Here is a 110729-nt window from a genome sequence, read left to right as displayed (position 1 = left end):
GTTTTTATAGGGGCTGGCAGGAACCAGCCAGATGGCATCGTAGCCCACCAGATCTTCAGCACTTGTTAGCTCCGTCGTGGCCAGCCAGTCGTAATCGGCGGTGAGGTCAAGCACTGCAGCGGCGTCGTCAATGGCCAGCGGGATAGCCTGATGCGCAATAACATTGGGATTGTAATCGCCAACCAGCGCAATGCGCAGCGTTGTTTTAACCGGGAGGTGTTCCATGAAAGGTTCCTTATGCCAGAGTATTATCAGATAACATAAGGAACCTCAGACTACCGATCTTTTGCAATTATCACAATACCTTAAATTGGGAGGGTGGAATCATGATTCAGTGCAAACGGGTATACGAACAGGCAAGCCCTGACGACGGCTATCGGGTACTGGTGGACAGGCTGTGGCCACGCGGGCTGAAGAAAACGGATCTCGCGTATGACGAATGGTGTAAAGCGCTCACGCCTTCGAATGAATTACGCAAGGCTTTTCACAGCGACACGATTGATTTCGCCGCCTTCAGTCAGGCCTATCGGGAAGAGCTGGCGCAGCAGGCTGACGAGGGCGTGCGTCTGGCGACGCTGGCGCGCAGGCAGACCGTCACCCTGCTCTTTGCTGCCAAAAACACGGAGCAAAATCACGCTCTGGTCTTAGCCGACTGGCTGCGCCATCTGTGATCAGCCGATCGTCAGTTCATCCAGAATTTGCGGCGCTTCATCCGGGGTGAGCGGCATCAGATGTTCGGCGCGGACAAAGGCAAAGCCGTGCTGGTTGTCAAAGGCGTAGACGTCACCCGTCACCAGCCAAAGCGCGCGATCTGCGGTGACCGGTAATTGCGTCATCACGCCGTTGACCGGGTTAACAAAACGCAGGCCAGGCTGGCAAAGGCCAAACAGCTCAACGGATTTACCAATATTGCGACGGCCTGACGCCGTGCGGGCGCCAACGATCATCGCCATGCTGCCCGGTTTTAGCTGAAACATACTTCTCTCACGATAACGAACGCCAGGAACTGGCTAAGAATAATCTTAAAGAGAAGTGTATCGCAGGCAATATTACTTTGTCACCTGGCGGGTTGCGGATGGTCGCGACGATAGAGCGTCCATTCATCAATCACTTCGCCGCCCGGTAATTTGCACTCGGTACGCACACCCTGCGGGCTTTGAACCGGGACCTGTTCCCCGCCTTTCTCCAGACAGTAGACGGAAGCTGGGTTCGCCATACCGATAACGTGCGGCGGTTTCGGTGCATCAGGTGGCGTGGTTTTTGCGGTGCAGGCGGCCAGGGGAAGCGCCAGCGCCAGAAGCAGAAATCTCATCTCATTGATCCTTTTGACGTCATCAGAGTCTAAGGGTAACGGGTCATCGCCACGTTCTCCATGATTTCTCCATTTTAACTGCACTTTTCAGCACTATAGTGTGGCATGTTCTCGATATGACCAGAGAACATCATTCCGTAATCAAGATGTCTTTGCCCCGGTCTCAACAACGGGGCTTTTTTTCTCGCCTGCTGCCCGCCCCCTGCATATATTAAATTTTATGTATTCATGTTTTACTATGTCTGAAGCCTAAAAATTCAGCATAACATGCAGATGCAGACGTCTTCTGCCTGGGAGTCATTCTACGTCATGTCGGATCTTATCCTCGCTCGCGTTTCAGAAACCCTTGCCACCGAGCAATCCCTTGAAAGCCTCGTTCGCCAGCTGCTGGAGATGCTGGAGATTGTCACCGACATGGAGTCGACCTACCTGACGAAGGTGGATATCGAAGCGCGGCTGCAGCACATTCTCTACGCTCGCAACAGCAAACAGATGACGATCCCGGAGGGGCTGAGCGTCCCATGGGATGAGACGCTGTGCAAGCGCGCGCTGGATAGTGACACGATATTCAGCAATGACGTGCCCGAGCGCTGGCCCGAGTGTGAAGCCGCAAAAGCGCTTGGCATTACCACCTACATGAGTATTCCTGTCCATCTTGCCGATGGTTCACTTTACGGAACGCTCTGCGCCACCAGCACGGCCAGAAAGCCGCTGAGCGAGCGCGCTGAACAGGTTCTGAAGCTCTTCGCCGGGCTGATTGCCCAGTCCATTCAGAAAGAGTCGCTGGTGACCCAGCTTCGCGAAGCCAATGCGGCCCTCATCGCGCACTCCTATACGGATGCCCTTACCGGTTTACCCAACCGTCGCGCCATTTTTGAAGATCTGACCACCCTCTTTTCTCTGGCCCGGCATCTTAAGCGTAACGCCATCATCGCGTTCATCGATCTGGATGATTTCAAACTGATTAACGATCGTTACGGCCACGAGGCTGGCGACCAGTTCCTGATAGAAGTGGGTAAGCGTTTGACGGAAGAGAAACAGCAGGACGATATTATCGGTCGTCTGGGCGGGGATGAATTTCTGGTGGCGTCGCTAAGCCAGCCCCACCAGGACGGGGATAACGCGCAGCTTACGCTGCTCAAAACGCGCCTCAGCGCCTGCATCGCTGGCGAATACTGGCTGGGCAGCGTTCATATTATTTATCCGGGCGCCAGCTTCGGCGTGATCGAAGTGGACCGTGCCGCAACCGATCCTGACAGCGCGTTACGCGCTGCGGATGTCGCGATGTATCAGGATAAGAAAGGAAAAAGCAAATCACGCTTTCTCACCATTGATTAACCCCGTACACTCTACGGCGTTACAGAAACCGAAACAGGTGATGGTATGAGAATAGGGATCCTCTTCCCGGTCGTTATATTTATAACGGCGGTGGTATTTTTAGCGTGGTTTTTTGTCGGCGGTTACGCGGCGCCGGGGGCATAAATGCGGAAGACAACCGTCATTATGCTGATCGTTGCCATCGCGGCGTTTGCCGGCACGCAGCTTGGCTGGTGGTAAACGCCAGTACGTAAAAAGGCCGCCATCTGGCAGCCTTTTTCAACGCTTTCAGACCTTAGCTTTTGATCTTTCTGTAGATAAACAGAACAACCAGCGCACCGATCACCGCGACGGCGAAACTGCCGAAGTTAAAGCCATCGACCTTGCCAAAACCGAACAGCGTACTGATCCAGCCGCCGACTACCGCGCCGACAATACCCAGTATTACGGTGACGATAAACCCACCGCCATCTTTGCCCGGCATGATCCACTTCGCCAGAATACCCGCAATAAGCCCAAAGATAATCCAGGATAAAATTCCCATAACTTTCCTCTCTGTATGGTTTTTGTCATTAAATCAACGACACAAAAAAGGATAGCACAGGATTCCAGAAAGGAAATTTGTGATAAGCATCACAATGAGAGAGTGGGGAATTATTCATCAAAAAAATGTACGGGCCACAGAAACTGTGGGGCTGCATCTTTTGTTGAGAAAGATTATCTTTCTCAACACTGAATAGTTGAGAGAAACACTCAAGTATTCAGTACGACATTGCTCACATTGCTTCCAGTATTTCTTGCCCACTCCTGAGTGGGCTTTTTTTTTGCTCATACCCCAACAAACGCGTACCGGTTACGTCCCGCGCGTTTCGCCTGATAGAGCGCCTGGTCTGCGGCAATAATGATATTTTGCTGGCTGCCTGCAATGTCGACGGCACGGGCGGTGGGAATTCCGACGCTTACCGTCACCCGGCCGAAGGGGCTAAAGGCATGCGCGATTTGCAGCGAGAACACATTGCGAATAATCGTCTGGGCCAGACGAAGTGCCTCCTGAATATCCGTATCCGGCAATATCAGCGCAAACTCCTCTCCGCCGTAGCGCGCCACAAGCTGATTATCACGGGTAAGGCTCTCCCTGAGGCTGTTTCCGAGCATTGCCAGACACCGGTCCCCTTCAGGATGACCATAGTTATCGTTGTATTTTTTGAAGTAGTCCACGTCCACGATCAGTACCGAAATCGGCGCGTCATGTGCGGCGCACGTAGCAATTTCCGAGAGGATTTTTTCATCAAAGACGCGGCGGTTGTACAGCCCGGTCAACGCATCTTCTGAAGCGATAATCTTCAGCGCTTTGTTATCCCGTGTTTTTCGGGACAGGTCGGAATACAGGAAGTACGACGCCACGATGAGTATCGCCGTAAACACGAAAATGAGTACCGCCAGCTGAATCGCCTGCTTGCGCCAGGGTGCAAGAGCTTCATCAATGCTGACGGCCACTGTGGTGACCAGTCCGTAGCGTCGGTTTTTCTCATAGGCATAAATGCGCTCGATTTTATCAAACCGTGAGATGGAGCTGGCTATCCCCGTATTTTGTACTTTGAGATATTTCCTGAAGAGCGGTGAATCAGAAACAATCGTGCCGATATAGGTATTTTTAAAGGGATAACGGACCAGCAGCACGCCTGATTGCGTCGTTAAGCCGATGACGCCCGAGTGACCGATATTAATCTGCCCGTAGAGTGCCAGAAAATTTTCAATACCGAGCGTCACCACTACGACACCGTTAAATGCCCCGGACTGAGTTTCAAGGCGCCGACTGAGGGTGATAACCCATTTGCCATTGGTTCTGCTTACCACCGGCTCCCCAATAAAGACCTGCTGAGTTTTATTTTCCTGGTGATAGATAAAAAACTCTCTGTCCGAGCCTTTGCGCGGCCCCGTGAAACTTTCATGCAGCGCGGTGAAGATATCGCCCTGAGCATCGTAAACAACCACATTATTAATCTGGGTAAGAAGGTTATCCTGATTATGGATCATGTGCTGAATATTGGTCGCCTGCTGCGGGGTCATGCCATAAATTTCGATTATGTCGGAAACGGTAGTAATTAACATTTCACTCTGGCGCATGATCCCTTCAGTATAAACATCCAGGGTGTGGCTAAGATTAGCGACGCTGGTATTAATTTGCTGGATTGACTGCTGTCTGGACGTGGCAATTTGGACGGCAAGCGCCAGCGAGATGATCAATGAGACAATGATGACGGTAATGGTTGTTGTGTAAAAAGTATTTTTCACATGCACGAGCTTTTCCACCTTATCACGCCTGATATCCCTGGCTGACAACTCTTGTCACTGTAACAAAGCTCAGGATAAGAGGAAAATGAATTGCACTTAAGCATACAACAGAAGCTCGTCTTTATTTTGTGTTTCACCGCCAGGCAACCCGCTCTATTCCTGATTTTTTTACAGCGCCTGACGTTTTACAGCATCACGGCCTCCCTGGGCTTAGATAAAATGACTTTAATAAAATCGATATAGGAGACGGGTTTACCAAAATAATATCCCTGCAACAGGGTAATTTCATTACGGTTGAGATACTCCAGCTGCTCTTTCGTTTCTACACCTTCGGCCACGATACGCAATGAGAGTTTTTTCGCCAGGTCAATAACGCAGTCCAGCAGGATCGTTGAGTCCTTCTCCTCAGAAACCCGGTTAACAAAGCTTTTATCAATTTTAATATAATCTATGGCAAGCGCATTAAGACATGACAGCCCGGAATACCCCGTCCCAAAATCATCCAGTGCAATGACAAAACCGGCGTTATGCAGCGCGTTGAGGTTTTCCACCAGATGAGGATTATCGATCAACGGTTCACGTTCGGTCACCTCGAGAACCAGCTTCACGGCTTTACCCTGAAACCCCTTGCCGAAGAGACGACAGTCACCGAGGAAAGAAGGGGCATCAATGTGTCTGGCGCTGATGTTCACTCCGATATGGAACCCATCCGGTAGCTTCGGCAACAGCGGCTTGAGCTGTGTGACCACTTTCGCCATCAAGCCTTTGGTCAGCGGAATAATCAACCCGCTACGTTCAGCAATCGGAATAAAGACATCCGGCGGGATAAACCCAGACTTTGGATGCTTCCACCTTGCCAGGACTTCAACCCCGTATAACCCGCCGGTGTCCCCGTTCACGATCGGCTGGTAATAAGGCACGATCTCTCCCTGCAAAACGGCCTTACGCAAATCGTCTTCAAAGGTGGTGCTTTTTCCCTTGTATCGGCGGATCAAAATGCCCACCGCGAGGGATAGCGCGAGAATCAGCAGTATCAGGCTCCAGCCCTGGTGCAGTAGCCGCGTCAGGCTAAAAAAGGCAGGCGGTTGCCAGGCCAGACTAAAGGGGAATTGCGAAGATGCCGTAAGTGAACCCGTCCACGAGGCCGCTTTCCATCCGGTCACGTCACCGTTGCGCGTAAACATGCTTTCGCCGACAACCAACCCCAGGTCAACGCTGTTTGATGCGTTCGCGATGACGTCCTGCAAATGCGCATCGCTGACACTGACGATGATGCGCCCGCCCGCGATGGGCATCTGGAAGACAAGTACCGGGATCCCGTTCACCAGTCGATTACCGGGGAGCAGCATTAATTCTTTTTCAGGTAGCGTCTCCGGATGAACAATCAATACGCCATTCCCCGGAAGGGATGTACAGATGGTTTCCCCCTGCTGCTGGATCATGATGGCGCGCAGATGCGGTTTTAGCGCAGCTTCTGTCCCCAGCGCCAGCTGCCCGCTGCTGGTACACCCCTGCTCCGCAACGCGCTTCGCCGTGCTGGCCGCACTGACGGCTTCCGACAAAATGCTTTCTATTTTCTGGGTGCTCACCGTGGCGGTATGAACGTTATTCATTTTCGCCATCTGCCATAACTGCCAGTTAATAATCAGTATGCCGATCAGAAAAAGAAACAGGGCACTGAGAATAGGGATCATCACGTTGCGCACGATGTTTTCCTTAATAGAATAAACAAGCATGAAGGATCTGAAAGAAGAACCCGTGGTTTACCTGACGTTGCCGATCGCAATGAAAATAGCTTAGCTGAGAATTGTCTTAAAAAACTGATGCTTTCGTATGAGTTCACCCGCCCGAATTTGCTCACCCGGCGTGACTATCAGGCTTGTGCCTTGCCCAGGCTGTGTTAAGATTTATGAATTCAGGGAGCGGACAGGATAACCGGAAAATGAAAAAGCGCATTGCCGTTGCGATCGTTTCAACGCTTCTGGTCATCCTGTCTCTTTATGCGGTCAATGCGGTTATCCTTGGTCAGCAAAAAACCAAACAGCTTGAAATATCCCGGACCCTTTTACATTATTCCGAAGACCTGTCCCAAAACGTGGCGCTGGGCCTTAAAAGCATAACGACGCAGGGGTGTGATAAAACCAGCCTTGATAGCTACAGACAAATAAAGCTTAACAACCTCTATTTCGGCGATATCGGTTTTATTGAAAAAGGAAAAATTATCTGTACTGCTTTTTGGGGTAAACTCGCGACGCCCGTTCCACTTCCTGCGGAACTGCATAAAACGCCGAGAGGTTTTCTCCTCGCGCAGTTTTCAAGAAAAGACTTTTTCACGGGCAATGCGGCCATTTATAATAATATTATTATCTTCACCTCCCGCTATGCTTACGATAAATTCACCCCGGTTACCGCAAGCTATTCCCTGAGTGCTACCACAAAGGACTTTGGCCGGATCTTTTTTTCGGCTGCCCCCGACCTGCGAGCGCGGAGCTGGCTGCACTCCACGTTGTTCACCCTGACCATTACACAGTGCAGCGCCGTGTGGGATTTATGCGTGATTGTAAAACATCACGATGCGGGACTGGCCTCGTTACCCCCGTTTATCTTTACGTTTCTCGCGATCATTCTCTACTTTATCTGGGTCGCGATAACGTTATTTGTCTTCCGTATCCATGAAGACCGTTTTTCGCTGGAACGTACGCTGATCAAAGCCGTGATAACGAATACCTTCAGCGTTAACTATCAGCCCATTATTCGCATTCGCGACCAAAAAATCGTGGGCGTGGAAGTTCTGTCGCGATGGCGCGATCAAAAACACGGAGACGTCTCGCCGGAGCTGTTTATCCCATTAATTAAGAAAATCGGGCTGTATAAAAGATATTATGGCAATGTTATCGGTAAATCGCTCTCAGAAATTGCCCCGCTGGCGATTAAGCATCAGCTGATCGTTTCAATCAACGTTGGGCGGAAAGAAATTGAAGACGGACAGTTTATTAACATTTTGCGTCGCGAGTGCTTAGTCAACAACCTTCCCCTTTCCCTGATGAAGGTCGAGCTTTCTGAGAAAGCCGTTTCCGCGGCGGATATCCTTGAGGGATTCTGCCAGGAACTAAAATCGCTTGGCGTTAAAATTTCAATCGATGATTTCGGCGTGCAAAATTCAAATCTGGCGCGGCTGTCACAGCTTGAATATGATGAAATCAAAATTGACAAATCGCTGGTGGATGGAATCAGCGAAGATTATAAGCAAAACATCTTTGTTATCTTCAGCGATGCCCTCGCGAAGTTGAATAAAACCCTTGTGTTCGAGGGCGTGGAAAATGAAACTCAGTATCGCTTTATTGCGAACAGATATCCCGACGCGCTGATCCAGGGATGGTATTTTTCAAAAGCACTCACCCGGAGCGAGCTGGCGAAGCGACTCACCGGCGTCGCCCCCTAACATGAAGCCTGTCCTGCTCGTTTTTTTACACTCGGACGTTTCCATTTTTTCCGCCAAAACATATAGTCGTCATATTCAGACGGTAGATTACCCTGAAGCACACTCTTATTTTGGTTAAAAACGTGAAATTATCCTTATTTTTTCCAGCAGTACTCTTTTTTCTGATCGTTATTTTCGCGCTGCTTGTCGATAAACCCGCTTCGCCTATTCTGCGGAAAAAATGCATGTGGTCCGATAGCGTGATGCTGAGCTGTATCGCAAAGCATCACCATAACGGTTTTTGAGGCAGGCTATTCATTTCCCCACTGATTGAGGAAGTTCGCAACATCATCAATGCGACCCGCACGGATCCCGGCTTCTGTGGCCATCTCCTGCTGGGCTTCCTCGCTGATCTCCTCATTATTCGCTAAGCGGGTGAGCAGCAGCTGGAAATAGTGTGCCAGCGCGTCGCGCTCTGATTCCGCGACTTGCTCTGCGGCCTCCGTCGCGTACTCATCGGCAATATCATAATATTTCAGGGGGATATCGTTGTGCATAACAGTCTCGTCTCTGGTCAATAAAGGTAACGTTACGAGTATATCGGACGGATTATCTCAACCAAAGCATTGCTTCAGATGAGTAACGCAAGCAGCGCAGCGAGCGCGGGAATGGCCTGCACGTACAAAATTTTACGACTGGCGGTGGCTGCGCCAAAAAGCCCGGCGATCAGCACGCAGGTCAGGAAGAAGATGGCCACCTGAATCCCGTTTTCGCCGAGCCAGAGGCTCCACAGCAGGCCCGCCGCCAGGAACCCGTTATACAGCCCCTGATTCGCCGCCAGCACGCGGGTGTCGCGTGCAAAATCAGGACGCAGATTAAAGGCCTTGTGCCCTGTTTTGGTATTCCACAGGAACATTTCCAGCACAAGAATGTAGAGATGAATAAGTGCAACGACAGCGATAAGGAAAGTGGCTAACATCGGGTTGTCTCCCGCGGGCAGAGGCAAAAAAAACGGGAACCCTCAGGCTCCCGCTCTTGTTTAACCCAGAATCTGGATTACATGTTCGCGATAATCGCGTCGCCAAACTCTGAGCATTTCAGCAGCTTAGCGCCTTCCATCAGACGTTCGAAATCGTAAGTTACGGTTTTCGCGTTGATTGCGCCTTCCATACCTTTAACGATCAGGTCTGCGGCTTCGAACCATTCCATATGACGCAGCATCATCTCTGCGGACAGGATGATAGAGCCTGGGTTCACTTTGTCCTGACCTGCGTATTTAGGTGCAGTACCGTGGGTTGCTTCGAACAGGGCGCACTCGTCACCGATGTTCGCGCCAGGGGCGATACCGATACCGCCAACCTGAGCTGCCAGGGCGTCAGAGATGTAGTCACCGTTCAGGTTCATACAGGCAATCACGTCGTATTCCGCTGGACGCAGCAGGATCTGCTGCAGGAACGCATCGGCGATCACATCTTTAATGACGATCTCTTTGCCGGTGTTCGGGTTTTTGATCTTCTGCCATGGGCCGCCGTCGATCAGCTCACCGCCGAACTCTTCTTTCGCCAACTGGTAGCCCCAGTCTTTGAACGCGCCTTCGGTGAACTTCATGATGTTGCCTTTGTGAACCAGGGTCACAGAGTCACGGTCGTTGGTGATCGCATATTCGATGGCCGCGCGCACCAGACGCTTGGTCCCTTCTTCGGAGCACGGCTTAATGCCGATACCGCAATGCTCAGGGAAGCGAATTTTCTTCACGCCCATCTCTTCGCGCAGGAATTTAATCACTTTCTCTGCATCAGCAGAGTCCGCTTTCCATTCGATACCCGCGTAGATGTCTTCTGAGTTTTCGCGGAAGATGACCATGTCGGTCAGTTCTGGGTGCTTAACCGGGCTTGGGGTGCCCTGATAGTAACGAACCGGACGCAGACAGACGTACAGGTCCAGCTCCTGACGCAGTGCCACGTTCAGGGAACGGATACCGCCGCCAACTGGCGTCGTCAGTGGGCCTTTGATAGCAACGCGGTAGTCGCGGATCAGGTCCAGCGTTTCTGCTGGCAGCCAGACGTCCTGGCCATAAACTTGCGTCGATTTCTCACCGGTGTAAATTTCCATCCAGGAAATTTTACGCTCGCCTTTGTAGGCTTTCTCAACAGCGGCATCAACCACTTTCAGCATTGCCGGGGTAACGTCTACACCGATACCATCACCTTCGATGAATGGAATGATCGGATTGTGAGGAACGTTAATCTTGCCGTTTTGCAGGGTGATCTTTTTACCTTCCGCCGGAACAACTACTTTGCTTTCCATTAACCTCTCCTTCGAGCGCTTCTGGTTGTTACTGATCTTATGTTAATAAATTGTAATGAGCCCTTCGATAGTACCTGATTGTCCGACGCCATGAAAGGTCTTCGTTATTAGGCTATAATGCGGCAATTGATAACGCCTGAAAATACCATGAAGAAAACTTCTTTTACAAAACACCGGGTTGAGCGATTCAGCTCGCGACAAGCCGCCAGACGACCACAAGAAACCCAGCCAAAGCGGGTGATTCTGTTCAATAAACCCTACGATGTTTTGCCGCAGTTCACCGATGAAGCCGGACGCAGCACGCTTAAGGACTACATCCCTGTTCAGGGGGTCTACGCGGCAGGGCGTCTGGACCGCGACAGCGAAGGCCTGCTGGTCTTGACCAACGACGGCGCGCTGCAGGCGAAGCTCACGCAGCCGGGGAAACGCACCGGCAAAATTTACTTCGTCCAGGTAGAAGGCGAGCCGGATGACGAGACGCTGGAAAAATTGCGCAAAGGCGTCACGCTCAACGACGGTCCCACCCTGCCGGCAGGTATTGAACGCGTGAATGAACCGGCGTGGCTGTGGCCGCGTAACCCGCCTATCCGCGAACGCAAATCGATTCCGACAAGCTGGCTTAAAATCACCCTTTATGAAGGCCGCAACCGCCAGGTTCGGCGCATGACCGCACACGTCGGCTTCCCCACCCTGCGCCTGATTCGTTACGCCATGGGTAACTACACCCTGGAAACGCTGGCAAACGGTGAATGGCGGGACGTTACCTCTTAAGGAGTCACTATGTTTAAACCTCATGTCACGGTTGCCTGCGTGGTCCACGCCCGGGGGAAATTCCTTGTTGTCGAAGAGAGCATTAACGGCAAAGCGCTGTGGAATCAGCCTGCCGGGCACCTTGAAGCCAATGAGACCCTCCTGCAGGCGGCAAAACGCGAGCTGTGGGAAGAAACCGGTATTCACGCCGAGCCCCAGCACTTCATCCGTATGCACCAGTGGATTGCGCCCGACAGCACACCGTTCCTGCGTTTTTTATTTGCCGTTGAGCTTAGCGAAACGTGCGCCACTGAACCGCAGGATAACGATATCGACCGCTGTCTGTGGGTCACCGCCGACGAGATCCTGAACGCGCCAAACCTGCGCTCGCCGCTGGTTGCGGAAAGCATCCGCTGCTGGCAGTCAGGCGCACGCCTGCCGCTGGATGTCATCGGCGCATTTAACTGGCCGTTTACAGAGGGTGCCAATGGTGGGGGGGCGTGATAGAATACGCCGCCTTGAAGTTCAATGTCGTGAGTATTCCATGTCAGATAACAGCCAGAAAAAAGTGATCGTCGGCATGTCCGGCGGTGTCGATTCCTCCGTTTCCGCCTACCTGTTACAGCAACAGGGCTATAAGGTGGAGGGCCTGTTCATGAAGAACTGGGAGGAAGATGATGGCGAGGAATACTGCACTGCCGCAGCGGATCTCGCCGATGCGCAGGCCGTGTGCGATAAGCTCGGCATTGAACTGCACACCGTTAACTTTGCCGCAGAATACTGGGACAACGTTTTTGAACTGTTCCTCGAAGAGTACAAAGCCGGACGCACGCCAAACCCGGATATTCTGTGCAACAAAGAGATCAAATTTAAAGCCTTCCTGGAATTCGCTGCGGAAGATCTGGGCGCAGACTACATTGCGACCGGTCACTACGTGCGTCGCGCTGACGTGAATGGCAAAAGCCAGCTGCTGCGCGGTCTGGACGGCAATAAAGATCAAAGCTATTTCCTCTATACGCTGAGCCACGAGCAAATCGCCCAGAGCCTGTTCCCGGTTGGCGAGCTGGAAAAGCCGCAGGTGCGTAAAATCGCGGAAGAGCTGGATCTGATCACCGCGAAGAAAAAAGATTCTACCGGCATCTGCTTCATCGGCGAGCGCAAGTTCCGTGATTTCCTCGGTCGTTACCTGCCGGCACAGCCGGGCAAAATTGTCACCGTCGATGGCGACGAAATTGGCCAACACCAGGGGCTGATGTACCACACGCTCGGCCAGCGTAAAGGCCTGGGTATCGGCGGGACCAAAGAGGGTAGCGAAGATCCGTGGTACGTTGTCGACAAAGATGTCGAAAACAATATTCTGGTTGTAGCCCAGGGACACGACCATCCGCGTCTGATGTCCGTTGGCCTTATCGCGCAACAGCTGCACTGGGTCGATCGTGAGCCGTTAAAAGGCACACTGCGCTGCACGGTGAAAACACGTTACCGTCAGACCGATATTCCCTGCACCGTGACTGCGCTTGATGACGATCGCATTGACGTGCGTTTCGACGAGCCGGTTGCGGCCGTCACGCCGGGTCAGTCTGCTGTCTTCTACAGCGGCGAAATCTGCCTGGGCGGCGGGATTATTGAACAGCGCCTGCCGCTGCCCGCTGTTTAACACGATTGCACACATAAAGGAGACCGTGTGGCGAAGAACTACTATGACATCACCCTGGCACTGGCGGGAATTTGCCAGTCAGCCCGTCTGGTGCAACAGCTGGCACATCAGGGTCATTGCGACGCTGATGCCCTGCACGTTTCACTCAACAGCGTTATCGACCTCAACCCCGGCTCTACCCTGGGTGTGTTCGGCGGCAGTGAAACCAATCTTCGTCTCGGTCTTGACACCCTGCTTGGCGTGCTTAACGCCAGCAGCCGTCAGGGGTTAAACGCAGAGCTGACCCGCTACACGTTGAGCCTGATGGTGCTGGAGCGTAAGCTGAGCGCAGCAAAAGGCGCGCTTAATACCCTGGGCGATCGCATTGCCGGGTTACAGCGTCAGCTTGACCATTTTGACCTGCAGTCCGACACGCTGCTGAGCGCCATGGCCGGCATTTATGTTGACGTCATCAGCCCGCTGGGCCCACGGATTCAGGTCACCGGCTCCCCTGCCGTGCTGCAAAGCCCGCAGGTACAGGCAAAAGTACGCGCCTCCCTGCTGGCAGGGATCCGTGCCGCCGTGCTGTGGCACCAGGTTGGCGGTGGCCGCCTGCAGTTAATGTTTTCTCGTAATCGCCTGACCACTCAGGCAAAACAAATTCTTGCTCATTGTTAACCTCCCGGAGTTGCGAATTATGGAATTATCCTCACTGACCGCCGTATCCCCTGTCGATGGACGCTACGGCGATAAAGTCAGCGCGCTGCGCGGGATCTTCAGCGAATATGGTTTGCTGAAGTTCCGTGTTCAGGTTGAAGTACGCTGGCTGCAAAAGCTGGCCGCCCAGGCAGCAATCAAGGAAGTTCCTGCTTTTGACGAAAAGGCAAACGATTACCTTGATAAAATCGTTGCCGAGTTTAGCGAACAAGACGCCGCGCGCATTAAAACCATTGAGCGCACCACCAACCACGACGTGAAGGCGGTTGAGTACTTCCTGAAGGAGAAAGTGGAAAGCGTTCCTGCGCTGCACGCCGTGTCTGAGTTCATTCACTTCGCCTGTACGTCTGAAGACATCAACAACCTCTCTCATGCGCTGATGCTCTCCACCGCGCGCAAAGAGGTGGTGCTGCCTTACTGGCGTAAAATCATCGACGCGGTGAAAGCGCTGTCCGTGGAATACCGCGACATTCCGCTGCTCTCCCGTACCCACGGCCAGCCAGCCACCCCATCCACGATGGGTAAAGAGATGGCGAACGTCGCGTACCGTATGGAGCGCCAGTACCGTCAGCTGGAACAGGTTGAAATTCTGGGCAAAATCAACGGCGCGGTCGGTAACTATAACGCCCACATCGCCGCGTATCCGGAAGTGGACTGGCACCAGTTCAGCGAAGAGTTCGTGACCTCGCTGGGCATTCAGTGGAACCCGTACACCACCCAGATTGAGCCGCACGACTATATTGCGGAGCTGTTTGACTGCATCGCGCGCTTTAACACCATCCTGATCGACTTCGATCGTGACGTGTGGGGCTACATCGCCCTGAACCACTTCAAGCAGAAAACCATCGCCGGTGAAATCGGCTCTTCCACCATGCCGCACAAAGTGAACCCGATCGACTTCGAAAACTCCGAAGGTAACCTGGGTCTGGCGAACGCTGTGCTGCAGCATATGGCGAGCAAACTGCCGGTATCCCGCTGGCAGCGCGACCTGACCGACTCCACCGTACTGCGTAACCTGGGCGTGGGCATCGGCTACGCGCTGATCGCGTACCAGTCCACGCTGAAAGGCGTGAGCAAGCTGGAAGTGAACCGCGATCGTCTGCTGGACGAACTGGATCACAACTGGGAAGTGCTGGCGGAGCCGATTCAGACCGTGATGCGTCGTTACGGCATCGAAAAACCGTACGAGAAGCTGAAAGAGCTGACCCGCGGCAAACGCGTTGATGCCGAAGGTATGAAGCAGTTTATCGACGGCCTGGCGCTGCCTGAAGAAGAGAAAACCCGCCTGCAGGCGATGACTCCGGCGAACTACATTGGCCGCGCCATCACCATGGTTGACGAGCTGAAGTAATCTCCTCTCCCCCCTTTCCGCCCGGAAAGGGGGTTGCTTTTCCCCGGTTTACTCAATGTTTATCCCCACAGCAACATAATCAGCGTTAAACTATTCATACTATTTATTCTGGGAGAAAAGATGATGCGCGTACTGGTTGTTGAGGATAACGCATTGCTACGCCATCACCTGAAGGTTCAGCTTCAGGAGATGGGACATCAGGTGGACGATGCTGAAGATGCAAAAGAAGCCGATTATTATCTCAATGAACACCTGCCGGATATCGCCATTGTCGATTTAGGGTTGCCTGACGAGGACGGCCTGTCGTTGATTCGCCGCTGGCGCAGCCACGATGTTTCCCTGCCGGTTCTGGTGCTGACCGCTCGTGAAGGCTGGCAGGATAAGGTTGAAGTGCTCAGCGCGGGCGCAGATGATTACGTCACTAAGCCGTTCCATATTGAAGAGGTGGCGGCCCGCATGCAGGCGCTGCTCCGTCGCAACAGCGGGCTGGCATCTCAGGTTATCTCCATCCCGCCTTTCCAGGTTGATCTCTCCCGCCGGGAATTATCCATCAATGATGAAGTGATCAAGCTCACCGCCTTCGAATACACCATCATGGAGACGCTGATCCGCAACAATGGCAAGGTCGTGAGCAAAGACTCCTTGATGCTCCAGCTCTATCCTGATGCTGAACTGCGTGAGAGCCATACCATTGACGTGCTGATGGGACGTTTACGTAAGAAAATTCAGGCGCAATATCCACAGGATGTGATTACCACCGTCCGTGGCCAGGGCTACCTGTTCGAATTACGCTAAATGAGACGGATCTTGCGCCATATTTTGCCCCTCTCGCTGCGGGTGCGCTTTTTACTGGCAACGGCAGCCGTCGTACTGGTGCTGTCGCTCTCCTACGGCATGGTCGCCCTGGTGGGCTACAGCGTCAGCTTTGATAAAACCACCTTTCGCCTGCTGCGTGGCGAAAGCAATCTGTTTTATACCCTGGCGAAGTGGGAAGACAATAAAATCACCGTCGAAATGCCGGAAAACCTCAATCAGCAGAGCCCCACGCTGGCCCTGATTTATGACGAAAAGGGGAAGCTACTGTGGGCACAGCGGGACATTCCGTGGCTGGTCAAAAGCATTCGTCCGGACTGGCTGAAAACCAACGGGTTTCATGAAATTGAAGCCGATCTCAACACCACCAGCTCGCTGATCCGTGAAGATCGCTCCCTGCAGCAAAAGCTGAACGAGATCCGCGCCGACGACGCCGAAACGGAGATGACCCACTCCGTCGCAATTAACCTCTATCCGGCGACGCTAAACATGCCGCAGTTGACCATCGTGGTGATCGACACCATTCCGGTCGAGCTGAAGCGTTCTTATATGGTCTGGAGCTGGTTCATCTACGTTCTGGCGGCAAATCTGCTGCTGGTGATCCCGCTGCTGTGGGTGGCGGCGTGGTGGAGCTTGCGCCCCATTGAATCACTGGCGAAAGAGGTTCGCGAGCTGGAAGAACATCATCGCGAAAAGCTCAATCCGGAAACCACCCGCGAGCTCACCAGCCTGGTGCGAAACCTCAACCGCCTGCTGAAAAGTGAACGCGAACGCTATGATAAATACCGTACGACGCTTACCGACCTGACCCACAGCCTGAAAACCCCGCTCGCGGTCATGCAAAGTACCCTGCGTTCCATGCGCAGCTCGAAGCTGAGCGTTGACGATGCCGAGCCGGTGATGCTGGAGCAGATCAGCCGTATTTCCCAGCAAATTGGCTATTACCTCCACCGCGCCAGCATGCGTTCCGGCAGCGCCCTGCTGAGCCGCGAGCTGCATCCGGTCGCCCCGCTTCTGGATAACCTCACGTCTGCCCTCAACAAGGTGTATCAGCGTAAAGGGGTGAACATCAGCCTCGATATCTCGCCAGAGATAAGCTTTGTGGGTGAAAAAAATGACTTCATGGAAGTGATGGGCAACCTGCTGGATAACGCCTGCAAATACTGTCTGGAGTTCGTGGAAGTGTCGGCGCGCCAGACGGATAACGAACTGCATATCATCGTGGAGGATGATGGCCCGGGGATCCCGCGCAATAAACGTGATGTGGTGTTCGATCGCGGTCAGCGCGCCGATACGCTACGTCCTGGCCAGGGCGTTGGATTAGCCGTCGCCCGTGAGATTGTCGACCAGTACGACGGGAAAATCGAAACCAGCGAAAGTTTGCTGGGCGGCGCGCGAATGGAGGTCATTTTTGGTCGCCAGCAGCCGACATCGAACGATAGTTAACCCGTTATGTGAAAAATGCGAGGATCTCGCAGCCGGGGGGCTGAGCTTCCGTTATAATCCGAGTCAGTAAGAGCCTGCGGAATAAAAAAATATGGATTATCACTTAACGCTTAACTGGCCCGAGTTTATTGAACGTTACTGGCAAAAACGCCCGGTCGTTCTGAAACGCGGGTTCAGCAATTTTGTCGACCCTATCTCGCCTGACGAGCTGGCCGGTCTGGCCATGGAAAACGAAGTCGACAGCCGCCTGGTCAGCCACCAGGACGGGAAATGGCAGGTTAGCCACGGTCCTTTCGAAAGCTACGATCACCTCGGTGAAAACAACTGGTCGCTGCTTGTACAGGCGGTCAACCACTGGCACGAGCCGACGGCCGCATTAATGCGTCCGTTCCGCGCCCTGCCCGACTGGCGCATGGACGATCTGATGATCTCCTTCTCCGTGCCGGGCGGCGGCGTAGGCCCGCATCTGGACCAGTACGATGTGTTCATCATTCAGGGTACGGGCCGCCGCCGCTGGCGCGTGGGCGAAAAAGTGCCGATGAAGCAGCACTGCCCGCATCCGGACCTGCTTCAGGTTGATCCGTTTGAAGGGATTATCGACGAAGAGCTGGAGCCGGGCGACATTCTCTACATCCCGCCGGGATTCCCTCATGAAGGCTACTCCCTGGAGAACTCCCTCAACTACTCCGTCGGGTTCCGCGCGCCAAGCGGCCGCGAGATGATCAGCGGATTTGCTGACTATGTTCTGCAGCGCGAGCTGGGCAGCTATCGTTACAGCGATCCCGACGTGCCTGCGCGTGAGCACCCGGCAGACATCCTGCCCGCGGAGCTGGATAAGCTTCGTGGCATGATGCTGGATCTGATCAACGAGCCGGAACATTTCCGTCAGTGGTTTGGCGAGTTTATTAGCCAGTCCCGCCACGAGCTGGACGTTGCGCCTCCGGAGCCGCCGTATCAGGCGGACGAGATTTACGATGCGCTTCAGCAAGGCGACAAGCTGACGCGCCTGGGCGGGTTGCGCGTGCTGCGCATTGGTGAGGACGTGTTCGTCAACGGCGAGAAGCTGGACTCTCCGCACCGACCGGCGCTGGAAGCGATTGCCAGCCATCTGGTGCTGACTGCGGATACCTTTGGCGATGCGCTGGAAGACCCGTCCTTCCTCGCGATGCTGGCCGCGCTGGTCAACAGCGGGTACTGGTTCTTTGAGGACTGAGTCGCTTTAGTGCCCGGTGGCGCTGCGCTTACCGGGCCTACGGGATCGAGCTTTTGTAGGCCGGGTAAGGCGTAGCCGCCACCCGGCTTTTCACTTCCGCTCACCCGCCGCAAAATCCTCGATCTCTCCTGCCCAATCCACCGGATACAACCCTTCAGCCACGTCCCGATGAAACGTTGAAAACGGCCAGTCGCTGACTTTACCCACAAAGCCGTGCTTCAGCGGATTGACGTAAATGTAATCCACATGCCGCCGGTAGTCCTCTTCGTTGCGGATAGTGTGTTCCCAGAATCGTGGTTGCCAGATATGACGCATGTCGACGTTGCGGCTGAACGTCTTTTTGATATCCCGCCAGCGAGCAGAAAAATCACTGTCTCCTTCCGGTAGGGTCCAGATACAGTGCATGTGTTCAGGCAGAATAACCCACGCGTTGATGGTGAAGGGCTTCGCACGCTTAACCGTTGAGACGGCGGAACGCAGGCTATCGATATGACGGGTAAGCAAATCGCTCTGACGATTTTGCAGGTTGACGGTGAAGAACCAGGTTCCACCGGGGACGTAATGGCGACGGTAGTTTGACATGGGCACTCCTTGCCTTTCTGCCCGGTGGCGCTACGCTTACCGGGCCTACATTCGGATCGTAGGCCCGGTAAGCGTAGCGCCACCGGGCGTTTTTTTAGCGTTTAGCGGTCAACTCCGCGATCCGCACAATCACCTGCACCGCCTTTTCCATCCCTTCCAGCGTCACAAACTCATGCTTGCCATGGTAGTTATAGCCACCGGTAAACAGGTTCGGGCACGGTAGCCCCATGAATGACAGCTGAGAACCGTCGGTGCCGCCGCGAATTGGCTTCAGCTGCGGTTCAATATCGCAGTCGCGCATCGCCTGCTGGGCGATATCGAGAATATGCGGATGCGCCATCACCTTCTCGCGCATATTGTAATAGCTGTCTTCGATGATGAGCTCGATATAGCAGTCAGGATGCAGGCCCTTGCCCACCTTCTTGGCGATCTCCATCATCTTACGCTTGCGCGCCTCAAAGGCTTTACGGTCGAAATCGCGGATGATGTAGTGCATCTGCGCGCTGTCCACGGTGCCTTTGATGCTGGTCAGGTGATAGAACCCTTCATACCCTTCGGTCTGTTCGGGGCTCTCTTCCGCCGGGACTTCCGCATGAATTCGCGACGCCAGCGACAGCGCGTTCACCATGACGCCTTTCGCCGAACCGGGGTGAACGTTGTTGCCGACAATTTTGATCGTCACCGAGGCAGCGTTGAAGTTTTCATACTCCAGCTCACCGACGCCGCCACCGTCAACGGTATAGGCCCACTGCGCGTTAAAGGCGTCCACGTCGAAGTGCTTCGCGCCCTTGCCGACCTCTTCATCCGGCGTAAAGGCCACGCGGATATCGCCGTGCGGAATATCGTTGCCCTTCAGCACCGCCAGCGCCGTCATGATCTCCGCGATGCCCGCTTTGTCATCCGCCCCCAGCAGCGTTTTACCATCGGTGGTGATCAGCGTCTGACCGAGCAGCTGGTGCAGCACCGGGAACATCACGGGCGAGAGCACTTCGTCGCCAATGCCCAGCGCAATGTCGCCGCCGCGGTAGTTTTCAACAATCTGCGGGTTCACATGTTTACCGCTAAAATCCGGAGAGGTGTCGACATGGGAGATAAAGCCAATCGCCGGGATATCCCCGTCGACATTCGCCGGCAGCGTTCCCATCACAGTGCCTTTCTCGCTTAACGTGACGTTGACCAGCCCCATGGCGTCAAGCTGCTCTTTAAGCAGGTTTAATAACTTCCACTGGCCTTCGGTGCTCGGCACCTGGCGAACACCCGGTTTAGATTGGGTATCCAGCGAAACGTACTGTAAAAAACGCTCAAGTAATTTATCCATGCAGTCACCCTCACTTTTTGTGACAACATTATCAATAAGCATCAAAACGCAAATATTGCGTCAGGTCACTTTTATCCCGTAAACGAGAATATTTTCCGTTTATATCGTTATGCGTTAGTAAATGTAGCTTATGAATCAGTGACAAGGATTGGCGATTGCAGGGGATTGCCGTAGAATGTCCGCCCTCATTACGAGTCACCAAGGTGGTTACACACAAACCCCGCTTCAGTCTGCTGCCTGAGGCGTCTATATGGGACAGCGCAAAAATTGAATACACAATCCCGTTCACGTTCACCGCTGGTGCAACTGGAACGAATTCGTAAAAGTTTTGATGGCAAAGACGTCATATCCGACCTCACTCTCACCATCAATGACGGTGAGTTTCTGACGCTGCTTGGCCCCTCCGGCTGCGGCAAAACCACCGTACTGCGCCTTATCGCCGGGCTGGAGAGCGTCGATAACGGCCATATCCATCTTGAAAGTCAGGACATCACCCAGGTTCCCGCCGAAGACCGCCACGTCAACACTGTCTTTCAGAGCTATGCCCTCTTCCCGCACATGACCGTGTTTGAAAACGTGGCGTTTGGCCTGCGGATGCAAAAAACCCCGGCGAGTGAGATCGAACCGCGCGTCACCGAAGCCCTGCGCATGGTGCAGCTCGAGACGTTTGCCCAGCGAAAACCGCATCAGCTTTCCGGCGGCCAGCAGCAGCGCGTGGCCATCGCCCGCGCCGTGGTCAACAAGCCGCGTCTGCTCCTGCTGGATGAATCCCTCTCCGCGCTGGATTACAAGCTGCGCAAGCAGATGCAGAACGAGCTTAAAGCCCTGCAGCGCAAGCTCGGCATTACCTTTGTCTTCGTCACCCACGACCAGGAAGAAGCCCTGACCATGTCCGACCGCATCGTGGTGATGCGCGACGGCAAAATCGAGCAGGACGGCACGCCGCGTGAAATCTACGAAGAGCCGAAAAATCTCTTTGTCGCCAGCTTCATTGGTGAGATCAATATCTTCGACGCCATGGTGATCGAGCGTCTGGACGACCAGCGCGTTCGCGCGTGCGTCGAAGGACGCGAGTGCGCCATCACGGTGAATTTCCCCGTCGAAAAGGGACAAAAGCTCAACGTTCTGCTGCGCCCGGAAGATCTGCGCGTCGATGAAATTCACGGCAATACCGAGGCCGAAGGGTTAATCGGCTATATCCGCGAGCGCAACTACAAAGGGATGACGCTGGAGTCTGTCGTCGAGCTGGAGAACGGCAAAATGGTGATGGTCAGCGAGTTCTTTAACGAGGACGACCCTGACTTCGACCACTCTCTCGACCAGAAAATGGTTATCAACTGGGTAGAAAGCTGGGAGGTTGTACTGGCTGATGAAGAACACAAGTAAGTTCCAGAATGTGGTGATTGCCACGATCGTCGGTTGGCTTGTGTTGTTTGTCTTTTTACCCAACCTGATGATCATCGCCACCAGCTTCCTGACCCGTGACGACGCAAACTTCGTTTCGCTGGTTTTTACGCTGGACAACTACGCGCGCCTGCTCGATCCGCTCTATTTTGACGTGCTGCTGCATTCGCTCAATATGGCGCTGATTGCCACCATTGCCTGCCTGGTGCTGGGTTATCCGTTCGCATGGTTCCTCGCGGGTCTGCCGCAAAAGGTGCGTCCGCTGCTGTTGTTTCTGCTGATTGTGCCGTTCTGGACCAACTCGCTGATTCGCATCTACGGGCTGAAAATCTTCCTCAGCACCAAAGGCTATCTCAATGAATTTCTGCTGTGGCTGGGGATGATTGATACGCCGATCCGCATCATGTTTACCCCGAGCGCGGTGATTGTGGGTCTGGTCTATATCCTGCTGCCGTTTATGGTGATGCCGCTCTACTCCAGCATTGAGAAGCTGGATAAACCGCTGCTGGAAGCGGCAAAAGATCTGGGTGCCAACAGGTTCCAGACCTTTATCCGCATTATCATTCCGCTGACCATGCCCGGCATTATCGCGGGCTGTCTGCTGGTCATGCTTCCGGCCATGGGTCTATTCTACGTTTCGGACCTGATGGGTGGCGCGAAAAACCTGCTGATTGGGAATGTGATCAAGAGTCAGTTCCTCAACATTCGCGACTGGCCGTTCGGCTCCGCCACCAGCATTACGTTGACGGTGGTGATGGGTCTGATGCTGCTGGTTTACTGGCGCGCCTCACGGCTGCTGAACAAGAAGGTGGAACTCGAATGATCGGTCGACTGCTTCGCGGCGGTTTCATGACCGCCATTTACGCTTACCTGTATATCCCGATCATTATTTTGATCGTGAACTCGTTTAACAGCTCGCGCTTTGGGATTAACTGGCAGGGCTTTACCACCGACTGGTACAGCCTTCTGATGAACAATGACAGCCTGCTGCAGGCCGCTCAGCACTCGCTGACGATGGCGATCTTCTCCGCCACCTTCGCCACGCTGATTGGCTCCCTGACCGCCGTGGCGCTCTACCGCTATCGCTTTCGCGGTAAGCCGTTCGTCAGCGGCATGCTGTTTGTGGTGATGATGTCGCCGGATATCGTGATGGCGATTTCGCTGCTGGTGCTGTTTATGCTGCTGGGCGTACAGCTTGGCTTCTGGTCGCTGCTGTTTTCCCATATCACCTTCTGCCTGCCGTTTGTGGTGGTGACCGTCTTTGCGCGCCTGAAAGGGTTCGACGTGCGCATGCTGGAGGCGGCGAAAGATCTGGGCGCCAGCGAAATGACCATCCTGCGCAAAATCATCCTGCCGCTGGCGATGCCCGCCGTGGCGGCCGGATGGCTGCTGAGCTTTACCCTGTCGATGGATGACGTGGTGGTCTCCTCCTTCGTGACCGGGCCGAGCTATGAAATTCTGCCGTTGAAAATTTATTCGATGGTGAAAGTCGGCGTTTCACCTGAGGTGAACGCGCTGGCGACCATTCTGCTGGTGTTTTCGCTGGTTCTGGTGATCGCCAGCCAGGTTATTGCTCGTGATAAAACAAAATCTCAGGGGACAATGAAATGAAAAAAATGCTCGCCGCTGCGGCGCTGGTGCTTGGTATGGGTGCCGCACACGCTGATAACAGCAAAACGCTCTACTTCTACAACTGGACCGAGTACGTGCCGCCGGGCCTGCTGGAGCAGTTCACCAAGGAGACGGGCATCAAGGTGATCTACTCGACCTACGAGTCGAATGAAACCATGTACGCCAAGCTCAAAACCTACAAAGATGGCGCGTACGATCTGGTGGTTCCTTCCACCTACTTTGTCGACAAAATGCGCAAAGAAGGCATGATCCAGAAGATCGACAAAACGAAGCTAACCCATTTTTCAAACCTCGATCCTGAGATGCTCAACAAGCCGTTTGACCCAAATAACGACTACTCCATTCCGTATATCTGGGGGGCAACCGCGATTGGCGTTAACAGCGAGGCCGTCGATCCGAAATCGGTGACAAGCTGGGCCGACCTGTGGAAACCGCAATACAAAGGCAGCCTGCTGTTGACCGACGACGCGCGCGAAGTCTTCCAGGTGGCGCTGCGCAAGCTTGGCTACTCTGGCAACACGACGGATCCTAAAGAGATTGAAGCGGCATATGCCGAGCTGAAAAAGCTGATGCCTAACGTGGCGGCATTCAACTCTGATAACCCGGCAAACCCGTATATGGAAGGCGAAGTAAACCTGGGGATGGTGTGGAACGGCTCCGCGTATGTGGCCCGCCAGGCCGGTACGCCGCTTGAGGTAGTCTGGCCAAAAGAAGGCGGGATCTTCTGGATGGACAGCCTCTCCATTCCGGCTAACGCGAAAAATGTGGATGGGGCGCTGAAGCTGATTAACTTCCTGCTGCGCCCGGACGTGGCGAAACAGGTTGCCGAGACGATTGGCTACCCGACGCCAAACCTGGCCGCACGCAAGCTGCTGAAGCCGGAAGTGGCAAGCGATACGTCGCTCTACCCGGATGCGGAAACCATCAGCAAAGGTGAGTGGCAGAACGATGTCGGCGACGCCAGCCGCCTCTACGAAGAGTATTACCAGAAGTTAAAAGCGGGCCGCTAACCGGTATCGCGTTCTTCCTCACGCCGCCTGCGCGGCGTGAGGAAGGATTAACTGACCGTATTCTCTCCAGCCCAGAGCGTCGCCTTTCGCATCGCCTCAACCACCTCTTCATCTGACAGGCCCAGCGCCTGACGAATCCGGGTCGCCTCGTCCCACCGCTGCTGTTCATAGTAACGGCAGAGGTTAATCATGTCGGCTAACCGTCCCTCCTGGTGGCACAGCGCGTTGCTCACGCTCTGCGGCACCGCAATTTGCTTCATCAGCTCTGCCATCGGAAGCTCCAGGAGGGTATCGAGCAGAGAAAACAGGCCGCACATGAACGCATTTTCAGCCAGAGTCGGTTCGTTCATCGTCTCAGCCAGCAGTTCGCAGAATTTGCCGCGCATCATGCTCAGCGGGTAAAGCTCGCTGACGGTGTCATTGCCCGCACTGGCGAGGACCACGACGGCAACAAACCGTCGGAGCTGGTTTTCGCCAAGATATCTGAGCACCTCGCTCAGGGTTAACTTGCTGAAATTACAGGCGCCGACATGTTTAAACGCCGTATGCTTCATATAGCGCATGATTTTATAAGAGAGCGTGAGATCGGTTTTTATCAACGACTCGATGATTCGAAAATCAGGTTTATTGCGTCCGACCTCCATTTGCAGGCGAAAAATCGCCAGCTGATTTTGCGACAGCCGTTTATATTTAATGACCTCTGGACGGCAGAAAAAATAGCCCTGAAAAAGGGAAAATCCCTCGTCTCTGTATTGGTTGAATTCCTCTTTAGTCTCAATTTTTTCAGCAAGATATTTAATATGACCGGTCAGATGTTTACGTACTTTCAGATACGCTTTAATTTGCGCTAAGGTATAATTTCTGACGTCAAATTTCAGGATTGAAATAAAGGGTAAAAAAACATCCCATTCTGGCGCAAGGGTGAAATCATCAAGCGCAAACTGATAGCCGTGCGCATTCATCTCCCTGACGGCCTGCAGCAGTTCGGCCCCCGGCACAGCATCTTCAAGGATTTCAATCACCACGCTCTCTTTATCAAGCGCTTCTCCACTGCGGTCAATAACCATCCTTGAAGGGAAATTAATAAACGACGTATGTGCCCCGGCAATGCGCTGGGACGGCACACATAAGAACTGATCTGATATCATCCTGGACGTGGCATATTCTGCCGACACATCCGGAAAACGATTTGTCATCCCGTCTCTGAAAAGCAGCTCATAGGCTACGGTATTCATTTCAGGGTTAAAAATGGGTTGTCGCGCGATAAATCCGTACATATCCCATCCTCCTCTACCACTTTATATTTATTAGCATCCTCTTTCTACACGACGATAACGAGTTTTATCGAGCACTATTTTGATTGAATGCACAAAATAAAAGCATCCACACTAATTAACGGGAATTAATCGTCTGGATTTAAATTAAATATATCCATCGCTCTACAGAAAGGGGATGGAATATCCGATAAGTACTTTGTGCCTGCCCGACATGCACGACATTACGGGAGATGAGAATGAAAGACGCCATGGTCCGAAGACAAAAAATAAGAGTCAAGACGTTGATGCTATTGTCCATTTTCCTCACCGTGACGGTGGGCTTTACGGCAACGATCGGGTTTATGATGTGGCAATGGATGGCGCAGCAAGAGGTGCTGGCCAAAAACCATATCCGCCAGATAGCCGAGGTACACGCTTTACAGGTCAGCAAACAGCTGGATTCTGCCCTGACTGCCGCCCGGGATATGGGCATCAGCGCCCTCGCGCTGCGCGAAGCGGGCATTTCCGACCGCCAGAGCCTGAACCAGCTGCTCGTCCACTACCTCTCGGCTCACCCGTCGTTTCTCTCCATGTCGATGGCCTTTGAGCCCAACGCGTTTGACGATAAAGATGCCGTCTTTGCCGGTCAGAGCGGTGAAGATCCTGCCGGGCGCTACGCCCGCTACGTCGACCGCGATGCCACCGGCAAACCGACACTGCACCAGCTGACGGACATCGAAACGCCCGGCAGCGGTGATTACTATCTGTTGCCGAAACAGCGGCATAAAGATGTGATTATCGAACCCTATATTTACCCCTACAACGGCGTGGACGTGATGCTCACCTCAATTGCCGCCCCCATCATGCGTGACGGTCAGTTTCTGGGCTCAGTCACCTCTGACTTCTCGCTCGCCACGCTGCAGTCCATGATTGGCGCCATTAAACCGTGGAACGGCACAGGCTACGCCCTGCTCCTGTCTGCGGGCAATAACGTGGTGTCCAGCCCGGACAAAGGTGCGGCAGGCAAGCCTTACGCGGGTCACATTGCAGGACATGACGTCACTCGGGTAAACGATCCGCTGCTGAAAGAAGAGGTGTTTATCACCTGGCAGGCGATCACCGTCGGTAATAGCCAGACGCCGTGGAAACTCGCCATCATCACCCCGGTCAGCGAAGTGATGGCCGAAGCGCGCGCATTTTTACTGAAGGCCATCGTCATGATGGTGTTAAGCATCGTTGCGGTTAGCCTGGTGATGGCCCAGATCTTTACCCGCAAGGTTGATCGTCCGGTGGGGGGAGAACCTTCCGAGGCCGCCGGGATCGCCCTGGCCGTCGCCCGCGGGGATCTGAACAACACCATCCCGGTGCGATCCGGGGATACCCACAGCATTTTTTATGCCCTGCACACCATGCAGACGCAGCTCAAGCGCATCGTCGACAACATCAGCGAAGCCAGCCACTCCGTGCACGGCGGGACCAGCGAAATTTCGGCGGGCAACCTTGACCTCGCCTCGCGTACCGAGGAACAGGCGGCGGCGATTGTTGAAACCGCTGCCAGCATGGAAGAGATTTCGGTTACGGTGAAGAACAATGCCGACAACGCCCACAAGGCGACCACCCTGACCGATCGCGCCGCGAGCCTTGCCGGGCATGGCGAAACGCTGGTGAACGATGTGGTCGTGGTGATCGGCGAGATTGATGAGAGCGCGCGCAAGATCGGTGAGATTAACAGTATCGTCGACGGCATCGCCTTCCAGACCAATATCCTGGCGCTGAATGCTGCCGTTGAAGCGGCGCGCGCGGGTGAACAGGGACGCGGTTTCGCGGTAGTCGCAGGTGAAGTACGCAATCTTGCCCAGCGAAGCGCTAACGCAGCCAAAGAGATCTCTCAACTGATTGCCGAGTCCTCAGGCCGCGTCAGCAAAGGCGTTGAGCTGGTCAATGAGACCGGCGTAATGATGAAACAGGTGATTGAGGCGGTGTCGCACGTGCATCTGGTCATCAACGACATTGTTCAGGCTTTGGACGAGCAGAATCGGGGAATTAGCCAGGTCAGTACCGCTGTTAACCAGATGGACAGCACCACCCAGCAGAACGCTTCACTGGTTCAGCAGATCTCTGCGGCGGCGCTTTCGCTGGACGAGCAGGCTAAATCGCTGGAGAAGACGCTGGCCTTCTTTCATTCTTAAATAAAAAGGCACCCGTCCAGCGGGTGCCTTTTCACGCGATGAGCGTTACAGCCCTTTCAGCAGCTTGTCGACAAATTCCGGAACAACCGTGCTTGCCAGGCCGTAGTGTTTTTCTTCAAACTCGCTGCCCACCTGGCTCGGCTCAAGATTGAGTTCAACCGTATGCGCACCGTGCAGCCGCGCTTCGTGGACAAACCCCGCCGCCGGGTAAACGTGGCCGGATGTGCCGATGGCGATAAACACGTCAGCCATCGCCAGCGCGCTGTAGATCTCATCCATTCCCAGCGGCATTTCCCCGAACCAGACCACGTGCGGACGCAGGCGAGACGGGAACTGGCAGCAGTGGCACTTATCCTCCGGCAGCACGTCCTCTTTCCAGTCCAGCACCTGACCGCTCCATGCGCAGCGAACTTTGAGCAGCTCGCCGTGCATATGGATGATGTTCTTGTTGCCGGCCCGCTCGTGAAGGTTGTCGATATTCTGCGTCACCAGCAGAAAACGATCGCCCAGCGCCTCTTCCAGCTTCGCCAGCGCCAGATGCGCGGCATTCGGCGCGACGTCAGGCTGCTGAAGCTGACGACGGCGGGCGTTGTAAAACGCCTGCACGAGATCCGGGTCACGGGCAAAGCCTTCCGGCGTGGCGACATCCTCCACGCGGTGCTCTTCCCACAGCCCGTCCGCCGCGCGGAAGGTTCGAATACCTGACTCGGCGGAGATCCCCGCCCCGGTCAGCACCACCACTCTGGGTTTATCCATCGCTTCTGGCATCATTCTGTCTCTGAAAAAGATCCGCTGGCGCAAGCGCTCACGCAAGCGGCGTTTATTTTTGCGAAAACGGCTGAGTCGACCCTGGCGACGCGACAGCATAGAAACCTCGTAAACTAATCGGTGAGATGAAGGAATGCGGCTCCGCGCATGCCTCCTGCGTCCCCGTGTCGCGCGCGTTCAATACGCGGCACGCGGGCAACCGGCAATAAGTGTCGGGGCAAACGCCCGGACAACCGTTCCGTAATCGCGGTAAAGTTTGAGAGCCCTCCCCCAATCACCAGCAGATCCGGGTCGACGATGGTGAGAATATTGCCCAGACACACCGCCAGCAGATCCAGATAGCGCTCGACGTGCTCACGCGCCTGCGCATCCCCTTGCTCCCACAGGGTAATGATTTGAGGGGCATCAAGTTTCTGATGATAGAAGTGTTCGTAAAGCCATGCAAACCCGCGGCCTGACAGGTAGTTCTCAATACAGCCGTGCTGCCCGCAGCCGCAGCGGGTCAGCGGGAAATCACGGCCGACGACCTCCAGCGCATCCACCGGCAGGCGGATATGACCAAACTCGCCGGTGATGTAGCTGCGGCCGGTGATGGGCTTACCGTTGATGACGATTCCTCCGCCGACGCCGGTACCGAGGATCTGCCCCATCACCAGCGGATAGTGACGGAACTCATCATCCCAGGCTTCGGAGAGCGCAAAGCAGTTGGCGTCGTTATCTAAACGCACGTCGCGTTCAAGGAGCGCGGAGAGATCGGCGCGCAGCGGTTTACCGCTGGCGGCAGGCACGTTGGCCGCGTAAAGCGTACCCTCGTCGGTTTCCGGCATGCCCGGAATACCAATGCCGACGCTGCCTTTCACGCCAAAGCGTTCATCGGCCTGCGCCACCAGCGCGGCAATGGCGGTTAAAAATTCGTCGTAGCTGTCGCGCGGCGTGGGAACGCGGGTTTCCCACTGCAGTTTGAGGTCTTTATCAAACACGCCGAGCGCAATCTTGGTGCCGCCAATATCAAATCCATAATACATAACGCATTCCTCTTTCGATCTGGCGACCCGAAGCCGCTAGATCGTGACGTAATTACTGGCCACTTAATACCCTCGCCGGATCAATTCGGCTTGCGCGACGCGCCGGATACCAGCTTGCCAGCAGACTTAGTAAAAGTGCTGTAAGCAGCACATAAAAAACATCCAGCCAGTGCAGTTCAGACGGCAGGAAGTCAATAAAATAGATATCACCCGACAGGAACTGGTGACCAATAAGCTTTTCAATGCCGTTGATAATCGGCGTCAGCTGCAGGGAAACCACCACGCCAATCACCACGCCGCACAGGCTGCCGAACAGTCCTGCCAGCAAACCGTACCAGACGAAAATGGCGCGAATAAGACCGTCTTTTGCCCCAAGGGTACGCAGCACGGCGATGTCGCCGCTCTTGTCTTTGACCGCCATCACCAGCGTCGAGACGATATTAAAGCACGCGACACCGATCACCAGCACCATCGCCAGATACATAATGGCGCGGATCATCTGGATATCACGGTACATATAGCCGTAAGTGCCGATCCAGCTTTTGATGTAAACATAGTTATTGGTCACGCTGCCCGCGTCGCGCACCAGTTTGTTAGCGTTAAAGACGTCGTTCACCTTAATGGCAATGCCCGTCACGCTGTCGCCCATGTCGAGATACTGGCGAGCATCCTCCATCGGCACCATCGCAAAGCTGTGGTCAAGCTGACCGCTCAGCTGAAGAATACCGGTAACGTGCAGGCGCACGCGCTTTGGCTGCTGCAGTTTGTGATCGGCGCTGGCATTCGGGATCATGATTGACACCCAGTCGCCCTGCTTCACCTTCAGGGCATCAGCAACGCCTTTACCCATGATGATCTGCTGCTCGCCCGCCTTGAAGTTGGCCCACGCGCCGTTCTGCACGTAGTTCGGCAGCGCGCTGAGGCGCGCTTCCTGCGTCGGATTCACCCCTTTCACCTGGATGGCGCGCAGGTTTACCCCGCTCTCCACCAGCCCGGTAAAGTTAATGTAGGGCGCAGCCGCGGCGATGCCGGGCACTTTTTCCACTTTGTTCAGGGCGTCGCTCCAGTTCGTCCACGGCTGGTTAACCGGTTCGATCTCCCCGTGCGGCACGACCGCCAGAATACGGTTATTCAGCTCGCGCTCGAAGCCGTTCATGGCGCTCAGGCCGACGATCAGCACCGCCACACCCAGCGCAATACCGATGGTCGAGATAACGGAGATCAGCGACACCATGCCGCCGCGACGGCGGCCGCGGCTAAAACGTAAACCGATGAGTAACGATAACGGTGACGCCATTACTCTGCTCCCATCAGGGTCAGTTCCGCGTTCAGATGGCCGTCGCGCATCTCAAGCTGGCGCCCCATGCGTTTTGCCAGCTGCAGATCGTGGGTCACTACCAGAAACGCGGTGCCCTGCGAGGCGTTCAGCTCGCCCAGAAGCTGGAAAATACTGTCCGCGTTGCGGGCGTCCAGGTTACCGGTAGGCTCATCCGCCAGCACCAGACGCGGGTTGTTGACCAGCGCACGGGCAATCGCCACGCGCTGACGCTCGCCGCCGGACAGCTCCGACGGACGGTGGTTTCCGCGATGGCCCAGCCCTACCGCTTTCAGCATGTCGCTGGCGCGGGCGTTAATTTCTGCCGGTTTCTTTTTGCCAATCAGTAGCGGCATCGCCACGTTTTCCAGCGCCGTGAAGTCCGGCAGCAGGTGGTGGAACTGGTAGATAAAGCCCAGCTCGCGGTTACGCAGCTCGGCCTTCGCCGCCGAGGACATTTTGCTCATCGGCTGGCCGGAGAAAATCACGTCGCCGTTGGTTGGGGTATCCAGCCCGCCCAGCAGATGCAGCAGCGTACTTTTGCCCGAGCCGGAGCTGCCGACAATCGCCATCATCTCGCCTTCGCCCACGCTAAAGCTCACATTGTGCAGCACGTCGGTTTGCACAGTGCCTTCCTGATAGCGTTTGGACAGGTTGTCGCATTGCAACAGGATCTTATTCATAACGTAAAGCCTCAGCGGGTTGAGTGGCGGCAGCGCGCCAGGAAGGATAAAGCGTAGAAAGCAGCGCAATGGCCATCGCGGCCAGCGCAATACCGACCACCTTCAGCGGCTCGATGGCCACCGGCAGCGCCGCGCCGTCAAGCAGCGCGCCGATGATCGGCATTAAATTGTTGAGCTGGCTGGCAAGCAGCGCACCCAGCACCGCCCCGAGCAGCGCGCCGATGATACCGGCGCTGGCCCCCTGCACCATAAACACGGCCATGATCTGCCGCGGCGTCAGCCCCTGGGTTTGCAGGATAGCGACCTCGCCCTGCTTCTCCATCACCATCAGTCCCAGCGAGGTGATGATGTTAAAAGCAGCCACGGCGACGATCAGGCTCAGCAGCAGCCCCATCATGTTTTTCTCCATCCGCACGGCCTGGAACAGCTCGCCTTTACGCTCGCGCCAGTCCTGCCATTTGGTGCCGTCCGGCAGTTTTTGCTGGCTGAGGGTATCGACCTTCAGCGGCGCGTCGAGCCACAGGCGCCAGCCGGTGATATTGCCGGCCGGGTAGCGCATCAGGCGTGACGCGTCCTGAATGTTAACCAGCATCTGGTAACCATCGACTTCACTGTTGGCGGCAAAGGTCCCAACCACGGTAAACAGGCGCTGGCTTGGCAGGCGCCCCATCGGCGTAAACTGGCTGGCTGAAGGCACCATCACGCGCAGCTGGTCGCCGCGGTTGACGCCAAGCTGACCGGCAAGCTGCTCACCCAGAATCACATTGTATTTTCCGGCTTCCAGATCGGTCTGCTTCACGTTAACGAGATACGGCGTGAGCGGATCTTTTTGCGCCGGGTCAATACCCAGCATCACGCCGACCGCCACGCTGCGGGCGCTTTGCAGCACCACGTCGCCGGTGGTCAGTGGCGCAACGCGCGTGACGCCCTGTAACTTCGCCGCGCTTTCCGGCAGCTGCTGTGGGTTAACCGAACCGTTAGTCGATGAGAGTACGGCCTGCGGCATCAGCCCCAGGATGTTGTTTTGCAGCTCGCGCTCGAAGCCATTCATGACGGAAAGCACCGTCACCAGTGCCATCACGCCAAGCGTAATGCCAATAGTCGAAAGCCAGGAGACAAAGCGACCGAAGCGGTCCGCGGCGCGCCCACGCATGTAGCGTAAGCCTATGAAGAGTGCGACAGGTTGATACATGAAGTCCGTCTGTTTGCTGATAGCAGACCCACGAGTATATAAGCGAATCCGTTAAGCGTAAATGACTGAAACCGTAAGCTTTGGTAATCATTTTTCCAAAAAATTCAGATAAATCAGGATACTAATCTCTGAAACCGCCCCTCGCAACCTCCACCTTTTCCGAAAAACCTCCTGATACAGACTGTTACCCATTACAGCCCGGTTTCGTTTAACAACAATTGCTCGTTCGTCTATGGCAATAAGGTAGTTGCGAACAATGAAGCAAAAAGCATTATGGATTAACCAGATAAAAGGGCTGTGCATCTGCCTGGTGGTTATCTACCATTCGGTTATCACGTTTTATCCGCACCTGATCGGGCTGCAACACCCGCTCTCTGGCCTTCTCGCCAAATGCTGGATCTATTTTAATCTCTATCTCGCCCCCTTCCGTATGCCGGTCTTTTTCTTTATCTCCGGCTATCTGATCCGTCGTTATATTGATGAGGTGGACTGGCGAATCAGCCTCGACAAGCGAATCTGGAGCATTGTCTGGGTTCTGGCGCTGTGGGGGATTCTGCAATGGCAGGCGCTGACCCACCTGAACGCCTGGCTGGCGCCCGATCGCGAGGTTGCCACCTCGTCGAACGCGGCCTACGCCGATTCGCTCCTGGGATTTGTGCAAGGGATGCTCACCGCCAGCACCAGCCTGTGGTATCTGTATGCCCTGGTGGTCTACTTCACGTTGTGTAAACTGCTGAGCCGCTGGAAGCTGCCGATGCTGGGACTGCTGGCGCTGGCAAGCATCGCGATCAACTTCCTGCCGCTGCCGTGGTGGGGAATGAACAGCGTGGTACGCAACATGATCTACTACAGCCTCGGGGCGTGGTATGGCGCTGAGCTGATGGCATGGATGAAAAATCTAAACCTGCGCCGCACCTGGCTGGCAACGGGCGCTTTCGCCGCCGTCTCCGTGGTGCTGTGGTTTGCTAACGTTCCGCTGCTGCTCTCCTTGCTGTCGATTGTGCTGATCATGAAGCTGTTCTACAGCGTTGAGCAGCGCTATGCCGTTCACCCTGACAACCTGCTGAACGTGATTGGCTCCAATACCATTGCGATTTATACCACCCACCGCATCCTCATTGAGGCCTTTAGCCTGTTCCTGATTGGCGAGATGAATGCCGCTTACTGGCCGGTCTGGGCTGAACTCACCTTAATTCTGGTCTACCCGTTTGCCAGCCTGCTTATCTGTACCCTGGCCGGGCTGGGGGTGCGTAAACTCTCCACCGCGCTGTTCGGGGACATTTTCTTTTCTCCGCCTTCGACGCTTACGCTCTCGCCGACCACCCGTTAATGCCCTCTCCGCCCCCTTTCGGGGGCGTATAACCCCGCCGTGCGGTTACGATTTGCTTATGTAAAACGATCGAGGATAATAAAGACATTGCGTATCAGTGATATGCCCCAATACTGTTGGTATATCCATAAGAGACTCTGACATAGCCATGCCTGAACACTATCGTTATTCCTTGCCTGTCAAAGCGGGCGACCAGCGCCAGCTGGGTGAACTCACGGGCGCAGCGTGCGCCACGCTGGTGGCGGAAATTGCTGAGCGTCATCCTGGCCCGGTGATCCTGGTTGCCCCGGATATGCAAAACGCCCTGCGCCTGCACGATGAAATTCGCCAGTTCACCGATAATCTGGTGTTCAGCCTGGCCGACTGGGAAACGCTGCCCTATGACAGCTTCTCCCCGCACCAGGAGATCATCTCCTCACGCCTGTCGACGCTCTATCAACTCCCGACCATGCAGCGCGGCGTGCTGATTGTGCCGGTAAACACCCTGATGCAGCGCGTCTGCCCGCACAGCTACCTGCATGGCCATGCGCTGGTAATGAAAAAAGGCCAGCGCCTGTCCCGTGATGCCCTGCGGGCACAGCTTGACGGTGCCGGGTATCGCCACGTGGATCAGGTGATGGAGCACGGGGAATATGCGACCCGCGGCGCGCTGCTCGACCTTTACCCGATGGGCAGCGACCAGCCGTATCGTCTGGACTTTTTCGATGATGAAATCGACAGCCTGCGCGTCTTCGACGCCGATACGCAGCGCACGCTGGAGGAAGTGGAGTCCATCAATTTACTGCCCGCACATGAGTTCCCGACGGACAAAACCGCTATCGAACTGTTCCGCAGCCAGTGGCGCGATAAGTTCGAGGTGAAGCGCGACGCGGAACATATTTATCAACAGGTCAGCAAAGGCACGCTGCCTGCCGGGATCGAATACTGGCAGCCGCTGTTCTTCAGCGAGCCGTTGCCTGCCCTGTTCAGCTACTTCCCGGCGAATACGCTGATTGTTAACACCGGGGATATCGACGCCAGCGCCAGCCGCTTTGAAAGCGAAACCCGCGCTCGCTTCGAAAACCGGGGGGTTGACCCGATGCGTCCGCTGCTGCCGCCGGAAGCACTGTGGCTGCGTACCGACGAGCTCAACGCCGAGCTGAAGCGCTGGCCGCGCATGCAGCTGAAAACCGATTCGCTTGCCGATAAGGCCGCCAACACCAACCTCGCCTTCCGGACGCTGCCGGACCTGGCCGTCCAGGCGCAGCAGAAATCCCCGCTGGATAATCTGCGCAAGTTCCTGGAGTCCTTTACCGGCCCGGTGGTGTTCTCCGTTGAGAGTGAAGGCCGTCGCGAAGCGTTAGGTGAGCTGCTGGGACGCATTAAGGTGGCGCCGAAGCGCATCCTGCGCCTGAGCGAGGCGACCGGAAACGGCCGTTACCTGATGATTGGCGCCGCCGAGCATGGGTTCATCGACACGCTCAACAACCTGGCGCTGATTTGCGAAAGCGACCTGCTGGGCGAGCGCGTCGCGCGCCGTCGTCAGGACAGCCGTCGAACCATCAACCCGGACACGCTGATCCGCAACCTGGCCGAACTGCATCCGTGCCAGCCGATTGTGCACCTGGAGCATGGCGTTGGACGCTATCAGGGGATGACCACGCTGGAAGCGGGCGGCATTAAAGGTGAATACCTGATGCTGACCTACGCCAACGACGCCAAACTGTATGTCCCGGTGTCGTCCCTGCATCTGATCAGCCGCTACGCGGGCGGTGCCGAAGAGAACGCGCCGCTGCACAAGCTGGGCGGCGACGCCTGGGCGCGCGCGCGCCAGAAGGCCGCGGAAAAAGTGCGCGACGTGGCCGCCGAGCTGCTGGATATCTACGCCCAGCGCGCGGCCAAAGAGGGCTTCGCCTTTAAGCATGATAAGGAACAGTATCAGCTCTTCTGCGACAGCTTCCCGTTTGAAACCACGCCGGATCAGGCTCAGGCCATTAACGCCGTGCTGAGCGACATGTGCCAGCCGCTGGCAATGGACCGTTTAGTCTGCGGCGACGTCGGCTTCGGTAAAACCGAAGTGGCGATGCGCGCCGCCTTCCTTGCGGTTGAAAACAACAAGCAGGTAGCGGTGCTGGTGCCAACCACCCTGCTCGCTCAGCAGCACTTCGACAACTTCCGGGACCGTTTCGCCAACTGGCCGGTACGCATCGAGATGCTGTCGCGTTTTCGCAGCACCAAAGAGCAGACGCAGATCCTGGAGCAGGCAAGCGAAGGCAAGATCGATATTCTGATCGGCACCCATAAGCTGCTGCAAAGCGACGTGAAGTGGAAAGATCTGGGGCTGCTGATCGTCGACGAAGAGCACCGCTTCGGGGTGCGTCATAAAGAGCGCATCAAAGCGATGCGCGCCGACGTCGATATCCTGACCCTGACCGCGACGCCAATCCCGAGAACCCTGAACATGGCGATGAGCGGCATGCGCGATCTGTCGATTATTGCCACGCCGCCGGCGCGCCGTCTGGCGGTAAAAACCTTCGTCCGCGAATACGATAATCTGGTGGTGCGTGAGGCCATTCTGCGTGAAGTGCTGCGCGGGGGTCAGGTCTATTACCTGTACAACGACGTGGAAAACATCCAGAAAGCGGCCGACAGGCTGGCGGAGCTGGTGCCGGAAGCGCGCATTGCTATCGGTCACGGGCAGATGCGCGAGCGCGAGCTGGAACGGGTGATGAACGACTTCCACCATCAGCGCTTTAACGTGCTGGTGTGCACCACCATCATCGAAACCGGGATCGACATTCCGACGGCGAACACCATCATCATTGAACGTGCGGATCACTTTGGCCTGGCGCAGCTTCACCAGCTGCGTGGCCGCGTCGGGCGTTCGCACCATCAGGCCTACGCCTGGCTGCTGACGCCGCATCCGAAAGCGATGACCACCGATGCGCAAAAGCGTCTGGAAGCCATCGCCTCGCTGGAAGACCTCGGCGCAGGCTTCGCGCTGGCCACGCACGATCTCGAGATCCGCGGTGCCGGTGAACTGCTGGGTGAGGACCAGAGCGGCTCGATGGAGACCATCGGCTTCTCGCTCTATATGGAGCTGCTTGAGAACGCGGTTGATGCCCTGAAGGCCGGGCGCGAGCCGTCGCTGGAAGATCTCACCAGCCAGCAGACCGAGGTAGAGCTGCGCATGCCTTCCCTGCTGCCGGACGATTTCATTCCGGATGTAAATACCCGCCTGTCGTTCTACAAGCGCATCGCCAGCGCGAAGACGGAAAACGAGCTGGAAGAGATTAAAGTTGAGCTGATCGACCGCTTTGGTCTGCTGCCCGATGCGGCGCGAAATCTGCTGGATATCGCGCGCCTGCGCCAGCAGGCGCAGAAGCTGGGCATTCGCAAGCTTGAAGGCAACGAAAAAGGCGGCGTGATTGAGTTCGCCGAGAAGAACCACGTCAACCCGATGTGGCTCATCGGTCTGCTGCAAAAACAGCCGCAGCATTTCCGTCTGGATGGCCCAACGCGTCTCAAATTTACCCAGGAGCTGACGGAGCGCAAAACCCGCATGGACTGGGTGCGTAACTTTATGCGCCAGCTGGAAGAGAATGCGATCGCATAAATTCCCTTCACCCCGTTAGCCCAGCGCTAACGGGGGACAATTTACAAACTCTTTGCACTTCACCCGATCTTCCCGACACACCCATTCGCCATAATTATCTTTAACGCTTTATAAAACAATAACCTTATCATATATATGGACTATAGTGATGATCTCTTCGCGTATGACTCGCTGGTTAACCCTGTTTGCGCTGGCAGCCACCGTTGCGGTTGCGCTTCCCGCTCGCGCAAATACCTGGCCCCTTCCTCCGCCCGGCAGCAAGGTGGTGGGGGAAAACCGCTTTCATGTGGTTGAAAATAATGGCGGTTCGCTGGAAGCCATTGCCAAAAAATATAACGTTGGTTTTCTGGCCCTGCTGCAGGCGAACCCTGGCGTCGACCCCTACGTCCCGCGCGCGGGCAGCGTATTGACTATCCCGTTACAGACTATCCTGCCGGACGCTCCGCGTGAGGGGATCGTCATAAATCTGGCGGAGCTGCGTCTGTACTATTACCCGCCGGGTAAAAATGAGGTGACCGTCTACCCGATTGGTATTGGTCAGCTGGGCGGCGACACCCTGACGCCGACGATGGTCACGACCGTCTCGGATAAACGCGCGAATCCAACCTGGACACCAACGGCCAATATTCGTGCACGGTATAAAGCTCAGGGCATCGATCTTCCAGCCGTGGTGCCAGCAGGCCCGGATAACCCGATGGGTCACCACGCGATCCGTCTGGCGGCCTACGGCGGCGTTTACCTGCTGCACGGAACGAATGCGGACTTTGGCATCGGCATGCGCGTCAGCTCGGGCTGCATTCGTCTGCGCGATGACGATATCAAAACGCTGTTTAACGTCGTTACGCCGGGTACCAAAGTCAATATCATCAATACGCCGATCAAGGTTTCTGAGGAGCCGGGCGGCGTGCGGCTGGTTGAAATTCACCAGCCGCTGTCGAAAAACATTGGCGATGACCCGCAGACGCTGCCCATTAACCTGAATGCCGCGATGGTAAGCTTTAAAACGAATGCGAATACCAACAGCGAGGTGATGGAGCGCGCAATGGAGGCCCGCTCAGGCATGCCGACCGACGTCACCCGGCATCACGATGTCATCCAGCAATCGATGTAAATCATAAATAAAAAAACGCCCTGCTAAGCAGGGCGTTTTTTATTGCAGTGGCATAAATGAGGGTTTATGCCCGGCTTATTTGTAGATGACGGCGGTGCCGTGCAGGGTGTTAGGACCGGTCACAGAGGTGATGCGGTAAGATTTTGCACCCATCTCTTGCGCTTTTTGCGCCAGCTGATCTTCCAGTGAACCCAGGTTAGTCCCGGCAGAGGCAGAGATCGTCCCGACTTTATGCTGATCGACCGGGGTGGACTGTACCTGTACAGCCGCAAAGCTTGCGAAAGAGAGTGAACTCAGGACAGCAGCAGCGATGAGGGTTTTTACGTTTTTCATGATGTTTACCTTTAGCAGATGAATTTGGAGGTCGTTAGCCATTTAGTTAACGATCGATAGGTAAATAATAAATGTGATCCATCTCACACGTCAACATAATTTTATAATGGTCGTTAACTTAATTTTAAAGTCGTTATTTTTCATACTCATATGATTAATTTATTTTTAAGCATTCAGCGCTGGTGGTGACTTGCGTTTATTTTTATAATGGTCATTCAACAAACCAACAGAGGACCAACGGCACATGACAACCGACGTCACGAGTTGTGCAAAGAAAAGCCGTGGCCGACCAAAAGTGTTTGACAGGGATGCAGCGCTTGATAAGGCCATGACTCTCTTCTGGCAACATGGGTATGAAGCAACCTCGCTTTCCGATCTGGTAGAAGCCACCGGCGCCAAAGCGCCGACGCTCTATGCCGAATTTACCAATAAAGAGGGGCTGTTCAGGGCGGTGCTGGACAGATACATTTCGCGCTTTGCGGCGAAACACGAAGCCCAGCTGTTTTGTGAAGAGAAAAGCGTCGAACAGGCGCTTCGGGATTACTTCACCGCCGTCGCGACCTGCTTCACCAGTAAGGACACGCCTGCGGGCTGCTTTATGATTAACACCTCTGCCACCCTGGCGGCGTCCTCGAAAGAGATTGCCAATACGGTGAAATCGCGTCATGCCATGCAGGAGGAGACGCTGAGCGCCTTTCTGGCTCAGCGGCAGCAGCGCGGTGAAATCCCTGCACAGTGCAACCCTCAGCTGCTGGCGCAATACCTGAGCTGTATTTTGCAGGGGATGTCGATCAGCGCCCGTGAAGGGGCAACGCTGGAAAAACTGCAGATTATTAGCGACACCACGCTGCGGCTGTGGCCTGAGCTACTCAAAATCTGAAGCAAAAAAAAGCTCCTCAGCCTGAGCGCATGAGGAGCTAAATTCAGAGAACATCTTTTTTACACTTTGTTATTCAGAACCAGCTGGCCATTTCCATCGAGCGGAATTTGCGTGCCCGGGTCTTTATCCATGCGGATTTTGCCCTGCTGATCGCCAATTTTGTACGTCACGTCATAACCCAGCATTTTTTCCGACTTGTCATAGACGGTTTTGCAGCGTTGCTGAGTCGTGGTGTAGGTATCGTTATCCTGCATCGCGCCCTGCACCTGGTTACCGGCATAGCCGCCACCCAGCGCGCCGACCACGGTCGCCACATCTTTACCCCGGCCGCCGCCAAACTGGTGACCAATCACGCCACCCGCTACCGCACCCAGAACAGAACCGGCGATACGGTTTTCATCCTGCACCGGACGGCGATGCGTCACGGAGACATTGCGGCACTCCTGACGAGGCGTTTTTACCGTTTCTTTAATCGGTGTAGCAGAAACCACCTGCGCATACTGCGGGCCGCGGTCTAATACGTTGAGACTGGCAACGGCAGCCACACCTAACGCAGCCGCGACGCCAATCCCTATACCCGCCAACATTGATTTATTCACGGGACTTCCTCCTTTGTTGCTATTGGTAACAATTTTGCAATGGAGGCACGGCTTCGCCAATCAGATAAAGGATCAAAAAAGGGGCATAGCGAGGAGATATATTCTATTTAGGAGAACTCTTAAGCAGTCAAACTGTGATCTACAGCATGAAATGCTAAAAACTCCCTCCGGAGAGCCCGGAGGGAGTGAAAGATTAGTGCAGCTTCAGACGCGGACGGATCACGCGGTTGATTCTGCCCACCAGCATCATCAGCCCGGTTTTGAAGTAGCCGTGCAGCGCAATCTGGTGCATACGGTACAGGGAGATGTACACGAAGCGGGCAATGCGCCCTTCTACCATCATCGAGCCGCGCATCAGGTTGCCCATCAGGCTGCCGACGGTTGAGAAGTTTGACAGAGACACCAGAGAACCGTGGTCTTTGTAAACATAGGCCTTCATTGGCTTGCCTTTGTACTGCGCCAGAATGTTGTGCAGGACCAGGCTTGCCATCTGGTGTGCAGCCTGGGCGCGCGGCGGCACGAATCCACCTTCAGGACGGGCGCAGGAGGCGCAGTCACCAATAGCAAAGATTTCAGGGTCACGCGTGGTTTGCAGCGTTGGCTCCGTGACCAGCTGATTAATGCGGTTGGTTTCCAGGCCGCCGATATCTTTCATAAAGTCAGGCGCTTTGATACCTGCCGCCCAGACCATCAGATCCGCTTTGATATACTCGCCGTCTTTGGTGTGCAGGCCGCCTTCGTCGGCGCTGGTCACCATGGTCTGCGTCAGCACACGCACGCCCAGCTTGGTGAGTTCATTGTGCGCCGCACCGGAAATACGCGGAGGCAGCGCAGGCAGAATGCGTTCACCGGCTTCGACCAGTGTGACGTTCAGCGCTTCGTTCGTTAACCCTTTATAACCGTAGCTGTGCAGCTGCTTCACCGCATTGTGCAGCTCAGCGGACAGCTCAACGCCCGTCGCACCGCCGCCGACAATGGCGATGTTGACCTTACCGTTCGCACCCATATTGCTGGTGTACTTCAGGAACAGGTTCAGCATTTCCTGATGGAAACGACGCGCCTGGTGCGGGTTATCGAGGAAGATACAGTGCTCTTTCACGCCCGGCGTGTTGAAGTCGTTGGAGGTACTGCCCAGCGCCATGACCAGGGTGTCGTACGGCAGCTTGCGCTCAGGAACCAACAGCTCCCCTTTTTCATCACGCAGTTCTGCCAGAGTGATGGTTTTGCTTTCACGGTTGATGTCCACCACCGAGCCCAGCTGGAACTGGAAATGATGGTTGCGCGCGTGCGCCAGATAGCTTAGCGCGTCCACGCCCTCGTCCAGAGAGCCGGTCGCTACTTCGTGCAGCAGCGGTTTCCACAGGTGGCTGTGGTTACGATCCAACAGCGTGATTTTGGCTTTTTTACCGCGCCCCAGCTTCTTACCCAACTGTGTCGCCAGCTCCAGCCCGCCAGCACCACCGCCTACAATCACTATCTTTTTCAATGGCGTAGTCAACGTGACCCCCTCAAATTATTAACCAATTGTTAATTAAAAGTTATAAAAATAACCCTTAATTAACAACAGGTTACAGCACTGAAACCATTCAGGTGCATTGAGAATACCACGTCAGGCGCATTGGTCATACCAAAATTGATATGCATCAAGTTTTGATGGCTTAAAAGTAGACAATTCTGGACAAAAAGAAACCCGGTGCGCGTTCACGACCGGGTTTCTGAAGCGGCAGTCTGTGGTTTAGCCCAGCGTTTTAAAGGCTTTGATGCGCTGCAGATGCGGGGAGATGTTCTTGAACTTGTGGGTCTGTTCTTCGTCCCAGACAATTTCATAGTAATGATGCAGCAGTTCTGCCGCCCGGTGGCTGTTGAGCGCCTCATCGTTACGCGACAGGATCACCAGGCAGCGGTCACGGTTTTTCTCCCGAAAATTGCTGACGCACTTGGTCGCAATATCGACATACTCTTCCGGGCGGTCAATCTTGCCTTCCATGTTCTCGTTCGGGAAAAGGTTGGGATTGAATACGACCTGGCGGATGTCGCACAGGAAGCCAATCCGCTCTGCCCAGTAGCCGCCCAGCCCCACGCCGCAAATCAACGGCCGATCGTCCACGTTGAGCTGCAACATCTTGTCCACCTCTTTGAGCAGGTGCTGCATATCATGCTTCGGATGGCGCGTGCTGTAGCTGATCAACCGGACATCCGGATCGATAAACTGCAGCTGCAGCACCTTCTCATGATTACCAGGACTGTTTGAGTCAAAACCGTGTAAATAGATGATCATCGTCTTCTCACCACGCTACGCCTTCCGGGAGGGTTTACAGGCTGGCTTTATGTGCCTGCCAGCGCTCATTCAGGTCTTCAAGCCGGGCGTTGACCGTTTTCCAGCGCGCCGAATCCATCAGCTCCTGACGGCTAAATGAACCTTTATGATACAATTGTGTAACACGCTCTGCATTGATCGGCGACAGGTTATCCAGCACGCTAACGGCACCTTTACGATTATTGCAGACCAGGATCATATCGCAACCTGCATCCAGCGACGCCTGACCGCGTTCAGCGTAGCTGCCCATGATCGCCGCCCCTTCCATTGATAGATCGTCAGAGAAAATCACGCCATTGAAGCCCAGCTCCTGACGCAGAACGGTTTTCAGCCAGTGCGGAGAGCCGCTGGCAGGACGCGGATCAACGTCGCTGTAAATCACGTGCGCAGGCATGATGGCATCCAGCTTGTTGTCGGTGATAAGCGACCTGAACACCGACATATCTTTGGCGCGAATTTCTGCTTCCGGACGCGGATCGCGCGGGGTCTCTTTATGCGAGTCCGCCGTTACCGCCCCGTGGCCAGGGAAGTGTTTCCCGGTGGTTTTCATCCCGGCATCGTGCATGCCGTCAATGAAGCGGGTCGCCATGGCCAGCGCAATGCGCGGATCGTCATGGTACGAGCGCTCGCCAATGGCGGCGCTGATATGCCCCACGTCCAGCACCGGGGCAAAACTGATGTCGATATCCATGGCAATCATTTCGCTGGCCATCAGCCAGCCGGCCTCCTGCGCCAGTGTCCCGCCCTCTTCCGTGCCGAGCAGCGCGGCAAAAGACTGGGCCGCCGGCAGGCGGGTAAACCCTTCGCGAAAACGCTGCACGCGGCCGCCTTCCTGATCGACGGCGACCACCAGATGATTGCGCGACGCGGCGCGGATCTGACGCACCAGCTCGCTCAGCTGCGCCGGATCGTGATAGTTGCGGGTAAACAGGATCAGGCCCCCCACCAGCGGATGCGCCAGAATTTCACGCTCCTCCGCATCCAGTTCAAACCCTTCTACATCCAACATGACTGGACCCACATCCACCTCTCTTATCCTTTCGTTTATAACTGACGCCAGGCATCGTCTGCCAGCGCAATAAAATGTTTGTCTCTTGACTGCTGATAGCGCATTTCAAACCAGCCAGCCATTAACATGACGACCCATGGCCGCCAGCGTTTGACCTGACGCCTGAGCGCGTCGGCGTCAATGCGCGCCACCTCGGCGTAGTCCCAGATAAGCGTCTGCCGCGCGTCGTCGCTCTCCGTCCAGACTGCCGCCAGCTCCAGCGCCACATCGCCATCTCCGGCGTATTCCCAGTCGATGAGCCTGATGCCCTCTGCCGTATGCACAATATTTCCGGCATGAACATCCATGTGCAGCGGCGATAGCCGAATCGGCTGCGGCTCGCCTGCTTTACGCAACCGCTTGAGATGTGCCAGCCACACTGGAGTGCGTCTGTCAGGCGCGGCCTGCTGCCAGTAGCGTTCAAGCAGCGGGTATAGCGTGATTCGCCATCCCAGACGTGGCTGCCGGTGCAGATGATACAGCATTGCCACGAGCGCCGGCGTGTCCGGCAGCGCGCTTTTCACGTCACCGTCCAGATAGTCGACGGCCATCCAGCCCTCTCTGAAAAAACGGGGGGCAGGCACGAGATCTGACGGAAGACGCCTCAGGGCGCGAAACTGACGACGGAAATGGGAGGCAGGCGCATAGGGGTCGTGATGTTGCCGCAAGACCAGGCGTCGTTCCCCCTGCGCTATAATGCAACTCGCGCCGCCAAGCCCGGAGTGGGCCTGCGGCGCGATAAGGCGGTACTGAGGAAAATAGCGCGTCAGAATCTCTTCACGCGTGCTGTCATTGTTGCGTAACCGCACCTTTACCTGACCAGATAATTTCGCCTGTCTGAACCAGCATCAGCTGCATCTGCAGGGCCGGTGTATTCACGTTACCGGTGGCGTTAGAGTACAGCACATACTGTGCGCCAACGTTACGGGCAATGCCGATCGCCTTGCTGCGTGTGCCGAGGCTATCCTGCGGCGACAGGCCCAGCTGCTGTTTGGCTACCGCGAGTTGCTGAGCCGAGACCAGCGTAAACTTACCGTTGTTTGCCAGCGCATTGCGCAGCGTTTCCGTCGCTTCACCCGCGTTCAGCGAACCGTTGGTACGGTTGTTCACGCTATCGACCAACAACACGCTGCCTGCCGTCACGCCCTGTGCCTGCAGCATTTTGCCGACCATGGGCTGCATTGCGCCGTTCCAGTCGTAATGGCGCACGCGCGGCGTGGGCTGCGACGTCTGGTCCGGATGCTCAATCGGGCCAGGCTGTGACGGAATAGACGGCACAGACGGCACGGTTGGCTGCGGCTGCGTTGGCTGTGTCGGCTGTTCAGTGCCCGGTTTCGCCTCTTCCACAGGCGCTGGCTGTTCAGTTCGGGTCACACACCCCGCCAGGAACAGCGCGAAAGCTGTCACAAGCGCATAGCGGCTCAAGTTTTTAATCAAGGTTCACCCCTTAGAGATAAAGATAAAGTCTCACCTTATGCGCACCCAGATAGTTGGCGCTGCCATAGAGCGTTACCGACGATCTGGCCGGAATGGTGACGCTGCGCGGCGCCTCCAGCGGATGCATTTCAAGACCTCTTACGTCATACCAGAAAAAACGGTAGTGGACCGTCACGGGTTCATGTCTTTCATTAAAGAGCGTAGAGGAGGCAGAGGAATTGATTTCACTGATGGTCAGCACGGGTTGTTGCGCCGTGATGCCCGCGGCAAGCACGGAGGATTCCATCACCAGCGTCTGTTCATCGTTCACGGGTATTGCCGGGCGCGAGCTGCACCCCACAATCATCATCGTCAATACCAGCGCTGCAATACGCCCTTTACGCATATCAAAGACCTTTATGTGCCAGCATCGGCCCCAGAGGACGTCCACCCAGCAGATGCATGTGAATATGATAAACTTCCTGGCCACCATGACGGTTGCAGTTCATGATCAGACGGTAACCGTCTTCTGCAATGCCTTCCTGTTCAGCGATTTTCGCGGCCACCGTCAGCATACGACCTAACGCCACTTCATGCTCGGTTTTTACGTCGTTTACGGTCGGAATCAGAATATTGGGAATGATAAGGACGTGCGTCGGGGCCTGAGGGGAAATATCCCGGAAAGCCGTTACCAGTTCATCCTGATAGACGATATCCGACGGGATTTCGCGACGGATAATTTTACTGAAAATCGTTTCTTCAGCCATGACCTTTTCCTTTTTTGTTTAATCTGGCGCGAGCAATTGCTGTTAACACACGCTCTGGTTGAGTGCGTGACACAATTCATGAGTATGAGCGAGTTTCTCCTGTCCTTTCAACCTCCTCCCTCGATTTCTTTCCTGAATGTTCATCAGCTGAACGAAGAGTGACCGTTAAAGCGTGCTGCTGCATTTTTTTAAGACAGAAATAAAAAAGGCAGCCATTCGGCTGCCTTAGTCTCCCCAGGTCACAGCTTAGTTGTTGCGGATGTATTCATCCATTTCGGTTTTCAGGTTATCGGATTTCGTACCGAAAATTGCCTGTACACCAGAACCTGCAACAACCACGCCCGCTGCGCCCAGTTTTTTCAGACCCGGCTGGTCTACTTTCGCGACGTCGGCAACGCTCACACGCAGACGAGTGATGCACGCGTCCAGATTAGTGATGTTCTCTTTACCGCCGAACGCGGCAACCAGTGCCGGAGCCATTTCGCTGGTCGCGCCAGCTTTGCTGTCTTCTGTCGCATCTTCACGGCCTGGGGTTTTCAGGTCCAGTGCTTTAATCAGCACGCGGAAGATGGTGTAGTAAACAACGGCATAGCACGCACCCACGATTGGGAACAGCCACAGTTTGCTGCTGTTACCGGACAGAACGATGAAGTCGATCAGACCGTGAGAGAAGGACGTACCGTCACGCATACCCAGCAGAATACAGATTGGGAACGCCAGGCCCGCCAGAATCGCGTGGATGACGTACAGGATCGGCGCAACGAACATGAAGGAGAACTCGATCGGCTCGGTGATACCGGTCAGGAACGAGGTCAGCGCTGCGGAGATCATGATACCGCCCACTTTTGCACGGTTCTCTGGCTTAGCAGAGTGCCAGATAGCAATCGCCGCTGCTGGCAGACCGTACATTTTGAACAGGAAGCCACCAGACAGTTTACCTGCAGTTGGGTCACCCGCCATGTAACGTGGGATATCGCCGTGGAATACCTGGCCTGCTGCGTTGGTGAATTCACCAATCTGCATCTGGAATGGAACGTTCCAGATGTGGTGCAGACCGAATGGCACCAGGCAACGCTCGATGAAGCCGTAGATACCAAACGCCACGACCGGGTTCTGATAAGCAGCCCACTGAGAGAAGGTCTGGATAGCGGAGCCGATTGGTGGCCAGATGAAGGACAGGATCACGCCAGTGAAAATCGCTGCCAGACCAGAGATGATCGGAACGAAACGCTTGCCCGCGAAGAAGCCCAGGTACTCAGGCAGCTTGATGCGATAGAAGCGGTTGAACATGTACGCTGCAATCGCACCGGAAATGATACCGCCCAGAACACCGGTGTCCGCCAGGTGTTTCGCGGCGATCTCTTCTGCCGGTAAATGCAGAACCAGCGGCGCAACCACAGCCATGGTTTTCACCATGATGCCGTAAGCAACCACTGCAGCCAGCGCAGATACGCCGTCGTTATTGGTGAAGCCCAGAGCCACACCGATCGCGAAGATCAGTGGCATGTTAGCAAAGACAGAACCGCCTGCTTCGGCCATCACATGGGACACTACGGCTGGCAGCCAGCTGAAGTTAGCAGAACCGACACCCAGCAGGATACCTGCGATAGGCAGTACGGATACTGGCAGCATCAGCGATTTACCGACCTTTTGCAGGTTAGCAAATGCATTCTTAAACATAATTGAGAGTGCTCCTGAGTATTTGTGCTTTTTTTACGCTTTCACGCATTGGCCCGGGGGGAGTACCGTGCCGTGGACAGGACATCTAAGCGCCCTTTATTTATTACACAGAGTAAAATAATTCCCTCTGAGTTTGTTTGACGGCTATCACGTTTCAGCTTAAGGCGGTCGAAAAACTTTCAGTTATTTACAAAAAGCATGTCCGGATGTGTCTAAAAACACCCTCACCGCCCCAAATGAGGCGGTGAACTTTACTCGTTTTATTTATTAATTACGAGCCTAAAAAAAACAGGTGTATCAGACAGATTGCAGGCGGGCGGGGTCAATATGGAACAGCGTTGAGAAGTTTTCCGTGGTCACGCGGGCCAGCTCTTCGATGCTGACGCCCTTCAGTACGGCCATGTACTCAGCCACGTCTCGCGTCATCGCCGGTTGGTTCTCTTTACCGCGATGCGGTACCGGGGCCAGATACGGAGAGTCTGTCTCCACCAGAATGCGATCGAGCGGAACATAACGCGCGGCATCCCGGAGCTGCTCAGCGTTACGGAACGTCACGATCCCGGAAAACGAAATATAAAACCCTAAATCAAGCAGTTTACCCGCCGTTTCTCTGTCTTCTGTGAAACAGTGTAGTACGCCACCGCAATCCGTCACGTTTTCTTCCCGAAGGATCGCCAGGGTATCGGCACGCGCATCGCGGGTATGCACAATGACCGGCTTGTTCAGTTCGCGGCCAATGCGGATATGATGGCGGAAGGACTCCTGCTGTCGCGGTTTCGTTTCCGGCGTGTAAAAATAGTCCAGGCCCGTCTCCCCCATCGCCACCACGCCCTCTTCTGCTGCCAGTCGGCGCAGTTCCTCAACGTCATACGCCTCGTCCTGATTCAGCGGATGCACGCCGCAGGAGAACACCACGTTGTCGCGAACGCCCACCAGCTCACGCATGGTGCGATAACCCGGCAGCGTCGTCGCCACCGCAAGGCAGAATTTCACATCGCGGGCAGCGGCTTTTTCCAGCACGTCATCCACGTTTTTATGCAGGGATTGATAATCCAGGCCATCAAGATGGCAGTGTGAGTCGACTAAAAACATAATGTCTCTCTCAGAGATGGGAAACTGGCGGTGTGACGCCGGGTTGCAGGTAATGTTCAATACGCAGTAACTGGTCGGTCAGTAAAAGCTCGCGATTAAGACCCGTCACGGTTAAAAGCTGTTCGCGGCTCTGGCAAACTTCATGAAGCATCGCGTGAAGAATCGCGCCGGAGAGGCGGTTCGCCAGCGTACTCACCAGTGGCCACGCGTCAGGGTTAGTCAGCAGCGTTGCCCCTTGCTGAATTTTAAGGGCATCCAGCAGCAACGCGGCCAGCCAGTGCAGACGCTCAACGGCACTATCGCTGTTAAGTGTCGGGAGTAAGCTTAGCCAGTCGTTGTTATTCAGCGCCGCTTCAACGGCCCGGCAGAGCGCTTCTCGCTGTGACCAGACGTCAGGTTGCAGCAAGGCCAGCGCCGCCGCGGGCGCGCCGCTGCTCAGGCGCAAGGCTGACAGCGCACTTTCAGGTGACGTTGTCACCTCTCGCTCCAGCCAGCTCAGCGCCCATGATTCCTGAGGCACCGCAAGGTGATGAAGACGGCAGCGGCTGCGCAACGTCGCCAGCAATCGTCCCGGATCGCGGCACGAGAGGAAAAACCACGTTTTTTCCGGCGGCTCTTCAAGAGTCTTAAGCAGGGCGTTAGCCGCCGCCTCGGTCAGCAGGGTGGCGTCTTTGAGCAAGACGACCTTAGCGCCACCCAGGCGCGCATGTTCGTACAATTTTTCACTGACTTCACGCACGGCATCAATACCCAGCGCGCTCTTGCCCTTCTCAGGCTCAAGGGTGTAGTAGTCAGGATGTGTGCCCGCCTGCATCAGCTGGCAGCCGCGGCACTTACCACAGCTTTTGTGCCCTTCCGGCTGCTGGCACATCAGAAAACGGGTGAGGGCATAAATTAACGCCTCATCCCCCATCCCTGGCAATGCCTGAATCAGTAACGCATGATGCCCCCGCCCCGCCTGATAGCTGCCGATCAGCTGCTCAAAGTGCGGACGCAACCATGGATACCATTTCATGCCTGCTGCTCCTGTACCCACTGCGTAACGGTCTGCTGGATGTTGTGCGTGACGTCATCCAGCGACTGCGTCGCATCGATGGTACGAATAGCGCTATCCTGTGCCGCCAGCTCAAGATAGCGCGCACGGGTGCGGTTAAAGAAATCAAAGGACTCTTGTTCAATGCGGTCCAGCTCGCCGCGCGCGCGGGCGCGCTTGAGGCCCACTTCCGGCGTAACATCCAGATAGAGGGTCAGGTCGGGGCGAAAATCACCCAGTACGGCATCGCGCAGCGTTGCCAGCATCGTCTGGTCAATACCGCGTCCCCCGCCCTGGTAGGCCTGAGTCGACAGATCGTGGCGATCGCCGATCACCCATTTACCCTCGGCCAACGCGGGTTTGATCACCGTCTCAACCAGTTGTACGCGCGCCGCGTAGAACATCAACACTTCGGCTTTGTCAGTGATAACTTCGTCGCCAACGGATTTAATATCCAGCACCAGGCTGCGCAGTTTCTCCGCAAGTTGTGTACCGCCCGGCTCGCGGGTGAAGACCATGTCGGCGACGCCAAGCGATTTCAGCGTATCCACCACTACGTTGCGGGCAGTGGTTTTACCCGCCCCTTCGAGTCCCTCAATGACAATGTATTTACTGCGCATTTTTTTCCTTAAGTGCCTTCAGATAGTCCTGAACAGAGCGATTGTGGCTGGCAAGGTTGGTGTTAAAGGTATGCCCCCCTTTTCCATCAGCCACAAAATAGAGATACGGTGTTTTCGCCGGGTGCGCGGCGGCTTTGAGAGAAGCCTCGCTCGGCGTGGCAATCGGGCCAGGCGGTAAACCGCTAATCACGTAGGTATTATACGCCGTTGGCGTTTCCAGATCTTTTCTGGAAATCTTGCCCGTATAGTTCGCTCCCATGCCGTAGATGACGGTAGGGTCGGTTTGCAGGCGCATACCAATGCGCAGACGATTGATAAATACTGACGCCACCCGATCGCGTTCAGCAGCAACGGCGGTCTCTTTCTCGATAATCGAGGCCATGGTGACAAACTCGTTTTTATCTTTATAGGGTAAGCCATCCATTCGCCCTTCCCAGGCGGCATCCACGGCGGCGACCATTTTTTTGTGCGCCCGCTTCAGAATCGCCGCATCGGTCGTGCCTGCGGTGTACATCCAGGTATCCGGCCAGAACCAGCCTTCCACCCATTCAGGATGCTCAAACTTGAGCACGTCGGCCACCGTCTGATAGCTGTCATCTTTCAGGGTATGTTTGATATAAGGCGCATCGCGCAGCTGTTTAAGGTAATCGCTCAGGCGCATCCCTTCGACAAAACGCAGCGGGAACTGGGCTTCTTTACCGCTTTCCAGCAGTTGCAGCATCTCTCTGACGGTCATGCCGGGCGTAAAGCGGTAGGTACCGGCCTTGAAGTGAGACAGTTCAGGCTCGATACGCAATAACCACTGGAACACGCGTGGACGGTTGATGATTTTATCCCCGTAAAGCTGCTCGCCCAGCGCCATCCGCCCGGTACCGGCTTTCAGGGTAAAAATCGTCTCGTCTTTAATCAAGATTTTACTGTTCGCCAGCTGGCGGACTTTCCATACTCCCGCTCCGCCAGCAATGCCCAGCGCAATAATAAGGAGAAGGACAAAACGCAACATTTTCTTCATGACTATCTGGTTTGCTCACATATCGGGGCTAAAAACTGGAACAGCTCGCGCGAAGACCAGCGCTGTTGGTCATACGCACGGACGGCGATAACAGGCATCAACGCATTGCAGATCACAACTTCATCGGCGGACAGCAGCGCCTCTTCCTTCGCGTTTACTTCGACAACGCGAAAGCCTGCATGTGCCAGCTGTTGCAAACAAAACTGGCGCATGATGCCGTTAACGCCAGCCTGCGCCAGCGAAGGGGTGAAGACCTCACGGCCCTTCCGCCAGAGTAAATTAGCCGCACAGCATTCCGTAATGAACCCTTCGCTGTCAAGGACTAGCGCCTCATCGGCGTCCGTCTGTTCAAGATGAGTACGAATAAGCACCTGTTCAAGGCGGTTAAGATGTTTTAGTCCGGCAAGCATCGGGTTTCTCCCCAGCCGCACAGGGCTCAGTGTCAACGTCACGCCCTCTTCACGCCAGCGCGCATAGTGAGCAGGATAAGCTGAAACAGAGAGAATACGTGTTGGATGCTGACAGGCGGCACCGCTGTACCCCCGCCCACCGCTGCCTCGGCTAATGATAACTTTTAAGACACCGCTGGTTTTACCTGACGCCAGCTGACGCATCTCATGTTCAAGAATTTCCCACTGCGTAAAAGGGATCAGTAACGTCTGGCAGGCGTCTTGTAAACGGCGGAGGTGTGCATCAAGCAAGCACACGTCGCCTTCCAGAATACGCGCAGTCGTAAAGCAGCCATCGCCAAACTGCGTCGCCCTGTCGCTTGCCGGCAGCGTGTCTTGCTCAAGGCCATTAATTAAAAACATGGTGGCTCCTTATGCGTGGGCGTTTAGTCTGGCAGGATGCCATGCAACCGACAAGAAGATTAGGCTTAATAAAAAAGGCCCGGCAAGCGGACCTTTTTTTATAGCTTTCGGGCCGTCAGGCTCAGACCTTTTTGAAGATCAGAGAACCATTCGTGCCGCCAAAGCCGAAGGAGTTACACAGGGTGTACTCCATACCGCTAACCTGGCGCGCTTCATGAGGAACGAAGTCCAGATCGCAACCTTCATCCGGGTTATCCAGGTTGATGGTTGGCGGAACAGCCTGATCGCGCAGCGCAAGGATAGAGTAGATGGACTCTACTGCACCCGCAGCACCCAGCAGGTGACCGGTCATAGATTTCGTGGAGCTAACCAGTACGCGGCTGGCAGACTCGCCGAAGATAGACTTCACAGCCTGCGCTTCAGCTTTGTCGCCTGCTGGCGTAGAGGTACCGTGAGCGTTAACGTAGCCAATCTGCGCTGGGGTAATACCCGCATCACGGATCGCGTTTTCCATCGCCAGCGCAGCACCCGCACCGTTCTCCGGAGGAGAGGTCATGTGATAAGCATCGCTGCTCATACCAAAGCCAACGACTTCAGCATAAATTTTCGCACCGCGTTTTTTCGCATGTTCGTACTCTTCCAGCACGAGCATACCTGCGCCGTCACCCAACACGAAACCATCGCGGTCTTTATCCCACGGACGGCTCGCCGCCTGAGGATTATCGTTACGGGTAGAAAGCGCACGCGCTGCACCAAAGCCACCGACACCCAATGGGGTACTGGCTTTTTCAGCACCGCCCGCAACCATAGCATCTGCATCGCCGTACGCAATGATACGCGCGGCCTGGCCGATGTTATGCACGCCAGACGTACACGCGGTAGCGATAGAAATGCTTGGCCCACGCAGGCCGAACATAATGGTCAGGTGACCTGCCACCATGTTAACAATCGTGGACGGAACGAAGAACGGGCTGATCTTACGCGGTCCGCCATTCATCAGCGATGTATGGTTTTCCTCGATCAGGCCAAGACCGCCAATCCCGGAGCCGATAGCAGCGCCGATACGGGTTGCGTTCTCTTCCGTAATCTCAAGGCCAGAATCCTGCATGGCCTGAACGCCAGCGACAATTCCATATTGAATGAAGGCATCCATCTTGCGCTGTTCTTTGCGCGAGATGATCTCTTCACAGTTAAAATCCTTTACTAAGCCAGCAAATTTCGTTGCATAGGCGCTAGTATCGAAATGGTCGATTAGGCTGATGCCGCTCTGACCGGCAAGGAGAGCTTTCCAGGTGGACTCTACGGTATTGCCGACAGGAGACAACATGCCAAGTCCGGTCACAACTACACGACGCTTAGACACGTTTGTCCTCCAGGGAGGGATAAAAAAAGAGATTCGTGGGACTAAAAAAGATAAAACTCAGGCGGTCGAATGACCGCCTGGAGATGTTCACTTACGCCTGGTGGCCGTTGATGTAATCAATGGCAGCCTGAACGGTGGTGATTTTCTCAGCTTCTTCGTCCGGAATCTCAGTATCAAACTCTTCTTCCAGAGCCATTACCAGCTCAACGGTGTCAAGAGAATCTGCGCCCAGGTCTTCAACGAAGGAAGCGGAGTTCACAACTTCTTCCTGCTTAACGCCCAGCTGTTCGCCGATAATTTTCTTAACGCGTTCTTCGATAGTGCTCATACTCTTAAATTTCCTATCAAAACTCGCTTTCGCGATGGTTTTCGTAGTGTATAAAATGTTGAAAAATTTGCAACTAAATCCCGGCAGGTCTTACCACGATTTTACGTTATTTTGAGGCCATTTGCCCTAATAACGCAAATATTTTCGATCGTGATTAAACCATGTACATCCCGCCGTTGACGTGGAGGGTCTCACCAGTGATGTAACCCGCTTCGTCAGAGGCTAAAAATGCAACCGCACTGGCGATTTCTTTAGGGTCGCCAAGACGACCCGCCGGAACTGCCGCCAGTGTACCCGCACGCTGCTCATCGGTCAGCGCACGCGTCATGTCCGTTTCAATAAAGCCCGGAGCAACAACGTTTACAGTAATCCCGCGGGACGCGACTTCACGCGCCAGCGATTTACTGAAACCGATCAGACCTGCTTTCGCCGCAGCGTAGTTAGCCTGACCAGCATTTCCCATGGTACCAACCACAGAACCAACAGTGATAATACGACCATGACGCTTTTTCATCATAGCGCGCATTACCGCTTTTGACAGACGGAATACAGATGACAGGTTGGTTTCGATAATATCGTTCCACTCGTCATCTTTCATTCGCATCAGAAGGTTGTCGCGAGTGATCCCGGCATTATTGACCAGAATATCCACTTCACCAAACTCTGCGCGAATATTTTCCAGAACAGATTCGATAGATGCTGGTTCGGTCACATTCAGTACCAGACCTTTACCGTTCGCACCCAGATACTCGCTGATGGCCTGCGCGCCATTCTCGCTGGTTGCTGTACCAATCACCTTCGCGCCGCGCGCAACCAGTGTTTCAGCAATTGCACGCCCGATACCGCGGCTTGCGCCAGTCACCAGGGCGATTTTTCCTTCAAAACTCATGGTATTCCTCTTTTATTGCGAGAGTGCCGCTGACATCGCTTCCGGCTCGTTAATCGCCGAGGCTGTCAGGGTGTCAACAATACGTTTCGTCAGACCGGTGAGGACTTTCCCTGGGCCGACTTCATACAGATGCTCAACGCCCTGAGCGGCCATAAACTCAACGGTTTTGGTCCACTGTACCGGGCTGTAGAGCTGGCGAACCAGTGCGTCGCGGATAGCTTCCGGCGCGGTTTCGCATTTCACATCGACGTTGTTCACAACGGCAATCGTCGGTGCGTTAAACGTAATTTTTTCCAGCTCAACCGCCAGTTTCTCGGCGGCTGGCTTCATTAACGCACAGTGGGACGGCACGCTGACCGGCAGCGGCAGCGCGCGTTTCGCGCCAGCAGCTTTACAGGCAGCACCGGCACGCTCAACCGCTTCTTTATGACCAGCGATAACCACCTGGCCCGGCGAGTTGAAGTTAACCGGTGAAACCACCTGCCCTTCAGCAGATTCTTCACACGCTTTTGCAATCGCAGCATCATCCAGACCGATGATAGCAGACATGCCACCTGTGCCTTCTGGCACCGCTTCCTGCATGAATTTACCGCGCAGTTCCACCAGACGTACGGCGTCAGCAAACGCGATCACACCGGCACAGACCAGCGCTGAGTATTCACCCAGACTATGGCCCGCGAGCAGCGCTGGCGCTTTACCGCCCTGCTGCTGCCAGACACGCCACAGTGCAACGGACGCTGTCAGCAGCGCTGGCTGTGTCTGCCAGGTTTTGTTCAGTTCTTCGGCCGGGCCCTGCTGAGTCAGCGCCCATAAATCATAACCCAGTGCATCAGAAGCTTCACGGAAAGTCTCTTCAATGACCGGATAGTGTGCTGCCATTTCAGACAACATCCCAACGGTTTGAGAGCCCTGCCCCGGGAACACAAAAGCAAATTGCGTCATTTTTTATTCCTTATCCTAGAAACGAACCAGCGCGGAACCCCAGGTGAACCCGCCACCGAAGGCTTCAAGCAAGACCAGCTGGCCCCGTTTGATTCGCCCGTCGCGTACCGCTTCATCAAATGCGCACGGTACTGACGCCGCAGAGGTGTTGCCGTGACGATCCAGCGTCACCACAACGTTATCCATCGACATGCCCAGCTTTTTCGCGGTCGCGCTGATGATACGCAGGTTCGCCTGATGCGGCACCAGCCAGTCGAGCGCGGAGCGCTCAAGGTTATTCGCTTCCAGCGTTTCATCAACAATGTGCGCAAGCTCAGTCACCGCCACCTTGAACACCTCGTTCCCTGCCATGGTCAGGTAAATCGAGTTGTCCGGATTAACGCGATCGGCGTTAGGCAGGGTCAAAAGCTCACCGTAGCTGCCATCAGCATGCAGATGCGTAGAGATGATACCCGGCTCTTCGGACTGCCCCAGCAGCACCGCGCCCGCACCATCACCAAAAATAATGATCGTTCCGCGATCGGTTGGATCGCAGGTACGCGCCAGCACGTCAGCACCGATCACCAGCGCATATTTAACGGCTCCGGACTTCACGTACTGATCGGCAACGCTCAGCGCATAGGTAAAACCTGCGCACGCAGCGGCAACGTCAAACGCCGGGCAACCTTTAATGCCGAGCATATTCTGCACCTGGCATGCCGCGCTTGGGAAAGCATGTGTAGCAGACGTCGTGGCCACCACGATCAAACCGATCTGTTCTTTATCAATGCCCGCCATCTCGATAGCACGCTGTGCGGCTTCGTAACCCATGGTGGACACGGTTTCGTCTGGCGCGGCGATACGACGTTCACGGATACCTGTGCGCGTGACAATCCACTCGTCAGACGTATCTACCATTTTTTCCAGATCGGCGTTGGCACGCACTTGTTTTGGCAGGTAGCTGCCGGTACCTAAAATCTTCGTATACATGTACGCTCAGTCACTTTTAGCTAATACAGATTCCAGGCGAGCGGCAATCCGCTGAGGGACTTGTCGCTGCACCGCCTGCACTGCCTGTTCAATGGCGACAGAAAATGCTCGCTGATTGGCGGCGCCATGACTCTTAATCACGATGCCGCGCAATCCTAACAGACAGGCGCCATTATACTGGTCGGGGTTGAGGTGACTGAATCGCCGCGTCAGGCTCTTTTGTAACCAACGCTTCAATAAAATCAGCCACCAGGCGCTTTTTTTGCCCTCTCCCTGTGATTTCAGCAGAGAAAGAAACATCCGCACGACCCCTTCCATGGTCTTCAACGTTACGTTTCCGGTGAAGCCATCGCAGACCAGAACATCCGTTTTACCCGTCAACAACTCATTGGCTTCGAGATAACCAATATAGTTGATGGAGGGAACCTGTTTGAGCAATTCAGCTGCTTCGCGAATGCTGTCCAGGCCTTTGGTCTCTTCTTCACCAATGTTCAGTAACGCAACACGGGGAGTATTGATCCCGACCACTTCTTCTGCCAGCACCGATCCCATTACGGCAAACTGAGCCAGCATTGTACTATCACAATCGACATTCGCGCCCAAATCGAGCACCACCGTCTTGCCCTTCTGCTGATGCGGCAACACCGTCACCAGCGCCGGGCGCTCAATACCGTCAATCGGTTTGAGCAACAATTTCGCCAGTCCCATCAGCGCGCCGGTATTACCCGCGCTGACGCAAGCCTGGGCTCGTCCTTCTTTCACCAGCTCCAGCGCTATCCGCATCGAGCTGCCGCGGCTATTGCGAATCGCCTGCGAGGGTCGGGCATCACTGGCAATAACTGACTGCGCAGGAATAATCTGCAGACGTGAACGTTGTTCAAAGTCAGCTTTTGCAAGTAATGGCGTGATTGCGTCGGGATTGCCGACTAAAAGAAGAGTGAGTTGCGAATTAGAATTCAGTGCCTGCAATGCTGCAGGCACTGTCACGGAAGGGCCAAAATCTCCCCCCATGACATCTAACGCCAGGGTTAGACGTGTCAAGGTATCGTCGCAGCCTGGTTCGGTAAGTTCCCCGTTTGCACGGGGAGCTCCTCACTAAGCCTAATCACGCTGACGCGTGATTACTTAGTGATAACCTTGCGGCCGCGGTAGAAACCGTCAGCGGTGATGTGGTGACGCAGGTGTTTCTCACCAGAAGTCTTGTCTACAGACAGGCTGGTAACTGCAGTCAGCGCGTCATGGGAACGACGCATGCCACGTTTGGAACGGGTTGGTTTATTCTGTTGTACGGCCATGGACCTTACTCCTCAATTACTTACGCTTTAAGCTGGCTAATACGGCAAATGGGTTTGGTTTTTGCGCTTCATCAGGCAATTCCCCAAAGACCATGTCCGCCTCGGACACTTCACAGTGTTCAGAATCATGCACCGGAACGACTGGCAAGGAGAGGATGATTTCATCTTCAACCAGAGCCAGAAGATCGATTTCACCGAATTCGTTAACCTCAATCGGCTCATACGCTTCCGGGAGTGCTTCAGCCTGTTCGTCAGAACGAACCGGACTGAAACAATACGTTGTGTGAACATGCTGTACAAACGGTTTCCCGCAACGCTGACACTCGAGCGTTACCGTCACCTTTGCATCACCGGTTAAAACGGCGAGGCGCTGGTTGTCGATAGCGAACGACATGGAGCATTCTACATCACTGTCCACACTGACTACGGATTCGGCAATACGCTCAGCCTGATCGGAAGTATAGATACCTTCGTAATCGAGGCGTTTTTGAGCCGTACGTACCGGATCAAGAGTCAGGGGTAATTTTACCTTTTGCATAGGGCGCGCATATTAACTTTGTAACGTCATAGAGTCAAAGAAAAAGGCAACCAGAGCTGCCTTTTGCCAATTATTCGCACACATTGCGGCCTGTAGTTTAAAATGGCTGGCATCGATACGCTATATCTGGTGATAAAAATATGCCAAATCTCGTCCTTGCTTCCACGTCACCCTACCGCCGAATGCTGCTGGAAAAGCTCGGGATCCCGTTTGAATGCGCTGCACCAGACGTGGATGAGACGCCACAGCCGGGCGAGTCACCGCGCCATCTGGTGACGCGTCTTGCTAAGGAGAAGGCGCAGTCGCTGGCCGCACGCTATCCTTCGCATTTGATTATAGGCTCCGATCAGGTTTGCGTGCTGGACGGCGAAATCACCGGCAAGCCGCATACAGAGGAAAATGCCTGCCAGCAGCTTCTGCGCGCGCGCGGTACTATCGTGACCTTCTATACGGGCCTAGCTCTCTATAACGCCGCGTCTGGCCATCTGCAAACAGAGTGTGAGCCGTTCGACGTACACTTCCGCCATCTCAGCGAGCAAGAGATTATGGATTATGTGCGTCGTGAGCGCCCGCTGGACTGCGCGGGGAGCTTTAAAAGTGAGGGGCTGGGGATTGCGCTGTTCGACAAGCTAGACGGTCGGGATCCGAACACCCTGGTGGGGTTACCGCTGATTGCCTTGTGTCAGATGTTACGGCGAGAAGAGTGTAATCCGCTGACGATGTGACCTTCGCCGGGTGGCGCTGCGCTTACCCGGCCTACAAAACCGTAGGCCCGTGCAAGCGCAGCGCCGACGGGCAAAATCAGCCGCGCAGAACCTTCAGGCAGCGTTTCAACTGCTCATCCAGCGGCGCTTCAATACGGATGACTTCACCGGTATTTGGGTGGGTAAACTTCAGCGCTGCCGCATGCAGGAACAGACGCGACAGTCCCGTCCCCGCCAACTGCTTATCAAACTCGCGGTCGCCATAGCGGTCATCAAACGCGATGGGGTGCCCTGCAAACTGCGTATGTACGCGGATCTGGTGGGTACGGCCGGTAACAGGGCTGCAGCGCACCAGCGTGGCAAACTCATAGCGCTCTTCAACCTTAAACCGCGTCTCAGACGGTTTCCCTTCCTGGCTGACGCGGACAATACGCTCGCCGCTTTGCAGAATGTTCTTCAGCAGCGGCGCCTGCACCACTTTTACATGGGACTGCCACTGGCCGCGAACCAGCGCCAGATAGTCTTTCTGCATCCCTTTTTCACGCAGCTGTTCATGCAGGGAACGCAGCGCAGAACGTTTTTTCGCTACCAGCAGCACGCCAGAGGTGTCACGGTCAAGACGGTGCACCAGTTCAAGGAAACGCGCTTCCGGGCGCAGGGCGCGGAGCCCTTCAATCACACCGAAGCTCAGGCCGCTACCGCCATGGACTGCCGTTCCTGACGGTTTATTCAGCACCAGAATGTGGTCATCTTCGTAAAGGATGACATCGCTCAGGGCCGCCACTTTCTGTAGCTTCGGTGAAACGGTCTCTTCTTCACGCTCTGCCACGCGCACCGGCGGAATACGCACTTCATCGCCCGCCTCGAGTTTGTACTCGGGCTTCACGCGTTTTTTGTTCACCCGCACTTCGCCCTTACGCAGGATGCGGTAAATCATGCTCTTTGGCACCCCTTTCAACTGGGTGCGCAAGAAGTTATCGATACGTTGCCCCGCTTCATCTTCGGCGATGGCAACCATTTTTACGGCTGGAGTCTCTGTTTTCATGGTTGGCGATTCTAAATATCGTCAGCCATTAGCGCCACTCATTTTTCTATGCTTATATTTACTTTTATCCGGCCTGCGCCCCGTTTCACGCAATCGATTTGGTGGTTATTAAACCAATCACCACCTTGAGGTGAAGAAACTGTGAGTAACCGGGTGATAATTGGTAAAAGTCATCTTGCTATAACCCGGCGAGCAGTGGAATAATGAGGTCGTTTTCCGCGTTAAATCCGGGTTTTGTAAGGATGTCGACGGAATGACCAATTTTGTCTGACCGATCATCCACGCAGCAATGGCGTAAGACGTATTGATCTTTCAGGCAGTTAGCGGGCTGCGGGTTGCAGTACTTCCCGGTATAAGGATTGTTCTCTGGAGAGTTCTACCCAGGCAATTCCCCTGATAATTGCGCTGTGTTTCCGTATGAAACACAGGCAACCGACACTCTGCGCCTCTTAAGCGAGCGACAACCGTGAGGTTGGCGACGTGAACAGACACGAGGCCATCGGTTCATACCCCGGAAAGCGTCACCTTGCCCGCAGCTTTGTCGTCAATGTAAGAATAACGAGTAAGTTACGATGAAAAGAATGTTAATCAACGCAACTCAGCAAGAAGAGTTGCGTGTCGCCCTTGTGGATGGGCAGCGTCTGTACGATCTGGATATCGAAAGTCCTGGACACGAACAGAAAAAAGCGAACATTTACAAAGGCAAAATCACCCGCATTGAACCAAGCCTTGAAGCTGCATTTGTCGATTACGGTGCTGAGCGTCATGGTTTCCTCCCTCTGAAAGAAATCGCCCGCGAATATTTCCCTGCAAACTACAACGCCCATGGCCGCCCAAACATCAAAGATGTTCTGCGTGAAGGTCAGGAAGTTATCGTTCAGATTGATAAAGAAGAGCGTGGCAACAAAGGTGCCGCACTGACAACCTTTATCAGCCTGGCGGGGAGCTATCTGGTGCTGATGCCAAACAACCCGCGTGCGGGTGGTATCTCTCGCCGTATCGAAGGTGATGACCGTACCGAGCTGAAAGAAGCGCTGGCAAGCCTTGAACTGCCTGACGGCATGGGGCTTATCGTGCGTACCGCAGGCGTCGGGAAATCCGCCGAAGCGCTGCAGTGGGACCTCAGCTTCCGTTTGAAACACTGGGAAGCCATCCAGAAAGCAGCGGAAAGCCGCCCTGCTCCGTTCCTGATCCACCAGGAAAGCAACGTGATCGTGCGTGCCTTCCGTGACTACCTGCGTCAGGACATCGGTGAGATTCTGATCGATAACCCGAAAGTGCTTGAGCTGGCGCGCCAGCACATCGCCGCACTGGGCCGTCCGGATTTCACCAGCAAAATTAAGCTCTACACCGGTGAAATCCCGCTGTTCAGCCACTATCAGATCGAATCCCAGATTGAGTCCGCCTTCCAGCGTGAAGTGCGTCTGCCATCCGGCGGTTCTATCGTTATCGATACCACTGAAGCGCTGACCGCTATCGACATCAACTCCGCGCGTGCAACCCGCGGCGGCGACATCGAAGAGACAGCCTTCAACACCAACCTTGAAGCCGCTGATGAAATCGCCCGCCAGCTCCGCCTGCGCGACCTGGGTGGTCTGATTGTTATCGACTTCATCGACATGACCCCTGTTCGTCACCAGCGTGCGGTAGAAAACCGTCTGCGCGAAGCGGTGCGTCAGGATCGTGCGCGTATTCAGATTAGCCATATCTCACGCTTTGGCCTGCTGGAGATGTCCCGTCAGCGTCTGAGCCCATCGCTGGGAGAGTCCAGCCATCACGTCTGCCCACGCTGCTCCGGCACCGGCACCGTGCGTGATAACGAATCGCTGTCCCTCTCTATCCTGCGTCTGATTGAAGAAGAAGCGCTGAAAGAGAATACCAAAGAGGTTCACGCGATTGTGCCTGTGCCAATTGCGTCCTACCTGTTGAACGAAAAACGTGCTGCGGTCAGTGCCATTGAAGCACGTCAGGGTGGTGTTCGCTGCATCATCGTGCCAAACGATCAGATGGAAACCCCGCACTACCACGTACTGCGTGTCCGTAAAGGCGAAGAGACGTCAACGCTCAGCTACCTGCTGCCGAAGCTGCACGAAGAAGAGATGGCCCTGCCATCTGATGACGAGCCAGCAGAGCGTAAGCTGCCAGAGCAGCCTGCGTTAGCGACCTTCATCATGCCAGAAGCCCCACCGGAAGCCGCCCTGGAAAAACCAGCGGCCAAACCTGCGGCGCAGAAACCAGAAGCGACGGCAGCGAAAGCACAGCCAGCGCAGCCGGGTCTGCTGAGCCGCTTCTTCGGCGCGCTGAAGAAGATGTTTGCCGGTGAGGAAGTTCAGCCAGAGCAGCCGAAAGAAGAGCCAAAAGCGGCCAAGCCTGAACGTCAGCAGGACCGCCGTAAGCGTCAGAACAACCGCCGCGACCGTAATGACCGTAGCGATCGTAATGAGCGCAACGAACGTCGTGACAACCGTGACAACCGCTCTGACAATAACGAAGGCCGTGAGCAACGCGAAGACAACCGTCGCAACCGTCGCGAGAAACAGCAGCAGAATGTTGAAGATCGTGAAATTCGCCAGCAGGCGGGCGATGAGTCTGAGAAGAGCAAACAGCGTGACGACCAGCAGCCGCGCCGTGAACGCAACCGTCGCCGTAACGACGAGAAGCGTCAGGCACAGCAGGAAGTCAAAAACCTGAACCGCGAAGAGCATGTTGAGCAGCAGGACGGCGAGCAGGAAGAACGTACTCAGGTCATGCCGCGCCGTAAGCAGCGCCAGCTTGCTCAGAAAGTCCGCTTCGCCTCTGAAGCAACCGAAGAGACAGCAAACGTTGCGGTTGAAACTCGCGAGAGCGCAACCGGTACGCAGCTGGCAAAAGTTGACCTGCCAGCGGTCGTTGATAACAACATTGAGCAGGATGAAAACGGTGAAAACCGTGATAACGCCGGTATGCCGCGCCGTTCACGTCGTTCCCCACGTCATCTGCGCGTCAGCGGTCAGCGCCGTCGTCGCTATCGTGACGAGCGGTACCCGACTCAGTCTCCAATGCCGCTGACCGTTGCCTGTGCTTCACCAGAAATGGCTTCCGGCAAAGTCTGGATCCGCTACCCTGTTGCTCGCCCGGAGCAGGTTGTTGAAGAACAGCCGGTAACGGAAGAGGTCATTGCACCTGTAGCAGCGGTAGAAGAGGTCGTGACTGAAACGGCAACCGTGGTTGAACCTCAGGTTGTTGAAACTGAAGCACCTCAGGCCGCGGACGTCGAAACCACGCATCCGGAAGTGATTGCCGCGCCGGTTGATGCCGCACCGCAGCTTATTGCTGAAGAAGATGTCGTGGTGGCTGAGGAAATCGCTGAAGAGGCTGAACCTGTAGCCGCGGTAGAAGAAGCCGCTGAAACCCTCGTCGAAACCACCGCTGAAGAGGTCGTTCAGGACGTTGAGATTCAGGTTGAACCGGTTGTTGAAGAGCCGAAAGCGCCAGAAGTGAAGCCTGAGCCGGTTGTTTCTGCGCCAGCCGCTGCCCACGTAGCGACAGCACCAATGACCCGCGCCCCGGCGCCGGATTACGTGCCTGAAGCGCCGCGTCACAGCGACTGGGTTCGCCCGGCCTTCAGCTTCGAAGGTAAAGGCGCAGCCGGTGGTCACAGTGCAACGCATCAGGCGACTGCACCGGCAACGCGTCCACAGTCTGTCGAATAACGACAAACGACACTGAAGTAAAAAGCCGACCCTTGGGTCGGCTTTTTTATGGCTGCTGAACAGGCTTTCTCATCCCGGTCACCTCCGGCATGACCTGCCGCATCAACTCCAGAAATCGCCGCAAGCGTGCTGGATAATAACGGGACCAGGGATAGACCAGATGTACCGGTAGCGCCGCGGGCTGCCACTCGGGCAGCAAATGCACCAGCCGCCCTTCCCGAATATCGTCCTGTACCGTCCAGCTGGATACCACGGCCACGCCAAGGCCGGTAAGTGCCGTATTGCGTGCGACATACAGGCTGTCGGTGCTGAGCCGTGGCGTAATAGCAATCCGCGCGGTGGCGGACGTGGCATCGTGAAAAAGCTCCACGTGGCGCTGGTAGAAAGAGCTGATGGCTATCCAGGGAAACTGCTGCAAATCCTCCGGCGTATTCACCGCCGGGAAGCGGGCCAGCAGAGCCGGAGAAGCCACCACCGAGCGCGGCACCTCCGCCAGCAGTACGGATACGGTTGCCGGATCGACCTCCACGCCCACCCGAATAGCACAGTCAAGGTTGTCGCCGAGGAAATCCGCCGACCGATCGTTGAGCATCCACTCAATCGAAAGCTGCGGATAGCGTTGCAAAAATTCGGTTACGGGTTTCAGAAGCTGATCCTGACCAAACGCGTGCGGTGCCCGCACCCGCAGCACGCCTACGGGCTCATCTTCCGTCTGCCCCACCTCATCCTCCAGCGCCAGCCAGCTGTCAATCACCCGACGGGCGTGCTGATAGCAGCGCTCGCCGTCATCCGTTAGCCGCGTCGTGTGGGTGGTACGCAACAACAGGCGCACGCCCAGCATGGTTTCAAGCGACTGCAGCCGTCGGCTTACCGTGGCCTGGGTTGTTGCTAGCTGCCGCGCCGCCGCAGAGAGCGAACCTGCCTCAACAATGCGGACAAACGTCCGCATTAGCTCAACCCTGTCTATACGCTCAGATCTTTTCATCGCATTTTCACTTATACGTTCAACGTATAAGCGTTTTACCACCGGGCCCGCTACCGTCGCAAGGCGTGCTGATAAAAAATAGCCTCACACGATGAATGAGGAACAACTTATGAACACAACAACGACTCCCCATGCTGTAAGCCGCTGGGTGATCTTTATGCTGGCTCTGGGGGCTGGCTTCAGCGTGGCATCAATCTATTACGCGCAGCCCCTGCTGCCGCTGATGGGTGCCGACCTGCATTTGAGTATTGAAGGTATGGGCCTGGTGCCAACATTAACGCAGGCAGGCTACGCGCTTGGCATCCTGTTCCTGCTTCCTCTGGGCGATCGCCACGACCGCAGGACGTTAATTTTGATCAAAAGCGCGGCGCTGGCGCTGTTTCTTCTCGGCTGTAGCCTGACCGGGCATATCCATTCCCTGCTGCTGGCAAGCCTGCTTATCGGCATGGCCGCCACCATGGCGCAGGATATCGTCCCTGCCGCGGCCATCCTTGCGCCGGAAGGTAAACAGGGGAAAACCGTGGGCACGGTAATGACCGGGCTGCTGATGGGTATCTTATTATCAAGAACCGTAAGCGGCGTAGTGGGCGAAGCGTTTGGCTGGCGCGTCATGTACCAGCTGGCAGCGGCGAGCATTGCGTTCATCGGGGTAATGATGTGGTTTTTACTTCCCCGTTTTGCCATTCACTCCACGCTGAGCTACCCCGCGCTGATGCGCTCGATGGAACACCTGTGGCGTCGCTACCCGGCGCTGCGCCGCGCGGCGCTGGCTCAGGGTTTCCTGTCGATTGCCTTTAGCGCCTTCTGGTCAACGCTTGCGGTCATGCTGCTGGAACGCTATCACCTGGGTAGTGCCGTCGCAGGTGGTTTTGGTATTGCCGGTGCCGCGGGTGCGTTAGCTGCCCCACTGGCGGGGGGTCTAGCGGACAAACTGGGGGCAGGAAAAGTCACGCAGCTTGGTGCCGTTCTTGTGACCGTCTCTTTCGCCCTGATGTTCCTGATGCCCGCGCTGGGCGTTCATGGACAGCTGATGCTGATCGCCATCTCTGCCGTCGGGTTCGACCTGGGCCTGCAGTCCAGCCTGGTCGCCCATCAGAACCTGGTGTACAGCCTTGAACCGCAGGCGCGTGGTCGTCTCAACGCCCTGCTCTTTACGGTCGTCTTTATCGGGATGGCGCTGGGGTCCGCGTTAGGCAGCAATATCTACTCGCTGGCTGGCTGGACGGGTGTGGTCGCACTGGCCACCGTCTGTGGCGTCATTGCGCTGGTCATCCGTCTGATAGAAAGCGCGCGTGTCGCCTCAGTAACGGCAGAAGTCGCATAAAAAAATGCCCAATCCAGACGGATTGGGCAGCAAAACATGCCCAGTTTCAAGACATGTTCTAAGAGGTCAAGATGTTATTTGTTCAGCTGGAACAGAGACATGCCCTGCATATCGCTAAACGCTTTATAAGACGCCTGCAAGGCCGCCTGCTGCATGATGTAAGAGGAAATTGCCGCATTCCAGTCAACGTCCACAAGGTCACTCATTTGCGAAGTCTGTGCGAGTGACCGGTCGTTACTCAGTGTGTTCAGTTTATCCAGTTCGTTAAGTTTGGTACCCAAATCGGCCCGTACAGTTAATACATTATCAAGCGAGTTACGCAACCCCCGGTTCGCAGCATCAATGGCTGCATTTTCCTGATCGACCTTCGCTTGATCGTCACCGACCGGTGTGTTCAACGAGGTGATAGCATTATCCAGTATCTTGAATAAATTCTTTTCAGGTGTTCCACCACCCGGCTCCGGTGTTGCATTGCTGGTAAACGTGGCGAAAACCTCTGTGCCAGTGTGGCTGATTTGCATATTTCGTGCAGAATCCACCTGTTGGTTAACTGGGGTAGTACCACCGATATAATTGCCGCTGGTTTGGTCAAAAGCGACATTCTCCGTCTTATACCCTGCGAAGATATATCGTCCATTACCGTCAGTGCTGTTGGCGAGGTTCATAAGCTGATCGCGTATGCCTTGCAGGTCTGTCGCCAGAGATGCCCGATCGCTGTCACTTAATGTCCCATTCCTCGCATAAACGACTTTTTCCTGAGCGCTCTGAATGGCCGTTGTAACCTGTGAAAGGACACTCTCCTCAAGCGATACTTTCTGTGTTGCAAAGGTACGCGCAAGATCGAATTGGCTATTCTGCGCCTGAGCCTGTGATAGAACAATCGCCTGCGACGCCGCGATAGGATCGTCCGACGGACGATTAACGCGCTTACCGGTGGACATTTGTTCCCCGTAATTTAGCCATTTGCTTTGGGAATCGGTGATCCCCCGCATGTTCTGGTCGTACATCATTTGGGTGCTAATACGCATTGTTCACCTCAACCTTAGCGAATATTGATAATTGCGTCGAAGAGCGTACTAGCAGTTTGTAACACCTGCGCGTTGGCAAGGTAATACTGCTGATAACGCTGCAAATTGCCATACTCTTCGTCGAGGTTTACCCCTGAGATGGACTGCTGTTGTTTGGTTAACTGTGTTTCCACATTCGCTTTCGTCTGGCTGCTCACCTTCAGTGACGCCGTTGAGCTACCGACTGTACTGACGAGAGAGGCATACGCATCGTTAAAGGTTTTATTCCCACCCACAACTTTCGCGTTTTGAAGATCAAGCAGTTTCTGGCCATTACGGTTATCACTTTCGCCGCCGTTCTGCACTGACGCCATCGCCAGTTTGGACTCGTCGCTGATCGCCAGATCCATGTTCATGATGACGTCGGAAACTGGCTTCACGGTAAAGCTGTCTTTGGTATTTGCCGTGCCGCTCACGTTGACGTTAAGACCATCAAACGACAGGTTGCCGCTAGCATCCGGGCTCATCGTAAAGCTGGTTTTGTCTGATGTACGGGTGATCGTCCAGTCAGTGCCGTTGAACTGCAGCTTATAGTTTGTCGCCTGGACCTGTTTGCTGTCGGTCACAGAGGCCGTAACAACCGCCGATCCGCCGTTCTTGCTGTTGGACAGCACCGCCGGAGAACCAAAGTTGAACAGCTTACCGCCCGCATCACCGTTAGCGTCAAAGCCGGCTTCATGCTGCGTGTTCATCGAGTCGGCAAAGGCCAGCGCCATCTGGTTCAGGGTGTTACGAGCTTTATCCAGATCTTCCGTGCGGAAGGTCAGTAAACCGCCCAAAGAACCGGTGGTGATCATCTTTTCCGGGATCTCTACGTTCCCGGCCACGTCATCGACATAGGCCACGGTGGTACGGGACGGATCGGCGCTGGACTTCACGGCCGCCAGCTGGTTAGCTTTGCTGCCCTGCACCAGGCTGTAACCGTTGCCGAAAGAGATGTTATACGTGCCGCTATCCTGCACAGACACTTCCACGCCGACGATTTTGTTCAGCTCAGTGACGAGCTGATCGCGCTGGTCAAGCAGATCGTTAGGCGATGCGCCCGCACCGACGCCGGTCAGACGGGAAATCTGATCGTTCAGATTGGCAATCTGTTTGGCATAGTTGTTGATCTGAGAAACGCTGGTGCTAATCGCGGTATTCACCTGCGTATCCTGGTCGCGAAGATACTGATCGTTGGTTTTAAACTGATTGACCAGACCGCCCGCTTTACCCAGCACCGTCTGACGCGCCGCCGGATCTTCCGCGTTGCTCACCAGCGTTTGCAGACTCTTGAAGAAGTCCTGCAGCGTGGTGGAGAGCGAGTTGGTGGTATCGGAGAGCACATCGTCGATTTTTGACATCTGCTGATAGCGCGTCGTCAGGCCGCTGCTCTGCGTCTGCGCGGCACGCAGCTGATTGGTGATGAAGGCGTCATACTCACGCTGGACACCGGAGACATACACCCCGTTACCCACCCAGCCACCGCCGGTCAGCGTGCTGTTAGATGCGCCCAGCACCGTGGTCTGGCGGGTATAACCTGCCACGTTATAGCTTGAAATATTATTACTGACGGTATTGAGTGCCGACTGCGCAGCACTGAGGCCACTCATGGCGCTGTTAATCAAACTGGACATGGGGGTTCCTTTTATACGTTCAGACACGAGTCCTGATGAAGGTTATCGGCAACCTCCACCGGGACTTGAGAACTTTCAGAACAGATTTTCAATATCTGTGCTATAGGCTTTGCTGACCTTCTCGCCCATGGATTTCAGCTGCTGGATCATGCTGGTGAGCTTGCGCGCGTAGTTCGGGTCGGTCGCGTAGCCCGCGTTTTGCAGCGCCTGAGCGCCCTGCTCCGCCGTCGCCGCCTGCGTCACGGCGGTATAGCGCGGATTTCGGCTCAGCAGGCCAACATAATCGGACAAGGCTTCCAGATACGAGCTGTAGACGCGGAATTTGGCTTTGACCTTCACCGCCGCACCGTTCTCGTATTCGGTGGTTGTGATCTCCGTAGTTGGCCCCTTCCAGCTGGAGGTGGCCTTCACGCCGAAGATGTTGAAGCTCGGTTCGCCGTTTTCCTTGCGGATCTGGCGCTGACCCCAGCCCGACTCCAGCGCGGCCTGCGCCAGAATCAGGTGATGCGGCACGCCGCTCTGTTCGCTGGCAAGGCGCGCAGGCAGAGAAAGCTGCGCCAGGAAGTCTTTGCTGTCACCGGAGAGCGGCTCATCGCCGCTGCCCGTGGCTTTCGGCATGGCTTTACGCACCATTTGCGTCAGAGCCTGGTTCTGATAGCTGGTCACCGTTTCCAGGTCGAACTTCATCGGTACCTGCTGCGGCTGATCCTGAGGCTGAATGCCCTGCGCGGCTTCGGTCTGCTTGACAATCATGTCAGCCAGACCGAGGCCTTTCCCGGCGGTCATCTGCTGCGCAATCTGCTGGTCATACATGCTGGTGTAGAGACGCGTTGAATCACTGCTGAACATCCCGTCTTTCGGCAGGGTTTCGCGCATGCTCTTCAGCATCATCTGTACAAACATTCCTTCCACCTGGCGGGCGACCGGGCGGATATTCGCCGCCGGGTCTTTGCCTGCTTTGGTTTTCAGTTCGTTGAGCGACTGGGCGTCCCAGGCTGCACTGGTCAACAGTTTGCTATCGGTCAGCATTAGATGATTTCCAGTTTGGCGCGCAGGCAGCCCGCGCTTTGCATGGATTGCAGAATGGACATCAGATCCATCGGCGTTGCGCCCAGGGCGTTCAGGGCGCGCACCACGCTGTTCAGGTTGGCGCTTGATCGCACGCTCTGTAAAGACCCACCGCTCTGACGTAAATCAATCTGCGTTTGCGGGGTTACCACCGTCTGACCACCGCCAAACGGCGTGTCCGGCTGGCTCACGTTCGCGGAGCGGTTTACCGTCACCGACAGGTTCCCCTGCGCCACGGCACAGCTGTCGAGCGACACTTCCCGGTTCATCACCACCGAGCCAGTTCGGGAGTTGATGATCACCTTCGCATCCTGGACCGGAACGTTCACTTCCATATTCTGGATATCGGCCAGCATGCGCACCTGGTTGCTGCTGCCGGTGGAGGTACGGATCTGCACGGTGCGCGCATCGAGTGCCGTGGCATTACCGTAGCCGCGGCTGCGGTTGATGGTATCGGCAATCTGCTGCGCCATCGTGAAGTCTTCATTATTGAGCTGCAGGTTGATGGTGTTGCCCGCGCCAAACTGGGTCGGCAGTTCACGCTCAATGATCGCCCCGTTGGTAATCCGTCCGCCGTTGAGCTGGTTCACCTGCACGCTGCTTCCGCCTGCGGATGCACCCGCACCGCCGACCAGAATGTTCCCCTGCGCCAGCGCATAAACCTGGCTGTCGACGCCTTTCAGCGGAGTCATCAGCAGCGTACCGCCGCGCAGGCTTTTGGCGTTACCCATTGAGGAGACTACCACGTCAATGGTCTGTCCCTGACGCGCAAACGCCGGGTAGGATGCGGTGACCATTACTGCCGCCACGTTTTTCAGCTGCATGTTAGTTCCCGCCGGCACGGTAATGCCGAGCTGGGAAAGCATGTTGTTCAGACTTTGGGTGGTAAAGGGGGTCTGGGTCGTCTGGTCACCGGTACCGTCCAGCCCCACCACCAGGCCATAGCCAATCAGCGAGTTTTCACGCACGCCCTGTACGCTGGTGAGATCGCGAATACGGTCAGCCTGGGCAAAGGTAGCCACCAGCGCGAGCGCCACGGCGAAGATCGATTTAAACATGGGTCACCTCGCTTACATCGGCGATAAGTTAAGGAAGAAGCGCTGCAGCCAACCCATATTTTGCGCTTCATTAATGTAGCCGTTACCGACGTACTCAATGCGCGCATCCGCCACCTGGGTGGACGGAACGGTGTTGGTGCCGCTGATGGTGCGAGGGTTAACCACGCCCGAGAAGCGAATGAATTCAGTGCCCTGGTTGATGGCGATCTGTTTTTCACCCACCACGTGTAAGTTGCCGTTAACCAGTACCTGGTCAACCGTGACCGTCAGCGTGCCGCTGAAGGTGTTGCTGGCGTTCGCGCCACCTTTACCGTTAAAGGTGTTGCCGCCAGAGGCATCGACATCAGCACGCGCGTTGCCGAACAGTCCCTGCAGGTAGCGCGGGACGGTATCGAAGCCAAAATTCGTTTTGCCATCGCGGCTGGCGTTCGCCGACGAGCTCTTGCTCGCGCTGACGTTTTCCTGCAGCACAATGGTCAATGTATCGCCGACGTTACGCGGGCGGCGATCTTCAAACAGCGGCTGATAGCCGTAATTAATCGGCTGCGCGGTCTGGAAAATGGAGCCGTTGACTACTGGCGCAGGGCCAGGAACGGGTTGGGCAGTCGTCGCACCCTGGACCAAAGGTTTAGACGGGATCCAGGCACACCCGCTGAGGGTGACGGCCAGAACAGTCAGAATCGGATAACGAAACGCCGCGTTTTTTTGCATTGCCTTCATCTTCGAAAACAGGGAGCCGGCGCGGCGTTTACCGCACCGGGCTACACCTTAGAGTTGCGTCAGTTTCTGCAGCATCTGGTCGGTCGTCGACACTGCTTTACTGTTAATTTCATACGCGCGCTGAACCTGGATCATATTCACCAGCTCTTCCGCCACGTTCACGTTGGAGGTTTCAACATAGCCCTGATACAGCAGGCCCGCGCCGTTCAGGCCCGGGGTGCTCTCATTTGGCGTACCGGAGGATTGCGTCTCGGTGTAGAGGTTCTCACCAATGCTTTCCAGACCGGTATCGTTCATGAAGGTGGTCAGGTTGAGCTGCCCAACCTGAACCGGCGCAGCCTGCCCCTGCTGGGTTACGCTGACCACACCGTCACGTCCGATGGTAATGCTCAGGGCGTTCGCCGGGATGGTAATCGCAGGCTGAACCTGGAAACCGCCCGCCGTCACCAGCTGGCCGTTCTGATCGACCTGGAACGAGCCGTCGCGAGTGTAGGCAGAAGTCCCGTCAGGCAGCTGCACCTGGAAGAAGCCCTGGCCTTTGATCGCCACGTCTTTGCTGTTGTTGGTCTGAGACAGGTTGCCCTGGCTGTGCAGACGCTCGGTCGCCACCGGACGAACACCGGTACCGATCTGCAGGCCCGATGGCAGCGTCGTCTGTTCAGAAGACTGCGCGCCCGGCTGGCGGATGGTTTGATAAAGCAAATCTTCGAAAACGGCGCGTTGACGCTTGAAACCATTGGTGCTCACGTTTGCCAGGTTGTTGGCAATCACGTCCATATTGGTTTGCTGGGCGTCCAGGCCAGTTTTCGCGATCCATAAAGAACTGATCATAAGGAATCCTGTTAGCTCATAGCCAGAAGTTGGTTAGCCTTGCCCGCGTTTTCATCGACGCTGCTGATGATCTTCATCTGCATTTCAAAACGACGGGCGCTGGCGATCATGTCGGTCATGGCTTCGACCGGCTTGACGTTACTGCCTTCCAGAACACCAGACATCACGCGGATGCTCGGATCGGCCTGTAAGGTGGCACCCCGCGTCGCCTGCGCCGCCTGGGTCAGACGGAACATGCCGTCGTCGCCACGCTGCACCTCTTTGCCTTCCGCCTTGACCAGCTTCAGACGACCGACGGGCGCAACGGTATTGGCCGGGTCGCCCGGGTTGAGCGCCGAAATGGTGCCGTCCGCAGCGATAGTCAGCTCAGAACCTTCCGGTACGGTCAGCGGACCCGCTTCCCCCATCACCGGATGCCCCTGAATCGTCAGCTGGCCCGTCGCGCTCACCTGGATGTTCCCGTTACGGGTATAGCCTTCGCTACCGTCCGCCGTTTGCACCGCCAGCCAGCCGTCCTGCTGCAGAGCCACGTCCAGCGGGCGTGAGGTGTAATCCATCTGCCCTGGCGTCATATCGGCACCAGGGGTTGATGCCGTCACCAGCGTACGGGTCGGCAGGGAAAGCCCTTCTACCGGCACCGCGCGCAGCGCATTAAGCTGCGCGCGAAAGCCCGGCGTTGAGGCGTTTGCCAGGTTGCTGGCGGTAACGGCCTGCTGATTGAGCGTCTGACTTGCCGCGCCCATCGCGGTATATATTGCGTGATCCATTGCGCTTTCCTGTTAGCCGCTTAACGCAGGTTAACCAGCGTGTTGAGGATCTGATCCTGGGTTTTGATGGTCTGCGCGTTCGACTGATAGTTACGCTGCGCGACGATCATGTTCACCAGCTCTTTACTCAGATCGACGTTAGAGGCTTCCAGCGCACCGTTGGTCAGCGTGCCGAAGTTACCGCTTCCGGCAGTACCCAGCAGCGCCACGCCGGAGGACTGGGTGGCAGACCAGACGTTGTCGCCTTCCGATTTCAGACCTTCGTTGTTGGCGAAGTTTGCCAGCACGATCTGGCCCAGAACCTGGGTCTGCTCATTGGAATAGTTACCGACCACAGTGCCGTCGTCATTGATTTGGTAGCTCACCAGGTCTCCTGGTTTAAAACCATTCTGGCTGGTCGCGACGATATTGTTCGCACCGGTGTTCTGCTGCATGGAGTTAGCAAAACTCATGGCGAAGGTCGCTGGCGTCGCACCTGGGATGGTCGCGGTAGTGATGTTGATATTTCCACCACCGGTCAGCGTACCGTTATTATCGAAGGTCAGCGTGGTGGCCAGTGCCGCCGTGCTGCCTGCGACGCTACCGTCCTGGGCATACACTTTCCAGGAGTTAGCCGGGGTCGCATCTTTGACATAAAACAGGTTCATGTTGTGCGCATTACCCTGGCTATCAAAGACGGTCACCGTACCTTTTTTGTTGTACGTGTCCGGGTTAGCCGGATCAAAGGCGGTGGTCGGCGCGGTATCGGTGGAATTCAGGTTAATCTGCTGGGAAGCCGTGGTGGTGGACTTCGCGGCCATCAGCGTGGTTGGGATATTAATGACCTGTGGGTTCGCCCCGGTCTGAACCGTTGATGGCGTCCCGGCAACCGGATACCCCGTTAACTGCATCCCCTGCATGTTCACCAGATTACGGTTTTCATCCAGCTTGAACTGGCCGTTACGGCTGTAGAACACAGAGCCGTTGGAGTCGACCATACGGAAGAAACCGTTCTGGCTGATGGCAACGTCCAGACCACGACCGGTGTTGGTGGTGGTGCCGTCGCTAAAGTCCTGCGTGATGCCCGCAACTTTCACGCCCAGGCCGACTTTGGAACCGGCAAACATGTCTGCAAAGGAAGCAGAACCGGATTTAAAACCATAGGTCGCGGAGTTGGCGATGTTGTTGCCAATGACGTCCAGGTTGGTGGCCGCAGCATTCAGGCCGCTGACCGCTTGAGAAAAGGCCATGACTTACTCCTGATAAGTGTTAAGGCTTAGATAATCTGCCGAACTTCGTCGAGTGTGGTGGAACCAGAGGTTCCCAAATCCAGTTTGTTGCCGTCGCTTCCTTTAATCACGCCCTGGACCAGCGCGAACTGCAGCGGCTGCGCCACCAGCTGGGTCGTCCCGTTGCTGGCGCTGATCGCGACTTTGTAAGCACCGTTTGGCGCTTTCGTGCCGTCGGTCAGGCTGCCATCCCACGTAAAGGTGTGAACGCCCGCCTTCAGCTCGCCGATATCAATGGTGCGCACGACAGTGCCGTTGCTGTCGGTAATGGTTGCGGTAACTTTCTCCGCCGCCTGCTGCAGCTCAACGCCAAACGGCGTTGTGGACGTTGTGGTATTGCCTTCGGTGGTGCTGGTGCCTGCCAGAATCGTGGTTCCCGGGATCATCACCCCGTGGCCAATCAGGCTTGCCGCCTGCAGAGACTGGGCGCTATTAATCTGTCCAGAGACGGAACCAAGGGTGGTGTTGAGTTTCTCAATGCCGCTAACGGTGCTGATCTGCGCAAGCTGCGTGGTCAGTTCGTTGTTCTGCATCGGGTTAGTGGGATCCTGGTTCTTAAGCTGCGCCACCAGCAGCGTCAGAAAGCTGCCCTGAAGATCGGCGGCGTTACTTCCCGTCAGGGAGTTAGAACCCGTCGTACTCTTTGTGTTGTTAACACCCGAGTTCGTCGGATCATTCACATTTACGGCGATGGACATGCATGTCTCCTTTACTGGCCGAGAGTGAGTGTTTTGAGCATCATGCTCTTCACGGTATTAAGCACTTCGACGTTGGCCTGGTAGCTACGGGAAGCCGACATGGAGTTCACCATCTCACCCACCACATCCACGTTTGGCATCTTCACGTATCCGCTGGCATCCGCCAGTGGGTTACCCGGCTCATACACCAGCCTGTCCGGGGCCTGGCTCTCCACCACATCCGAGACCTTCACGCCGCCCGTCGCCGCGCCTGGCGCAGCATCGACCTGAAAGACAACCTGTTTGGCACGATAAGGCTGGCCGTCGGGTCCGGTGACGCTGTCGGCGTTCGCGAGGTTACTGGCGGCCACGTTCAGGCGCTTGGACTGTGCGGTTAACGCCGAACCGGCGATATCAAAAATATTCAGCAAGGCCATCTATCAATTCCCCCCCTGCAGGACGTTCATCATGCCTTTGATTTGTCCGCCGAGTACGGTCAGGCCCGTCTGGTATTTCAGGCTGTTGTCGGCAAACTGGGTACGCTCCCGGTCCATATCCACGGTGTTACCGTCGAGTGAGGGCTGATCGGGAATGCGATAAAGTAAATCGGTCGCTGGCGCGGTCATCGCCTGAGCAGGAATATGGCGAGAGGATGTCATGGCAAGTGCAACACCCGTTCCTTCGGCACGTCCACGCTCCATCACCTTTTTGAGTTCACTGGAAAAATCAATATCGCGCGCCTGATACCCCGGGGTATCGGCGTTAGCGATATTGGCGGCTAAAATCTCCTGCCGCTGGGCGCGTAAGTTGAGCGCTTCCTGCTGAAAACGTAACGCGGCGTCGAGTTTATCGAGCATGTCTCCTCCGCTGATGGCAAAATTTCAGTTCACAGCTTAAATCTCCCCCGGTCTCCCCTATCGACGGAATAAGCGCAAAATGCGTCGCTATTTATTCCGTTGATGCAAAACCACAGCAGGTAGAATTCGTTCAACTCTGGAAACGGTGGAACTTGCGATGCAAACGTTAAAACGTGGTCTGGTGGCGGCGCTCTTGCTGTTAAGCCCTCTGGCGCAGGCTGATGGGTTACAGGATCGGCTAACGGCTTTTTTTGCTGAAAAACTGGCAGGCTTTAGCGATGACGTGACCGTTACCGTGCGCACGCCACCGAATCTGTACCCGACGTGCGACCAGCCGTCCTTCAGCGTGGTAGGGTTCACAAAGCTCTGGGGGAATGTGAACGTGCTGGCACGCTGCGCCAACGAAAAACGCTATTTACAGGTTGCCGTTCAGGCGACGGGCAATTATGTTGTCGCCGCCGTGCCCATTGCGCGCGGCAGCGTACTGCAGACAAACAGCGTGACCTTGAAGCGCGGCCGTCTGGATCAGCTGCCGCCACGCACCATGCTGGATATTAACCAGGCACAGGACGCCGTCAGCCTGCGCGACGTCGCGCCAGGCCAGCCGATACAGATCTCCATGCTGCGTCAGGCATGGCGGGTAAAAGCAGGCCAACAGGTGATGGTGGTGGCCAACGGAGATGGCTTTAGCATCAACAGTGAAGGGAAAGCGTTGAACAATGCCGCGGTGGCGCAAAACGCCCGCGTCAGAATGTCCTCAGGCCAGGTGGTGAGCGGAACCGTCGATGCTGATGGGAATATTCTGATTAACCTATAATCTTTTTAAAGATTTCGCGGCGCGTGCCGATAAATATTCCACTAATGATGATGTCAGGCGCAAACGCCGCGAACCCTCGATGAGGACAACACTATGAGCATTGATCGTACATCAGCCCTGAAGCCGGTAAGCGCTGTACAACCTCGCGAAACGAATGACGCAACGGCGCAGAAAACGCGCCTGGAAAAACCGTCAACGTCCAACAGCACCAGCGTGACCCTGAGCGACGCGCAGGCAAAACTGATGCAGCCGGGCAGCAACGATATCAATATGGAACGTGTTGAAGCGCTGAAAACAGCTATTCGTAACGGTGAGCTGAAAATGGACACCAGCAAAATCGCTGACGCCCTGATTCAGGAAGCACAGAGTTTCTTACAGAGTAACTAACCGTATGAGTCGACTGTCAGAAATACTGGATCAAATGACGGTTGTCCTGAACGACCTGAAAACGGTAATGGACGCTGAACAGCAGCATCTCTCTTCCGGTCACATCAACGGCAGCGCACTGCAGCGTATTACTGAAGACAAAAGTTCGCTTCTGGCAACGCTGGATTATCTGGAGCAGCAGCGACGCGCTGAGCAAGATCCTAAGCGCAGCGCCAATGACGATATTATTGAGCGCTGGCAGACCATTACCGAAAAAACCCAGCACCTGCGCGATCTTAACCAGCATAACGGCTGGCTACTGGAAGGGCAGATTGAGCGTAATCAGCAGGCGCTTGAGGTGTTGAAACCGCATAAAGAAACCGGTCTGTACGGTGCGGATGGTCAGACGGCGACGGCGCGTATTGCAGGTGTGAAAAAGATTTCGATTTGACGCATAAGCGACTCATCATGCAGTGGGGAGCACCATGAGGTGAACTCCCCTTTTGGCGTTTATGCCGTCCGGCGGGCAAACTCTTTTACTTTGAAACCCAGCACCGCGAGCGTGGCAAAGTACGCCACCACACCAACGCACACCACGGCCATCAGGCGCATCAGACGATAAGGCATCGTGCCCAGGGACCACTCCGGCATCACGTGCATCATGCCAAGCAGCGCGGCAGACATCACCAGTACCGCAACGATCAGACGCATCAGGAAACTGCCCCAACCCGGCTGCGGCGTGAAAATATCCTGCTTGCGCAGCTGCCAGTAGAGCAGGCCGGCATTCAGACAGGCCGCGAGACCAATCGATAATGACAGGCCGGCATGTTTCAGCGGACCAATAAACGCCAGGTTCATCAGCTGCGTCATAATCAGCGTCACGATGGCAATTTTTACCGGCGTTTTGATGTCCTGACGCGAGTAAAAGCCCGGCGCCAGCACTTTCACCACGATCAGCCCCATCAGTCCCACCGAGTAGGCAATCAGCGCGCGCTGGGTCATGGCGGCATCGAAGGCAGTGAATTTCCCGTACTGGAAGAGCGACACCGTCAGCGGTTTGGCCAGAATACCCAGCGCCACCGCGCTTGGCAGGGCCAGCAGGAAGCAGAGACGCAGGCCCCAGTCCATCAGGCGGCAATACTCATCATGATTGCCGCTGGCAAAACTTTTCGACAGCGACGGCAGCAGGATGGTCCCCAACGCCACGCCCAGCACCCCGGACGGAAACTCCATCAGGCGGTCGGCGTAGTACATCCAGGAAACCGAGCCGGACACCAGGAACGAGGCAAAGATGGTATTGATAATCAGCGAGATCTGGCTGACGGAGACGCCGAGAATGGCGGGCCCCATCTGCTTGATGACGCGCATCGCCCCGGCATCTTTGAGGTTGATGCGCGGCAGCACCAGCATGCCGATTTTTTTCAGGTGCGGCAGCTGATACGCCAGCTGCAGCACGCCGCCGACGGTGACCGCCCAGGCCAGCGCCAGCACCGGCGGGTTGAAGTGCGGGGCGGCGAACAGGGCAAAGCCGATCATGCTGACGTTAAGAAACGTCGGCGCAAACGCCGGTACAGAGAAGCGGTTCCAGGTATTGAGGATCGCCCCCACCAGCGAGGCCAGCGAGATCAGCAGAATATAGGGGAAAGTAATGCGCAACAGCTGCGAGGTCAGGGCAAACTTGTCGGCCGTATCGGCAAAGCCGGGCGCGGTCACCATAATCACCCAGGGCGCGGCCAGCATCCCGAGGACGGTCACCACCGCCAGCGCCAGCGTCAGGAGGCCGGAGACATAAGACACAAAGACGCGCGTGGCGTCCTCGCCCTGCTTGCTTTTATATTCTGCCAGGATCGGGACGAATGCCTGGGAAAACGCCCCTTCCGCAAAAATACGACGCAGCAGGTTCGGTAATTTGAACGCGACGAAAAAGGCGTCCGTGGCCATCCCTGCACCAAATACCCTTGCCACAATGGCGTCGCGCGCAAAACCCAGCACGCGGGAAAACATGGTCATCGAGCTGACGGCTGCCAGCGATTTTAATAAGTTCATTAACGTGAATTTCCAGAACCATACGGATTTCCAGGACGGGCAAGCGTAAGCGCCACCCGGCAAAGCCTACAAGCGGCGCTTAGTCTACCCGGATTTCAACGAATTACTATCCGCAGATGTTACAGCGAGTTATTCACTCATGGCCTCGCGCCAGAGCCTTTCCACAATGCGCTGCGCCATGATGGCCTGCTCGCCGGACGTTTCAGGAACCGTCTGATTTTGCACGCAGGTGATGAAGTGGCGGGCGCAACCGGCAAAACCGCGCTGTTCAAGCGTGCTCTGCCAGCCAGGCGCGGGGAGCGTCACCACGCCGCTGCCCTTCTCTTCCCGCCATTCACGCATGTCGGTAATGTCGTACAACGCCCCGTCGGTGACGGCCTGGACGCATTCTCGCTGGCTGCCGGCACGACGATGCATGCTGGTCGTGATCTGCAGATGGTCAATCGCGAAATGGTGTTCGGCGTAGACCATTTCACCCTGCTCGTTCGTGAGCAGCGTGCCACTTTGCAGCTGCGCGTTGCTGCCGGCGAGCCACAGCGCCGTATCCACAACGTGGAGATAATCATCCAGCAGCGTGAAGCGCAAATCGTTCGGCCCGATGCTATCCGTGCGGTGCTTATCCATCCGCAGCGAGGCAAACGTGCCCGACTGTGCCTTGAGCTGCTGGTAAAGGGGCGCGAAGCGGCGGTTGAAGCCGACCATCAGCGTCAGTTTTTTACGCGCCGCCAGCTCAATCAGGCGTTCCGCGTCCGGAACATTTTCCGCCAGCGGTTTATCCACGCAAACGTGAACGCCCGCATTGAGCAGCTCGCTCACGACCTGATAGTGGGTAGACGTTGAGGTATGCACAAAGACCGCATCGCACTCGCGGGCCAGATCCTGAAGCGATGCCGCATACGGCATACGCCAGGTTTCGCAGATCCGCTCGGCTTTCTCGCGCGTGGGTGACCATGCCCCTTGCAGCGTCCAGTCCGTCGCTGCCCCCAGAACCGGCAGCCAGGCTTTTTGTGCAATACCGCCCAGCCCTACTACGCCAATGCGTAATTTTTTCACCGTCAGTCTCCCAAATGTGCCAGCAGGGCATCCAGACGCTGTTTCAGCCCGGCGACCTCGTCTTCCAGCGCCGCTACGCGGGCAACCAAATCATCATCTACGGCCGTTATGTCGGTTGCGCTGGATTTAACTGAACTATCAACTTCACCGCTGAACAGGTGCATATAGCGGCTTTCACGCTTGCCCGGCTCGCGCGCCAGACGCACCACGTAAGGACCGTCTTCACGCGCGGCCAGCCCTTCGAGGGTCTGCTCGACCTCCTGCATATCGCTGAACTCATGCATGCGGGAAGCGCGCGTGCGCAGTTCTCCCGGCGTTTGCGCACCGCGCAGCAGCAGCGTGGTGATGACCGCCACTTCCGCACTGCTCAGCTTCAGGTCACCAAATTCGGAGTTACAGAAGCGCTGTTCGTATTTGGTCACGCGGTTGCCGAAGCCGCTGACGGTGCGCAGATAGTGGCGTTTGACCAGCGCATCCAGCACGTCCTGAACCTCATACTCGCTGAGGTTCATCACCGGCTCGCGGTTGGTTTTCTGGTTGCAGGCCATGGTCACGGCGTTGACGGACAGCGGATACTGCTCCGGCGTGGTGACCTGTTTTTCGAGTAAGCACCCAATCACGCGCGCTTCTGTACCGTTTAGCTGATACTTCATCTTTTCTCCTTAACGACCTGCAGTCCAGTCCCGGGTGGTTAATGCCGTCAGAACGTGGTCGCGCCACTCTCCGTCTATCAGCAGATAGTCTTTGGCGTAACCCTCTTTCTCGAACCCTAAACGCGCCAGCAGATTTCCGCTGCGCTGGTTATGCGGCATATAGTTCGCCATAATGCGATGAATGTGCTGGGTGCGTTGCATATAGCGGATCGCTACCGTCAGCGCCTCGTACATCAGCCCCTGCCCCTGCCACTTCTGGCCGATGGAGTAGCCCAGGTAGCAGGCGTGAAACGATCCCCGCACCACGTTTGAAAAATTGGCGATCCCGATAATCTCTTTCTCTTCAGGATCCAGCAGCGCGAAATAAAACGCGCTGCCCTGCTTGTGAAATTCCGTAATCATGCTGAGGCGCGCCTGCCAGCCGGAAGGGTAACAATGACTCTCATCCCGAACGGGTTCCCAGGGTTTTAAAAACTGGCGATTCTCGGCGTAATAATCCGCCAGACGCCAGGCATCACGCTCATGCACCAGACGAACGACCAGCCTGTCCGTTGTCAGACGCACTTTTGGCACATTACTGCGATAGCCAAACATCGATACCACTCCTTCCCGTCACTTCAGCCTGCCCATTAGCTTTACTATACCTGCGCCTGCGCCGTCTGTGAAAACAGTGACATACCATTTTCACCTCTTTTCACATTTTTCGATGAGAACTCTCTATCAAAGCACCCTTTTGATAAAAAAATATTGTCACGTGCAGGGGTGGGAAAAAACGCGGCGACACCGCAGAATGTTAGCGTGCTCACCATCTTATTTTCCCTGGAGGGAAAATGTCCCGCGTATCACAGGCCAGGAGCCTGGGTAAATATTTCCTGCTCGTCGATAACATGCTGGTCGTGCTCGGCTTTTTTGTCGTTTTTCCGCTTATTTCGATCCGCTTTGTCGATCAGATGGGCTGGGCGGCATTAATGGTCGGCATTGCCCTGGGGCTACGCCAGTTTGTCCAGCAGGGCCTGGGCGTCTTTGGCGGGGCCATTGCCGACCGTTTTGGCGCGAAACCGATGATCGTCACCGGTATGCTGCTGCGCGCGGCAGGGTTTGCCACGATGGCGGTCGCCCAGGAGCCCTGGCTGCTCTGGTTCTCCTGTTTCCTCTCCGGTATCGGGGGCACGCTGTTCGATCCGCCCCGCACCGCGCTGGTGGTAAAGCTGATTCGCCCGCAGCACCGCGGCCGTTTCTTCTCCATTCTGATGATGCAGGACAGTGCCGGGGCGGTTATCGGCGCCCTGCTGGGAAGCTGGCTGCTGCAGTATGATTTCCGTCTGGTCTGCGCGGCTGGGGCGGTGCTCTTTATGCTGTGCGCGCTGTTTAATGGCCTGTTCCTGCCGGCGTGGAAACTGTCAACGGTGAAAGCGCCGGTTCGGGAAGGGCTGGGCCGCGTTCTGCGCGACAAACGTTTTGTCACCTATGTGTTGACCCTGACGGGATATTACATGCTGGCCGTGCAGGTCATGCTGATGCTGCCGATCATGGTTAACGACATTGCAGGTACCCCTGCGGCGGTGAAATGGATGTACGCCATCGAAGCCTGCCTGTCGTTAACGCTCCTCTATCCGATTGCCCGCTGGAGCGAGCGGCGTTTTCGCCTGGAGCATCGCCTGATGGCCGGACTGTTCCTGATGACGCTGAGCATGATGCCGATCGGCCTGGTGAACACGCTCCAGCAGCTGTTTACGTTGATTTGCACGTTCTATATTGGCTCGATCATCGCCGAGCCTGCCCGCGAAACGCTGAGCGCCTCGCTTGCGGATGCGCGTGCACGCGGCAGCTATATGGGGTTCAGCCGACTGGGGCTGGCGCTTGGCGGGGCATTAGGTTACGCCGGCGGCGGCTGGTTGTTTGATGCTGGCAAAGCGTTAAATCAACCTGAACTTCCGTGGATGATGCTGGGCGTGGTGGGCTTTATGACGCTACTCGCCCTGTGGTGGCAGTTCAGCCAGAAACGCAGCGCGAGCAGCATGCTCGAGCCTGGCGCGTAGCCTTTCCCTCGGGCGGGAGCCCTTCCCGCCCCACTTCTCAGTTTTTTCTGCTGGTTTCTGCCCATTCACGCTGACATACTGGCGTAACAGGACAGAAGCGCCGATTTTTCGTTGAGGAACACTATGAAGAAAATTGTCTTAGCCGCGGCATTGATTGTCAGCGGCCTGCTGGTTGGCTGTAACCAGCTCACGCAATACACCGTCAGTGAACAGGAAATTAATCAGGCGCTGGAAAAACATAACAATTTCTCGAAAGACATTGGCGTACCGGGTCTTGCCGATGCGCATATCGTGCTCACAAACCTCACCAGTCAAATCGGACGTGAAGAGCCAAACAAAGTCACCCTGGCCGGTGATGCGGACCTCGATATGTCCTCCCTCTTTGGCAATCAGAAAGCCAACATCAAGCTCAAGCTGAAGGCACTCCCTGTTTTCAACAAAGAGAAAGGGGCGATTTTCCTGCAGGAGATGGAAGTGGTCGACGCGAAGGTGTCTCCGGACAAGATGGCGCCGGTTCTGCAAACCCTGATGCCCTATCTGAATCAGTCGCTGCGGAATTACTTTAACCAGCAGCCCGCGTACGTCTTAAGTGAAGACAAAAGCAAGGGTGAAGCTCTGGCGAAAAAATATGCAAAAGGTATAGAGGTGAAACCGGGCGAAATTATCATTCCTTTCACCGATTAATCTGAAGGGCGCTGCGGCGCCCTTTTTTTTCACGGAAAAGTGTGCAAACGAAAACGTTTCCGCTTATGATTTGTGTCCGGCAAAAACAGCCATCCTTATGACTGATTCCTGACAAGCCGGAGCTTCCATGACTGCACAACCCCAGGTTCTTAAAATCCGCCGCCCTGACGACTGGCATATCCATCTGCGTGATGGCGATATGCTGAAAACCGTCGTGCCTTATAGCAGCGAAATTTATGGCCGCGCGATTGTCATGCCTAACCTGGTGCCACCAGTCACCACCGTCGATGCCGCGATAGCCTATCGCCAGCGCATTCTCGACGCCGTTCCTGCGGGACACGATTTTACCCCGTTGATGACCTGCTATCTGACCGATTCACTGGATCCGAACGAAGTGGAGCGCGGGTTTAACGAAGGCGTCTTTACGGCAGCGAAACTCTACCCGGCGAATGCCACCACCAACTCCAGCCACGGCGTCACCAGCATTGATGCCATTATGCCGGTGCTGGAACGCATGCAGAAACTGGGTATGCCGCTGCTGGTTCACGGCGAAGTAACGCATGCCGAGATTGATATCTTCGACCGCGAAGCCCGTTTTATCGAGACCGTGATGGAGCCTTTGCGCCAGCGCCTGCCGGCGCTGAAGGTGGTCTTCGAGCATATCACCACCAAAGACGCGGCAGAGTACGTGCGTGACGGCAACGATCTTATCGCCGCCACCATTACGCCACAGCACCTGATGTTTAACCGTAACCACATGCTGGTGGGCGGGGTGCGCCCTCACCTCTACTGCCTGCCTATTCTTAAGCGCAACATCCACCAGCAGGCGCTGCGCGAGCTGGTCGCCAGCGGGTTCTCCCGCGCGTTCCTCGGTACTGATTCCGCGCCTCACGCCCGCCATCGTAAAGAGGCGAGCTGCGGCTGCGCGGGCTGCTTCAACGCCCCAACGGCGCTTGCCAGCTACGCAACCGTGTTTGAAGAGATGAACGCGCTGGAACATTTCGAAGCATTCTGCTCCCTTAACGGCCCGCGCTTCTACGGCCTGCCGGTCAACGACACCTTCATCGAACTGGAGCGTAAAGCGAGCCACGTTGAGGAGTCCATTGCCCTGACGGACGACACGCTGATCCCCTTCCTGGCGGGTGAAACCGTAAGCTGGACGGTAAAACGTTAAAAAATCAGTGCCCCTTGTTGTCAAACTGATAATATACCTGTATAAATAAACAGTATATTACACAGGGGGCATTTATGCGTATTGAAGTCACCATAGCCAAAACTACCGTTCTGCCTGCCGGCGCGCTTGATGCACTGGCAGGCGAATTATCCCGTCGTATTAACAACACCTTTCCCGACAACGCGGGTGCCGTCACGGTGCGTTACGCCGCGGCGAACAACCTCTCCGTCATTGGCGCCGCAAAAGAAGATAAAGATCGCATCAGCGAAATCCTCCAGGAAACGTGGGAAAGCGCTGACGACTGGTTCATCACGGATTAACACTGCTCCCTCATTGTGTTTTTTTGCCGGGTCGCCCCGGCTTTTTTTTGCCTCATAATCCTGTAAGTTCAAAATAATTCGGCATCTTCTTTAAAAATCGTGAACGAGATGGTGTTTTATTGTTCGAACAATCCTAAAAAGCAGAAAAATGTGTTGCCACCTGTTTATTTTTCCCTTCGGAACCCTTATTACTTGGTATACTGAAGTTGCTTTCAGAAAAACATGCATTGAACCTCAAAGCCGTTGTCTTCTAACACGCATTAAGGGGGTTATAATGGAAAAGAATAGTGAAGTCATCCAGACCCACCCACTTGTTGGCTGGGATATCAGTACCGTAGATAGCTACGATGCGCTGATGCTGCGTTTGCACTACCAGACCCCAAATCAACTCAACCGTGAAGAAGCGGAAGTTGGACAGACGCTGTGGCTAACAACAGACGTCGCCCGTCAGTTTATTTCTATTTTAGAAGCAGGTATTGCAAAAATAGAATCTGGCGACTATCAGGAAAATGAGTATAAACGGCACTAAGCTTATGCCCACTTTTCTCTCTACAGGCACCCTCGCGGTGCCTTATTTATTTCTCCCTTGTCTAACCCCGCGTTGTTAATTACTCTGCTAACAAAACATCAGTTTATGAGATGCATATGAGATACGACTTAATCATTATTGGCAGCGGCTCCGTAGGATCTGCCGCAGGCTATTACGCAACACAGGCAGGTCTGAAGGTTCTGATGATCGATAGCCATCTGCCTCCTCATGCGGAAGGCAGCCATCATGGCGATACCCGCCTCATCCGCCATGCGTACGGTGAAGGTGAACGCTACGTTCCGCTGGTGCTTCGCGCCCAGACGCTCTGGGATGAACTGGCGAAACAGACCGAAGATCGTATTTTCGAGCGTACGGGCGTCATCAACCTGGGCCCGGCACATTCTGCGTTTCTCGCTGGCGTCGAACGCAGCGCGAAAGCGTTTAATCTGGACGTTGAGAAGCTGGACGCGACGGGCATTACCGCACGCTGGCCCGAAATTACCGTCCCGGACGATTATATTGGCCTCTTTGAAGCCCACTCCGGGGTGCTCCATTGCGAAACGGCGATCAAAACCTGGATCGAGCTTGCTGCGAAGGCAGGCTGCGCGCAGCTGTTCAACTGTCCGGTAGAGGCCATCACCCATGATGATAATGGCGTCACGGTCACCACTATTGACGGCGATTATTCAGCGTCCCGCCTGCTGGTCAGCGCAGGTACCTGGGTTACCCGCCTGCTGCCCGATCTGCCGATCCAGCCGGTGCGCAAGGTCTTCTCCTGGTTCCAGTCGGATGGTCGTTACAGCGCCCAGAATAAATTCCCGGCCTTCACCGGCGAATTACCCAACGGCGACCAGTTCTACGGCTTCCCGTCAGAAAAAGACGCGCTGAAAATCGGTAAACACAACGGCGGCCAGGCGATCTCCTCCCCTGAAGAGCGTAAACCTTTCGGCGCCTTCCCACAGGATGGTTCAGAGGCCTTCCCGTTCCTGCGCACTATTCTTCCGGGCGTCGGTGGCTTGCTGTATGGCGCGGCCTGTACCTACGACAATACGCCGGATGAAGACTTTATCATTGATACGCTGCCGGGGCATGACAACACCCTGCTCATCACCGGACTGAGCGGCCACGGCTTTAAGTTTGCTTCCGTTCTGGGTGAAATCGCCGCGCAGTTTGCCCAGGGCATTGCGCCGCAGTTTGATCTGACGCCCTTCTCCCTCTCGCGTTTTAACGGATAATCCGCACGGGCTCCGGAGGTCACGGGGCCCGCTTCATTCACACCGCATGTTGGGGCGTTATGCGCAAGATCGTTAGCTTTCTGATGAATAATATTCGCGAGCATTTTATGCTCTATCTCTTATTGTGGGCGCTGCTGGCCATTATTGATTTTGTTTACATTGTATTTTACTGAAAAGCCTTACTGACAATAATTGACGTTAATTTATCTTTATTGAAACTTATAATTTCATCTTGCACGAAGAGATTGAATTAGCGTTAGCGATCCTTTTCAAAATTGCTGAAATAAATAAAATAAAAATCAATAGCCAATTATTTCAGTTGCAATATCCCGCCTTCCCGTTCATTTTTACCCTTCGGTTAATTTGAAAATGGACATTCTGATGCAATGGCGTAACTCCTCCCGGCGCTACGGAATAATATCCATAGGTTTGCACTGGATATTTGCTCTTGCCGTCTACGGTATGTTTGGACTTGGACTATGGATGGTCACGCTCAGCTATTACGATGGCTGGTATCACCAGGCACCGGAATTGCATAAAAGTATTGGTGTCCTGCTGATGCTGGGGCTGGTTTTCCGCGTGATCTGGCGGCACATTTCCCCGCCGCCCGCCGCGCAAAAGACTCATAGCAAATTTACCCGCGTCAGTGCAGTCGCCGCGCATATTGCCCTTTATGCGCTGCTGTTTGCCATCCTGATTAGCGGCTATCTTATTTCGACGGCTGACGGTAAGCCGATTAACGTTTTTGGCCTGTTCGAGGTTCCGGCAACCCTTAGCGATGCCGGCGCTCAGGCCGACACGGCGGGGGTTGTTCACCTCTGGCTCGCCTGGAGCGTGGTGATTCTGTCCGTGCTGCACGGGCTTGCCGCCCTCAAACACCATTTTATTGATAAAGACGATACGCTAAAGCGCATGCTTGGCCGCTCGTCAGTTGACTCTGGAGCATAAAATGAAAAAACACCTGCTGGGTATCGCACTGGGTTCTCTGTTATTCACCGCCGGCTCCGCCGTGGCGGCGGATTATAAAATAGATAAAGAGGGCCAGCACGCTTTCGTCAATTTCCGTATTCAGCACCTGGGATATAGCTGGCTGTACGGCACCTTTAAGGATTTTGACGGCACATTCACCTTTGACGAAAAAAATCCCGCAGCCGATAAAGTCAATGTGACCATTAATACAAACAGCGTCGACACGAACCACGCAGAGCGCGATAAACACCTGCGCAGTGGGGAATTCCTCAACGTCGCGAAATTCCCGCAGGCGACCTTCACTTCTACTGAGGTGAAGAAAGAGGGTGATAAGCTGAATATTACCGGCAACCTGACGCTTAACGGCGTAACCAAACCGGTCACGCTTGATGCGAAATTACTGGGCGAGGGTGACGATCCGTGGGGCGGTAAACGCGCAGGCTTCGAAGCGGCAGGGAAAATTCACCTGAAAGATTTTAATATCACAACGGATTTAGGCCCGGCGTCTCAGGACGTGGAGCTGATTATTTCCGTTGAAGGTGTACAGCAGAAATCATAATAACGTCGCCCGGCAGGCTTTCAACGTGCCGGGCATTATTATCATTCCGGGTCAGGGATACCCAGTTTGGTATTCAGACGACCGCGAGATTTATTGAAAATCTTGTTGCCGTTTTCACGTCCTGCGCGACGGCGACGCTGCTCTTCTTCCGGCAGGATGCTCTCTTCGCTGCACAGCTCGCTACAGCAACCGTTAAACTTCTCGGCACAGGCCGGGCACTGAATGAACAGCAGATGACAACCGTCGTTTTTGCAGTTGGTGTGGGTATCGCACGGCGCGCCGCACTGGTGGCACTGGGCAATGACGTCGTCCGAAATACGTTCACCCATACGCTCGTCAAAGACAAAGTTTTTCCCGATAAAGCGTACCGGCAGCCCCTGCTCACGGGCGCGGCGAGCGTACTCGATAATGCCGCCTTCAATGTGCCAGACCTTATTAAAGCCGTTGTGCTTCATCCACGCGCTGGCTTTCTCACAGCGGATACCGCCGGTGCAGTACATAACGATCTTCTTATCTTTATGCTCCTGCATCATCTCAACCGCTTTCGGCAGCTGCTCGCGGAAGGTATCGGCCGGGATTTCCATCGCGTTCTCGAAATGCCCCACCTCATACTCATAGTGGTTACGCATATCAATAAACACGGCATCCGGATCGTCCAGCATCGCATTCACTTCCGCCGCCTTCAGGTATTCACCGACGTCCGCCGGGTTAAACTCAGGATCGTCGATACCGTCCGCCACGATGCGTTCACGCACCTTCATGCGCAGCACCCAGAAGGATTTCCCGTCATCATCCAGGGCAATGTTCAGGCGTAAGCCGTTAAGGGCCGGGTCAAACTGATAAAGTACGTCACGGAAGGCGCTGACTTTGCTTTCCGGTACGCTAATCTGCGCGTTAATGCCTTCACGGGCAAGGTAGACGCGGCCGAAGACGTTCAGCGCCGTGAACGCCTGATAAAGCGCATCGCGGGTCGCCTGCGGATCGTCGATCGTGAAGTATTTATAGAATGAGATGGTGGTGCGCGGTTCGGTTTCAGCCAACATACGCGCTTTTAACATCTCATTCGACACGCGGTTGTGTAACACTGGCATGGTGTACAGTCCTGGAATCGTTAGAGAGAATGAAAATTCGGTCGGCATCATATAGCAAACAAAACCAATTTACATCCACACAATTTACGCTACATTTCACACACCCTGATTAATCAGGCTTAACAATTGCTGTATTCGTGCACGCTTCGAAAGCAGATATTTTGGCTACGCCTCAAAAAATGAGACACTAGCAAAACAGGACGTTTGAACACAGGAAAGACATGACCCAGTTACCAACATTTACTGCCGCCCTTTTGCATCCCCGCTATTGGTTGACCTGGCTTGGCATCGGCTTTTTATGGCTTCTGGTACAGCTTCCCTACCCTGTTATTTTTCGGTTGGGTAAATTTCTGGGCCGTTTCGCACAACTATTCATGAAGCGTCGCGCCAGAATCGCGTACCGCAACCTTGAGCTGTGTTTTCCGCAGATGAGCGACTCAGAGCGTCACAATATGGTCGCGAAGAACTTCGAATCCGTTGGGATGGGCCTTATGGAAACCGGCATGGCGTGGTTCTGGCCGGACAAACGCATGGCCCGCTGGAGCGAGGTAACGGGAACCGGCATGGATCCCGTGCATACGCTTCAGGCCAACCAGACGGGCGTTCTGCTGATCGGCGTCCATTTTCTGACGCTCGAAATCGGGGCGCGTATGTTCGGCATGCAGGCGCCCGGCATTGGCGTTTATCGCCCTAACGATAACCCGGTCATCGATTTAATCCAGACCAACGGCCGCATGCGCTCCAACAAAAGCATGATCGACCGTAAAGATCTGAAGGGAATGATCCGTGCGCTGAAATCCGGCGAAGTGGTCTGGTATGCCCCCGACCACGACTATGGCCCACAGGCCAGCGTTTTTGTCCCCTTCTTCGCCGTTGAAGAGGCCGCCACAACCACCGGCACCTGGATGCTGGCGCGGATGTCCAAAGCCGCCATCGTACCCTTTGTTCCCCGCCGCAAGCCTGACGGTTCGGGCTACGAGTTGATGATGCTGGAACCGGAACTCGCGCCGCCGCTTGACGATGCAGAAACCACCGCGCGCTGGATGAACGGTATCGTAGAGAAATGCATCATGCTCGCACCCGAGCAGTACATGTGGTTGCACCGCCGCTTTAAAACGCGGCCAAAAGGCACGCCGTCCCGCTATTGATTTTCAGGATGCGATCCTCAGGGTCGCATCCTGTTTTAGCTTTAAAAGCTCCCCCTCATTGCGGCAATCATAACCCAGGCGCATAATTAGCAGGCTTATTACTTCTTGCTTCAGGTGCTCAGCACCTCATTATGCGGATTGTTATGTCACCTTCAGATGCCCCCATAAACTGGAAGCGTAACCTCACTGTTGCGTGGCTTGGCTGTTTTCTCACCGGCGCGGCGTTTAGCCTGGTCATGCCTTTTCTGCCGCTCTATGTTGAACAGCTGGGCGTGACGGGCCATAGCGCGCTCAATATGTGGTCCGGCCTGGTATTCAGCATCACGTTCCTGTTCTCCGCGATAGCCTCGCCCTTCTGGGGCGGCCTTGCCGACCGCAAGGGGCGTAAAATCATGCTGCTGCGCTCGGCGCTGGGGATGGCCATTATCATGGCGCTGATGGGCGTGGCGCAGAACGTCTGGCAGTTCCTGATTTTGCGCGCGTTGCTGGGTTTGCTGGGAGGATTTATTCCCAATGCCAATGCCCTGATTGCCACGCAAATTCCTCGCCATAAGAGCGGCTGGGCGCTGGGCACACTCTCAACCGGCGGCGTAAGCGGTGCCCTGCTGGGGCCACTGGCCGGCGGACTCATGGCCGATAGCTATGGCCTGCGTCCGGTGTTCTTTATCACCGCCTGCGTGCTGTTCCTGTGCTTTGTTGTCACCCTGCTCTGTATTCGGAAAAACTTCACCCCCGTTGCGAAAAAAGAGATGCTACACGCCAGGGAGGTGCTGACCTCGCTTAAAAATCCCAGACTGGTGCTGAGCCTGTTCGTGACGACCCTGATTATTCAGGTCGCAACCGGATCGATTGCCCCTATCCTCACGCTGTACATCCGCGATCTGGCGGGCAACGTCAGCAATATCGCGTTTATCAGCGGGCTGATTGCGTCCGTGCCCGGGGTGGCGGCGCTGCTTAGCGCGCCGAGGCTGGGAAAACTGGGGGACCGCGTCGGTCCGGAAAAAATTCTGATCTGTGCGCTGGTGATCTCCGTCCTGCTGCTGATCCCCATGTCGATGGTGCACTCTCCTTGGCAGCTGGGCTTACTTCGCTTCTTGCTTGGTGCCGCAGACGGGGCCTTGCTGCCCGCCGTACAGACCCTGCTGGTTTACAACTCCACGAACCAGATTGCCGGGCGGATCTTCAGCTATAACCAGTCATTTCGCGACATCGGTAACGTCACCGGACCGCTTCTCGGGGCGAGCATCTCCGCCAGCTTCGGTTTTCGCGCCGTCTTTATCGTGACGGCGGGGGTGGTACTGTTTAATGCAATTTATTCGTGGTTCAGTTTATCCCGCGCGCTACGGCCAGTGGCGGAATAAGACGAACGCCTGAAGCTAATTTTCGCATTCATACTTGCAGAATCAGATATTCAGCTATTCTTTCCCTGAAACCTTCTGGAAAACAGGGAGACACCAATGACCATGTACGCCACGCTGGAAGAAGCTATTGATGCCGCTCGTGAAGAGTTCCTCGCCGACAACCCCGGCGTTGAAGAAGAAGATGCTGACGTGCAACAACTTAATATCCAGAAATACGTTCTGCAGGATGGGGATATTATGTGGCAGGCCGAATTCTTTGCCGATGAAGGTGAAGAAGGGGAATGCCTGCCGGTCCTGAGCGGTGAAGGTGCGCAGGCCGTCTTTGATGGCGACTATGATGAAATCGAACTGCGGCAGGAATGGCTGGAAGAGAACACATTGCACGAGTGGGATGAGGGCGAATTTCAGCTCGAGCCACCGCTGGATACGGAAGAAGGTCAAACCGCAGCCGATGAGTGGGACGAGCGTTAATTTACGCTACTCGTAAGGGCCGTGGCTGGCATCGATCGGCAGCAGCAGCGTGTCGAAAATTAGCGAGAATGGCAGATCCAGCACGGTGAGGTAGCGCCATGCGGAGTCACGGAGATCCCATTTCACACCCGGGTAATACTGATTCCCGTGGCCCTGCCCTGGAATGGTGCGGCTGATGATGCTGCCGCAGCCGCTGAGCAGGCATGCCATCAGAACGACGATGATGATTCTCATGAGTAACCTCTAAAAAAATACCGGCGATTATGCCGGTATTTTAGTTGGCGGGAGGCGCTTCGCTTACCCGCTCTACTTAACCACTTACTTCGCCTTCAACGCCAGCGGGTTCAGCTTCAGTTCTTTATAGTAGTTTACCCACGAAGAGTATCTCTCCGGAGCGGACCATACGCGGTAGTGAAGACGCGCCATCGTAACCGGGTCGCTCAACAGGACCAGACGACGGTCACGGTTGAGTTTTTCCGGGGTCTCGTTCAGCGCCTGCTCAACGTGACGATCGCGGGCAATCTCCAGCACCTGGCTGGCACGGTGACGCGCCGTCGCCATTGCCGTCGCCAGGGCGTTGAATGACGGGTTAAACACGGCGTGCATAAAGCCGTCATCCAGCGTGCGATTGCGGTTCTGCTCGAGATAACGATCGGTGTCTACCAGCACCTGCGGCGGGGAATACTCTTCCGGGATCAGGAACAGCTTCCAGCGTTTGGTCCGCAGCCCCACCGTCGAACGGCTGGAGATCACGGAGACAAACGGCGACAGGATCAGCGAGAAGACAATCGGCGCCAGCCAGAACAGGAAGCGCAGATCCAGCCACGCCATCCCGGCCGCCCACACCAGACCCAGCAGCAGCTGAGAACCATGGCGCATAAAGGCTTCGCTCCACGGCGTGGAGTCGTCATCACGCTGCGGTGAGTTCCAGACCACTTCCCAGCCCAGGAACGCACTGACCACGAACACGGTGTGGAACAGCATACGCACCGGTGCCAGCAGCACGGAGAACAGCACTTCCAGCAGCAGTGAAAGGGTCACGCGGAAGAAACCGCCGTACTCTTTCGAGCCTTTGCACCAGATCAGGATGATGCTGAGCAGCTTAGGCAGGAACAGCAGCACCATGGTGGAGGCAAACAGCGCAATCGCCAGTTCCGGACGCCACTGCGGCCACACCGGGAACAGCTGGCGCGGCTGCAGGAAGTATTGCGGCTCCGTCAGGGCATGGACGACCTGCAGCGCTGTGGAGAGCGCAAGGAACATAAACCACAGCGGTGCGGAGAGATACGACATCACGCCCGTCAGGAACACCGCGCGGTGAACCGGGTGCATCCCTTTCACCAGGAACAGGCGGAAGTTCATCAGGTTACCGTGACACCAGCGGCGGTCACGCTTGAGCTCGTCCAGCAGGTTCGGCGGCAGCTCTTCGTACGATCCCGGCAGGTCGTAGGCAATCCAGACGCCCCAGCCAGCACGACGCATCAGCGCCGCTTCCACGAAGTCATGTGACAGAATAGAACCGGCAAACGAACCCTCGCCCGGCAGCGGCGCCAGCGCACAGTGCTCAATGAACGGCTTCACGCGGATGATGGCGTTGTGACCCCAGTAGTGGGATTCACCCAGCTGCCAGAAGTGCAGACCTGCCGTGAACAGCGGCCCGTAAACACGGGTGGCGAACTGCTGACAGCGCGCATAGAGCGTGTCCATTCCCGACGCTTTTGGTGAAGACTGAATGATACCCGCGTTCGGGTTGGCTTCCATCAGACGCACCAGACCGCTCAGGCAGTCACCGCTCATGACGGAGTCAGCATCCAGCACCACCATGTAGCTGTACTGGTTACCCCAGCGGCGGCAGAAGTCATCGATGTTACCGCTTTTACGCTTCACACGACGGCGGCGGCGGCGGTAGAAGATCTGTCCTTCGCCCTGCACTTCTGCAATCAGCTCCATCCACGCTTTTTGTTCTGCCACGCAGATATCCGGGTTGTAACTGTCGCTCAGGATGTAAACGTCAAAATGCTCCGCGTTGCCGGTCGCCTTCACGGACTCCCAGGTGGCACGCAGGCCCGCAAACACGCGGTCAACGTCTTCGTTACAGATAGGCATAATCAGCGCGGTACGGTGCTCAGGATTGAGGGGTTCATCCCCGACCGTTGACGCCGAAATGCTGTATTTGTCACGCCCCATCAGCAGCTGCAGGAAGCCCATCAGCGCGGTCCAGAAACCGGCCGAGACCCAGCAGAAGAGAACCGCGAACAGCAGAAGGATGCCGCTCTGCAGGATATACGGCAGCAGCTGCATGAAGGAGACCCAGAGATCCTGGCCCATCATGTCCATCGGGTTGATGAACGCCCAGCCCTGATACGGCAGGATGGTTTTCATATACCAGGTCGCGACGACCGTCTGCGCCAGCGTCAACAGCAGCAGGATGTAGCGACGGAGGGTCCCCACGGTACGCCATTTCTGTTCGGAAGCCTGCTCTTCTTTCGTCAGGCGTGACAGATAGCGCGGCGTCACATCACGCCCGCGCAGGCGATCCCAGAAGCGGCCCACCGGGTTGGTGCGCCACGGATCGGGGAACATTGAGGAACGCGTGGCCTTCGGCATCGCCTGAAGCTGATCGCGCCCTTCGTCGTCTTTAATCAACTGCCCTTCTGCCAGCGAGTCCGGCCAGGCCTGCTCCAGACGTGCCTTTACTGACCCCAGCGGCGTATCATCATCACGAGAAAACTGACGATGTTCACCATCCAGCGCGGTGTGAACCGCGCGGATGTCGCTCTTAGGCAGTGCCGCTTTTTCGATATCCGTCAGCGGCATGGCATCAATATATTCAGATGTATTATTCATTGGCAGGTAGCTGATAGCTCCAGGTTTCACTCAGCGGCTGATCGTTACTGACCAGCGCAGCACGCATTTCAGTGGTCTGTTTCGGATCTTTCACTTTCACGCGCAGGGTCAGACGCCAGCCTTTGGTTACCGGGTTGTAACGCACGGTATTTTCAACGATTTCACCGTTATCACCGATGCTGGCCTGAGCGGCAACGGCGGTGTCCGGTGACAGTTTCTTCATATCCTGGCCTGTAAAGTCCACGACAAAGGCCACGGTACCGTCAGGCTGACGGATAAGATTAGACTGCTTCACATCACCCGTTGAACGACGAGTCTGCATCACATACGCGTTATCCGGCGCATGCAGCTTATCTTCGTCGCGGCTGAAGGTGATGGTGTACTTGAAGTTCATCTCTTTACCGGCTTCCGGCAGCTGATCCGGCGTCCAGTAAGCCACGATGTTATCGTTGGTTTCGTCGTTGGTTGGAATCTCAACCAGCTCAACCTTACCTTTACCCCAGTCACCGTTTGGCGTGACCCAGGCGCTTGGACGCTGGTCATAGCGGTCGTCCAAATCTTCAAAGCGGGAGAACTGACGGCCACGCTGCAGCAGGCCAAAACCTTGCGGGTTTTCCATCGCGAAGCTGCTCACCGCCAGATGTTTCGGGTTGTTCAGCGGACGCCAGATCCACTCTCCGTTACCGGCATGAATAGACAGACCGTTGGAGTCGTGCAGTTCCGGGCGGAAGTTAGTGGCCGGAGACGGCTGGTTCGGCCCAAACAGGAACATGCTGGTCAGTGGTGCAACGCCCAGTTTGCCCACTTTATCACGCAGGTAAACCTTGGACTGCACGTCAACCACGGTGTCACGACCCGGCATAATCACAAAGCGATAGGCGCCGGTCGCACGCGGTGAATCCAGCAGCGCGTAAATGGTCAGACGTTTATCCGTTGGTTTTGGACGTTCAATCCAGAACTCACGGAAACGTGGGAATTCTTCACCTGATGGCAGCGCGGTATCAATCGCCAGTCCGCGCGCAGAAAGCCCGTATACCTGCCCCGCGCCAATCACGCGGAAATAGCTGGCACCCAGCATGCTGACGATTTCGTCGTTTTTATCTTTGCTGTTGATCGGGTAAAGCACCTTAAAGCCTGCGAAGCCCAGGTCTTTCACCGTATCTTTATCGTGTTGCACATTGCCAAAATTGAAGTAATCCGGGCTGTATTTGATCTTACGTACCGCTGTGGCCGTCACTTCGTTGATGGCAACAGGCGTGTCGAAATACATACCCTGATGATAAAACTCAAGCTTGAACGGGGTCTTGATGTTGCTCCAGTAGGCTTTGTCGTGATTGAACTGGATCTGCTGATAGTCCGCATATTTCATATCGCGGAAAACGGAGGGCAAGTTACTTTTCGGCGCTTCGTAGCTCTTGCCAGCCATCGATTTTGCCTGTTTTGCGACATCGTCGATGTTAAAGGCCAGTGCCGATGAGGTATACAGTGATAACACCACTGCAGCACCTAACCAACGCATTTTCATCATCTGTGGTTTATGTTTCATAATAAGTAAGCACTTCCCCCTTTGTGTGCTTATATCGATCCGATCCATTTTAATGGAAACTCAGGCAATCCGACAACATTATCACTGCTTTGTTCAGCTGCTGGCTCATGGATTAAGCAAATGAAAGAACCCATTATTCACTTTGCGTGCTTATCCTGGAGACAGGGTGTCGGTCTTGGTGTAGGGTTGCTTTCGAATGTAACCATTATGAGTCTTAGGGATAAGACGAAAAGTCTGAGAATGCACAACGTTATATGAGCACAACACCAACAGAACGTGAATATTTCCTCGACTCGATCCGGGCATGGCTGATGCTATTGGGGATCCCTTTTCACATATCACTGATTTACTCCAGCCACACCTGGCATGTGAATAGCCAGATGCCCTCCTGGTGGCTGACGCTGTTTAATGACTTTATTCACGCCTTCCGTATGCAGGTGTTTTTTGTCATCTCCGGCTATTTCTCTTACATGCTGTTTCTGCGATACCCGCTTAAACGCTGGTGGAAGGTGCGCGTCGAGCGCGTGGGGATCCCCATGCTGACCGCGATTCCGCTGCTGACCCTGCCTCAGTTCATTATGCTGCAGTACGTCAAAGGCAAAGCGGAAAACTGGCCGAATCTGTCGCTGTATGAAAAGTACAATACGCTGGTCTGGGAGCTGGTGTCTCACCTGTGGTTCCTGCTGGTCCTGGTGGTGCTCACTACGGTGAGCCTGTTCATTTTCAGCCGCCTGCGTCACCACCTGAGTTCGAGAGCTGACGCCTTTTTCGCCACCGTTACGCTGGGCAAACTGTCGGTGCTCTTCTTGCTGTTGGGTATCGCTTACGCCGCGGTGAGACGCATCCTGTTTATCGTCTATCCACCGATACTGAGCGACGGCCTGTTTAATTTTGTGGTGATGCAGTCCCTTTTCTACATTCCGTTCTTTTTAATTGGCGCGCTGGCGTTTATTTACCCGAAGCTGAAAGCGCTGTTTACTACCCCGTCACCGTGGTGTGCTGTGGGTGCGGCCATCGCGTTCGCGGCCTATCTGCTGAACCAGCGCTACGGGAGCGGTGACGCCTGGATGTACGAAACGGAAAGCGTGATCACCATGCTGCTGGGTTTATGGATGGTGAACGTAGTATTCGCGCTCGGCCACCGCCTGCTGAACTTTAAATCCAGCCGCGTGACCTACTTCGTGAATGCGTCGCTGTTTATTTATCTGGTGCATCACCCGCTCACGCTCTTCTTCGGGGCTTACATCACCCCGCATATCGCCTCTAACACGCTGGGTTTCTTTACCGGTCTGGTGTTTGTCGTGGGGATTGCGATCGTGCTCTATGAAATCCACCTGCGGATCCCGCTTCTCCGTTTCCTCTTCTCAGGAAAACCTCAGGTAAAAGCCTCATAAACAACCGCGGCGCACTCAGTGCGCCGCGTTTTGCTTCAGGTGTCCAGTTCCTGCCCGCGCTGGGTCAGCAACCGTTGATAAAGGTGGGTGGTTTCTTCATCGAAACAGACAAAGATAACTTTCTCAGGCATCGGTTTTAGCGACAGATAGCGGTAAACGGTATCGACGGCGATCGTAGCGGCAGCCGCCTTAGGATAGCCATACACCCCGGTACTGATGGCCGGGAACGCCATTGTTTTATAGCCGTTGTCGGCAGCCAGCCGCAGACAGTTCCGGTAAGCCTCTTCCAGAATACTCGCCTCGTGCCGATCGCCACCGTGCCAGACAGGCCCTACGGCGTGGATCACCGCTTTGGTAGGCAGATCGCCCGCAAGCGTAATGACCGCATGGCCGGGAGGACATTCGCCCTGCTGTTGCCGTACGGTTTTGCAGGCTTCCAGCAGCTGCGGTCCGGCAGCCCGGTGGATAGCCCCGTCCACACCGCCTCCCCCCATCAGGGAGGGATTGGCCGCATTGACGATGACGTCGACGTGCATGGTCGTAATATCACCATGAACAACTTCAATTTGCGGTTTCATAAAGCCCCTCTGCAACCCGCCTTTTTATTAAGTGTATCGCAGGGCTGCCCGGGAGAAAAAACTATCAGAAAAAATCCTCTTCCGCACAAAGCGGAAGAGAGAGCGCTATCGATACTGGATTTCGACAACCGCGAGCGTTTTTTCAGGGTTAAGGTATTTCATGCGGAGCGACACCAGATCTGAATCGGACACTTTGCCATTAAGCGCCTCTTCATAACTGACCATGCGCGTTTGCATACGATTATTATCCGGACAGGACATAGCAAACTGTCTCTGCTGCGGCGTAACTTCACAGGGGTCTGCAACAATGGCACCGCGAAAATGAATAACGCCACCGTTCACAATGGTAGCCGAATAAACCGAGAGGCTAAAAACAGAAACAATCAGGCCCAGACCCGTCACGAGTCGAGCGAAAGAGTGGTTCATTATCGGTACTCCTCAATGAAAATCGTCCTTGAGGGGTAAACGCACTTCATTATGACAAACGAAGTCTCACGTTAAGGAACATAATGACCTGATCCCTGATATCAGCATAGCTCAACGGCACAGACCCGCCACATTCGCAACACATTGATTTCATGAATGATTAAAGCGAACGTTCCGCTGGCGACCACTGCTGTGATAAATGAAGCGATTTACCGTCTGAAACGGTGACAACGATTTTTACCGTGTCTCCCGCATTAATATTTAAACTCAGGCGCATTAAATCAATCGTCTGATTAGCGGGTATAAAAAGGGTATTTTGCTGTCGGGACGAACTCTGTCCCCCCTGCCCTTCCCGAACGGAAACAATCTGAACCTGACAATCACACGGCTGCGCTAGGGTGACCTGAGGAATAATGGTGATCATATTTTCCTGCTGCGACGTTTTGAAAGTTATCTGGCTGGAAAGCGCGGCAAGAAGAATTAAGGTATTCATGATGAACTCCCGAAAAAAAACAGGGCATCAGCCCTGTTTTTTTGTAGCACAGATTTCAGTATCAGTACTGATGAGCTGTCGCGTGGTTACCAAAACCAATCTGGGTAACGTTGACAGTAGAGTTAGAGGCAGTCTGGTCGACGAGGGCGCCGTTAAAGCCGCCGGACTGGCTAACGTTCATAACAGATTTTTTGCTGTTCCACTGATCCAGTGTTGCACTGTTGCCAAATCCTTTCTGGGTCAGGTTGATTTTACTGTCATCAGAACCCTGACCAACGTCAGCGCCGTTACCGCCACCTTTCTGGGTAATATTCAGCACGGAATTTCTGGCGTCTGTCTGCAGAGCAACCGCGGAGTTACCGCCACCGTCCTGATAAATATTCAGGGTTGAATTTGGGCCACTGTATCCGCCATGACCATGCCCATGGCCCCAGCCGCCCTGATTAATAGAACCCGCCATAGCACTACCAGAAACTACGATTGCTGCAAGCGCTGCCACTTTGAGAAATTTCATGGTAAACCCCCATCGGATTGATTAAAATCGTCGCGAATGCGCTAATGTTGAATAACGTTAATCGCCATTTGCGACTGTTTCTGCACTACAACTGCGGTTTTCTGCGTACCGTACTGCGTAATATTTGCTCTATTACCCGACCCTTTCTGGATAATTTTCGCGCTATTACCGTATCCCTCTTGCGTAATACCTGCATCATTCGCGGTACCGCTCTGATCGATCCAGGCTATATTGTAACTCCCTGATTGATCAACTCTTGCTCTGTTGCCCGCCCCATCCTGTGAAACAATGGACAAGAGTTTTGAACCTTCCTGGCGAACCTGAGCGTCATTAAAAACACCCTGTTGACCAATAATGGCTGCCTGATTGAGTGATGAAAGACTTAATTCGTTAACCGCAAAGTTATATTCAGCATTGGCTAAATCTGAATTCGCTGCGGTTACAAATCCAGGCGCACCCAGTAATGTAAACACCATAAATAACGATGTGTATTTCATGTTGTCACCCTGGACCTGGTTATTTAATCACGCTATAACCGTGTTACTTGTAAAAACGATGCATATTGTGTTAACGCGTCGTTACGGTGAAGAGTATGTCCGCTGAAACATTTTAAATATCTCACCCGCGCGGCTTATTTTTATTTTTCGGATCACCACAAAGTCGTAATTTACGACAAAAATCACTTTACTCAGGCCAGCTTATATTTTTTATTTCCCCTGTCCAACAATCAGGTTGTACAACGAGGCGAAGGCTGTCCACGCGTCTTCTCGCGTTGTTTTAACGTAACGGCAGAAGGACACTTTTTCACAGTCGTGACACGAAGCCCGTTTTCTTAAGCCAGACAACCGCGCATTTATGGGCTTAGAAATAATCTGTACCTCATACTGTTTTATCGTTCGCATAAAATAATAAATATACCTAATAATCAATGAGATATAAATATTTGTATGATTTTTAAAAACTGTGCATCTCTATTTAGATGTACAACTTTCTCATCATTTCTCGCCATTCATCACAAGTGATTTTCACAAATTAATATTGATTTTTACATTCGGTTACATGTTTAACACTTGCTTTAAACTTCGTAAAAGCTAGATTGAAATTAGATGTACGAAATTGGTTTTATATTTACCTCCCCGTGGAGGTTATGGTCTGATTCTACACACAGCAGTGCAACATCTGTCAGTACTTCTGGTGTCCTCTATTAAACAGGAGGACAGCTGCCAGGTGCCAAAAAAAAGTGGGGTTTCATCATGTATAATGAAGTCCATAGTTTACATGGTCATACATTACTGTTGATCACAAAACCTTCTTTGCAAGCGACAGCGTTATTACAACATTTAAAGCAATCTTTATCACTGAACGGGAAATTGCATAATATTCAACGTTCTTTTGATGATATTGCACCTGGCAGCATCATTCTGTTCGATATGATGGAAGCTGATAAAAAGCTCATCCATTACTGGCAAGATATTTTAAGCAGGAAAAACAATAATATCCGCGTGCTATTATTGAATACGCCTGATGAATATCCTTTCAGGGATATTGAAAGCTGGCCGCATATCAATGGCGTGTTCTACGTCACGGAAGAAGAAGACCGGGTAGTTGAGGGTCTGCAAGGCATATTGCGCGGAGAGTGTTATTTTTCGCAAAAGCTGGCCAGCTACCTCATCACGCACTCCGGAAATTATCGCTATAACAGCTCAGAGTCAGCACTGCTCACGCACCGTGAGAAAGAGATCCTGAATAAGTTACGCATTGGTGCTTCAAATATTGAAATCGCCCGTTCGTTATTTATCAGCGAAAATACGGTAAAGACGCACCTTTATAATCTTTTCAAGAAGATAGCTGTAAAAAACCGAACTCAGGCGGTTTCGTGGGCAAACGATAACCTCAGGCGTTAATCACATGAAGCGCACGTTGAGTTGGATCGCCGCAGCGAGTTTCCTGCTCGCTGCCGGGAATCTGAAGGCCGTCGAGGTCGAAGTTCCCGGATTGTTAACAGACCACACTGTCTCATCGGTCGGGCACAGTTTTTATCGAGCCTTCAGTGACAAATGGGACAGTACTTATACCGGAAATATAACAATCAACGAGCGGCCCAGTGCACGATGGGGAAGTTGGATAACAATAACGACCAATCAGTACGTTATTTATCAAACGTTTTTATTCCCCACTAAAATGGACTTCGATAAAAACGTAGCCCTGGCACTGGCCCAATCAGAAGACGCTATTAATCGCCTGCAAATAGATAAAGCCCTATTAAGCACCAGCGATTTAGCTAAAGACGAGTTCTAGCGAACCGATATGCGGAGGCTGTCATGCGTATTGCATATGCAGTTGTTTCGATAATGCTAATAACACCTATAAGCTGGGCCGGAAATATGACGTTTCAGTTCCGTAACCCTAACTTTGGCGGTAACCCTAACAACGGCGCCTTTCTGCTGAATGAAGCGCAGGCGCAAAACTCCTATAAGGACCCAAGCTTAAAGGATTTTAGCGTTGATACCCCATCCGCACTGGACAACTTCACTCAGGCTATCCAGTCGCAGATTTTAGGCGGGTTACTGACCAACATTAATACCGGCAAACCCGGCCGGATGGTGACCAACGATTTTATCGTTGATATCGCCAACACTGATGGACAGCTTCAGCTGAACGTGACCGATCGTAAAACCGGAAGGATCTCCACTATTCAGGTTTCCGGTCTACAAAGTAATTCAACTGACTTTTAAACAATAGCTAAATAAGGACAACGATCATGCAGCGCTTCCTGATATTTGTTGCAGTGTGCTTATTGAGCGGTTGTTTAACTGCTCCACCTAAAGAAGCTGCAAAACCAACATTAATGCCTCGGGCCCAGAGTTATCGTGATTTAACGCATTTACCTGCTCCAACGGGGAAAATATTTGTCTCCGTATACAACATTCAGGATGAAACCGGGCAATTTAAGCCTTACCCGGCAAGTAACTTCTCCACGGCCGTGCCGCAAAGCGCCACCGCGATGCTGGTTACCGCGCTCAAGGATTCGCGCTGGTTTATTCCGCTGGAACGTCAGGGTCTTCAGAACCTGTTGAATGAACGGAAAATCATTCGTGCCGCACAGGAGAATGGTACCGTCGCGGCCAATAACCGCACGCCTCTGGAATCTCTGGCGGCAGCGAACGTGATGATTGAAGGATCGATTATTGGTTACGAAAGTAACGTTAAATCGGGTGGTGCGGGCGCGCGGTACTTCGGTATCGGTGCGGATACCCAGTACCAGCTCGACCAAATCGCCGTTAACCTGCGTGTGGTCAACGTCAGTACAGGCGAAGTGCTCTCTTCGGTGAACACCAGCAAAACCATCCTGTCTTATGAAGTTCAGGCAGGGGTATTCCGCTTCATCGATTACCAGCGTTTGCTGGAGGGTGAAATTGGCTACACCTCTAACGAGCCGGTCATGATGTGTCTGATGTCGGCCATTGAAACCGGCGTGATCTTCTTAATCAACGACGGTATTGACCGCGGGCTGTGGGATCTGCAAAACAAAGCAGACGTGCAGAACCCGATACTGGTGAAATACCGCGATATGTCAGTCCCTCCGGAATCCTGACAGGAAGCGCATAAAAAAGGCGAGATGATTATCTCGCCTTTTTTTATTCGCTCACCGCCGTGATGTCTTGCGCTTTTTCCCGCCGCGACGCCAGCCAAAGACCGCTGTTTTTCATGGCATAGCCAAACAGCAATCCCAGCGCCAGAGAAGGAACGACCAGCTTCCAGTCACCCTGCCCTGCAAAGGTCGCGCACGCCCCGATAAAGGTGCCCGGCACAAACGAAAGCAGGAGATGCTTAGCCTGAATACACATCAGGAAGGCAACAACGCCCGTCATGATGTACCCCAGCATCTCCAGATGCGGCGCCAGCGCGCTGCCTTTCATGATCACCAGCGCCCAGATCACCCCGCTCATCAGCGTGCAGCCTGAGATAAAGAGCCCTTTGACGCCCCCCTGCGGGCAGGCGAAATAGGCCGTACAGCCAAGGAATCCAGCCCAGCTGAGCAATCCGAGAGACACGGCCACCCATCCCCAGAGCCCGGAGAGAATGCCCGTTGTTATTGCGATACAAAGTAATATGTTCATGGCGCGCATCTTAGCAGAAGCGCACCATAGAAATGCGATCAGAAGCACATTATGTGCAAATCGAAATGCGTCGTTGCAGGATTTATGTGATACAAGTCACTCTTCATTCTCTTCTTCCAGCTCATCCCACATCGCCGCAATTGCGTCGCGGGTCAGCGGAGCCAGCGTTCTCCAGAACGGCGAGGCGGCGTGGGCTTCGACTTTCCCAAGGAATGTTCCGACCCACGGCAGGAGGTACGTTTCGAAAAGCGTTTCGATGGCTTCGTTCTCATCATCCCCGGCGTTATCTTCAATCCAGGATGCGGCCAGCAGCAGCGTACCGATATGATCCGCAGGCGTATCGCTCAGCGGCATACCGCGCGTGGAGAGGAAAGCACGGACTTCCGCTTCCGTCGCCCCTTCCTGCCAGGCAGAACGGTATGGCGAAACGCGGCACTCATCGCCGACGAACAGCGCATTGTAATCGGTCGCAATCTGCTGCATGTCGCAGCTTTTTTGCAGACGCGCCAGTAAATCATCCTGTTCCAGCGGCCAGTTCTCCGCCAGCTTACCTTCACGAATTAACGTAAAGAGCGGAACCAACAGCGGGTCTTGCGGCTGGCGATAATAGAGCGTACCCAGCACGCGGCAAAGGATGGAAAACTCGTTCATTTTTATTATTCCATTACACAATTAAAGATCGGCAAATTCGGCAATCGGCTCCATGCCGCGCGATTCGAGGAAATCGAGCATGCGGCGCGGAGTCACGTTCAGGATTTGCGCTTCCGGGAAGTTAACGTCATTGAGCACTTTCAGGCACTCGCTGAAATCACCCAGCGTAAAGGCGGTATGGGAATCCGAACCCAACGCCACCATGCCGCCCGCATCGCGTACGGCGGCGGCCACTTCGCGGCAGTTGGCTTCACTGCCCTTGCGCGAGTGAACAAAGGAGGAGTTGTTAATCTCCAGCGCCACGCGGTGCTTCGCTGCCGCCTGCGCGACAGCCTGAATATCAATCGGGTACTTCGGGTTGCCGGGGTGGCTGATAATGTGCACATTGCCGCTGGCAATGGTGGCAATCATCGCCGCGGTGTTGGTCTCTTTATCCTGAGGTGCAAAAACCGGCTCGTGGAAACCGGCGAGGATAAGATCCAGAGACGTCAGCATCGGCCCGGTGCAGTCGATCTCACCGTCGGTATTTTTGATATTCGCCTCGATGCCGCGCAGTATCCCAATGCCGTCCACCAGACGTGGCCAGATCCGCATATTCACAAAATGCCAGTAGTGCGGCGCATCCGCCATGTCCGGACCATGATCGGTGATCGCGAACAGCTTAATGCCTTTCAGCTTCGCCTGGGCGATATAATCATGGAGGTTGCTATACGCGTGGGTACTGGCGACGGTGTGCATATGCAGGTCAACGGGATACATCTCTCTCTCCTCTGCGGTTTTTCCAAAGGATAGCAGTTATCAGCGGCGAATATTAGCAAAAACCCGGCGAACGCCGGGTTTCTCTCAGTAGCCGCGCTGTCTGTCAACCTGGCCAGTGACCGCGTTACCCTTCTCCATTTCGCTGATGGTATGGGATATGTACGCCACCGCTTCTGCCGGACGCGTCACGGCGGCCACGTGCGGGGTCATCGCCACGCGCGGATGTGCCCACAGCGGGCTTTCCACCGGCAGCGGCTCACGGCTGTAGACATCCAGCATGGCGCCTTTTAGCTTTCCGCTGTCCAGCGCCTTCAGCAGATCGGTCTCGACCAGATGCACCCCGCGCGCCAGGTTCATCAGGTAGCTCTGATCGGCTAACTGGTTGAGCAAGGTTTCATTGATGATCCCTACCGTTTCCGCCGTGTTGGGCAGCAGGTTGATCAGCACGCGCGTGCCGTTCAGAAAGGCCGGAAGCTCATCCGTTCCGGCAAAGCTCTCTACGCCCGGATAATCCTTGCGGCTGCGGCTCCAGCAGCGCAGCGGGAAGCCCCACGGAGCGAGAGCTTCAGCCACTTTTGAGCCCAGCACGCCCGCACCGAGGATGCCGATGGTAAAGTCTTCGCGACGGTAATCCGGCAGCGGCTCCCAGTGGGCCTGCTGTTTAAAGGCCTGATAGTCATCAAAGCGGCGGAACCAGTGCAGCACCTGGCTGACGGCATATTCCTGCATCTGCTGGCCCATTCCGGTATCTTCCAGGCGGAACAGGGGAATCGCTTCCGGCAGCATGTCAGGGTGCGCCTTCAGCTTGCTCAGAATGGAATCCACGCCCGCCCCCAGGGCAAAAACGGCCTTCAGCTTACGGCCCTGGAGCATTTCTACCGGCGGATGCCAGACCAGCGCATAGTCAGCATGTTCGTTATCTCCACGCTTCCACTCGCGAACGCGTGCGCCGGGTAAAGCTGCCGTGAGCGCCTCGATCCAGTAGGCCGTATCAAACGTGGGGTGATAGAAAAGTATATCCATAGTCATTCCTGCCTTTTATTGCGCTGATTTATTTTGCTTTTTAACGAGGTTGTCAGCATAACAAATTTATTGCGCGGCTGTGTTGCTGATAAAAAAGACGCTTTCAGCACAATTAAGAATCATGCTGCCTGAAGTTTGTCTAAACGCGCTAATTTACTGAAAAAGTGAGTTGACGGCAGTTCGGCTTTTCCTTACATTAGCGCCCGTCCCGTCAACAACGGGATGACAATATGGTGAGGTGTCCGAGTGGCTGAAGGAGCACGCCTGGAAAGTGTGTATACGGCAACGTATCGGGGGTTCGAATCCCCCCCTCACCGCCATATTTGAGATGAGAGCTCGTACGAAAGTACGGGCTTTTTTCTTTTATATTCTCCGAAAGGGGGGAATTCGAACCTTGAAACTCCCTGCGCTCTTTATGTCGGGTGGCGCTGCGCTTACCCGACCTACAAAAAGCTACTCCTCCACCATCTTCGCATACTCTTCAGTCAGAAAATCCACCAGCGTCCTGACCGACGGCAGCATGCCGCGCCGCGAAGGATAAACCGCGTGAATCACTTCCCGTCGGGGTTCCCACGCGTCCAGCACCCGTACCAGTTCCCCTGACGCAAGCTGATCCTTCACCATCAATATCGGCAACTGTACAACGCCCACGCCCGCCATCGCTGCTTCCCGCAATGCCAGCATGTCGGTGGTAATAAAGCGCGGTGCGTAGTGGATCTCCGCTTTCGCCCCTTCTGGACCACTGAGCTCCCATTTATGCACCTGTTTACCGGCCCCCATACTTAATCCAGGCCATTCACTGAGCTCGGAAGGCATTCGCGGTTTACCCATACGTTCAATCAACTGCGGACTTGCCACCAGGCAATGCCCCCTGTCAGCCAGCACCCTTAACACCAGATCGCTGTCATCAAACGGACGCGGACGCACGCGGATAGCCACATCAATACCTTCGCCAACAAGATCGACCCGACGATTGGTGGCCTCAAGCTGGAGATTAATCCCGGGGTAGCGCGCCATAAACCTCGCCAGCATCGGTCCCACGTGGACGTGCAGTAACGTGACGGGACAGGTGATCCTGACGACGCCGCGCGGCTCAGCCTGCAGCGCAGCAACGGCCTCCTCTGCCGCTTCTGCTTCTATCAGCATTGCCTTACAGTGCTGATAGAAAGTGTGCCCCACTTCCGTCACCGTAAACTGCCGCGTCGTGCGCTGTATCAACCGTACGCCAAGCCGCTCCTCCAGCTGCGCGATCCTGCGGCTCAGTTTGGACTTGGGTTGGTCATGCGCCCTTCCCGCCGCCGCAACCCCCCCGTACTCCACTACCTTCACAAACCAGACGAAGTCATTGAGATCCTGCATAAATCCTCATCGTTCTATTTTCAGAACAGTGAATGCCATTTTCACTATCTACCGGGATATTAACCCTGAATATAAGCTAATTACATCAACAGAACATCAGGAGTTAATCATGAAAAACATCACTGGCGTTTATACCGCTCCTCGTCAGCACTGGGTGGGCGACGGTTTCCCGGTCCGTTCAATGTTCTCCTATCAGACGCACGGCGAGCCGCTCAGCCCGTTCCTGCTGCTGGACTACGCGGGCCCATACACCTTTCCGGCAGACGGTGCGAAACGCGGCGTAGGCCAACACCCTCATCGGGGTTTTGAAACGGTCACTCTCGTCTATTCCGGTGAAGTGGAGCATCGCGACTCCACGGGGAAAGGCGGCGTCATTGGCCCCGGGGACGTGCAGTGGATGACCGCCGGCGCAGGCATTTTGCACGAGGAGTTCCACTCCAGCGCGTTCTCGCAAAAAGGCGGAGAACTCAAAATGATGCAGCTTTGGGTCAACCTGCCGGCGAAAGACAAGATGGCCGCACCGGGCTACCAGAGCATCACGAAAGCCGACATCCCGGTAGTGACGCTGCCTGACGACGGTGGAACGCTGCGGGTTATTGCCGGTCGCTACGACACGGTGACCGGCCCGGCGCACACTTTCTCGCCGCTCAACGTCTGGGACATCGCGCTGAACCAGGGAAGCCATCTGACGCTCGCTCAGCCGGAAGGCTGGAGCACGGCGCTGGTCGTGCTTGAAGGCAGCATCACGGTAAACGGTACCGCTCAGGCGGGTGAAGCCCAGCTGGTCGTGTTAAGTCAGGAAGGCGACAAACTGCACCTGGAAGCGAACAGCGATGCAAAAGTGCTGCTGATGGCCGGCGAGCCGCTGAATGAACCGATCGTGGGCTACGGCCCGTTTGTGATGAACAGTAAAGCCGAAATCAACGAAGCCATTCGTGATTTCAATTCCGGCCGCTTCGGCCAGCTCTGAACGTAATAAAGGAGAAGAACATGTCTACACCTGCGAATTTTAATGGAACCCGTCCGGTCATCGATGTGAACGATGCTGTGATGCTCCTTATCGATCACCAGAGCGGTCTGTTCCAGACCGTTGGTGATATGCCAATGCCGGAACTGCGTGCCCGTGCGGCAGCGCTGGCAAAAATCGCTACCCTGGCGAAGATCCCGGTGATCACCACCGCATCCGTCCCGCAAGGGCCGAACGGACCGCTTATCCCGGAGATCCACGCCAACGCGCCGCATGCGCAATATGTTGCCCGTAAAGGCGAGATCAACGCCTGGGATAACCCGGAATTCGTGGCGGCGGTAAAAGCCACCGGGCGTAAGACGTTGATCATTGCGGGTACCATTACCAGCGTCTGCATGGCCTTCCCGTCGATCAGCGCGGTTGCGGACGGGTATAAGGTGTTTGCGGTGATTGATGCCTCCGGCACCTACAGCAAAATGGCGCAGGAGATCACGCTGGCGCGCGTGGTGCAGGCCGGTGTGGTCCCGATGGATACGGCGGCGGTGGCCTCTGAGATCCAGCGAACCTGGAACCGTGAAGATGCGGCGGAGTGGGCGGAAGTGTACACCCACATCTTCCCGGCTTATCAGCTGCTGATCGAAAGCTACAGCAAAGCGCAGGAAGTGATTAAAAACAGCGAAGTGCTCGATTCACAGCGTTAATCCCCTGCTCCGCGGCGTAAAAACCGCGGAGCTGATTATTGCTTAACCGAACAGGCACTAAAGCTGAAAATCTGCTTGACCGTGTCAGCGCAACTCCCTATAGTAGCGCCCCGTTGCCCCCCACGCGGTCAGGCAGCAAAACAATATGGTGAGGTGTCCGAGTGGCTGAAGGAGCACGCCTGGAAAGTGTGTATACGGCAACGTATCGGGGGTTCGAATCCCCCCCTCACCGCCA

General features: G+C 55.0%; 117 protein-coding genes and 2 tRNA genes (1 of these 119 running past the window's edge). 48 read left to right on the top strand and 71 right to left on the bottom strand.

Going from position 1 to position 110729, the window contains the following annotated elements:
• Positions 1-225, bottom strand: the 5' end (the start) of a protein-coding gene (locus tag ACOTXF_RS02000; RefSeq protein WP_023292704.1) for a CTP synthase C-terminal region-related (seleno)protein. It extends 483 nt beyond the left edge of the window; the window shows 225 of its 708 coding nt (coding positions 1-225); it begins with the start codon at positions 223-225; its stop codon lies off the left edge, out of view.
• Between the two features lie 101 nt (positions 226-326).
• Between ACOTXF_RS02000 and ACOTXF_RS01995 the strand changes: the two genes are divergently transcribed.
• Positions 327-671 carry a DUF488 domain-containing protein gene (locus ACOTXF_RS01995; protein ID WP_023327138.1) on the top strand — a complete coding sequence of 115 codons (345 nt, stop codon included), beginning with the start codon at positions 327-329 and terminating at the stop codon, positions 669-671.
• On the opposite strand, the gene ACOTXF_RS01990 is transcribed toward ACOTXF_RS01995, so the two are convergent.
• Both ACOTXF_RS01990 and ACOTXF_RS01985 read right to left on the bottom strand, forming a co-directional pair.
• Positions 672-977: a hypothetical protein gene (locus tag ACOTXF_RS01990; protein WP_008500742.1), complete on the bottom strand. Its 306-nt coding sequence runs from the start codon at positions 975-977 to the stop codon at positions 672-674.
• Between the two features lie 80 nt (positions 978-1057).
• Positions 1058-1312, bottom strand: a complete 255-nt coding sequence (locus tag ACOTXF_RS01985) for a DUF333 domain-containing protein (protein ID WP_008500743.1) — start codon at positions 1310-1312, stop codon at positions 1058-1060.
• 309 nt (positions 1313-1621) lie between these two features.
• Between ACOTXF_RS01985 and ACOTXF_RS01980 the strand changes: the two genes are divergently transcribed.
• Positions 1622-2650, top strand: coding sequence for a sensor domain-containing diguanylate cyclase (locus tag ACOTXF_RS01980; protein WP_047744961.1), 1029 nt, complete (start codon positions 1622-1624; stop codon positions 2648-2650).
• A 45-nt stretch (positions 2651-2695) separates the two neighbouring features.
• Complete coding sequence (locus ACOTXF_RS01975; protein ID WP_014883431.1) at positions 2696-2794, top strand: YoaK family small membrane protein; 99 nt, start codon at positions 2696-2698, stop codon at positions 2792-2794.
• Positions 2795-2924: 130 nt separating this feature from the next.
• On the opposite strand, the gene ACOTXF_RS01970 is transcribed toward ACOTXF_RS01975, so the two are convergent.
• The 3 genes from ACOTXF_RS01970 to ACOTXF_RS01960 form a co-directional block, all read right to left on the bottom strand.
• A complete protein-coding gene (locus tag ACOTXF_RS01970; RefSeq protein WP_008500746.1) occupies positions 2925-3173 on the bottom strand; it encodes a GlsB/YeaQ/YmgE family stress response membrane protein in 249 nt (82 codons plus the stop codon).
• Between the two features lie 284 nt (positions 3174-3457).
• Complete coding sequence (locus ACOTXF_RS01965) at positions 3458-4942, bottom strand: sensor domain-containing diguanylate cyclase (RefSeq protein WP_370975679.1); 1485 nt, start codon at positions 4940-4942, stop codon at positions 3458-3460.
• A 167-nt stretch (positions 4943-5109) separates the two neighbouring features.
• The gene (locus ACOTXF_RS01960; protein ID WP_084832384.1) at positions 5110-6630 is read right to left on the bottom strand and encodes an EAL domain-containing protein; all 1521 of its coding nucleotides are present in this window, start codon (positions 6628-6630) and stop codon (positions 5110-5112) included.
• A gap of 236 nt (positions 6631-6866) precedes the next feature.
• Here ACOTXF_RS01960 and ACOTXF_RS01955 point away from each other — a divergent pair, with 236 nt between their 5' ends.
• On the top strand, positions 6867-8366 hold the full coding sequence (locus ACOTXF_RS01955) for an EAL domain-containing protein (protein ID WP_047744941.1): 1500 nt from the start codon (positions 6867-6869) through the stop codon (positions 8364-8366).
• A gap of 290 nt (positions 8367-8656) precedes the next feature.
• Here ACOTXF_RS01955 and ACOTXF_RS01950 read toward each other — a convergent pair whose 3' ends face one another.
• From ACOTXF_RS01950 to icd, 3 genes are all read right to left on the bottom strand, one after another.
• The gene (locus ACOTXF_RS01950) at positions 8657-8902 is read right to left on the bottom strand and encodes a DUF2543 family protein (RefSeq protein ID WP_025911748.1); all 246 of its coding nucleotides are present in this window, start codon (positions 8900-8902) and stop codon (positions 8657-8659) included.
• Between the two features lie 74 nt (positions 8903-8976).
• Positions 8977-9324, bottom strand: coding sequence for a DUF1304 domain-containing protein (locus ACOTXF_RS01945; protein WP_023327132.1), 348 nt, complete (start codon positions 9322-9324; stop codon positions 8977-8979).
• A gap of 77 nt (positions 9325-9401) precedes the next feature.
• A complete protein-coding gene (gene icd / locus ACOTXF_RS01940) occupies positions 9402-10652 on the bottom strand; it encodes an NADP-dependent isocitrate dehydrogenase (RefSeq protein WP_023292761.1) in 1251 nt (416 codons plus the stop codon).
• Between the two features lie 117 nt (positions 10653-10769).
• On the opposite strand from icd, the gene rluE reads away from it, so the two are divergent.
• The 8 genes from rluE to ACOTXF_RS01900 all read left to right on the top strand — a co-directional run bounded on the left by rluE (position 10770) and on the right by ACOTXF_RS01900 (position 18578).
• Positions 10770-11423: a 23S rRNA pseudouridine(2457) synthase RluE gene (gene rluE, locus ACOTXF_RS01935; RefSeq protein WP_039024695.1), complete on the top strand. Its 654-nt coding sequence runs from the start codon at positions 10770-10772 to the stop codon at positions 11421-11423.
• Between the two features lie 9 nt (positions 11424-11432).
• A complete protein-coding gene (locus ACOTXF_RS01930; protein WP_032651463.1) occupies positions 11433-11906 on the top strand; it encodes an NUDIX hydrolase in 474 nt (157 codons plus the stop codon).
• A gap of 40 nt (positions 11907-11946) precedes the next feature.
• Positions 11947-13059 carry a tRNA 2-thiouridine(34) synthase MnmA gene (gene mnmA / locus ACOTXF_RS01925; RefSeq protein WP_045284972.1) on the top strand — a complete coding sequence of 371 codons (1113 nt, stop codon included), beginning with the start codon at positions 11947-11949 and terminating at the stop codon, positions 13057-13059.
• A 27-nt stretch (positions 13060-13086) separates the two neighbouring features.
• Positions 13087-13716: a high frequency lysogenization protein HflD gene (gene hflD / locus ACOTXF_RS01920; protein WP_045417073.1), complete on the top strand. Its 630-nt coding sequence runs from the start codon at positions 13087-13089 to the stop codon at positions 13714-13716.
• Between the two features lie 19 nt (positions 13717-13735).
• Complete coding sequence (gene purB / locus ACOTXF_RS01915; protein ID WP_232926510.1) at positions 13736-15106, top strand: adenylosuccinate lyase; 1371 nt, start codon at positions 13736-13738, stop codon at positions 15104-15106.
• Between the two features lie 123 nt (positions 15107-15229).
• Positions 15230-15901 carry a two-component system response regulator PhoP gene (phoP, locus tag ACOTXF_RS01910; RefSeq protein ID WP_024908594.1) on the top strand — a complete coding sequence of 224 codons (672 nt, stop codon included), beginning with the start codon at positions 15230-15232 and terminating at the stop codon, positions 15899-15901.
• Positions 15902-17365, top strand: coding sequence for a two-component system sensor histidine kinase PhoQ (phoQ, locus tag ACOTXF_RS01905; RefSeq protein WP_045417076.1), 1464 nt, complete (start codon positions 15902-15904; stop codon positions 17363-17365).
• Between the two features lie 91 nt (positions 17366-17456).
• Complete coding sequence (locus tag ACOTXF_RS01900; protein ID WP_025911765.1) at positions 17457-18578, top strand: cupin domain-containing protein; 1122 nt, start codon at positions 17457-17459, stop codon at positions 18576-18578.
• Positions 18579-18668: 90 nt separating this feature from the next.
• Here the strand turns inward: ACOTXF_RS01900 and ACOTXF_RS01895 are convergent, their stop codons facing one another.
• A complete protein-coding gene (locus ACOTXF_RS01895) occupies positions 18669-19160 on the bottom strand; it encodes an REP-associated tyrosine transposase (protein WP_048962289.1) in 492 nt (163 codons plus the stop codon).
• A 94-nt stretch (positions 19161-19254) separates the two neighbouring features.
• Positions 19255-20478 (bottom strand): peptidase T, encoded by a 1224-nt coding sequence (gene pepT, locus ACOTXF_RS01890; protein WP_047744943.1) that lies wholly within the window; start codon positions 20476-20478, stop codon positions 19255-19257.
• A gap of 237 nt (positions 20479-20715) precedes the next feature.
• On the opposite strand from pepT, the gene potA reads away from it, so the two are divergent.
• The 4 genes from potA to potD are packed head-to-tail and all read left to right on the top strand — an operon-like array spanning position 20716 to position 24524.
• On the top strand, positions 20716-21864 hold the full coding sequence (gene potA, locus ACOTXF_RS01885) for a spermidine/putrescine ABC transporter ATP-binding protein PotA (protein WP_186438133.1): 1149 nt from the start codon (positions 20716-20718) through the stop codon (positions 21862-21864).
• Positions 21848-22705, top strand: coding sequence for a spermidine/putrescine ABC transporter permease PotB (gene potB / locus ACOTXF_RS01880; RefSeq protein WP_045352885.1), 858 nt, complete (start codon positions 21848-21850; stop codon positions 22703-22705). The genes potA and potB overlap by 17 nt, the downstream gene beginning before the upstream one ends.
• The gene (gene potC / locus ACOTXF_RS01875) at positions 22702-23493 is read left to right on the top strand and encodes a spermidine/putrescine ABC transporter permease PotC (protein WP_008500765.1); all 792 of its coding nucleotides are present in this window, start codon (positions 22702-22704) and stop codon (positions 23491-23493) included. Before potB ends, potC begins: the two co-directional genes overlap by 4 nt.
• Complete coding sequence (potD, locus tag ACOTXF_RS01870; protein WP_047744945.1) at positions 23490-24524, top strand: spermidine/putrescine ABC transporter substrate-binding protein PotD; 1035 nt, start codon at positions 23490-23492, stop codon at positions 24522-24524. The genes potC and potD overlap by 4 nt, the downstream gene beginning before the upstream one ends.
• A 47-nt stretch (positions 24525-24571) precedes the next feature.
• On the opposite strand, the gene ACOTXF_RS01865 is transcribed toward potD, so the two are convergent.
• Positions 24572-25801, bottom strand: a complete 1230-nt coding sequence (locus ACOTXF_RS01865) for an EAL and HDOD domain-containing protein (protein WP_025911783.1) — start codon at positions 25799-25801, stop codon at positions 24572-24574.
• Positions 25802-26037: 236 nt separating this feature from the next.
• Here ACOTXF_RS01865 and ACOTXF_RS01860 point away from each other — a divergent pair, with 236 nt between their 5' ends.
• On the top strand, positions 26038-27969 hold the full coding sequence (locus tag ACOTXF_RS01860; protein WP_232926508.1) for a methyl-accepting chemotaxis protein: 1932 nt from the start codon (positions 26038-26040) through the stop codon (positions 27967-27969).
• A gap of 45 nt (positions 27970-28014) precedes the next feature.
• On the opposite strand, the gene cobB is transcribed toward ACOTXF_RS01860, so the two are convergent.
• From cobB to lolC, 5 genes are read right to left on the bottom strand one after another with little or no spacing between them, the layout of a single operon-like run.
• Positions 28015-28836: a Sir2 family NAD+-dependent deacetylase gene (gene cobB, locus ACOTXF_RS01855; RefSeq protein ID WP_021240739.1), complete on the bottom strand. Its 822-nt coding sequence runs from the start codon at positions 28834-28836 to the stop codon at positions 28015-28017.
• A gap of 14 nt (positions 28837-28850) precedes the next feature.
• Complete coding sequence (nagK, locus tag ACOTXF_RS01850; RefSeq protein WP_232926506.1) at positions 28851-29762, bottom strand: N-acetylglucosamine kinase; 912 nt, start codon at positions 29760-29762, stop codon at positions 28851-28853.
• A 52-nt stretch (positions 29763-29814) separates the two neighbouring features.
• A complete protein-coding gene (gene lolE, locus ACOTXF_RS01845; protein ID WP_008500771.1) occupies positions 29815-31059 on the bottom strand; it encodes a lipoprotein-releasing ABC transporter permease subunit LolE in 1245 nt (414 codons plus the stop codon).
• Positions 31059-31760 carry a lipoprotein-releasing ABC transporter ATP-binding protein LolD gene (gene lolD / locus ACOTXF_RS01840; protein ID WP_008500772.1) on the bottom strand — a complete coding sequence of 234 codons (702 nt, stop codon included), beginning with the start codon at positions 31758-31760 and terminating at the stop codon, positions 31059-31061. The genes lolE and lolD overlap by 1 nt, the downstream gene beginning before the upstream one ends.
• Entirely contained in the window at positions 31753-32952 is a 1200-nt protein-coding gene (gene lolC / locus ACOTXF_RS01835) for a lipoprotein-releasing ABC transporter permease subunit LolC (protein WP_232926504.1), read from the bottom strand. Before lolC ends, lolD begins: the two co-directional genes overlap by 8 nt.
• Positions 32953-33208: 256 nt before the next feature.
• Between lolC and ACOTXF_RS01830 the strand changes: the two genes are divergently transcribed.
• From ACOTXF_RS01830 to ldtC, 3 genes are all read left to right on the top strand, one after another.
• Positions 33209-34282 carry an acyltransferase family protein gene (locus ACOTXF_RS01830; RefSeq protein ID WP_048962039.1) on the top strand — a complete coding sequence of 358 codons (1074 nt, stop codon included), beginning with the start codon at positions 33209-33211 and terminating at the stop codon, positions 34280-34282.
• Between the two features lie 148 nt (positions 34283-34430).
• Positions 34431-37877: a transcription-repair coupling factor gene (gene mfd / locus ACOTXF_RS01825; protein ID WP_047744949.1), complete on the top strand. Its 3447-nt coding sequence runs from the start codon at positions 34431-34433 to the stop codon at positions 37875-37877.
• Between the two features lie 145 nt (positions 37878-38022).
• Positions 38023-38988 (top strand): L,D-transpeptidase LdtC, encoded by a 966-nt coding sequence (gene ldtC, locus ACOTXF_RS01820; protein WP_025911795.1) that lies wholly within the window; start codon positions 38023-38025, stop codon positions 38986-38988.
• A 75-nt stretch (positions 38989-39063) separates the two neighbouring features.
• On the opposite strand, the gene bhsA is transcribed toward ldtC, so the two are convergent.
• Complete coding sequence (gene bhsA / locus ACOTXF_RS01815; RefSeq protein ID WP_008500777.1) at positions 39064-39321, bottom strand: multiple stress resistance protein BhsA; 258 nt, start codon at positions 39319-39321, stop codon at positions 39064-39066.
• A gap of 244 nt (positions 39322-39565) precedes the next feature.
• Between bhsA and comR the strand changes: the two genes are divergently transcribed.
• A complete protein-coding gene (comR, locus tag ACOTXF_RS01810; RefSeq protein WP_047744950.1) occupies positions 39566-40201 on the top strand; it encodes a TetR family copper-responsive transcriptional repressor ComR in 636 nt (211 codons plus the stop codon).
• 59 nt (positions 40202-40260) lie between these two features.
• Here the strand turns inward: comR and ACOTXF_RS01805 are convergent, their stop codons facing one another.
• The 22 genes from ACOTXF_RS01805 to yceD all read right to left on the bottom strand — a co-directional run bounded on the left by ACOTXF_RS01805 (position 40261) and on the right by yceD (position 58921).
• Positions 40261-40800: a glycine zipper 2TM domain-containing protein gene (locus ACOTXF_RS01805; protein WP_008500779.1), complete on the bottom strand. Its 540-nt coding sequence runs from the start codon at positions 40798-40800 to the stop codon at positions 40261-40263.
• 193 nt (positions 40801-40993) lie between these two features.
• Positions 40994-42298: an NAD(P)/FAD-dependent oxidoreductase gene (locus ACOTXF_RS01800; RefSeq protein WP_232926502.1), complete on the bottom strand. Its 1305-nt coding sequence runs from the start codon at positions 42296-42298 to the stop codon at positions 40994-40996.
• 237 nt (positions 42299-42535) lie between these two features.
• The gene (gene ycfP / locus ACOTXF_RS01795; RefSeq protein ID WP_008500781.1) at positions 42536-43078 is read right to left on the bottom strand and encodes an alpha/beta hydrolase YcfP; all 543 of its coding nucleotides are present in this window, start codon (positions 43076-43078) and stop codon (positions 42536-42538) included.
• A 34-nt stretch (positions 43079-43112) separates the two neighbouring features.
• Entirely contained in the window at positions 43113-44138 is a 1026-nt protein-coding gene (nagZ, locus tag ACOTXF_RS01790) for a beta-N-acetylhexosaminidase (protein WP_047744964.1), read from the bottom strand.
• A 23-nt stretch (positions 44139-44161) separates the two neighbouring features.
• Positions 44162-44974 (bottom strand): thiamine kinase, encoded by an 813-nt coding sequence (gene thiK, locus ACOTXF_RS01785; RefSeq protein ID WP_045417095.1) that lies wholly within the window; start codon positions 44972-44974, stop codon positions 44162-44164.
• Complete coding sequence (gene lpoB, locus ACOTXF_RS01780) at positions 44955-45602, bottom strand: penicillin-binding protein activator LpoB (protein ID WP_008500784.1); 648 nt, start codon at positions 45600-45602, stop codon at positions 44955-44957. Before lpoB ends, thiK begins: the two co-directional genes overlap by 20 nt.
• 10 nt (positions 45603-45612) lie before the next feature.
• Positions 45613-45987 carry a YcfL family protein gene (locus tag ACOTXF_RS01775; protein ID WP_008500785.1) on the bottom strand — a complete coding sequence of 125 codons (375 nt, stop codon included), beginning with the start codon at positions 45985-45987 and terminating at the stop codon, positions 45613-45615.
• Between the two features lies 1 nt (position 45988).
• Positions 45989-46348 carry a purine nucleoside phosphoramidase gene (gene hinT, locus ACOTXF_RS01770; protein WP_008500786.1) on the bottom strand — a complete coding sequence of 120 codons (360 nt, stop codon included), beginning with the start codon at positions 46346-46348 and terminating at the stop codon, positions 45989-45991.
• Between the two features lie 246 nt (positions 46349-46594).
• Entirely contained in the window at positions 46595-48028 is a 1434-nt protein-coding gene (gene ptsG, locus ACOTXF_RS01765) for a PTS glucose transporter subunit IIBC (protein WP_008500788.1), read from the bottom strand.
• A 297-nt stretch (positions 48029-48325) separates the two neighbouring features.
• Entirely contained in the window at positions 48326-49120 is a 795-nt protein-coding gene (locus ACOTXF_RS01760; RefSeq protein WP_008500789.1) for a metal-dependent hydrolase, read from the bottom strand.
• 10 nt (positions 49121-49130) lie between these two features.
• The gene (holB, locus tag ACOTXF_RS01755; RefSeq protein WP_008500790.1) at positions 49131-50135 is read right to left on the bottom strand and encodes a DNA polymerase III subunit delta'; all 1005 of its coding nucleotides are present in this window, start codon (positions 50133-50135) and stop codon (positions 49131-49133) included.
• Positions 50132-50773, bottom strand: a complete 642-nt coding sequence (gene tmk, locus ACOTXF_RS01750) for a dTMP kinase (protein WP_008500791.1) — start codon at positions 50771-50773, stop codon at positions 50132-50134. The genes holB and tmk overlap by 4 nt, the downstream gene beginning before the upstream one ends.
• Complete coding sequence (gene yceG, locus ACOTXF_RS01745) at positions 50763-51785, bottom strand: cell division protein YceG (protein WP_045417098.1); 1023 nt, start codon at positions 51783-51785, stop codon at positions 50763-50765. Before yceG ends, tmk begins: the two co-directional genes overlap by 11 nt.
• A 2-nt stretch (positions 51786-51787) precedes the next feature.
• A complete protein-coding gene (gene pabC / locus ACOTXF_RS01740) occupies positions 51788-52597 on the bottom strand; it encodes an aminodeoxychorismate lyase (protein ID WP_045352899.1) in 810 nt (269 codons plus the stop codon).
• Between the two features lie 121 nt (positions 52598-52718).
• Positions 52719-53960, bottom strand: a complete 1242-nt coding sequence (fabF, locus tag ACOTXF_RS01735; RefSeq protein WP_008500794.1) for a beta-ketoacyl-ACP synthase II — start codon at positions 53958-53960, stop codon at positions 52719-52721.
• A gap of 91 nt (positions 53961-54051) precedes the next feature.
• A complete protein-coding gene (acpP, locus tag ACOTXF_RS01730) occupies positions 54052-54288 on the bottom strand; it encodes an acyl carrier protein (protein ID WP_003857954.1) in 237 nt (78 codons plus the stop codon).
• Between the two features lie 154 nt (positions 54289-54442).
• Entirely contained in the window at positions 54443-55177 is a 735-nt protein-coding gene (gene fabG, locus ACOTXF_RS01725; RefSeq protein WP_008500795.1) for a 3-oxoacyl-ACP reductase FabG, read from the bottom strand.
• Positions 55178-55189: 12 nt separating this feature from the next.
• Entirely contained in the window at positions 55190-56119 is a 930-nt protein-coding gene (gene fabD / locus ACOTXF_RS01720; protein WP_008500796.1) for an ACP S-malonyltransferase, read from the bottom strand.
• Positions 56120-56134: 15 nt separating this feature from the next.
• Entirely contained in the window at positions 56135-57088 is a 954-nt protein-coding gene (locus ACOTXF_RS01715; protein WP_048962699.1) for a beta-ketoacyl-ACP synthase III, read from the bottom strand.
• 6 nt (positions 57089-57094) lie between these two features.
• Positions 57095-58129 carry a phosphate acyltransferase PlsX gene (gene plsX, locus ACOTXF_RS01710; protein WP_021240758.1) on the bottom strand — a complete coding sequence of 345 codons (1035 nt, stop codon included), beginning with the start codon at positions 58127-58129 and terminating at the stop codon, positions 57095-57097.
• An 80-nt stretch (positions 58130-58209) separates the two neighbouring features.
• Positions 58210-58383 carry a 50S ribosomal protein L32 gene (gene rpmF, locus ACOTXF_RS01705; RefSeq protein WP_003857964.1) on the bottom strand — a complete coding sequence of 58 codons (174 nt, stop codon included), beginning with the start codon at positions 58381-58383 and terminating at the stop codon, positions 58210-58212.
• Positions 58384-58399: 16 nt separating this feature from the next.
• Positions 58400-58921 (bottom strand): 23S rRNA accumulation protein YceD, encoded by a 522-nt coding sequence (gene yceD, locus ACOTXF_RS01700; RefSeq protein WP_021240759.1) that lies wholly within the window; start codon positions 58919-58921, stop codon positions 58400-58402.
• A gap of 140 nt (positions 58922-59061) precedes the next feature.
• Here yceD and ACOTXF_RS01695 point away from each other — a divergent pair, with 140 nt between their 5' ends.
• Entirely contained in the window at positions 59062-59646 is a 585-nt protein-coding gene (locus tag ACOTXF_RS01695) for a Maf family protein (protein WP_032674530.1), read from the top strand.
• 76 nt (positions 59647-59722) lie between these two features.
• Here ACOTXF_RS01695 and rluC read toward each other — a convergent pair whose 3' ends face one another.
• The gene (gene rluC, locus ACOTXF_RS01690) at positions 59723-60670 is read right to left on the bottom strand and encodes a 23S rRNA pseudouridine(955/2504/2580) synthase RluC (protein WP_021240761.1); all 948 of its coding nucleotides are present in this window, start codon (positions 60668-60670) and stop codon (positions 59723-59725) included.
• Between the two features lie 572 nt (positions 60671-61242).
• On the opposite strand from rluC, the gene rne reads away from it, so the two are divergent.
• Positions 61243-64362: a ribonuclease E gene (gene rne / locus ACOTXF_RS01685; protein ID WP_045417104.1), complete on the top strand. Its 3120-nt coding sequence runs from the start codon at positions 61243-61245 to the stop codon at positions 64360-64362.
• 46 nt (positions 64363-64408) lie between these two features.
• On the opposite strand, the gene ACOTXF_RS01680 is transcribed toward rne, so the two are convergent.
• A complete protein-coding gene (locus ACOTXF_RS01680; RefSeq protein WP_072204902.1) occupies positions 64409-65311 on the bottom strand; it encodes a LysR family transcriptional regulator in 903 nt (300 codons plus the stop codon).
• Positions 65312-65456: 145 nt separating this feature from the next.
• Here ACOTXF_RS01680 and ACOTXF_RS01675 point away from each other — a divergent pair, with 145 nt between their 5' ends.
• A complete protein-coding gene (locus ACOTXF_RS01675) occupies positions 65457-66671 on the top strand; it encodes an MFS transporter (RefSeq protein WP_048961926.1) in 1215 nt (404 codons plus the stop codon).
• 74 nt (positions 66672-66745) lie between these two features.
• Here ACOTXF_RS01675 and flgL read toward each other — a convergent pair whose 3' ends face one another.
• The 11 genes from flgL to flgB form a co-directional block, all read right to left on the bottom strand.
• Complete coding sequence (flgL, locus tag ACOTXF_RS01670; protein ID WP_234115090.1) at positions 66746-67699, bottom strand: flagellar hook-associated protein FlgL; 954 nt, start codon at positions 67697-67699, stop codon at positions 66746-66748.
• A 14-nt stretch (positions 67700-67713) separates the two neighbouring features.
• Positions 67714-69354, bottom strand: a complete 1641-nt coding sequence (gene flgK, locus ACOTXF_RS01665; RefSeq protein ID WP_234115089.1) for a flagellar hook-associated protein FlgK — start codon at positions 69352-69354, stop codon at positions 67714-67716.
• 75 nt (positions 69355-69429) lie between these two features.
• Positions 69430-70383, bottom strand: coding sequence for a flagellar assembly peptidoglycan hydrolase FlgJ (gene flgJ / locus ACOTXF_RS01660; protein ID WP_021240767.1), 954 nt, complete (start codon positions 70381-70383; stop codon positions 69430-69432).
• Positions 70383-71480 carry a flagellar basal body P-ring protein FlgI gene (locus ACOTXF_RS01655; protein WP_008500808.1) on the bottom strand — a complete coding sequence of 366 codons (1098 nt, stop codon included), beginning with the start codon at positions 71478-71480 and terminating at the stop codon, positions 70383-70385. The genes flgJ and ACOTXF_RS01655 overlap by 1 nt, the downstream gene beginning before the upstream one ends.
• 12 nt (positions 71481-71492) lie before the next feature.
• Positions 71493-72191, bottom strand: a complete 699-nt coding sequence (gene flgH, locus ACOTXF_RS01650) for a flagellar basal body L-ring protein FlgH (RefSeq protein ID WP_008500809.1) — start codon at positions 72189-72191, stop codon at positions 71493-71495.
• 57 nt (positions 72192-72248) lie between these two features.
• Entirely contained in the window at positions 72249-73031 is a 783-nt protein-coding gene (gene flgG / locus ACOTXF_RS01645; protein ID WP_008500810.1) for a flagellar basal-body rod protein FlgG, read from the bottom strand.
• An 11-nt stretch (positions 73032-73042) separates the two neighbouring features.
• Positions 73043-73798, bottom strand: coding sequence for a flagellar basal body rod protein FlgF (locus tag ACOTXF_RS01640; RefSeq protein WP_008500811.1), 756 nt, complete (start codon positions 73796-73798; stop codon positions 73043-73045).
• A gap of 20 nt (positions 73799-73818) precedes the next feature.
• Positions 73819-75027, bottom strand: coding sequence for a flagellar hook protein FlgE (gene flgE / locus ACOTXF_RS01635; RefSeq protein ID WP_008500812.1), 1209 nt, complete (start codon positions 75025-75027; stop codon positions 73819-73821).
• Between the two features lie 26 nt (positions 75028-75053).
• Complete coding sequence (gene flgD / locus ACOTXF_RS01630; protein WP_045417110.1) at positions 75054-75764, bottom strand: flagellar hook assembly protein FlgD; 711 nt, start codon at positions 75762-75764, stop codon at positions 75054-75056.
• 11 nt (positions 75765-75775) lie between these two features.
• Complete coding sequence (flgC, locus tag ACOTXF_RS01625; protein ID WP_008500814.1) at positions 75776-76180, bottom strand: flagellar basal body rod protein FlgC; 405 nt, start codon at positions 76178-76180, stop codon at positions 75776-75778.
• Between the two features lie 3 nt (positions 76181-76183).
• Complete coding sequence (flgB, locus tag ACOTXF_RS01620; RefSeq protein WP_008500815.1) at positions 76184-76600, bottom strand: flagellar basal body rod protein FlgB; 417 nt, start codon at positions 76598-76600, stop codon at positions 76184-76186.
• Between the two features lie 157 nt (positions 76601-76757).
• Here flgB and flgA point away from each other — a divergent pair, with 157 nt between their 5' ends.
• The 3 genes from flgA to flgN all read left to right on the top strand — a co-directional run bounded on the left by flgA (position 76758) and on the right by flgN (position 78234).
• Complete coding sequence (gene flgA / locus ACOTXF_RS01615) at positions 76758-77417, top strand: flagellar basal body P-ring formation chaperone FlgA (protein ID WP_045417113.1); 660 nt, start codon at positions 76758-76760, stop codon at positions 77415-77417.
• Between the two features lie 93 nt (positions 77418-77510).
• A complete protein-coding gene (gene flgM, locus ACOTXF_RS01610; protein ID WP_008500817.1) occupies positions 77511-77804 on the top strand; it encodes a flagellar biosynthesis anti-sigma factor FlgM in 294 nt (97 codons plus the stop codon).
• 4 nt (positions 77805-77808) lie between these two features.
• Positions 77809-78234 carry a flagella biosynthesis chaperone FlgN gene (gene flgN / locus ACOTXF_RS01605; RefSeq protein WP_008500818.1) on the top strand — a complete coding sequence of 142 codons (426 nt, stop codon included), beginning with the start codon at positions 77809-77811 and terminating at the stop codon, positions 78232-78234.
• A gap of 59 nt (positions 78235-78293) precedes the next feature.
• On the opposite strand, the gene murJ is transcribed toward flgN, so the two are convergent.
• The 4 genes from murJ to rimJ all read right to left on the bottom strand — a co-directional run bounded on the left by murJ (position 78294) and on the right by rimJ (position 82129).
• Positions 78294-79829 (bottom strand): murein biosynthesis integral membrane protein MurJ, encoded by a 1536-nt coding sequence (murJ, locus tag ACOTXF_RS01600; protein WP_032674525.1) that lies wholly within the window; start codon positions 79827-79829, stop codon positions 78294-78296.
• A 129-nt stretch (positions 79830-79958) separates the two neighbouring features.
• Positions 79959-80882: a Gfo/Idh/MocA family protein gene (locus ACOTXF_RS01595; RefSeq protein WP_045417119.1), complete on the bottom strand. Its 924-nt coding sequence runs from the start codon at positions 80880-80882 to the stop codon at positions 79959-79961.
• A gap of 2 nt (positions 80883-80884) precedes the next feature.
• Entirely contained in the window at positions 80885-81535 is a 651-nt protein-coding gene (locus ACOTXF_RS01590) for a YceH family protein (RefSeq protein WP_023343751.1), read from the bottom strand.
• Positions 81536-81544: 9 nt separating this feature from the next.
• Positions 81545-82129, bottom strand: a complete 585-nt coding sequence (rimJ, locus tag ACOTXF_RS01585) for a ribosomal protein S5-alanine N-acetyltransferase (protein ID WP_008500822.1) — start codon at positions 82127-82129, stop codon at positions 81545-81547.
• Between the two features lie 236 nt (positions 82130-82365).
• On the opposite strand from rimJ, the gene mdtH reads away from it, so the two are divergent.
• The 9 genes from mdtH to ACOTXF_RS01540 all read left to right on the top strand — a co-directional run bounded on the left by mdtH (position 82366) and on the right by ACOTXF_RS01540 (position 89044).
• Positions 82366-83574: a multidrug efflux MFS transporter MdtH gene (gene mdtH / locus ACOTXF_RS01580; RefSeq protein WP_045406643.1), complete on the top strand. Its 1209-nt coding sequence runs from the start codon at positions 82366-82368 to the stop codon at positions 83572-83574.
• A 123-nt stretch (positions 83575-83697) separates the two neighbouring features.
• The gene (locus ACOTXF_RS01575; protein ID WP_008500824.1) at positions 83698-84258 is read left to right on the top strand and encodes a lipoprotein; all 561 of its coding nucleotides are present in this window, start codon (positions 83698-83700) and stop codon (positions 84256-84258) included.
• A 127-nt stretch (positions 84259-84385) separates the two neighbouring features.
• The gene (pyrC, locus tag ACOTXF_RS01570; protein WP_047744956.1) at positions 84386-85432 is read left to right on the top strand and encodes a dihydroorotase; all 1047 of its coding nucleotides are present in this window, start codon (positions 84386-84388) and stop codon (positions 85430-85432) included.
• A 74-nt stretch (positions 85433-85506) separates the two neighbouring features.
• Positions 85507-85752 carry a DNA damage-inducible protein I gene (gene dinI / locus ACOTXF_RS01565; protein ID WP_008500826.1) on the top strand — a complete coding sequence of 82 codons (246 nt, stop codon included), beginning with the start codon at positions 85507-85509 and terminating at the stop codon, positions 85750-85752.
• Between the two features lie 274 nt (positions 85753-86026).
• Positions 86027-86281 carry a biofilm formation regulator BssS gene (gene bssS / locus ACOTXF_RS01560; protein ID WP_008500827.1) on the top strand — a complete coding sequence of 85 codons (255 nt, stop codon included), beginning with the start codon at positions 86027-86029 and terminating at the stop codon, positions 86279-86281.
• Positions 86282-86397: 116 nt separating this feature from the next.
• Complete coding sequence (gene solA, locus ACOTXF_RS01555) at positions 86398-87516, top strand: N-methyl-L-tryptophan oxidase (RefSeq protein WP_047744957.1); 1119 nt, start codon at positions 86398-86400, stop codon at positions 87514-87516.
• A gap of 59 nt (positions 87517-87575) precedes the next feature.
• Positions 87576-87689, top strand: coding sequence for a DUF2770 family protein (locus ACOTXF_RS01550; protein ID WP_021240776.1), 114 nt, complete (start codon positions 87576-87578; stop codon positions 87687-87689).
• 208 nt (positions 87690-87897) lie between these two features.
• Positions 87898-88464: a cytochrome b gene (locus ACOTXF_RS01545; protein ID WP_023343748.1), complete on the top strand. Its 567-nt coding sequence runs from the start codon at positions 87898-87900 to the stop codon at positions 88462-88464.
• Position 88465: 1 nt separating this feature from the next.
• On the top strand, positions 88466-89044 hold the full coding sequence (locus ACOTXF_RS01540) for a YceI family protein (RefSeq protein ID WP_316937074.1): 579 nt from the start codon (positions 88466-88468) through the stop codon (positions 89042-89044).
• 41 nt (positions 89045-89085) lie between these two features.
• On the opposite strand, the gene ACOTXF_RS01535 is transcribed toward ACOTXF_RS01540, so the two are convergent.
• Positions 89086-90135: a rhodanese-related sulfurtransferase gene (locus tag ACOTXF_RS01535; RefSeq protein WP_008500831.1), complete on the bottom strand. Its 1050-nt coding sequence runs from the start codon at positions 90133-90135 to the stop codon at positions 89086-89088.
• Between the two features lie 221 nt (positions 90136-90356).
• Between ACOTXF_RS01535 and ACOTXF_RS01530 the strand changes: the two genes are divergently transcribed.
• The 3 genes from ACOTXF_RS01530 (at position 90357) to ACOTXF_RS01520 (ending at position 93115) form a co-directional block, all read left to right on the top strand.
• The gene (locus ACOTXF_RS01530) at positions 90357-91283 is read left to right on the top strand and encodes a Kdo(2)-lipid IV(A) acyltransferase (protein WP_047744959.1); all 927 of its coding nucleotides are present in this window, start codon (positions 90357-90359) and stop codon (positions 91281-91283) included.
• Between the two features lie 143 nt (positions 91284-91426).
• Complete coding sequence (mdtG, locus tag ACOTXF_RS01525; RefSeq protein ID WP_232926499.1) at positions 91427-92644, top strand: multidrug efflux MFS transporter MdtG; 1218 nt, start codon at positions 91427-91429, stop codon at positions 92642-92644.
• 96 nt (positions 92645-92740) lie between these two features.
• Positions 92741-93115, top strand: a complete 375-nt coding sequence (locus ACOTXF_RS01520) for a MysB family protein (RefSeq protein ID WP_008500834.1) — start codon at positions 92741-92743, stop codon at positions 93113-93115.
• Between the two features lie 6 nt (positions 93116-93121).
• Here the strand turns inward: ACOTXF_RS01520 and ACOTXF_RS01515 are convergent, their stop codons facing one another.
• The 3 genes from ACOTXF_RS01515 to mdoG all read right to left on the bottom strand — a co-directional run bounded on the left by ACOTXF_RS01515 (position 93122) and on the right by mdoG (position 97508).
• Entirely contained in the window at positions 93122-93349 is a 228-nt protein-coding gene (locus tag ACOTXF_RS01515) for a YceK/YidQ family lipoprotein (protein ID WP_008500835.1), read from the bottom strand.
• Positions 93350-93433: 84 nt separating this feature from the next.
• Entirely contained in the window at positions 93434-95962 is a 2529-nt protein-coding gene (gene mdoH / locus ACOTXF_RS01510; protein ID WP_023292800.1) for a glucans biosynthesis glucosyltransferase MdoH, read from the bottom strand.
• Positions 95955-97508 (bottom strand): glucans biosynthesis protein MdoG, encoded by a 1554-nt coding sequence (gene mdoG, locus ACOTXF_RS01505; protein WP_021240787.1) that lies wholly within the window; start codon positions 97506-97508, stop codon positions 95955-95957. The genes mdoH and mdoG overlap by 8 nt, the downstream gene beginning before the upstream one ends.
• 254 nt (positions 97509-97762) lie before the next feature.
• Here mdoG and mdoC point away from each other — a divergent pair, with 254 nt between their 5' ends.
• On the top strand, positions 97763-98902 hold the full coding sequence (gene mdoC / locus ACOTXF_RS01500) for a glucans biosynthesis protein MdoC (protein WP_008500838.1): 1140 nt from the start codon (positions 97763-97765) through the stop codon (positions 98900-98902).
• A gap of 35 nt (positions 98903-98937) precedes the next feature.
• Here mdoC and ymdB read toward each other — a convergent pair whose 3' ends face one another.
• The 5 genes from ymdB to csgB all read right to left on the bottom strand — a co-directional run bounded on the left by ymdB (position 98938) and on the right by csgB (position 101410).
• Entirely contained in the window at positions 98938-99480 is a 543-nt protein-coding gene (gene ymdB / locus ACOTXF_RS01495) for an O-acetyl-ADP-ribose deacetylase (protein ID WP_232926498.1), read from the bottom strand.
• A gap of 105 nt (positions 99481-99585) precedes the next feature.
• Positions 99586-99906 carry a type 1 fimbrial protein gene (locus tag ACOTXF_RS01490; RefSeq protein WP_232926497.1) on the bottom strand — a complete coding sequence of 107 codons (321 nt, stop codon included), beginning with the start codon at positions 99904-99906 and terminating at the stop codon, positions 99586-99588.
• Positions 99907-100066: 160 nt separating this feature from the next.
• Positions 100067-100399 (bottom strand): curli assembly chaperone CsgC, encoded by a 333-nt coding sequence (gene csgC / locus ACOTXF_RS01485; RefSeq protein ID WP_234115087.1) that lies wholly within the window; start codon positions 100397-100399, stop codon positions 100067-100069.
• Between the two features lie 61 nt (positions 100400-100460).
• Positions 100461-100913: a curli major subunit CsgA gene (csgA, locus tag ACOTXF_RS01480; protein ID WP_008500842.1), complete on the bottom strand. Its 453-nt coding sequence runs from the start codon at positions 100911-100913 to the stop codon at positions 100461-100463.
• Between the two features lie 41 nt (positions 100914-100954).
• A complete protein-coding gene (gene csgB / locus ACOTXF_RS01475) occupies positions 100955-101410 on the bottom strand; it encodes a curli minor subunit CsgB (RefSeq protein ID WP_008500843.1) in 456 nt (151 codons plus the stop codon).
• A gap of 756 nt (positions 101411-102166) precedes the next feature.
• Between csgB and csgD the strand changes: the two genes are divergently transcribed.
• Genes csgD through csgG form a run of 4 tightly spaced genes read left to right on the top strand, consistent with a single transcriptional unit; the run spans position 102167 to position 104508 of the window.
• On the top strand, positions 102167-102817 hold the full coding sequence (gene csgD, locus ACOTXF_RS01470) for a biofilm master transcriptional regulator CsgD (protein ID WP_021240790.1): 651 nt from the start codon (positions 102167-102169) through the stop codon (positions 102815-102817).
• A gap of 4 nt (positions 102818-102821) precedes the next feature.
• Positions 102822-103211 carry a curli production assembly/transport protein CsgE gene (gene csgE, locus ACOTXF_RS01465; protein ID WP_021240791.1) on the top strand — a complete coding sequence of 130 codons (390 nt, stop codon included), beginning with the start codon at positions 102822-102824 and terminating at the stop codon, positions 103209-103211.
• A gap of 23 nt (positions 103212-103234) precedes the next feature.
• A complete protein-coding gene (gene csgF / locus ACOTXF_RS01460) occupies positions 103235-103648 on the top strand; it encodes a curli production assembly/transport protein CsgF (RefSeq protein ID WP_008500846.1) in 414 nt (137 codons plus the stop codon).
• A gap of 26 nt (positions 103649-103674) precedes the next feature.
• On the top strand, positions 103675-104508 hold the full coding sequence (gene csgG, locus ACOTXF_RS01455) for a curli production assembly/transport protein CsgG (RefSeq protein WP_008500847.1): 834 nt from the start codon (positions 103675-103677) through the stop codon (positions 104506-104508).
• 43 nt (positions 104509-104551) lie between these two features.
• Here csgG and ACOTXF_RS01450 read toward each other — a convergent pair whose 3' ends face one another.
• From ACOTXF_RS01450 to ghrA, 4 genes are all read right to left on the bottom strand, one after another.
• Entirely contained in the window at positions 104552-105034 is a 483-nt protein-coding gene (locus tag ACOTXF_RS01450) for a DUF1097 domain-containing protein (RefSeq protein WP_072203727.1), read from the bottom strand.
• A gap of 96 nt (positions 105035-105130) precedes the next feature.
• Positions 105131-105685 (bottom strand): TorD/DmsD family molecular chaperone, encoded by a 555-nt coding sequence (locus tag ACOTXF_RS01445; protein WP_021240794.1) that lies wholly within the window; start codon positions 105683-105685, stop codon positions 105131-105133.
• A 21-nt stretch (positions 105686-105706) separates the two neighbouring features.
• Complete coding sequence (locus tag ACOTXF_RS01440) at positions 105707-106444, bottom strand: phosphatase (RefSeq protein ID WP_008500850.1); 738 nt, start codon at positions 106442-106444, stop codon at positions 105707-105709.
• Positions 106445-106528: 84 nt separating this feature from the next.
• A complete protein-coding gene (gene ghrA, locus ACOTXF_RS01435; protein WP_023343741.1) occupies positions 106529-107467 on the bottom strand; it encodes a glyoxylate/hydroxypyruvate reductase GhrA in 939 nt (312 codons plus the stop codon).
• A 232-nt stretch (positions 107468-107699) separates the two neighbouring features.
• Here ghrA and ACOTXF_RS01430 point away from each other — a divergent pair.
• Positions 107700-107787 (top strand) — tRNA-Ser (locus tag ACOTXF_RS01430).
• 133 nt (positions 107788-107920) lie between these two features.
• Here ACOTXF_RS01430 and ACOTXF_RS01425 read toward each other — a convergent pair.
• The gene (locus ACOTXF_RS01425; RefSeq protein WP_232926495.1) at positions 107921-108826 is read right to left on the bottom strand and encodes a LysR family transcriptional regulator; all 906 of its coding nucleotides are present in this window, start codon (positions 108824-108826) and stop codon (positions 107921-107923) included.
• 109 nt (positions 108827-108935) lie between these two features.
• Between ACOTXF_RS01425 and ACOTXF_RS01420 the strand changes: the two genes are divergently transcribed.
• From ACOTXF_RS01420 to ACOTXF_RS01410, 3 genes are all read left to right on the top strand, one after another.
• Positions 108936-109796: a pirin family protein gene (locus ACOTXF_RS01420; RefSeq protein ID WP_023327088.1), complete on the top strand. Its 861-nt coding sequence runs from the start codon at positions 108936-108938 to the stop codon at positions 109794-109796.
• A 20-nt stretch (positions 109797-109816) separates the two neighbouring features.
• Entirely contained in the window at positions 109817-110494 is a 678-nt protein-coding gene (locus tag ACOTXF_RS01415; RefSeq protein ID WP_023327087.1) for an isochorismatase family protein, read from the top strand.
• A 147-nt stretch (positions 110495-110641) separates the two neighbouring features.
• Positions 110642-110729, top strand: a tRNA-Ser gene (locus tag ACOTXF_RS01410).

It is taken from the genome of Enterobacter cloacae complex sp. IR53041, assembly GCF_049238285.1.
In the GTDB taxonomy this organism is placed as follows: domain Bacteria; phylum Pseudomonadota; class Gammaproteobacteria; order Enterobacterales; family Enterobacteriaceae; genus Enterobacter; species Enterobacter roggenkampii.
Note: the sequence above shows the minus strand (reverse complement) of the source record. Positions and strands in the feature narration are given on the sequence as shown.

What these genes read in the sequence shown, in the direction of transcription:
- csgE (WP_021240791.1), top strand. Translation starts at nt 102,822, where the DNA reads ATGAAGCGCACGTTGAGTTGGATCGCCGCAGCGAGTTTCCTGCTCGCT.
- ACOTXF_RS01680 (WP_072204902.1), bottom strand. Translation starts at nt 65,311, where the DNA reads ATGCGGACGTTTGTCCGCATTGTTGAGGCAGGTTCGCTCTCTGCGGCG.
- ACOTXF_RS01530 (WP_047744959.1), top strand. Translation starts at nt 90,357, where the DNA reads ATGACCCAGTTACCAACATTTACTGCCGCCCTTTTGCATCCCCGCTAT.
- ACOTXF_RS01895 (WP_048962289.1), bottom strand. Translation starts at nt 19,160, where the DNA reads ATGTCAAACTACCGTCGCCATTACGTCCCCGGTGGAACCTGGTTCTTC.
- ycfP (WP_008500781.1), bottom strand. Translation starts at nt 43,078, where the DNA reads ATGATCATCTATTTACACGGTTTTGACTCAAACAGTCCTGGTAATCAT.
- mdtH (WP_045406643.1), top strand. Translation starts at nt 82,366, where the DNA reads ATGTCCCGCGTATCACAGGCCAGGAGCCTGGGTAAATATTTCCTGCTC.
- mdoH (WP_023292800.1), bottom strand. Translation starts at nt 95,962, where the DNA reads ATGAATAATACATCTGAATATATTGATGCCATGCCGCTGACGGATATC.
- flgM (WP_008500817.1), top strand. Translation starts at nt 77,511, where the DNA reads ATGAGCATTGATCGTACATCAGCCCTGAAGCCGGTAAGCGCTGTACAA.
- mnmA (WP_045284972.1), top strand. Translation starts at nt 11,947, where the DNA reads ATGTCAGATAACAGCCAGAAAAAAGTGATCGTCGGCATGTCCGGCGGT.
- potD (WP_047744945.1), top strand. Translation starts at nt 23,490, where the DNA reads ATGAAAAAAATGCTCGCCGCTGCGGCGCTGGTGCTTGGTATGGGTGCC.
- ACOTXF_RS01415 (WP_023327087.1), top strand. Translation starts at nt 109,817, where the DNA reads ATGTCTACACCTGCGAATTTTAATGGAACCCGTCCGGTCATCGATGTG.
- ACOTXF_RS01860 (WP_232926508.1), top strand. Translation starts at nt 26,038, where the DNA reads ATGAAAGACGCCATGGTCCGAAGACAAAAAATAAGAGTCAAGACGTTG.
- rluE (WP_039024695.1), top strand. Translation starts at nt 10,770, where the DNA reads ATGCGGCAATTGATAACGCCTGAAAATACCATGAAGAAAACTTCTTTT.
- ACOTXF_RS01865 (WP_025911783.1), bottom strand. Translation starts at nt 25,801, where the DNA reads ATGTACGGATTTATCGCGCGACAACCCATTTTTAACCCTGAAATGAAT.
- ACOTXF_RS01980 (WP_047744961.1), top strand. Translation starts at nt 1,622, where the DNA reads ATGTCGGATCTTATCCTCGCTCGCGTTTCAGAAACCCTTGCCACCGAG.
- lolD (WP_008500772.1), bottom strand. Translation starts at nt 31,760, where the DNA reads ATGAATAAGATCCTGTTGCAATGCGACAACCTGTCCAAACGCTATCAG.
- ACOTXF_RS01975 (WP_014883431.1), top strand. Translation starts at nt 2,696, where the DNA reads ATGAGAATAGGGATCCTCTTCCCGGTCGTTATATTTATAACGGCGGTG.
- ACOTXF_RS01445 (WP_021240794.1), bottom strand. Translation starts at nt 105,685, where the DNA reads ATGAACGAGTTTTCCATCCTTTGCCGCGTGCTGGGTACGCTCTATTAT.
- acpP (WP_003857954.1), bottom strand. Translation starts at nt 54,288, where the DNA reads ATGAGCACTATCGAAGAACGCGTTAAGAAAATTATCGGCGAACAGCTG.
- ymdB (WP_232926498.1), bottom strand. Translation starts at nt 99,480, where the DNA reads ATGAAACCGCAAATTGAAGTTGTTCATGGTGATATTACGACCATGCAC.
- bhsA (WP_008500777.1), bottom strand. Translation starts at nt 39,321, where the DNA reads ATGAAAAACGTAAAAACCCTCATCGCTGCTGCTGTCCTGAGTTCACTC.
- pyrC (WP_047744956.1), top strand. Translation starts at nt 84,386, where the DNA reads ATGACTGCACAACCCCAGGTTCTTAAAATCCGCCGCCCTGACGACTGG.
- fabG (WP_008500795.1), bottom strand. Translation starts at nt 55,177, where the DNA reads ATGAGTTTTGAAGGAAAAATCGCCCTGGTGACTGGCGCAAGCCGCGGT.
- flgL (WP_234115090.1), bottom strand. Translation starts at nt 67,699, where the DNA reads ATGCGTATTAGCACCCAAATGATGTACGACCAGAACATGCGGGGGATC.
- phoP (WP_024908594.1), top strand. Translation starts at nt 15,230, where the DNA reads ATGCGCGTACTGGTTGTTGAGGATAACGCATTGCTACGCCATCACCTG.
- pabC (WP_045352899.1), bottom strand. Translation starts at nt 52,597, where the DNA reads ATGTTTTTAATTAATGGCCTTGAGCAAGACACGCTGCCGGCAAGCGAC.
- csgC (WP_234115087.1), bottom strand. Translation starts at nt 100,399, where the DNA reads ATGAATACCTTAATTCTTCTTGCCGCGCTTTCCAGCCAGATAACTTTC.
- csgF (WP_008500846.1), top strand. Translation starts at nt 103,235, where the DNA reads ATGCGTATTGCATATGCAGTTGTTTCGATAATGCTAATAACACCTATA.
- ACOTXF_RS01490 (WP_232926497.1), bottom strand. Translation starts at nt 99,906, where the DNA reads ATGAACCACTCTTTCGCTCGACTCGTGACGGGTCTGGGCCTGATTGTT.
- rne (WP_045417104.1), top strand. Translation starts at nt 61,243, where the DNA reads ATGAAAAGAATGTTAATCAACGCAACTCAGCAAGAAGAGTTGCGTGTC.
- ACOTXF_RS01900 (WP_025911765.1), top strand. Translation starts at nt 17,457, where the DNA reads ATGGATTATCACTTAACGCTTAACTGGCCCGAGTTTATTGAACGTTAC.
- flgB (WP_008500815.1), bottom strand. Translation starts at nt 76,600, where the DNA reads ATGCTCGATAAACTCGACGCCGCGTTACGTTTTCAGCAGGAAGCGCTC.
- csgB (WP_008500843.1), bottom strand. Translation starts at nt 101,410, where the DNA reads ATGAAATACACATCGTTATTTATGGTGTTTACATTACTGGGTGCGCCT.
- ptsG (WP_008500788.1), bottom strand. Translation starts at nt 48,028, where the DNA reads ATGTTTAAGAATGCATTTGCTAACCTGCAAAAGGTCGGTAAATCGCTG.
- csgG (WP_008500847.1), top strand. Translation starts at nt 103,675, where the DNA reads ATGCAGCGCTTCCTGATATTTGTTGCAGTGTGCTTATTGAGCGGTTGT.
- dinI (WP_008500826.1), top strand. Translation starts at nt 85,507, where the DNA reads ATGCGTATTGAAGTCACCATAGCCAAAACTACCGTTCTGCCTGCCGGC.
- flgN (WP_008500818.1), top strand. Translation starts at nt 77,809, where the DNA reads ATGAGTCGACTGTCAGAAATACTGGATCAAATGACGGTTGTCCTGAAC.
- ACOTXF_RS01995 (WP_023327138.1), top strand. Translation starts at nt 327, where the DNA reads ATGATTCAGTGCAAACGGGTATACGAACAGGCAAGCCCTGACGACGGC.
- potB (WP_045352885.1), top strand. Translation starts at nt 21,848, where the DNA reads ATGAAGAACACAAGTAAGTTCCAGAATGTGGTGATTGCCACGATCGTC.
- holB (WP_008500790.1), bottom strand. Translation starts at nt 50,135, where the DNA reads ATGAAATGGTATCCATGGTTGCGTCCGCACTTTGAGCAGCTGATCGGC.
- ACOTXF_RS01590 (WP_023343751.1), bottom strand. Translation starts at nt 81,535, where the DNA reads ATGAAGTATCAGCTAAACGGTACAGAAGCGCGCGTGATTGGGTGCTTA.
- ACOTXF_RS01440 (WP_008500850.1), bottom strand. Translation starts at nt 106,444, where the DNA reads ATGTATCCCGTTGACCTGCATATGCACACCGTCGCCAGTACCCACGCG.
- ACOTXF_RS01760 (WP_008500789.1), bottom strand. Translation starts at nt 49,120, where the DNA reads ATGTTTTTAGTCGACTCACACTGCCATCTTGATGGCCTGGATTATCAA.
- ACOTXF_RS01450 (WP_072203727.1), bottom strand. Translation starts at nt 105,034, where the DNA reads ATGAACATATTACTTTGTATCGCAATAACAACGGGCATTCTCTCCGGG.
- fabD (WP_008500796.1), bottom strand. Translation starts at nt 56,119, where the DNA reads ATGACGCAATTTGCTTTTGTGTTCCCGGGGCAGGGCTCTCAAACCGTT.
- hinT (WP_008500786.1), bottom strand. Translation starts at nt 46,348, where the DNA reads ATGGCTGAAGAAACGATTTTCAGTAAAATTATCCGTCGCGAAATCCCG.
- tmk (WP_008500791.1), bottom strand. Translation starts at nt 50,773, where the DNA reads ATGCGCAGTAAATACATTGTCATTGAGGGACTCGAAGGGGCGGGTAAA.
- ACOTXF_RS01520 (WP_008500834.1), top strand. Translation starts at nt 92,741, where the DNA reads ATGACCATGTACGCCACGCTGGAAGAAGCTATTGATGCCGCTCGTGAA.
- comR (WP_047744950.1), top strand. Translation starts at nt 39,566, where the DNA reads ATGACAACCGACGTCACGAGTTGTGCAAAGAAAAGCCGTGGCCGACCA.
- ACOTXF_RS01425 (WP_232926495.1), bottom strand. Translation starts at nt 108,826, where the DNA reads ATGCAGGATCTCAATGACTTCGTCTGGTTTGTGAAGGTAGTGGAGTAC.
- flgC (WP_008500814.1), bottom strand. Translation starts at nt 76,180, where the DNA reads ATGGCCTTGCTGAATATTTTTGATATCGCCGGTTCGGCGTTAACCGCA.
- ACOTXF_RS01675 (WP_048961926.1), top strand. Translation starts at nt 65,457, where the DNA reads ATGAACACAACAACGACTCCCCATGCTGTAAGCCGCTGGGTGATCTTT.
- mdoG (WP_021240787.1), bottom strand. Translation starts at nt 97,508, where the DNA reads ATGAAACATAAACCACAGATGATGAAAATGCGTTGGTTAGGTGCTGCA.
- cobB (WP_021240739.1), bottom strand. Translation starts at nt 28,836, where the DNA reads ATGCTGTCGCGTCGCCAGGGTCGACTCAGCCGTTTTCGCAAAAATAAA.
- ACOTXF_RS01945 (WP_023327132.1), bottom strand. Translation starts at nt 9,324, where the DNA reads ATGTTAGCCACTTTCCTTATCGCTGTCGTTGCACTTATTCATCTCTAC.
- ACOTXF_RS01830 (WP_048962039.1), top strand. Translation starts at nt 33,209, where the DNA reads ATGAAGCAAAAAGCATTATGGATTAACCAGATAAAAGGGCTGTGCATC.
- flgA (WP_045417113.1), top strand. Translation starts at nt 76,758, where the DNA reads ATGCAAACGTTAAAACGTGGTCTGGTGGCGGCGCTCTTGCTGTTAAGC.
- flgD (WP_045417110.1), bottom strand. Translation starts at nt 75,764, where the DNA reads ATGTCCATCGCCGTAAATGTGAATGATCCGACGAACTCGGGTGTTAAC.
- bssS (WP_008500827.1), top strand. Translation starts at nt 86,027, where the DNA reads ATGGAAAAGAATAGTGAAGTCATCCAGACCCACCCACTTGTTGGCTGG.
- lolE (WP_008500771.1), bottom strand. Translation starts at nt 31,059, where the DNA reads ATGGCGTCACCGTTATCGTTACTCATCGGTTTACGTTTTAGCCGCGGC.
- ACOTXF_RS01655 (WP_008500808.1), bottom strand. Translation starts at nt 71,480, where the DNA reads ATGTTTAAATCGATCTTCGCCGTGGCGCTCGCGCTGGTGGCTACCTTT.
- yceD (WP_021240759.1), bottom strand. Translation starts at nt 58,921, where the DNA reads ATGCAAAAGGTAAAATTACCCCTGACTCTTGATCCGGTACGTACGGCT.
- flgH (WP_008500809.1), bottom strand. Translation starts at nt 72,191, where the DNA reads ATGCAAAAAAACGCGGCGTTTCGTTATCCGATTCTGACTGTTCTGGCC.
- pepT (WP_047744943.1), bottom strand. Translation starts at nt 20,478, where the DNA reads ATGGATAAATTACTTGAGCGTTTTTTACAGTACGTTTCGCTGGATACC.
- solA (WP_047744957.1), top strand. Translation starts at nt 86,398, where the DNA reads ATGAGATACGACTTAATCATTATTGGCAGCGGCTCCGTAGGATCTGCC.
- mdoC (WP_008500838.1), top strand. Translation starts at nt 97,763, where the DNA reads ATGAGCACAACACCAACAGAACGTGAATATTTCCTCGACTCGATCCGG.
- ACOTXF_RS01695 (WP_032674530.1), top strand. Translation starts at nt 59,062, where the DNA reads ATGCCAAATCTCGTCCTTGCTTCCACGTCACCCTACCGCCGAATGCTG.
- purB (WP_232926510.1), top strand. Translation starts at nt 13,736, where the DNA reads ATGGAATTATCCTCACTGACCGCCGTATCCCCTGTCGATGGACGCTAC.
- ACOTXF_RS01545 (WP_023343748.1), top strand. Translation starts at nt 87,898, where the DNA reads ATGCAATGGCGTAACTCCTCCCGGCGCTACGGAATAATATCCATAGGT.
- rluC (WP_021240761.1), bottom strand. Translation starts at nt 60,670, where the DNA reads ATGAAAACAGAGACTCCAGCCGTAAAAATGGTTGCCATCGCCGAAGAT.
- murJ (WP_032674525.1), bottom strand. Translation starts at nt 79,829, where the DNA reads ATGAACTTATTAAAATCGCTGGCAGCCGTCAGCTCGATGACCATGTTT.
- yceG (WP_045417098.1), bottom strand. Translation starts at nt 51,785, where the DNA reads ATGAAGAAAATGTTGCGTTTTGTCCTTCTCCTTATTATTGCGCTGGGC.
- ACOTXF_RS01540 (WP_316937074.1), top strand. Translation starts at nt 88,466, where the DNA reads ATGAAAAAACACCTGCTGGGTATCGCACTGGGTTCTCTGTTATTCACC.
- ACOTXF_RS01715 (WP_048962699.1), bottom strand. Translation starts at nt 57,088, where the DNA reads ATGTATACGAAGATTTTAGGTACCGGCAGCTACCTGCCAAAACAAGTG.
- rpmF (WP_003857964.1), bottom strand. Translation starts at nt 58,383, where the DNA reads ATGGCCGTACAACAGAATAAACCAACCCGTTCCAAACGTGGCATGCGT.
- ACOTXF_RS01420 (WP_023327088.1), top strand. Translation starts at nt 108,936, where the DNA reads ATGAAAAACATCACTGGCGTTTATACCGCTCCTCGTCAGCACTGGGTG.
- ACOTXF_RS01535 (WP_008500831.1), bottom strand. Translation starts at nt 90,135, where the DNA reads ATGCCAGTGTTACACAACCGCGTGTCGAATGAGATGTTAAAAGCGCGT.
- ACOTXF_RS01575 (WP_008500824.1), top strand. Translation starts at nt 83,698, where the DNA reads ATGAAGAAAATTGTCTTAGCCGCGGCATTGATTGTCAGCGGCCTGCTG.
- ACOTXF_RS01950 (WP_025911748.1), bottom strand. Translation starts at nt 8,902, where the DNA reads ATGCACAACGATATCCCCCTGAAATATTATGATATTGCCGATGAGTAC.
- icd (WP_023292761.1), bottom strand. Translation starts at nt 10,652, where the DNA reads ATGGAAAGCAAAGTAGTTGTTCCGGCGGAAGGTAAAAAGATCACCCTG.
- phoQ (WP_045417076.1), top strand. Translation starts at nt 15,902, where the DNA reads ATGAGACGGATCTTGCGCCATATTTTGCCCCTCTCGCTGCGGGTGCGC.
- ACOTXF_RS01970 (WP_008500746.1), bottom strand. Translation starts at nt 3,173, where the DNA reads ATGGGAATTTTATCCTGGATTATCTTTGGGCTTATTGCGGGTATTCTG.
- ACOTXF_RS01930 (WP_032651463.1), top strand. Translation starts at nt 11,433, where the DNA reads ATGTTTAAACCTCATGTCACGGTTGCCTGCGTGGTCCACGCCCGGGGG.
- nagK (WP_232926506.1), bottom strand. Translation starts at nt 29,762, where the DNA reads ATGTATTATGGATTTGATATTGGCGGCACCAAGATTGCGCTCGGCGTG.
- mfd (WP_047744949.1), top strand. Translation starts at nt 34,431, where the DNA reads ATGCCTGAACACTATCGTTATTCCTTGCCTGTCAAAGCGGGCGACCAG.
- flgK (WP_234115089.1), bottom strand. Translation starts at nt 69,354, where the DNA reads ATGTCCAGTTTGATTAACAGCGCCATGAGTGGCCTCAGTGCTGCGCAG.
- flgG (WP_008500810.1), bottom strand. Translation starts at nt 73,031, where the DNA reads ATGATCAGTTCTTTATGGATCGCGAAAACTGGCCTGGACGCCCAGCAA.
- csgD (WP_021240790.1), top strand. Translation starts at nt 102,167, where the DNA reads ATGTATAATGAAGTCCATAGTTTACATGGTCATACATTACTGTTGATC.
- ACOTXF_RS01775 (WP_008500785.1), bottom strand. Translation starts at nt 45,987, where the DNA reads ATGCGTAAAGGGCGTATTGCAGCGCTGGTATTGACGATGATGATTGTG.
- ACOTXF_RS01955 (WP_047744941.1), top strand. Translation starts at nt 6,867, where the DNA reads ATGAAAAAGCGCATTGCCGTTGCGATCGTTTCAACGCTTCTGGTCATC.
- flgE (WP_008500812.1), bottom strand. Translation starts at nt 75,027, where the DNA reads ATGGCCTTTTCTCAAGCGGTCAGCGGCCTGAATGCTGCGGCCACCAAC.
- ACOTXF_RS01550 (WP_021240776.1), top strand. Translation starts at nt 87,576, where the DNA reads ATGCGCAAGATCGTTAGCTTTCTGATGAATAATATTCGCGAGCATTTT.
- ghrA (WP_023343741.1), bottom strand. Translation starts at nt 107,467, where the DNA reads ATGGATATACTTTTCTATCACCCCACGTTTGATACGGCCTACTGGATC.
- flgJ (WP_021240767.1), bottom strand. Translation starts at nt 70,383, where the DNA reads ATGCTGACCGATAGCAAACTGTTGACCAGTGCAGCCTGGGACGCCCAG.
- lolC (WP_232926504.1), bottom strand. Translation starts at nt 32,952, where the DNA reads ATGTATCAACCTGTCGCACTCTTCATAGGCTTACGCTACATGCGTGGG.
- csgA (WP_008500842.1), bottom strand. Translation starts at nt 100,913, where the DNA reads ATGAAATTTCTCAAAGTGGCAGCGCTTGCAGCAATCGTAGTTTCTGGT.
- ACOTXF_RS01515 (WP_008500835.1), bottom strand. Translation starts at nt 93,349, where the DNA reads ATGAGAATCATCATCGTCGTTCTGATGGCATGCCTGCTCAGCGGCTGC.
- mdtG (WP_232926499.1), top strand. Translation starts at nt 91,427, where the DNA reads ATGTCACCTTCAGATGCCCCCATAAACTGGAAGCGTAACCTCACTGTT.
- potC (WP_008500765.1), top strand. Translation starts at nt 22,702, where the DNA reads ATGATCGGTCGACTGCTTCGCGGCGGTTTCATGACCGCCATTTACGCT.
- ACOTXF_RS01990 (WP_008500742.1), bottom strand. Translation starts at nt 977, where the DNA reads ATGTTTCAGCTAAAACCGGGCAGCATGGCGATGATCGTTGGCGCCCGC.
- ACOTXF_RS01985 (WP_008500743.1), bottom strand. Translation starts at nt 1,312, where the DNA reads ATGAGATTTCTGCTTCTGGCGCTGGCGCTTCCCCTGGCCGCCTGCACC.
- ACOTXF_RS01640 (WP_008500811.1), bottom strand. Translation starts at nt 73,798, where the DNA reads ATGGATCACGCAATATATACCGCGATGGGCGCGGCAAGTCAGACGCTC.
- rimJ (WP_008500822.1), bottom strand. Translation starts at nt 82,129, where the DNA reads ATGTTTGGCTATCGCAGTAATGTGCCAAAAGTGCGTCTGACAACGGAC.